This is a genomic window from Candidatus Poriferisodalis sp. (assembly GCF_965208925.1).
GTDB lineage: Bacteria > Actinomycetota > Acidimicrobiia > Acidimicrobiales > Poriferisodalaceae > Poriferisodalis.
Genome location: NZ_OZ242364.1, coordinates 3,272,569 through 3,386,067, shown reverse-complemented (window position 1 = coordinate 3,386,067; position 113,499 = coordinate 3,272,569). Strand labels below are relative to the sequence as shown.

Below are 113,499 nucleotides of genomic sequence, written 5' to 3'. Positions count from 1 at the left end.
CAGTCGCTAGTGCTGGGGTCGGCGCTCCCGCAGCAGCACTTCTTGCGCGATCGTTGCCACGTGGCTGCCGTCAGGAGCGAACAAGTTGCCCACCGTGATGCCCCGGGCGCTCGTGAGACCGTGGCAGTCGAACTGGTACAGGTGCCACTCGTCGGCTCGCATCGGGCGGTGGAACCACATCGCGTGATCCAGCGATGCGCCCATGAAGGTCTCCTGGTAGCGCTCGTGCGGAACCTGCAATGGGTGCAGCGAGCGGGCAGCGTTGAATTGGATCGCGTCTGACGTGAACGCCAGCCCGCAGATGTGCAGACGCGGGTCGTCGTCAATCGGGTCGACGATGCGCACCCAGCCCATCGACTGGCCTGCCCCCGGGTGGCTCGGCAGCGGGCGGCGCTCCATGATCCACGGCCAACGCTCCTCGTCAGCCGCCGGGCAATCCTCGGGATTCGGCGCGAGGGGGATGCGTGCTGTTTGCATCTCGGCGTCCTGCTCGGCCACGTGGAACGAGCAAGAGAGGTTCAGGATTGCGCCGCCGCTCTGGCGGGCCACGACTGCCCGGGTGCAGAACGAGCGGCCGTTGCGCAGGCGGTCCACCTCGTAACGGACCGGCTCGTCGAGAGTCCCGCCCCGGATGAAGTAGGCGTGTACCGAGTGGGGCACGAACCGCTCGTCGACGGTTTGGAACGCGGCCCACAGGCCCTGAGCAATGACTTGCCCGCCGTAGATCCGGCCCCACATGTACTCGGGGCTGACTCCGACGTAGGTATCGGGGCCGTGCTGCTCAAGGAACATCACCTCGCCGTACGTCGTCGGCGGTTTGATGCCGCTGGTCACAGCAATCCCTTTCGGGATTCGCGCCAAGGCACATCGCGGTCGAGGCGCGGCTCGCCGGGAAGGCCGAGCACGCGTTCGCCGAGGATGTTGCGCTGGATCTCGTCGGTGCCGCCGCGGATCGACATCGACGGTGCTGTCACCGTCTCGATGTAGCCGTGGCCGTTTTCGAGCATGCCCGCAGCTCCAGCAGAGCGATTCGCCAGGTAGGCGCGTCGTTTGTACGACGACACTGTCCTCAGCTTCGCACCGCTGCCGGCCGGTCCAGGACTGCCGCCCGAACGGGCTTCGTCTGCGGCCCGTTGCGCAGTCCAGCGCGACGCCATGTCGGCGGCATAGATCGACATGGCCTCATCCCTTCGTATTTTGTCATCGAGCGCGCCGAGGGCAGCCAGATCGGCAATCCACGTGGGAACCCGGGCTCCACGCATGGCACCGTCGCCCCCGCCGCGGCTGCCGGCGCCTGCTCGCTCGTGCGAGAGGATCGTCATCGCCACGCGCCAGCCCTCGCCGACATCGCCCACGCGCCACTCATCGGGCACCTCGGCGCCATCGATGAACACTTCGCTGAAGTGGGCGTCGTTGTTCATCTGCCGCAACGGCCGCACGTCGACGCCGGGTGCGTCCATGGCGACCACGAACATCGTGAGCCCTTTGTGCTTGGGCTGAGCCGGATCGGTGCGTGCGAGGCAGATGCCCCACTCGGCCCACATGGCGCGGCTGGTCCAGGTCTTCTGGCCGCCGAGACGCCACTCATCACCGTCCCGTTCGGCGCTCAGCGCCACATTGGCGAGGTCTGAGCCTGCCTCAGGCTCGGAGAACATCTGGCACCAAACTTCAGCTCCCGACGCGATCGGTCGCAGCCAGCGCTGCTGCTGTTGCGCTGTGCCGTGTGCCAGCAAGGCGGGACCGACCATGCCGAGCCCGATGGCGAACGGGTACAGGTCGGGCACTACGTACTCGCGCAGCACCGAGCCGATGAGTTGATTCTCGGCCGCCGACGCGTCGCGACCGCCATGGTCGGCGGGCCACGTCGGCACATGCCAGCCACCCTCGACCGTGGCCGCCAGGTATGCCCGGCCATCGTCCAGATCGTCGCTTCCGGCCCCCATTGAAGTCAGCCGTGTCTGGTCGGTGCGGCGCTCGAGCAAGCCGTCCAGCGCCGCCCGCACGTCGTCAGGCCTCAGCACTGTCCTCCTCCCGACGAAGGAGCGGCCATCGGTCGCAGGTGGACCCGTGCACGTGGAAGCGGCCCGGCCGTGCCAGACCCGGAGATCGCGAGGCAACAAGCGGCCGTGGGCGTTCGGGCGAAACCGGCCATCAGCTGCGGGCAGGCGCCGACATACAGGTGCGACCCAGCATCAGCTGCGGGTGAAGTTGGGCGTGCGGCGCTCGTTCATGGCGTTGACACCCTCGCGCCAGTCGTTGGTGGTGCGCAGCCGGTCTTGCTCGGCTTTCTCGTTATCGGTGGCGACCTTGATGGCATCGGCGAGGTGGCCGCGCATCGTGTACCGGATGGACTCGACGGCCAGCGGAGCCGAGCCCGCTATCTCGCAAGCGACGTCATAGGCCGCCTGGCGCAGCTCGTCGAGCGGCACCAGCTTGTCGGCCAGGCCGATCTCGACAGCCTCGTCGCCCTTGACGCGCCGGCCGGTGTAGAGCAGGTCCAGGGCTTGCTGGTTGCCGACGAGCAGGGGGAGCGTGACCGTCAACCCGAAACCGTGGTGGAAGCCCAATCGGGCGAAATTGGCGGTGAAGCGGGCCTCGGGGGCAGCGATGCGGAAATCCGGGAAGCAGGCCACGCCTAAACCGCCGCCGACGGCCGCACCCTGGATGGCGCCGACCACCGGCTTGCGCTTGGAGAACAGGTCGAAGGCTGCGTCGTAGAGATGTCGGGGGCTGCCGTCGGCGTTGGTGGCGGTGATCTCGCCGCCTCGGCGACCATCGTTGCCGAACTGCGCCCCGGCGCAGAAGTTCTTGCCCTCCGAGCACAGCACGCTGGCGCGGCAGCCGTCCTCCTCGTCGAGATCGCCGAATGCGGTCACCAGGCCGTCGATCAGCTCGAGGTCGAAGAAGTTGTTGGGCGGCCGGTGAATCTCCACGACCGCCACGTGGTCGTCGCCCAGCTTCACCGATACGTCGCCGTACTGGCCGTAGTCGTCGAGGTTGCTCTCGTTCATGCGGCGAGCGTAGATGCGCCCACCCCGATGCGCTCAGCTCAGCCGAGGGCGGCGGTGCCCGACGTGATGAGGGGGTAGAGGCCGTCGGGGCCGACGCGGGTCGCCATGGTTCCCAGCACGCCGGCCCAATGGGCATCGGAACCGTACTCCTTGCGCCAGCTCCACAGCCGGCGGCTGAAGTGGTGCAGCGGGTACTCCTGGGTCATGCCCATGGCGCCGTGGGCCTGGTGGCAGGCCTTGGTGGCTCGGGCGGCCGCCTGGTTGGCGATGAGCTTGGCTGCGGCGATCTCGAAGGGAGCATCTTCCCGGGTGGCTTCCCGTGCTGCCACCTCAGCGGCCATGCGTACCAGCGCCGCATCCTGCGCGGCCCAGACCAGGTGCTGCTGGACGGCCTGGAAGCGGGCCACCGGGCGGCCGAACTGCACTCGCTCGTTGGTGTAGCTGACCGTGAGCTGGCACATCTTCTCGATGGCGCCTGCCATCAGCGCCACCCGGGACAGCGCACCGCGCTGCGCCAAGGCCTCGGCATCGACGCCGTCGGGGGCAGGCGCTGCGTGTCCTGTTGCGCCATCGAAGCGGACCGTGTCGCGGGGCTCGCCTGCCATGTTGGGCAGTGGCGTGATCTCACATTCCGACGCCGGCACAGCAACGACGGTCGTCTGGCCGTCGCATTCGCAGACGCACACGATCGCCTCGGCATGTCGCGCCCACGGCACCCGGTGTGCCTCGCCGGTCAGCGTCGCGGTGCCGTCACCAGCGATCTCGACCGAGCACGCTCCGCCGCCGGACCAGCTGCCTTCATCCGCCCGAGGCGGGACGACCGTGACCAGACCGTCGGGGCGTTCGAGGCCGGCTTCGGCCAGCAGCCAGCCGCCGAGGATGCCGTTCTCGGCCGCCGGGATCGGTGCTGAGTGGTAGCCGACCAGGCGCAGCACCTCGATGGCCTCCGCGAGGGTGCCGCCCGAGCCGCCGGCCTCCTCGGGTACAGCGATGAGGTCGAATCCGGTCTCGCAGAACGCATCCCAGATGTCGGGCGCGCCGCCCGCTTCTTCGGCGGCCTGCACTGCCTCATGGGTGCACAGCTCGCCGAACAACCGGTCAGCCGTCTCGGTGATCAGCTCGTCGACCACGACTGGCTCGGACGCCGTCGTCACGGTCATGCCGGCAGGCGGGTTCGATAGTGCTGCCGTCATGCCGGCAACCCCTGCAAACCCTTCGAGGCCACCGAGCGCAGGATCTCGATGGTGCCGCCACGGATCGTGTTGCCCGGGAAGGTCACCACGCACTGCGCCAGCAACCGCTCGAACAGCGACTCGGACTCGGGTGAATACTCCTCGTCGATGAGCTGCACCAGCTTCTCGACGACTTCCTGCTCGTAGCGGGTGCCCATCTCCTTCACCAGCGCCGACTCCACCGACGGGGCCTCGCCCTCGTCGATCAGCCGCGCCACCGACAGCGACAGGTTCCGGATGCCCCACCAGCGAGCCGCCAGCTCGCCGAACAGGTCCGACACAGCGGCTTCCATCGGCGTGCTGGCAGCCTCGCGCAGCAGCTGCTCCACCGTCGAGAACGGTGACAGCCAACGGTCGGGCCCGCCCCGCTCGTACGCCATCTCGGTGGTGTTCTGGTGCCAGCCCATGCCCGGCTGGCCCACCACGTTGGCGTCCGGCACGAACACGTCGTGGAACGTCACCTCGTTGAAGTGATGGCTGCCGTCGAGGAACGGGATCGGGCTGATCTCGAGGCCCGGCGAGCGCAGGTCGATCAGGAACTGCGACAGCCCGGCGTGTTTGTTGCCGTCTTCCATGGGCGCCGTGCGCAGCAGGCAGATGAACCAGTCGTTCATGTGCGCGTTCGACGTCCAGATCTTGGTGCCATTCACGACCCACCCATCGTCGGCACGCTCCGCACGAGTCGTCACCGAGGCCAAGTCAGACCCGCTGTCGGGCTCGCTCATGCCGATCGAGAAGCCCAGCTCGCCTCGGCAGATGGGCGGCAGGAAGCGCTCGCGCTGCTCGTCTGAGCCGAACTTCAGAATCACGTTGCCGGTCTGACGATCAGCCACCCAGTGATGACCCACAGGGGCGCCCCAGCGCAGCATTTCCTCGACCACGATGAAGCGCTGCACGGCCGTGCGGTCCGACCCGCCCCAGCGGGACGGCAGCGCCATGCCCACCCAGCCCCGGGCGGCCATCTTGGCGGAGAACTCCCGGTCGTGATCCGCCGCCATGCCCAGGCACGGCTCGTGAGTGCCGGGCGGCAGCTCGGCGGCCAGGAATTCGCGCACCTCCGCCTGGAGGTCAAGTTCGGGGCCGGTCAACTCGGTCGGCGTGAATCTCATCTGCAACCTTCGGGACGGTCCGGGCTCTGGGTCGATCAGGCTCTGGGTCGATCAGGCGAGGACAAACCCGCGGTAGTTGTCCGACGCCACGTCCTCGCAGATCTCAACGTAGGGCGGGAAGCCCGGCAGCGGCATGAAGACCCGGGTTTTGCCCGGGATGTTCGCCCCCAGGTACCACGAGTTGCAGGTGGGAAACAGCGTCAGATCGGCCACGGCGTTGACGTAATCGACCCAGTAGGCCTCGGCATCGGGCTCGGGCTCGATCGTGGCGGCGCCCCGTTCGCGCAGGTCCACCAGGCACCGGGCGATCCAGTCGACGTGCTGCTCGATGGACGGGATCATGTTGGTCAGCACCGACGGGCTGCCGGGACCCGACACGGTGAACATGTTCGGGAAGCCGGTCACACCCAGTCCGAGATAGGTGCGCGGCCCGGCGTCCCAATGATCGGCCAGTCGAGCGCCGTCACGCCCGGTGATGTTCATCCGCAGCAGGGTTCCGGTCATGGCGTCGAAGCCCGTGGCGAACACGATTGCGTCCACCGGGTACTCCTCGCCGCCGACCACAACGCCGGCTGGCGAGATTCGCTCGATCGGCGTCTCGGACACATCCACCAGGCGAACGTGCGGCAGGTTGAAGGTCTCGTAGTAGTTCGTGTCGAGGCACGGGCGCTTGCACGCAATGGTGTTGTGCGGGGTGAGCTTGGCTGCGGTCTCGGGATCGTCGACGATCTCGGCGATCTTGCCGCGGACGAACTCCGCCACCCGGCCGTTCGATTCGGCGTCGAGGCCGATGTCCCCGTAGGCCCGGTAGAAGGTGAAGCCGCCCACCTCCCACCGCTCCTGCATGCGCTCGCCGAACTCGTCGGCAGTCGCTTCCTTCGCGGGTTCTTCGCCATCGGGCAGTCGCTGCACCATCGCCGCTTGCTGGGTGAGCATCCTGGCCCGCCGCTCGCGGTAGTTGGCCTTCCAGTCAGCCTGATCGGCTGCATCCAATGGCTCGTTGCGGGCGGGCACCGAGTAGTTCGGCGTGCGCTGGAAGACCGTCAGCTCACGGCACTCGGCAGCGATGACGGGAATCGCCTGGATCGCCGACGACCCCGTGCCGATCACGCCCACCGACAGCCCGGAGAAGTCGACGCCTTCGTGCGGCCATCGACCCGTGTGGTACGTGGGCCCCTCGAAGCACTCGACGCCGTCGAAGTGCGGGACATTGGCCGTCGACAGGCAGCCGGTTGCCATGACGACGAAGCGCGACCGGAACTCGCCGCGGTCCGTCTGCAGGCGCCACTGGTTGTCGGCGTCGTGCCAGTCGACCCCGGTGACCGTCGTCTCGAAGCGGATGTCGCGGCGCAGGTCGTAGCGGTCGGCGACATGGTTGGCGTAGCGGAGGATCTCGGGCTGGCCGGAGTAGCGCTCGGTCCACTCCCATTCCTGCTCGAGTTCGGGATCGAAGGAGTACGAGTACTGCATCGATTCGACATCGCAGCGGGCACCCGGGTAGCGATTCCAGTACCACGTGCCGCCGACGCCGCTGGCTCGCTCCACCACCGCCACGTCGAAGCCGAGCCCGCGCAGCTTGTGCAGCATGTACATGCCGGCGAAACCGGCGCCGACCACGACGACGTCATGGACGCTCGGCTCACCGCCGTTCATGCTCACTCCATCGGGGCTGCTCATCGCCGCAGAGACTAGCGATGCGTCGGAGGCTGAGCCCCGGGTCTGAGCGGCCCGCGAGCCCGCATCGAGTGGAAACTGGGAGCCTGAGCGGCAGGCACAGCCTGAACACGCGGCCTGAAGTGTGGCGATGTGGCACGCTCCGGAAGATGGCTCAACCGTGCGACCTTGACGCGACTCGTGCGATAGCGCTGCTGGAAGCTGGCGAGCTGTCTGCCACAGAGCTGCTGGAGTCGTGTCTGGCGCGGGTAGATGCCGTCGACCCCGCGGTGAACGCCCTCGTCATCCGCGATGACGATGCGGCGCGTGCGACAGCCCGGCAGATCGACCGTGCCCGTGCGCAGGGCGAACCGCTGGCGTCGTTGGCAGGACTGCCGGTGGCGATCAAGGACATCCAGGCCACTGCCGGGCTGACCACCACCTACGGAGCTGCGCCCTTCGCCGACAACGTGCCGGCCGACGACGACGGGATCGTGGCGCGAGTGCGGGCAGCCGGCGCCGTCATCATCGGCAAGACGAACACGCCGGAGCTCAGCATCGGCGCCAACACGGTGAATCGCCTCTTCGGCGCCACCGGCAACCCGTTCGATCCGTCGCTGACCTGCGGGGGCAGCTCCGGCGGTTCCGCTGTGGCGCTGGCATGCGGGATGGCACCGCTTGCTACCGGGTCCGATCACGGCGGCAGCCTGCGCATACCTGCCTCGTACTGCGGGGTCGTCGCCCACCGGTCCACGCCCGGCACCGTCGCTCACCATGAGCGCACGATCGGGCGGACCAACTACAGCGTGCAGGGACCGATGGCCCGCACGGTCGCCGACGCGGCGCTGCTGCTGTCGGTCGTCGCCGGTCGCGATCGCGCCGCCCGTCGCGATCCCATGGCGTTCCCGCTCGACGCAGCCGCGTTGGCTGACCTGCCGGACGTCGACGTGACGTCGTTGCGGGTCGGCGTCAGTGCTGACCTCGGCGGATTGCTCGTCTCTGGAGCTGTCAAGACAGCCTTCGCTGACCGTGTCGAACGACTGGCAGGCATCGTCGGTTCGGTGGAGGAGGCTGACATCGACCTCAGCGACGCGCTGGAGGTGGACTGGCAGCTCCGATCGGACATCTTCGCCACCAACTATCACCGCAGCATCCACAGGTTCGATCCCGACACGGCGGGACCTGACGGCGGCTTCAACCCCAACATCCGCGCCACCTACGACGAGGCGCTGAACACCACGGTGCTGGACATTGCCAAGGCCCGGCGCCGCCAGGTGGAGCTGTACCGGGCGACCGACGCGCTGTTCGACACGTTCGACGTCGTGATCTGCCCCGGAGTGAGCGTGCCGCCATTCGACTGGCACCAGCTCTACCCCGCCGAGATCGACGGGCAGTCAGTGCGCAACTACATGGCATGGCTCGGCCTGTCGGCGGCGCTCACGGTGGTGGGCCATCCGGTGACGGCGTTGCCGTGCGGTCTCGACGGCCAGGGCACCCCGTTCGGTCTGCAGCTCGTCGGCCCGAGCTACAGCGACCGCCGGCTGCTGGGTATCGCAGCGGCGCTGGAAGCTGCCTGTGCAGACGACCCGACCATGGCGCGGCCCGCGCCCGATCTGGACTGGCTGGAGAATGTGGAGACCACCTGCCGGACCGAAGGCAAGCTCGTCCACGCTGCCTCGCCGCCCCAGCAAGGAGCGGCCGCAACGTCAGGCCAGTGAGGGGCGGCCGGCGGCGGTGACCCGCAGTGTCGCCTCGACGAAGAGCTCGCGGCCGTTGCTGGGGGCGGTGCGAGTCTGGAAGTCGACGGTGATTTCGGGATCGAGCGCACCCGCCTCGGTCGCCTCGGTTCTCGCAGCCTCGACTGCCTGCACTGTTGCCCACTCCCGGGCCTCGGAGAGGCTGTGCCAGATCGGCGGATCCTCGCCCCAGTGCGCCCGGTAGCTGCCGCGACGGGGAGCCGTGACCGTGACGTGCTTGGTGATCCGTATGCGCGCCACCGCTGCGCCGACGGCGTTGGCAACCTCGGCGTGAGGGGGGACCACCGAGTCCGTGCCCAGTAGGTCCGCGATCAGGGGTGCATAGGTCACGGCAGGCGCGCCGATGACCACGATCGGGACGGCCGCGCCGGCGTCGATGCGCGCGAGCGGCATCGGATCGGACTGCTCCGACACGACTTCGCCGGCCACGGGCACACCCGCGGACTCGCCGACGTCAATCAGGCCCCAGAGCGGACTCGGGCCGCTGCGTGCTGCATCGCCGGGCGCTGCATCGCCGAGCGGCACCTCGTCGGACGCTGCGCCATCAAACGCTGCACTCTCGGACGCTGTGGCGTCGGACCCAGGCGCGGCTGGACGACCCAGGGTGCGCTGGCGGCGGTCGAGAGCTGCCTGGGCGAGGGGCCGCCGGGTCTCGGTGGGGACAATGCCGTCAGCACCGAGCGCCACGCCCAGCAGTGCCTCCGCGGCATCGCGCAGCACTACCTGCAGCACCCGGCGGGACAACTCGACGGCTCCCGTGCCGATGTCGACGCCGTACCGGTCGCGCTGGCGGCTGAACAGCTCACTGCCCAACCGCGCTGCCTCTGCGTCGCCTACCTCGTCTGCGTCGACCAAGCCGAGCACGACGCATGCATCGGTCGGCGTCAGCGCAGCGCGCCGCAGAGCGCCGCTGCGTTCGAGCCGTCCCAGCGCACCACGCCAGCGGGCTGATCGCTTCAGGTCGGCCAACTGGAGTGCCCCGCCTGCCGCCTGCACCAGCCGCATGACCTCGCCATCGATGCTGCCAGCGCCGCCACTGTCGCCTGCGCCGCCGTCGGTGCCCTCGGGCCTCGCGTCGAGCAGAACCTGTCCGAATTCGGCCAACGAGGTGTCTGCGGCGAGCTGCTGGCGCAGCATTCCCAGTACGACATCGGGATGCCGCCGGGCGGCGACGCACAGCGGAATGACCCGGCGCGGCCCGATGGCCAGCTCGCCGCTGGCGCCATCGGCGGGTATCCAGATCTCGCTGTCTCCGCCCAGCCCGACGGTCGTCGTGGGAAGCGCCGTCACCATCGTGGCGTGACCGGCCACGACGGCCGTGTCGTCTTCGTCGGACGACCCCGCCACGGCGACGCCGTCGCGGATCGCGGCGATGTCCGTCGTCGTGCCGCCGATGTCCGCGATGAGGCAGGCCGCGTCGATGTCGGGCCCACTCTCTGGGGCCGACGTCGCAAGGTGGCGGGCCCCGATCACGCTCGCCGCAGGTCCAGAGAGCACCGTCTCGATAGGGCGCAGCGTCACGAAGTCAGCCCCCACCAGCGAGCCGTCGCCGCGTACGACCATGAGCGGCGCGGTGAGTCCGAGCGATGCCATGGCTGCGCGGATCGCGTCGGTGAACTGCGCCGTGACCGAGATGAGCTGGGCGTTGAGCAGCGTCGTCACCGCGCGACGCGGGCCGCCGAGCCGCGGCGACAGCTCATGACTGCAGGTCACCGGTTTGCCGGTAAGCCGGCGAATGGCGTCACGCGCCGCCAACTCGTGGGAGTTGTTGCGGACGCTGAACTGGGCCGCCACCGCGTACGCATCGACAGCTCCGTCAATGCGTTCCGTGGCCCGATGCAGTTCGTCCAAGTCCAGGGGGGCACGCATGTCGCCTTGGGCGGTGTGGCCGCCGCCGACCAGCACCACCGGCGCCGACGCGAGATTCCCGCTCGCGCGCTCGGGATCGGGGCCGCTGACCCGGTCACCGGACGGGGAGCCCGCCCGCGTGCTGCCTCGCCGTGCGTTGCCCACTCCCAGGCCGACGCGAGCCAGCGCTTCGGGCTCGAAGCCGATGGCGACCAAGCCTGCGGGACGTCCCGCGCCCTCCACGAGCGCGTTCGTCGCCAGCGTCGTCGAGACCGCCACCAGCCCGATGTCGGCTGCACTCGGGACGTCGTCTGCTGGGGCTGTTGGGTCTGCTGGATCGTCTGATTCGATGCCTCCCGCGAGCACGCGCGTCATGGCCTCGACCACGCAGCCGTAGAGGTCGTCGTGCCTCGTCGGGGTCTTGGCAGCCGCCACCACGCGGGCGGCGGCTCCATCGGCGCCGAATGCGTACACGACGGCGTCGGTAAACGTGCCGCCGGTGTCGATGCCCAAACAGAAGCGGCCTGGCGCCGGCCCGAGCGGTGTCGTCACCGCAGAAAGTGTGCCAGCGAGAAGCCCGCGGGCGCGGCGACCTGCGGGTCGAGTGGACTCGAATGCTCGCGTCGGTGAGACTGCGGGCACGGTGGCAGGCTGGCCGCCGGAACAAGCGCTGCTAGGAGGAACCGATGGGCGTCAAGTCAGTGAACGAGATGGTTGCGGAGGCCAAGACCCGCATCGACAACATCTCACCGGCCGAGGCGCACCGGCGTGTCACCGAGGAGAACGCGTTGATCGTGGACATCCGCGATGTCCGTGAACTCCAGCGAGACGGCGCCATCGTGGGCTCTACGCACGCACCGCGCGGCATGCTCGAGTTCTGGGTTTCGCCCGATTCGCCGTACACCAAGGCAGAGTTCCAAGAAGGCCGCGAGCTGATCTTGAGCTGCGCGGCCGGTGGCCGGTCCGCCCTGTCTGCTGACACGCTGCAGGACATGGGAGTGAACAAGGTCAGCCATATCGAGACCGGTTTCGCCGGCTGGAGAGCTGACGGGTTCGCAGTCACCGACTACGAGTCGTTCCGGTCGCAGCGCTGATCACCGCAGGATTGCCTGCCCACCGGAGGTCACAGCGGTGACGGACACTGACGCGCCCGAGGCCAAACGAGTCACCGGCTATTGCGAGCCGTGGTCGCTGCGCGCCGGCGAGCCGATCCGGTTGATGGCATCGTCGCATCAGCCAGGCCCGGCTCAAGTCGACATCACACAGATCGTCTGCGGAGACCCCACCCGTTATGGCCCCGGTTTCGACGAGCGGCCGGTGTCCGCGGCCGGAACCTGGTCGGTCGAGCTCGACGAACAGCCGCTCACCCCTGGCTCGTACGGCGTCGCATCCCTCGACGGCCTTCCGGGCGGAGGACGGGTGGCCCTGCAGGCATGGGTGATGCCGACACTGCCTGATCGGACGGCGCGCATCGCGACGCTCACGGCACGGCCCGCAGAGGCACCGCAGGCATCGGCAAGCATCGACATCCTGCGGCTCGAGCTCGACGGCGGTCGAGCGGTGGCGGTGAGCTCGGCAGCCGGGCCACAGGCTCGCGTCGTCATCGACGAGGTGCCGCTCACCCGCAACCGGTGGTACCTGATCGCAGCCGAACTCGACCTTGAGGCGGCGACGCTGAGCGCCGTGCTGGTGACGCCACGCTCGGACTCGCCTGGTCGAGACGCCGTCGAAGGAGACCGGCTCAGCGACAGATCTGCAAGCGACCTGTCGTCGGGTTGGGCCACACACGCCGACCACGGCGTGCGAGCAGCGACAACCTTGGGTTCGACGGCTCCCGCTGCGGGGTTCGCTCCCGATGAGCTGTGGCTGGCTGCCGGCCGCGGCGGCGAACGATTCGACGGCCGCATCGCGAGACCGGTGCTGCAGTGCGGCGAAACCACCGCTCGCTGGGATCTCAGCACCGACATGACCGGTCGCACGGTGCCGGCCAGCGAAGGGGCCGCCGGGCCGCTCGTGCTGCACCAGCTGCCGACCCGTGGCATCACCGGGCCCGCATGGGACGGCTCTGCTCACCGGTGGTCCGACAATCCAGCGCACTACGACGCCGTCCACTTCCACCACGACGACCAGTACGACGCCGGCTGGGAGACCACCGTCGAGGCGTCGCTGCCGGCGGATCTTCCGAGCGGGATCTACGCCTTCCGGCTGCGGGGCGACGCCGGCGACGACCGAGTGCCGTTCTTCGTGCGCCCCGCCGCGGGCGCACGCACTGCCGACGTGGCCCTGCTGATGCCGACGGCCACGTACATGGCCTACGCCAACCACCGGATGCTGGTCGACGGTGCCGACTTCATGTCCACGCGCACCAAGCTGCGGCCGGAGCACGCCTATGTCCGGGATCATCCCGAGCTCGGCCTCAGCCACTACGAGAAACACCCTGACCGCAGCGGCGTCATGTTCAGCTCGCGCCGCCGGCCGGTCCTGAACCTGCGCCCCGGGGCGGACGGCTGGAACTTCACGCCCGACACCGACATCAACGCGTTCCTCGAGCACCTCGAAGTCGGCCACGACATCGTGACCGACGAGGACCTGCACGCCGACGGCGTGGCCGCAATCGCGCCCTACCGGGTGCTGGTGACCGGCAGCCACCCTGAGTACTGGTCCACAGACATGCTGGACGCGCTCGCCGATTGGCAGCGAAACGGCGGGCGGCTGATGTACCTGGGCGGCAACGGTTTCTACTGGCGGGTGGCGTTCAGCGACGCCTGGCCGGGTGCCATCGAGCTGCGCCGGGCAGAGGACGGTGTGCGCAACTGGCAGACCGGGCCGGGGGAGAGCTACCACGCCTGGGGCGGCGAGTACGGGGGGCTGTGGCGCCGCCAGGGCCGTGCCCCCAACGAGATCTGCGGCATCGGTTTTGCGGCGCAGGGCTTCGAGAAGGCCACCTACTTCGTCCGCGATCCCGGAGCAGACAGCTCGCGGGCTGCGTGGATCCTCGATGGCGTGCCGGCGGAGCGCATCGGCACGTCCGGGCTGGGCGGCGGCGCAGCCGGTCAGGAGGTGGACCGCTACGACGTGCGGCTGGGATCACCGGGCCACGCTGTGGTGCTGGCTTCCGCGACGACGTTCGGCCCCGACATGCTGCGCACGAAGGAAGAGTTCGAAGGCTCGGTGCACTTCCCGACGCCCGACCCCATGGTGCGCGCTGACATGGTGTTCTACGAGACGCCGAACGGTGGGGCGGTGTTCTCGGTGGGCTCGATCTCGTGGTTCGGCGCGCTGGCCCGCGATGGCTACGACAACGACATCGCGCGCATCACGGCCAATGTGGTGCGACGCTTCGCCGACCCTGAGCCTTTCCCGACGCCAGCCGCTTGAGGGCGTGAGACAGCCGGTCAGCCGTCCTTGCGGGCCTCGGAGATGAGCTCGCTCACCCGGTTCGCCGCCGGTGCGTAGTCGGGATTGACCTCAGGGCCCGGTACGAACTCCGGCACTTCGACGCGTTCTGGACCAGACGGCGGCGCTGAACGCGCTGGCGCGGCTGCAGGTGGCGGTGCCGCCGCAGCGGGTTCGTCTGCGGGCGCCGGTGTCGGATCGGCAGCTGAGCTCTCTGCGTCGTTGGCCGAACTCTCCGCGGCCGAGGCCGGACTGCTCTCGGGGGCCGGGACACCGGTTGCCTCGCGTGCAGACTTGGAACGGGCGAGAATCGCGGCGAGTCGGGGATCAGCATCGCTGTCATCAGCGGGCGGCTCCGCGGGCGCAGTCGTATCCGCCTCCGGCGCCGTGGCTGCTGCCGCCGGCTCGTCGGTGCTCGCTGCTGGCAGGCCACGCGACTCAGCAGCCGCAGCACGGGCTTCGGCTATGCGAGCTCGTTCCTGGGCGGCCTCGATCTCGTTTCGCGCCCTGCGGGCCAGGAACTGCGGCCACTCATCTTCGGGCACCAGCTTGCTGTGGGCCACCGAGATGACTTCGACGTCGTTGTCGAAGCGCACGCGGTAGCGCTTGATGGCGAAGCCGAGGCCCCGGCCGCACTTGCCGGGCGTGCCTTCGGGGACGCCGGGGAGGTCTTCGTTGACTACGACCCGGGTGCCGCGCTTGTATTCGCTCATGACCCGGTTCCGCTGACGCTCGCGCTCATCGTTGCGGGAGCGTACCGGCGAATAGGGCTCGCTTCACTGGTACCCCTTCACTGGCACCCCCCGTAGATTCGGAAGTCGTGAGCGAGCGAACGGCGTTGGTCGTGGGCGGCACCGGTCCGACTGGGCCCCACGTGGTGAAGGGCTTGCTGGAGCGCGGCTACCGGGTGACGATCCTGCACACCGGACGCCATGAGGTCGATGAGATCACCGATCTCGTGGAGCACATCCACACTGATCCATTCGACGCTGCCCGGTTCGCCGCGGCCATCGGATCGGCCACGTACGACCTGTCGGTGGTCATGTACGGCCGGCTGCGCGAGATCGCCCGGGTGCTGGCCGGCCGCGTGTCCAAGTTCGTGAGCATCGGCGGCTTCCCCGTCTACAGCGGCTGGGGTGACGCCGATGCACTTTGGCCGGCCGGCATGCGGGTGCCGACGCGCGAGCACGATCGTCTGGTTTCCGACGAGCCGCCCGAGTTCCGCGTCAACAACAAGGTGCGCCAGGTCGCCAACACGGAGCTCGTCGTGTTCGGTGAGCACCCCACGGCCTCGCACCTGCGCTACCCGTGGATCTACGGCCCTGGCCAGATCAGCCCGCGCGAGTGGAAGATCGTGCGCCGCGTGCTCGATGGCCGCACGCGCATCGTGCTGCCCGACGGCGGTGTGACGTTGCAGGCGTCTGCCGATGCCCGCAATGCGGCGGCGATGGTGCTGGCGACGGTCGACGCCGGCGCACGGTCATCCGGCGAGGCGTACAACGTGTCTGACGAGTGGACGCCCACGCTGCTGCAGTGGGTCGAGATCATCGCTGCGGCACTGGATCACAACTTCGAGATTGTGTCGATCCCCTGGGAACATGCAGCCGTGTCGCACCATCTCACCCAGCGCAGCACACCCCATCACCGCGTCATCAACTGCGACAAGGCGATCCACCAGCTCGGGTACCGCGACGTCGTGGATCCGGTGCAGGGTTTGACGGACACCGCGCGCTGGCTCGCTCGTGAAGAGAACCACCCGGAGCCCGGCGGTGCCATGGAGCGCTCGATCGTGGACCGCTTCGACTACGAGGCCGAGGATCGGCTGATGGACGCTTGGCAGGCGGCTATCACCCGCGACGACATCGCTGCAGCTGCGGCCGCGGCCGACCCGGGCTTCTTCGATCGCTACGCCGCCGAATACGACGACCGCCCCGGCGTCGGCAAGGGATGGACCTCCGTCAGCCGTTCCGGCTGAGCCATTTCACATTGGATTTGCTGGCAGGACTGGCGTCGGGGAAATGGCCCTAGACATAGATGTTTGCCTATATGAAGTTGACATATGAGCAAACAGCTATGTATGGACTACGCTGCGCAGATGCTAAAGAAGTTGCTATCTGTTCTCGTTTCGGCCCTGTTGATCGGTACGACGGTTGTGGTGATCACCGCAGCTCCAGCTGCGGCCGAGCCAAAACTCAAGAGCGGCGTATGCGGCACCTACGAGGCCAATACCTCACAGGACGGCGCGGCCTGCAACAATGCGAATGACCCATCACCGAACCCAATCCCACCGCAGCATGAGCACCCGACGCCAGCACCAGACTTCGTGCCGACGGTGCTCCAAGCTGTCATCTGTTTTGTTGTAGTCAAGTACATCATGCGGAAGGTGCCGGGAACAGATGGAGTGGAGCGATGGGTGCGGACGCAACTGTTGAGGACGGTGTGCAAGGCGCGGCCGGCCTAGGCGGTGATGTTCGGTGATGTCGTGGCGCTGAGTCGGTTCTGGCGCCGAGCTAGGCGCCGAGTGGCTGACGTGCTCGGGGACATCTGGCATTTCTGGTCGGGCTTGGGCGGCTAGCGATTTACTGCACATCAACGACCATCGATGTGTGGGGACGCGGTGGCGGCAAACCGTTTCTTGCGACGATTCGGACGCCGGATGGCGGATCTGCTCCACGACATCTGGTATTTCTGGTCAGGTTTCAGTGGCTAGCGAGGGGCAACGCGACTCCGACCGAGGCCGAGAGGATCGGAGTCCCCGAATCGCCGCGGCGTGGCACTTCGCGAGAGGTAGCGACGATTGGTGATGTTGTGGCATCGAACCGGTTCTGGCGACGAATAGGTCGCCGATTCGCAAAGTGGCTCAGCGACATTTGGGACGCAGTGACGGCATTCGGCCCCTAGCGGTGAGCGGCATGGCGGAGTTGCCGGTTGCCGCGACAAGGCCTTAGTCGCGGCTGTCGGGGGCCAGTTCGACCTCGGTGGCTTTGACCGACGCCCACAAAGTAGTGCCGGGCCGGATCAATAGCTCGTGCGCCGCCCCTGGCGTAATATCCGCGGTGAGCGGCAGGGGAGCGCCGAGGAGCACACGGGTGATGTCGCCCAGCGGCTCGACAGCGTCGACCGTCGTGCGCCACACATTGCGCGGGCTGCCGCTCGGACGTTCACGGTGCAATGCGATCGCCCGTGGGTGAATCGTGGCCACGACCGCCCCGAACATTGACGTGTCGGCGGCGTGCAGCACCACAGCCGAGCGGCGGGCGGCGGGCTGCGGCGTTGCGTCGGCGGTCGTCACCGTGATCTCGCCGTCGCGTGCGGTGCCGCGCACCAGGTTGATGCCCGACAGATCGGCGGCATACGCGGTTGCCGGCGCCCGTCGCAGTTCGTCGGGTGTTCCCGACTGGGTGAGTCGCCCGTCCTCGAGGATGTGCACACGATCGGCCAGCACGAACGCGTCGGTCGGATCGTGTGTGATCAACAGGCGAGGCACGTCGGGGGTGCCGTGCGGCGGTACTGGCGCAGTAGTGCCGCCGCCGTTGCGTCCGCTGGAGAGATGGGCGGCCAGGTTGCGCCGGAGTCGGTTGCGAGCGGTGACGTCCAATGATCCGAGCGGTTCGTCGGCGAGCAACAGATCGGGACTGCAGGCGAGTGCCCGGGCGAGGGCCACCCGCTGGCGCTGGCCGCCCGACAGCGCCCGGGGCCGCCGGTGACCGAGATCGCCGAGATCCATCGCATCAAGCCAGGTCTGCGCATGCTCGTGAGCCTCGGAGCGGCGCATGCCCCGGGCGGTCAAGCCGAAGGCGACGTTGTCGAGCGCGCTGAGATGCCGGAACAGGACCTGGTCCTGGAACACCACGCCGATGCGACGGTGTTCGGGTGCGATGAAGACGCCGGCGTGGGGATCGTCCAGGACCCTGCCGCCGAGCCGGACCATGCCGCCGTCCAGCGGCAGCAGCCCGGCGATTGCCGCAACGATCGTGGATTTGCCCGCACCGTTGGGGCCGAGCAGTGCCGCGGTCTCGCCTGCGGCTACCTGCAGCGACACGTCCAGCTCGAAATCGCCCCGCACTAGCCGGATGTCGGCCTCCAGCCCGCCGGCGTGCTTTTCGGTGATGTCGGTACTCATCGGCTCGGCCACCAGCGATCCCGCAGAGCGATCAACAGACCGAGGGACAGCGCGACCAGCACGAGGCTGATGGCAACCGCAGCGTCCCGGTCCGACTCCAGGGCCACAAAGACGGCAAGCGGCAGTGTCTGAGTTCGCCCGCCGAGATTGCCGGCAAACGTGACCGTGGCGCCGAACTCTCCCAGCGCGCGAGCCCATGCCACCACCGTCGCCACGCCGAGCGCCGGCCCGATCATCGGCAGCGTGACTCGCCACAGCACCCGCAGCCGCGACGCGCCCAGCGTGGCGGCTGCATTCTCGTAGCGCCGGTCGAGGTTCCGCAGGGCGCCCTCCACAGTCAGGATCACCAGCGGCGTGGCAACGAACGCATTCGCCAGGATGACACCCCAGATCGAGTACGGCAGCAGCAGACCGGTGGCATCGTGCAGCGGCCCGCCGACGACACCGCGCCTGCCGAGTGCGAACAGCAGCGCCGCCCCGCCCACGACCGGCGGCAGCACCATCGGCAGCGTCACGAGCGCTCGCACCGCCGAGCGACCCCGGAAGGGCACCCTTGCCAGCACCCATGCGAGCGGCACGCCGACGATCGCGGCTACCGCGGCCGCTGCGACCGACGACACCACCGAAAGCACGGCGGCATCCACCACGAAGCGGCTCGACAGGTGCGTCCAGAGCCCGGTCCACGGGGCGCGCGCGGCGAGCCCGACGAGCGGGAGGGCGAACAGCACGACGCCGAGACCGGCGAGCAGCGCGACCGGCCACGGCGGCAGCTCCCGCGCCGCCCGGCGGACCGGTTGTTCGCCCGATTCGGATGCACTCAGAGATGTCGTGCCCGTCATGGTGCCCGAAACCCGTGGTCCTCGAAAGCGTCTCGGGCTGTCGCTGACAGCAAGAACTCCACGAAAGCCGCCGCGGCCCCTGGGTTGAGTGCATCGGTGAGCACTACGGCTTGGTAGGTCGTCTCGGGCGCTGCGCCGGCCGGCCAGCCCAGGTCCTCAATGTCCTCGACGGAAGCGGCATCGCTGGCATAGACCACCGCGGCGTCGAGTTCGCCGGCGGCGAGCTTGGTGACCAGTGAGCGGACGTTCGGCTCGTCGGTGTCTGGCACCGGTTCGATCCCGGCCTGTGCGAGTCCTTTCCGGGCTAGCGCGCCGCAGGGGACCTCGGCCGCGCAGAGCCCGATCAGCAGTTCCGGCCGGGCCAGGTCGGCCAGCGAAGTCACACCGGCCTCGTTGCTCGCCGGCACGGCCAGCACTACCGAGTTACGAGCCACGACAACCGGCGCACCTGCCAGCCCGATCTCGTCACGGACTGCGTCCAGATGGATCGGATCTGCGGGAACGAACACATCGGCCGGCGAGCCGGCGAGCACCTGCTCACGCAGCGCCGAGCTGCCCGCACCGGCGACCTGCACCTCCATGCCGGGATGGAGCAGTTCAAAGCCATCCGCCAGCGCTTCGGCAACCGGCAGCAGCGAGGCGGCGACAAGAACCTGAAGGTCGCCGCTGAGTTCGCCGCCGCCTTGAACTGCGCCGTCGTCACGTGCCGACGTACAGCCGGCCACCAGCGCCAGCGCTGTCAGCCACGGCAGCACGAGCGCCGCACAGAATCGGACCGCAGCCCGGCAGTTCCCCCCGCGGCAGCCACCCATAGTCGCGCCAGTGTGCCCGGTGCCGGCGGCGGTCCAAATTGGACGCGTCGTCCTGGATCAGCCGTTCTATGGTGTGCCCATGGCCGCCGGCTCCCTCGCAGCGACGTCGATCGTGGTCGAAGCGTGGGTCGTGCTTGTGGCGGCGGCAAGCATCGTGGTGGCTTTCGTCGGCACCGGCTTGACGATCACGTACCACCTTGCCGGTCGCATCGACCATCAAGGTGCACTGCTCGGGGGTCGCATCGATCATGTCGCCGGCGAACTCGTGTTGGTAAGGGAGCGCGTGGCGCGCTTGGAGGTTTTGTTCTTCGATCGGGGACAACCCTCGGACCCCTCAGCTGAGCCGCCGCTAGCGGGCGCGTAGGTCGCGGGCTATGGCAACGACGCTCGACTGGTACGGATGCGCGACGTTCCGGTTGCGCTCGGCTGGCCTCACGATCTTTCTCGACGCCTACATCGACCGGGCGGACAACGCCGTCGGCCCGGGCCTGTCGGCCGACGATGTCACCGAGGCGGACTGGGTGCTCGTCGGCCACTCCCACTTCGATCACCTCTATGGGGCCGAGCGCATTGTGGCCAACACCGACGCCACACTGATCGCGTCCTACGAGTCGGTGCGGGTGATGGCAGAGGCCGGAGTCCCCGAAGAACGGATGATCTGCGTGGCCGGCGGCGAGACGGTGGACCTCAGCCGCGGGGACCGGGGCGCCGGCGTGCAGGTGTCGGTGTATCCCAGCCAGCACTCCTGCGTGTGGTCGCATACCGAGATGGACCAGCCCGACCACGTCTGCCTGGGCGATCTCGGCGTGACGTGGCAGGAGCAGCAGCAGAAGTTCGCGGAGCTGATGAAGTACTTGGCGACCGAGGTCGATGTCGCCACCAGCTCCCACATCGCTGCTTCGGCGGCTGGCCACAGCGACCGGGGTGACGGGGGAGCGCTGCTGTTCCTGATCGAGGCGCCGGATGGCTCGGTGCTGTTCCAGGACACCTCGGGGCACTGGTCGGGAGTGATGCGTGACCTGCGCCCCGACGTGGCGATCCTCGCGGCGGCGGGCCGCGGCAACATCGACGGCGAACCCATCCAGGGCTCGCTGGCGCAGTTCATCGGGCGCCAAGCCGACCTGCTGCGGCCCCGCAAGGTCATTCTCGGCCACCACGACAACTGGCTGCCCGGGTTTTCGGTGCCCACCGACACCTCGTCGATCGCGGCGGAGCTGGCCCGCGTCACGCCCGGCGTCGAATTCCTGGAGCCCGGCTACATGGAGGCGACGCCGATCCTGCCCTAGCCGGGTCTGCTCACTCAGGTCGCGCCACTGCCAAGAGCTCCGAGACCGCTCCTTCGATCTCGCTGCCGATTTCGTCGGCTGCCAAGCTCGCGCGAATCCGCCGTCGAATCGCGCCGTGTGCCTTCATCGCTGGGATTTCGAGATCGGCCACGAATTTCTCGGCTTGGGCGCCGAGCGCCGCGAGTCGGCGATGCAGTTGGTCCCTCTCGTCGTAGATGGGGATGGGCAGTTTCCACAGATGAGGCCCGATGTGACGGCCGCCGCCCTTTCCAGACACCATGTATGGCTCTACTGCCGTGGTCACCAAAGCGCTGTTGAGAACGGCGCAGAGGTACGTTCCTTCTCTCGCTGAATTCACTGGCGCCCAATCGAGTTGATGCTCGACCAGTGCATCGTCATCGAGTACTCGACAGGCAGTGACGTGCATGCCGGAAACTGCACATACGACTCGCGCTGGTGCGAGAGGGAACTGCGAGGTGAGCTTGCCGTAGTGGTCGAGCGACTCCTGTAGGGCGCGAGGCTCGCTGCCATGTTCGGACCAGAGCGCTCTGGCCTGCTGCCACCAGCGCGCCAGGCCGTCGAAGGTGTCGATTTCGGTGTCGGCCAACATCTTGACGCCATCGAACGGAATCAACGCCTCCACAGGTGAGCGTTGCAAGAAGGGAAGTACCGACTCGCCCAGCAGCATTGGGTATACGAACTCGTTCTCTACGACTCCACGCAAGTCCGGCAGTTCCTTCCAATCGCCTTTTGCATAGACCCCTCGGTCTGAGCGCACTGCACGCCGTCCCGATCCGGCACCCAATGGCGGCTCTTGATCCGGCTTGACTGTCGTCAAGAGCCGTGGGTAGACATTGGCCCCGTTCCTGAAGAGCGCCTTGTACGGGGATGTCCAACTGGGCGCCTCACCCGAGTCGTTGCTTGCGCGAGTTCGCGTCAGGTTGGGCGCTATGGCGCTCCAAGACTGGCTCGGGTCTCGGAGCGTTCCGGACCACCGCTCGACTTGGGTCGGCATCGGCAGGCATTCGGTCGATCGAGTCCCGAATGCGACACATGCAGTGCGGGGAAAGAACGTGTGGCTGATCGGCGAGAGATCCCAGGGAGTGTCCCACTTGACGTGGACGTTGTCGCCCTGTCCGAGCGGGAACTTGCCGGAGCGCAGACCGCTTGACTGAGCCCTTGTGAGGACGCCAGCCGGCATGACGAAGGCAAGTCGGCCGCCGGGAGCCAGGTATTGCTCGACGGCCCTGGCGACGAACAGGTCCGACAGATCCTGATGCGTCGCGACGTGTCTGCCCGACCAAAGGCCTCGCGTCCTTGCCATCTCACGAAAGGTGGACTTCATTGCGTCTGTCATGTGCCGGTACGCCAGCCAAGGCGGGTTGCCAACGAGTACATGGCAGCGGTTGTCAGGAATCGCCAGCCAGGCCGGGCGCGCAAGGTTTCGCACGTAGTAGCCCCAGATGTGATCGCGGCGTTCGTCATGCAGGCGGCACATGGTTTCGAAGGTGGCGCGCACCGTGGCAGCGTGCCGGTCGTCGAGATCGTGTTTGGCCGAGATGGATGCGAAGACCGCAGGTCGAGAACTCGGCTCCCTGGTTGCGGCCATCTCGGCGAGGTCGGCGACGAGGGCATCGAACCTCTCAGCGTCGTTCAGCAACGCTTGGGGGAATCGCAGTTGATCGGCGAAGAGGTGTGCGCCGTCGCCGGTGCTGACGTTGAGGGTTTCCGAGGCGAAAATATCGCCTCGCTGCCCCCATTGAAGGGAATCGCCGAGAAACACGGGAATTCGAAGCGGACCCCGGTCGGACGCGGCGAGGCGCTCGGTTCCGATGGCCAGCAGATAGGTGACGCGTGCGAGTGTCACGGCGACTGGGTGCACATCGATGCCGTAGACCATCTTGGCGACGCCTGCAATAGCTTCGCCGTTCGCGATGCCCTCCGAGTCTGCGGCGGCGAGGTATCGCCGAATCGCGTGGAAGAGGAAGGTGCCAGAACCACAGCTGGGGTCCAACACCGACATCTCAAGCGGGTGAGTGATGGTTTCCTCGACAATCGACTCCGCCAGGAAGTCCGGCGTGTAGTACTCACCGAGCCGTCGACGCGTTTCGACGCCGATGATCGACTCATAGATGGTCTTCATGACGTCGTGGCTGACACTTGACCAGTCGAACTGATGCAGACGTCGTGCGAGCGCCGAGACCCAGATGGCGCCGGCGTCACCGCAGTCCAAGGGCCAGTCGAAGAAGTCATGGTCGACGACGCCGTGAATCTGCGACTGCTGTGCGAATAGCTCTCCGCGCAGCAAATGAGTCGGCTCGAGATGGGTGATGGAGTAGTTGAGTGCAGCGTGCGCGACGCACTCGGCAGTCGCCACCAACAGCGTGTGTTCGACGAAGAGATCGTCCTCGTCCGAACCGAACTGCGTTCCCAGTGCGGTGGTCAGGAGCTTGGCCCAGAGTTCGCGCTTGACCTGGACTTCCGGATTGTTGCGGTTTGCGTCGTAGATCGTGCGCAGGGTTGCCCGTTCGAGCTGGTGCCCGGGACTGTCTGCGCCCAGCCGGCTAGAGATCGCCTGCCGTGTCGGAGCGACCTGTTGCTGTGTGACCAGCACGGCGGCGAGCCACGCAATCAGTGGCCCGGGTTCTGGGGCAGCGGGATCCACTCGGTACGTGGAGATCGGTTTGAGGCCGTCTTCGACTGAGTGGAAGAGGTGCCAGTCGCGCCCGTCCGTGACGACTCCGACGTAGCGCTGGCTGAGTTGACGGCCGCGCTCGGCCACGTAGCCGCTGAGTTGGGCAGTCGCGTCATCGAGTGATGCTCCGCTCGCTAGCGACTTCTTGACCTCCATGACGGTGCGCCCGATCTCGATGTCGATCCTTCGACGGTCGCCAAGGGGGGCTTCCAACGTCACATCGAGAATGTCGTTGTCGGAGATGTTGAGTCCCGAGGCGATCAGCAGGAGACGGATGTCAGATTGGACGGTGGCTTCCGTCCGCCCCGGCGTTCTTCGATCGCACAGCCGACGCACGACAGCCTTCAAGTCGACCGCGGCCTGCGACATCACCCGTTCGACTGTAACGGCGCCGTGTCAAGGCCCTCTTGCAATTTGATCGGTTGAAGCCCTGCCGATTTGGGCTCAAAGCGCCAGCTAGCGGGCGCGCAGTGGCTGCCAGCGGCGATAGGTGGCACAGCGCCACAGCCATTCGACCGGGCCGAAGCCGAACCGGTCCAGCCACGCCTTCGACCACCAGAGCTGCAGCACCCATACGGCCACCACGAACACCGCGATCGAAGTGCGACTCAACTCCACATCGTCCAGCAGCGCGCCGAGCACGATCAGGCCCAGTGCGGTTTGGGTGAGGTAGTTCGTGAGTGCCATGCGGCCGAGTGCACGTACGCGCCGCCGCATGCTTCCGGCACGTGCTGAGTTCGACCTGCTGCTGGCACTGCGCGCGTTCCAGAGGATGATCAGACTCAGGTAACCCAGGCAGATCGGCACAGTGGCGACGGTGTTGGGGATAGTGCCTGCGACGGCCCAATCGATGTCGAAGTCGGTTGCCGCCATGAGGGCCAAACCCGCACTTGACAGCGGCATCCCGATGCCGAGGCCCCATGCCGCCATGCGCCGGTAGAACGTCGGCGCCCGATCGCCGACGATGACGCCCGTCCGATAGAGCGCCACTCCGAGGAGCATCGCGCCGAGGGCTCTCCCGAAGTAGTCCATGAAGAACCACGTCTCTATGACGCCGTAGTAGTCGCCGTAGTGCCAGAAGTCGATGAGCACGCTGGAGAAACTGCGCAGCGACGACTGGACGAACCACGAAGCGACGGCGACAGCGGCGTAGCACGCGCTGCCCAGCCAGAAGAGAGCCTTGGGCGGCAGTCGCCGCAGCGTCAGCACGACGGGCGCGCACAGCGCATAGACGGTGAGGACGTCGCCGTCCCAGAACAGCAAGTGCACAATGCCGATGACCAGCAGCAGGGCGTTGCGCCACAAGCTCAGCAGCACGCTGCGCCGACCCTTCGCTGCAGCCCGGTCGGCGAACAGCACGATGCCCGCGCCGAACAGCATCGAGAACAGGCCGAGAAACTTCTGATCGGCGAAGATCTCCCCGCCGCCGCCGATGATCCAGTCCAGGAACGATCGCGATCCGCCGGCGTCGAGGTTGGTGTAGGCGCCCGCCGGCAGTCCGAACGCGATGGCGTTCATGGCCAGGATGCCCAAGACCGCTACGCCGCGGACGGCGTCGAGCGTCGTGTTGCGTTCCGTCCACAGCGTGACGGGGTTGTCAGCTGACACCGGTGTCCGGCGGGCTCGTGAGACCCCTAGCCCGCTGTTGGTTCAGTCGAAGGTGATGACGGTGCGGGTGGCCTCGCCGGCCTTCATCCAGCCGTAGCCCTCGTTGATCTGGTCGAGGTCGATGCGTGCCGAGATCATCTCGTCGAGCATGAGGCGCCCGTCGAGATACAGGTCGATCATCATCGGAATATCGCTGCGGAACTGGTTGGAGCCCATCATCGAACCCTGCAGCTTCTTCTCCGACAGGAAGTCGATGCCGCGCAGCTCCACCTTGGTCTTCGACGGCACCATGCCGATCACGGTGGCGGTGCCGCCGATGTCGAGCATGTTGAACGCTTGCTGCACCGTGGTGGCCAGGCCGATGGCTTCAAAGCTGTATTCCACGCCGCCTTTGGTCATGTCCTTCACCGCGGTGACCACGTCGTCCACCTCCGCGGCGTTGACGGTATCGGTGGCACCCATCTGGCGAGCGGTCTCGAGCTTCGCTTCGGTCATGTCGACGGCGATGATGCGTCCGGCGCCGGCAACCCGGGCGCCCTGCACGGCGGACAGCCCGATGCCGCCGCAGCCGATCACGCAGACCACGCTGCCCACGCCGACGCCCGCAGTGTTCACCGCGGCGCCGAAACCGGTCGTGACGCCGCATCCAATGAGGCAGGCCCGGTCGAGCGGCATGTCTGGCCGCACCTTCACCACGGCGTTCTGGTGTACGAGCATCTGCTCGCCAAAGCCGCCCAGCCGCGCCATCTGGTCGACCGAGGTGCCGTCGTCGCGGCTCAGACGGGCCTCCGCATCCCTGGCCCGAGACGTGGCCCGAATGTTCGTGCAGCGGTGCGGGTTGCCCGACAGGCAGCGGTGGCATTGGCCGCAGAAAATCGACAGGCACGCCACCACGTGGTCGCCGGGTGCCACGTAGCTCACATCGGATCCGACGGCTTCCACCACGCCGGCCGATTCGTGGCCCATCACCATCGGAAGCGGCGTCCGGAACAGGCCCTCCATGAAGTGGAGGTCGCTGTGGCACAGGCCAGCTCCCTTGGTCTGGATGAGCACCTCGTTCGGCCCTGGCGCATCGATGCGCAAGTCCTCGATCTCCAGATCGCCCGGCTGTTCGCAAAGCACAGCAGCCTTCATCTCACGCCCCCTTGCGTCGATCAGTCGTGTCCCACGACCGTATTCGCCTCCCGCTGAGACTACGCGCGCTGGCTGAACCCTGTTCGGGCCATGCGCGGCGACAGTGCACTCGATAATGCGGCGGTCCTGAGCGGCCCATCGGTTTGAATGGGGCCTTCATGCTGGTTTCGCTGACCTCGACGACGCCCGATGCCCGAGATCTGGGATTCCTGCTGCACAAGCATCCCGACCGGGTGCGGTCGGTGGATGTGGGGTTCGGGCATGCCCATGTCTTCTATCCCGAGGCGACGCCGCACAGATGCACGGCGACGACCTTCGTAGAGGTCGATCCGGTCGGACTGGCCCAGAGCCAGCGCCGGCACCGGCCCGGAGGCCTGGAGCCGTACGTGAACGACCGGCCGTATGCGGCGTCGTCGATGCTCAGCGTGGCGCTCGCTCGGCTGTTCCGCACGGCGATGAGTGGCACATGCGATGCCCGTCCCGAATTGGTCGAGCAGTCGCTGGATCTCGAAGTGGAGTTGCCGGTGGTGCCCGTGCGGGGTGGCTCCGACGTGCTCCGGCGGTTGTTCGAGCCACTCGGCTACGAGGTGGAGGCCCGGCCCATCGCGCTGGACACGCACTTCCCGTCGTGGGGCGACAGCCCGTACTTCGCTGTGCGCATGAGCGGTCGGCTCACCGTTCGGCGCGTGCTCGAACACCTCTACGTCCTGCTGCCCGTACTGGATGACCGCAAGCACTACTGGATCGGGGAGGACGAGATCGACAAGCTGCTGCGACGGGGCGGTGATTGGGTCAAGTCGCATCCCGAGACGCGAATGATCTCCCGGCGGTACCTGCGCTTTGGCGGCTATGCCCGCGAGGCGCTGTTGCGCCTGGCGGAGGTCGGCGAGGACTGCGATGCGGTGTCCGAGCATCAAGAAGGCCGTGAGCAGGCGATCGAACGCCCGCTCAAGCTGAGCGAGCAGCGGCTGGAGGCAGTCGCCGGCGCTGTGCGCGCGCTCGGAGGTGGCCGGGTAGTGGACTTGGGATGCGGTGAAGGCCGCCTGCTGGAGCGACTCGTCGCCGAGCCCGCAGTCACCGAAGTGCTGGGCATCGATGTGTCCATTGGGGCGCTGCAGCGAGCGCAGCGACGCTTGGGTCTGGACGAGTTGTCGGAGCGGCGCAGGGAGCGGATCTGGCTCCGGCAGGGAGCGCTCACCTACACGGACCAGCGCGCCCGCGGCTTCGACATCGCGACGATGGTGGAGGTGATCGAGCACGTCGACGTCGAACGGCTCGATGTGCTCGCCGAGGTCGTCTTCGGTGATGCCGCGCCGGGCGCAGTGGTGCTGACGACGCCGAACCGGGAGTACAACACGAAGTTCGAGCACCTCAGTCCAGCCGGCCTGCGGCACGGCGATCATCGCTTCGAGTGGACCCGCGACGAATTCGCGGCGTGGGCCCGAAGCGTGTCGGACCGGTTCGGCTACCGCTTTGAGCTCAGCGGCATCGGCCCATTGAATCCTGACTGCGGATCGCCGACCCAGATGGCGATCTTCCGGCGATGAGCGCAGGTCGATGAGACAGCCCCTCACCAGCATCAAGATCCCCGAACTCGGCCTCGTCGTGCTCTGCGGCGCATCGGGCTCTGGCAAGTCGACGTTTGCGCGCCGGCACTTCGGCGAGACCGAAGTCGTGTCGAGTGATCAATGCCGAGCGTTGGTGAGCGACGACGAGACCGATCAATCGGTGACTCCGGCCGCCTTCGAACTGCTCCACACGATTGTCGACAAGCGACTCGAGCTGGGGCGACTCACCGTTGTCGACGCCACCAACGTCAAGCCCGAAGACCGAAAGTCACTGGTCGAATTGGCACGCCGCAACGACGTGCTCGCAACGGCGGTCGTGTTCGACCTTCCGCTCGCGCTGTGTTTGGAACACAACGGCGAGCGCCGGGATCGCCAAACCCCGGAGCACGCAATCAGGCGCCAGCACGCGACGCTGCGCCGCACGGCCAAGCGCCTGCGCAAAGAGGGCTTCACGCGGGTGTACACCGTCGGATCGGCGTCCGAGCTGGACTCGGTCGAGATCGTCCGCACCAAGCTCTGGAACGACCGTCGGGACGATGCGGGGCCGTTTGACATCATCGGCGATGTCCATGGCTGTCACGCCGAGCTCGTGGAGCTGCTCGGCGAACTGGGCTACGACACGTCGGCCGAGCCCATCGCGCACCCCGAGGGCCGCAAGGCGGTTTTTCTGGGCGATCTCGTCGATCGCGGCCCCGCGGTGACCGAGGTACTGGATGTGGCGATGTCGATGGTCGCCGCAGGAACGGCGTTGTGCATCCTCGGCAATCATGAGAACAAGCTGCGCCGCGCCCTGGCCGGGCGCAACGTCCAGGTGTCCCATGGGCTCGCTGAATCGCTCGCACAGCTCGAGGCGCGCGACCCTGAGTTCTCCGAGCAGGTCGCCGGGTTCATCGACAGCCTGGTCAGCCACTACGTGCTCGACGGCGGCCGCCTCGTCGTCGCCCATGCAGGGCTGCCCGAGCGCTACCACGGGCGCTCGTCACGCCGCGTCCGCACGCTCGCGCTGTACGGCGACACCGACGGTGAGACCGATGAGTTCGGCCTGCCGGTGCGGTACGAGTGGGCCTCCGACTATCGCGGCGATGCCGCGGTTGTGTACGGCCACACGCCCGTGCCGGCGCCGGGTTGGATCAACAACACCATCTGCCTCGACACCGGGGCGGTGTTCGGCGGCGAGCTGACCGCGCTTCGCTGGCCGGAGCGGGAACTGGTCTCGGTCGCCGCAGCGCGTGAGCACTATGCGCCGATCCGGCCCGCTGCGAGCGATGCACCCCGGCACTCGACGCGTCACCTGAGTCTCGACGACGTCCTCGGCAAGCATCACGTCGACACCGGATTGGCGGGGCGCGTCACCATTGACGCCGAGCGTTCGAGTGCCGCTCTGGAAGTCATGAGCCGGTTCGCCACCGATCCGCGATGGCTCGTGTACCTGCCGCCGACGATGGCACCCGCTGCCGCCAGCAAGCGTGAGGACTTTCTGGAGCATCCCGATGAAGCGTTCTCGCTGTTCCGCAAGGCCGGCGTCAATGACCTCATCTGCCAGGAAAAGCACATGGGATCGCGCGCCGTGCTCATCGTCGCCCGCAACGCCGACGCAGCGCAGTCCCGTTTCGGCATCGCGAACGATGACGCAGGCGTGATCGTGACCCGCACCGGCAGACCGTTCTTCGGTGAGCCCGGTGCGGCTCGGGTACTGCTCGATCGCCTGCGGACTGCGGCTGAGGCGGCCGGCACCTGGGACCAGCTCGGTACCGACTGGCTCGTCGTGGATGCTGAGATGCTCCCGTGGTCGGCGAAATCGGCCGGGCTGGTGCAAGACCTCTACGCCGCTGCCGGAGCAGCGGGTGCCAACGTGCTCGGGGCCGCTTCGCATCTGCTGTCCGGCGCTCGAGGCCGGGGGATAGAGCTGGATGCCCTGGCGGAGCGAACCCGCAAGCGCGCCGAACACGTCGAGCACTATGTCGATGCGTACCGGCGCTATTGCTGGGAGGTCGAAGGCGCCGAAGGGGTCGAGCTGGCGCCGTTCCAACTGCTTGCCGCAGAGGGCGAGGTCTTGGCCCGTCGCCCGCATAGCTGGCATCTCGAACAGATCGACGCATGGATCTCGGCAAGTTCCGACGGACTGCGCCGGACCGATCGTCGCTCTGTCGATCTCGATTCCGATGTCTCCGTGGCTCAGGCGACGGACTGGTGGTTGTCAATGACCGAGGCCGGCGGCGAGGGAATGGTCGTCAAGCCGGCGTCATCGATCGTTCGCACCGGCGGCAACCTCGTGCTGCCAGGTGTCAAGTGCCGGGGACGCTCCTATCTGCGGCTGATCTACGGGCCGGAATACCTCGAACCGGCGAATCTCGAACGGCTTCGCGGCCGGTCGCTCGGCCGCAAGGCGTCGCTGGCACGACGCGAATTCGCGCTCGGGATCGAGGCACTCGACCGGTTTGTCGCCAACGAGCACCTGTCCAGGATCCACGAGTGCGTCTTCGGCGTGCTCGCGCTGGAGAGCGAGCCGGTCGATCCGCGGCTCTAGCCCGGTCATCTTGCGCTGCAAGCGCTGCGTACGCCGCCCTGCGGTAGCGTCGTTTCCAGCGAGCCACGGCCGTCGAGGGGGAGTCATGGCGAATCAGCACGGCTACTTGCCGAAGGTGACCGAGCTGGACGACAAGCAGCAACGTCGCTTGGACACGTGGTATGCGAAGGCCTACACCGACGACAACCTGTTCCGGACGCTGGCTGCGGACGAGACCACCATCGACCTGTTCCTCGGCTGGGTCGGAGCCGTGTACGGCGGCCATCCTGACGAGGACCCCGGTGCGCTCGACCGGCACATGATCGAGCTGTGCCGCATCCGGATGGCCAACCGGAACGAGTGCTTCCACTGAAGCCTCGTCAAGAGCGCATCGTTGGTGCGCACCGGACTGACCGATGAGGTCATCGCCCAGCTCGCCGACTACGAGGCATCGGACTTGCCCGAGTCGTGGAAGGCCGCGCTCGCCCTGTGCGATCGGCTCTCGGGCTACGAGCACAAGGGCGTCATCCCGCCCGAGCTGTACGAGCGGCTTGCGGATCACTTCAACGAGCAACAGATTCTGCGTTTGGGTGCGCTGCTTGCCTCCGCGAGCGGGTGGCACCGGATGATCGAAGCGTTCGGCATCCGGCCCGACCACTACCGGGCCGACCGGGACGCTCCCTGGGCCGCTGCTGCAGATTGACCTCGCGAGCCGTCGCCTAGCTTCGATCTGGTGAGCGAACCGGCAACGGACGTCGAGCCGCTGTCGCCGGGCGACCGGCTCGCGGACGTCGTCGACTTCTTCGGCCTGCAGGCCACCGGTGACGAGCTGCGCTGGCACCTGCCCATCTCGCCCCACGTCGCCAACTATCTCGGCGTGATGCATGGCGGCTGCGCCCTTGCTGCAGTCACCGCTGCCGCCGAGACATGGAGCGGGCGGCCGCTCGCAGCGGCTTCGGCACAGTTCATGGCCCGTGTCCCGCTCGGCGGCAGCGCTGAGGTCACCTTCGACATCGGTTCGGCCGGCAAGCGAATGACGCAGGTGCTCGCACAGGTCACCGATGCAGCCGACGGCCGTGTGCTGATGCGAGCGCTGCTGGCACTGGGCGGTCGCCGGCTCGGCATCGACCAGGACTGGGGGCAGCCGCCCGACGTCCCGGGTCCAGATGAATGGCAACGTCGAACTGTGCCGGACAACGCCGTTGCGTCGTTCAGCACCGACGCCGACATCCGGTTCGGTCCGCACAGCGCCGGCGATCGGCGGATCCTCTGCTGGGCACGGCTCGCCGGCACGCTGGCCTCCACGCGTCAGGGCCTGATAGCGCTGGCAGACACGCTCGCGACGGGGATGCACCGCAGCCTTGGCCTGAAGTGGCGTGGCGGCAGCATCGACAACACCGTGCGTATCGCTGGCGACGCCGAATGCGAGTGGGTCCTGCTTGATATCGAGACCGACGGATTCCACAACGCCGTCGGCCACGGCGTCGTGCGGATATACACGCCCGACGGCGGGTTGCTGGCCACCGGGAACCAGTCGTTCGCTGTCGCGCGGGTGTCCGGGCCGGCAGAGGGCTTCCGGACGTAGTCAGCACTAGCTTTCGGCTGCGTGAGCGCCGAAGCTGCCACGAGCGACGCTGCGCCGCAGGACCCGCACGTCGGCGAGGTGATCGAGTTCTTCGGCCTCCAGTCGACGGCCGAACAACTGCGCTGGCTGCTGCCGGTCACCTACGACGTGGCGGGCGCCACCGGCACGCTGCACGGCGGGTGCGCGCTCGCAGCCGCCGTGGCAGCCCTCGAGAGCGTCACGGGCCGGCCGATGGCCGCTGCCTCGGCCCAGTACTTGGCGCGGCTGCCGGTCGGGGGCTGTGCGGCCATCGCCCTCGACATCGGGGCCAGCGGCAACCGGATGACCCAGGCATCCGCTGAGATCACCGATGCTGCCGATGGCCGGGTCATTCTGCGTGCGCTCGTTTCCCTCGGCGGTCGGCAGCTGGGAATCGACCAGACATGGACGACCGCTCCGGACGTGCCGTCGCCGGAGTCATGCGAGCTCCGCGGCCCGACGTCGATCGAAGGCCGCTCGTTCACCGACCATGCAGACATCCGGCTCGCCGGTCAGCAGCCGGGCGAGCGCCACGTGCGGTACTGGGCGCGACTCGACGGCACACTCGCATCGACCGGGCCGGGCTTGACGGCGCTGGCCGACCTGCTGCCGAGCGGGATGCGTGTCAGCCTCGATGCCGGGTTCAGGGGGTCCAGCCTCGACAACACGGTGCGGATCTCTGGCGAGGCCGAGAGCGAGTGGGTGCTCTTGGACATCGAGTCGGACGCTGTCCACAACGCGATCGGCAACGGCATCGTTCGCATCTATGCGTCCGACGGGGGACTGCTGGCGACCGGAACCCAATCGTTCGCGATCACCCGCATCACGGGTCCGCTGGGCTCGTCGCAGCAATGACGGGTGTGCGCACGTGGCTGGCCGGAGCACGGCCTCGCACCTGGCCGGCGTCGCTGGTGCCGCCGTTCGTGGGCACGGCAGCGTCCGACGCCGCGGCTGACGGCGGCATCGTGTGGTGGCGTGCCGCCTTTGCGCTGATCGTGTCGTTGTGCATCCAGATTGCTGTCAACTACGCCAACGACTACAGCGACGGAGTGCGGGGCACCGACGTGGCCCGGGTGGGCCCGCAGCGCTTGGTGGCCTCGGGAGCGGCGTCGCCGACCGCAGTGCGGAATGCGGCGTTCGCAGCCTTCGGAGCGGCTGCCGCGTTCGGCCTCGTGGTGGCCGCGGCGGTGTCGTGGTGGCTCGTCGTGGCCGGCGGGGCCTCGATGCTCGCAGCGTGGTACTACACCGGCGGTCGGCGTCCATACGGCTACCGGGGTCTCGGCGAGCTGTTCGTGTTCATCTTCTTCGGTTTGGTGGCGACGGCCGGATCGGCGTTCGTGCAGGACGCCCGCCTCACCATGCTGGGCATCGCTGCGTCGGTCCCGGTGGGGCTGGGGTCAGTGGCACTGCTCATCTCGAACAATCTGCGCGACCTGCCGACCGACGCGCAGGCAGGCAAGCGCACGCTGGCGGTGCGGCTGGGTGATGGACCCACCCGCGCGATGTACGCAGTGGTCGTGGTGCTGATGGTGTTCTCGCCGATGTATCTGTCGCTGCTGCGGCCCTGGACGATGCTGGGGCTCGCGGCCGTCGCGTTCGCCGTCGCGCCCGTGCGCATGGTGGTCAGCGGAGCCAGCGGCGCTGCGCTGGTGACCGTGCTCGCAGCGACTGGCCGCTTGCAGATCGTCGTGGGCGCTCTGCTGACGGTCGGCTTGGCCCTCGGGCCGTGACGCCGGCGACCCCCCTGCTGCGACCCGTGGCTTTGCCCGTGCGATCCGCAAGGATGTCGCGATGAGCTCAGAGGCAATTTCGGGGGCAGTGCTGGATCATATCGCTGCGCTGGGCGTGGCGTACGAGGTGGTGGAGTGCGATCCCGATTTCGCCGACACGGCGCAATTCTGCGAGCGCTACGGCTTTTCGATGGATGCGTCGGCGAATGCCATCTGCGTGGTGGGCAAGTCGGCCGAGCGGCCGATGGCGTGCTGCGTGGTGCTGGCATCGACACGGCTCGATGTGAACGGTGTCGTGCGGCGGCGGCTGGGCACGCGCAAGGCATCCTTCGCCGATGCCGACGAGACCATTGCACGCACCGGGATGATGATCGGCGGCGTGACACCGTTCGGGCTGCCCGCTGACATCCCGGTCTGGATCGACAGCCGGGTGATGGACTGCACCGAAGTCATCGTGGGCGGCGGCTCCCGGGACTGCAAGATCCTGTGCCCGCCGGTCTCGCTCGCCGAGCTCCCCGCAGCCGAGATCGTCACCGATCTGGCCAAGACGATCTCGTTGCCGTGATAAGCTGGGCGATGCCGCCGTTCAGCAGTTTCCTGTCGACCGCGCGGAATCCGGCATCTGCGAGCTGGGCCAGCAGCACCGGCGCCTCCGGCAGGTACGCCACCGACTCGGGCAGGTAGCGGTAGGCAGCTCTGCTGGAGAGCAGGCTGCCGACCGCCGGCACAACTTTGCCGAAGTACATCTGGTGACCGGCCCGCAGCAGCGGGTTGGCCGGCTCGGAGACCTCGAGCAGTGCGATCCGGGCACCAGGCCGGAGCACCCGGGCCAGCTCCGCGAAGAACGGTTCGAGGCTCGTGAAGTTCCGCAGGGCGAAACCGCATGTCGCGCCGTCGAGCGATGCGTCGCGCACGCCGAGCCTGAGCGCATCTGAACGAACCAAGGGGGCCTGCGTAGTGGCGGCCGCGAGCATGCCTGCGGAGAAGTCGACGCCCACGGGCCGCAGGCCTGCCGATTCGAGCTCATTGCACAGGTCGCCGGTGCCGCAGGCCACGTCGATCACGGTTTCGCCGGGAGTCAGGCCGAGGGCTGCCACGGCGCAGCGACGCCAGCGAGTGTCGAGGCGGAACGTCAGCAGCCGGTTCAGCAGGTCGTAGCGAGGTGCGATCTCGTCGAACATCTCTTCGACGGCCTGGGCTTTGTCCTGCGGGCGCGGCAGCCCGGGGGCGCGCCGCCGGCGAGACTTCACGTGAACCAGACGCGGCGGTGATTGCGGCTCATCGGGTGATACAGCAGCACAAGCAGCAGCGCGTCGAACATGAGACGCATGATGATGCCCAGTTCGAAGCTCGTGCGGGCGCCCCACCACAGCGTCGCGATGGCCGCGTAGATGGCCGCGGCGGAGCACAGCCAATGGCCCCAACGACGCTCGTTTGCGGTACCGGCGCCGCCTGCGACGTACGCGCCGACGAGCAGGACGGTGACGGCCGGCGGGATGATGCTGTCTCCCAGATCAGCCGCTGTGCGATCGCTGGCGAACAGCGAGACGATTCCCTCGAAGATGTCGCGCGCCAGTTGCGAGTCGATGCGAGTTCCGAACAACAGCAGCACCGCGGAGAAATAGCAGAGCAGCACTGCGCTGAAAAGCGTTTGGGGCTGGCTGCGGTTGAGCCACCGCATCTGGTTCACCGGGCAAGTGTGGCACCTGTACCTGGACGATCCCATCCAGGAGGCCGACGGGCAGCATTAGCCTGCCCCCGGTGAGTGCCGCAGCGAGTGCCGATCCCGTGATCTCGATCGGTGCCGACCAGCATGGAACTGTCGCGGAGGCCAATGCCGCACACTGGCCGCCCGGAGCACTGGTTGCGGCATTGCGCCTGCAGCTCCGCGACGTCTCAGGGCCCATGTCGGTGTGGATCGATCACCCTGACTTCGGCGAAGCGGACCGGGGCGAGCTTGCGCCGACCGAGACTGAGCTCGGGCGAGGGCTCGCCGAGCTCGGCCTGACGTTCGAGCGCGATCTCTACCGCATGGAGCGATCCCTGCCCATGGATCAGCCCAGCGGAATCGAGACCCGTTCGTTCGTGGTCGGCCAGGACGAGCAAGCCTGGGTGGAGGTCAACAACCGTGCGTTCTCCTGGCACCGCGAGCAGGGCGGCTGGACGCTGGACCAGGTTGCCGAGCGTCAAGCCGAGCCGTGGTTCGACGCCGAGGGCTTTCGTGTGTACGACATCGACGGCCATATCGCCGCCTACTGCTGGACCAAGGTGCACGCCGGCGAAGACCCGCCGGTCGGAGAGGTGTACGTCATCGCGGTGGATCCGCGTTACCACGGCCGCGGTCTCGGCCGGGCGCTGACGCTGGCCGGCTACGAGCATCTCGCCGATGCAGGCCTGAGGAGAGCGATGCTCTACGTCGACGCCGACAACACCCCCGCCGTCACGCTGTACCTCGACCTCGGCTTGGAGGTGGCTGTCGTGCGGCGGCTGTTCACCGGCACCGGTCCGCTGGCGTCGTAGCGGGCGGAACGGCCGTGACAACCCCCGGCGCCGATCCCTCGCTCTGTGATCTGGGTCGGGCAGAGCTGGGGGAACTGCTCGACGGCGAGCCCGCCTACCGGCTGGACCAAGTGTGGGAGGGCCTGTACCGGCAGCGCCGCACGCTCGCTGAACTCACCAACGTTCCCAAGAGCCTGCGCCAGGCCATCGGCGAGTTGCTGCCGCCCGCGCTGACGCTCGTCCGCACGCAGTCGGCGGACCGGGGCACCACCACCAAGCACCTGTGGTCGCTGCGTGACGGCCACCTGGTGGAGTCGGTGCTGATGCGCTACCGGAACCGGACGACGCTGTGCATCAGCAGCCAGGCCGGCTGCGCGATGGCGTGCAGTTTCTGTGCGACAGGCCAGGTGGGCTTCGACCGCAACCTGAGTGTGGGCGAGATTGTCGAGCAAGTGCTGGGCACGCTGCGGGAGGCAGGCTCAGACGAACGAGCCGTCAATGTCGTATTCATGGGCATGGGCGAGCCGCTCGCCAACTACGAGGCAGTGTGGGCAGCGGTGGAGCGGTTTCAGGGCGACATGGGCATCGGCGCCAGACACATCACCGTGTCGACCGTCGGTGTCATTCCCGGCATTGCGCGCCTTGCGGCGGAGGCATTGCCGGTCAACCTGGCGGTGTCGCTGCATGCCGCCAATGACCGTCTGCGCAACCGCATAGCGCCCATCAATCGCACGTATCCGTTGCGCGACCTGGCGCGCTCGCTGGCCGACTATCGCCGCGCCAAGCGACGGCGCATCAGTTTCGAGTGGGCGATGATCGGCGGCATCAACGACACCGACCGTGATGCGGCCGAGCTTGCGGCGTACGCACGGCCGCTGGCAGCCCATGTCAACCTCATTCCGCTGAATCCCACCCCGGGATACGGCCACCAGCCCTCGCCGGCCGGGCGAATTGAGCAGTTCGCCGCCGAGCTGTCGTCCCATGGCGTGAACGCCACCGTGCGCCAGAATCGCGGCACGTCGATCGATGCCGCATGCGGCCAGCTGCGCGCCGACAAGCTCGTTGCGGTTCGCAAGGGCGGTCGCGGCGCACGCTCGCAGGCAGAGCGCTAGACACTCGCCATGGCCAAGCCGCGATCGCCCAAGGGGCGCGCCCAGCGAACTCATGAGCGACTCAAGGATGAGTACGAGGCCGTCTGCGAGTTGGACCATCGCAACCCGTTCGAGCTGCTGGTGGCGACGATCCTGTCTGCACAGTGCACCGATGCCCGTGTCAATGCCACGGTTCCGGCAGTGTTCGCGAAGTATCCCGACGCCGAAGCACTGGCGTCCGCCGATCTCGACGACCTCGAAGAACTGGTGCATCCCACCGGTTTCTTCCGCAGCAAGGCGCGCAACCTGCAGGGAATGGCCCGCCGGCTGCTGGCCGACTACGGCGGCGAGGTACCGACCGGCTTGGCTGACTTGGTGAAGCTGCCGGGAGTCGGCCGCAAGACCGCCAACGTCATTCGCTCGGTGGCGTTCGATTTGCCGGGGCTGCCGGTGGACACCCATGTCGGCCGCTTGGTACGGCGTCTCGGTATCACTGCCGAGGAGGATCCGGTCAAGGTGGAGCTGGCCTTGAATCCGATGATCCCCCAGTACGAGCGGGGCGACTTCAGCTTGCGGCTGATCTTGCACGGCAGGCGCGTCTGCTCGTCTCGCAAGCCTGCGTGCGATGACTGCGTGCTCAACGACTTCTGCCCGAGTGCCTTTGCGGCCTGACGCGGCACCGACGCTGGCTGCGATGTGAGCTTGAAACCGAGGAGATTTGACCGAATGACTGAGCCTGCGAATCCCGGCAGCGGCACGGTGCGCAGGTCGTCGCACTTTGTGCCCGGTGCGAATGAACGCATGCTGGAGAAGTCGATCGCGACCGATGCCGACAGCCTCGTGCTGGATCTCGAGGACGCTGTCACCCCCGACAACAAGGACAGTGCCCGCGCCACGGTTGCGGGCTGGCTCGCCGATGTCGACTTCGGCGCCAAGGAGCGGGTGGTGCGCATCAATCCGCTCGACAGCCCGTGGTGCGCCGCCGACATCGCCGAGACGATGGTCTCGGCGCCCGACGCCTACCTGGTGCCGAAGGTGAACAATGCAGCAGAGGTCGTCGAGCTGGACAGCATGATCGCCCGCTGGGAGGCCGAGCACGGCCACCCGCCCGGCGGCGTGATGCTGCTGGTGCTGGGTACCGAGACGCCGCAGGGGTTGCTGAACATCGGCGAACTGGCCCGCCACGACAGGGTGGATGCGCTGAGCTGGGGTGCAGAGGATCTCTCCGCGGCCATGGGTTCGAAGGCCAACCGGGACGCTGCTGGCGCTTACCTGCCGGTCTTCGAGTACGCCCGGGTGATGTGCCTGGTGGGGGCCACGGCGTGGGGCAAGCAGCCGCTCGACACAGTGTTCGTGGACTTCCGGGACAACGAGGGGTTGGCCGCCGAGTGCGCGACGTCAGCCGCGATGGGCTTCACCGGCAAGATCACCATCCATCCTGCTCAGATCGACATCGTCAACGCCGCGTTCACGCCGAGCGATGCCGAGATGGCCGACGCTCGCGAGCTGCTCGAAGCGTTTGCCGAGGCTGAGGCCGCCGGTCTCATGGCATTCGCCCACAAGGGCCAGATGGTGGACGTTCCGCACCTCACCCGGGCCCGCAAGATCGTCGCTACCGCCGGGGCGATTGCGGCGCGGTCCTGACCGCATCGCGGGTTCCGCCTGCAACGGCCACAGACCCGACGCTCAGCGCAGGGCTTCGGTGGCTTGGGCCAAGCGGCGGCGAGCCATGCGCAATGAGCGCTCCACCTCGTAGAGCTCCACGCCGACATCCTCGTGCGGCGTGCCCATCAGCTCATCGGCAGCTTGCGCCACGCGGTTGCCCAATTCGCCCACAGCCGTCTCGATCGACGATAGCTCCGCAGCACTGATCACCCGCGGCACGCTAGCGATGCAGGTTCCCTTCGGGCTTCACGCCGGCGGGATTCGTGCCACGACGAGCGGCCGCTGCGGAACAACCTTGCCATCGTGGAGGTGGTAGGCGATGAAACGGCCGTCGGGCGACCATTGCGGCGCACCGAGGTCAAAGGCCTGGAAGATGTTGCCCGTATAGCGGACCACGGTCGTGACCTCATCGGTCTCGAGATTGAGCACCTTGATGGAGCTCTCGTATTGACCGCCCCCCAATGAGACTTTGCTGACCATCAGTGCGATCCGGCAGCCATCGGGTGACCATGCGTACTCGCCGAACTTGATGCGGCTCAGAGTGACCGCCCAAACCGGCATCCAATCGGATCCATCGTCGCGCACCGTCGCAACGCCTCCGCCGTCCTTGATGGAGATGCGTTCGCCGTCATGGGTCCAATAGTGGGCCTGCCCGAAGAATGCTCGAGACTCCAGATTGACTTCATTGGTGCCGTCGGCATCGATGATCGCGAGGTGTCGTTTGGCGAAGAATTCCTCTGGCTCTTGCCACAGGTCGATCCGCCGGAACAAGATCCGTCGGCCGTCTGGAGACCACCGTGGTGCATAGTCCTGCGAGATCGAATGGGTGAGTTGGACTTCGCCAGTTCCATCAGAGTTGATGACGTGGAGGTGGGCAACCACCTCCCGGTACAGCTCCTGACCAGTGAAGCGGGCAAACGCAATGCGCGTGCCGTCAGGCGACCACGCCGGGGACGAACCGCGCGTGAGCTTGACTCGATTGCCGCCGTCGACATCTGCTGTCCAGATCTCCCGGTTGTGCTCGTAGGCGAAGCGACGGCAATCGGGTGACCAAACAGGAAGGATCGCATCGATATCGTCGATGACCGTCTTGGGTTCGCCGCCGACGTCGAGGTCGCACTCAACGCCAGTGGTGGTTCCGCTGGCGAGATAGTTGTCGATGGCGGTGCCCGAGACCGCTGCGTTGCCGCCGAAGACATGCACAGCCAGCTTGTCGCCAGTGAACGCGCCAATTTCGGTGCGTGCCTGGTGGAGGTACTCGGCGGTTGCTGCGGGGATCCGGTCGGGATCTGCAAGCAGCAGGGGGGTGCACAGGCGGGCCAGCAGCGGGGCGGCGCTGAATGAGTCGAATGGCACTCGGGCGCGCGCGAGGCCGACACGGCGGTCCGTGAAGCATGTGGGGTCGTAGCGACGGATGATGAGCTCGGCGGCTTCCGTGGCGGTGTCGTACCGGGTAGCCCCTGCCACTCGCGTGACCTTGAGGCCCATCGCCGACAACGCATCCTCTACGTCTTGGTGAAGCGCTCCGGGACCCCCCATCAGCACGACGTGCTCGATATCCGCGCTCGTGAGGTAGCTCGCCACGCCTCCGTGAAGGTTCGCTCGAGGATTGAGCAGAATGGGATGGGAGCCGCGTGCAGCAAATGCGCCAGCGACCAATGCGTCCGCGAACACCTCGCCGTTGGCGATCACGGCGGTGCGCCCGAGGGTCCCCATGCTTCCAGGCTGGCCAATTCTCCGGGCGGCGACGATCCCAGTTGCGTACTGATCGGCTCGTGTGACCCGTTCGGTGCTGATGCCAAGCGATTCGAGTGCTGCGACGACTGTCGGACCAACGCCATCGGTGTCGCTGTCGGCGCCGACAACAACTGCATTGGAGACACCCGCGCTCTTCAGGAAGCCGGACGCATCGGCGCGCAACTCGCCGGACGGAGTCGCCAATACCGGCGCGCTGAGTGCCCCGGCTATCGGTGCAGCCACCACTGCGTCGGTCCAGCTGTCGCCTGGAACGATCACAACCCAGTCGAGGCGTCCTCCCGCGTTCGCGGCAACCGCCTGAGCAACCCGCAGCGAAGTTGCGTAGCGGTCCGCGCCTCCGTAGCGAATGACATCGATCTCGGACAGGTTCGTCACTGCTCCCAACGGTGAGACCGGAAGCAGCACTGCGGCGAGGGTCGCAGCGACGATGGTTGCGATTGCGGTGCCCCACGCCCGACCTGACCTCCCGCGAGCGCGCCGACCGGCGCTCAGTCCACGGCACCGCGGCACAAGTCGGCGCCAGCCAAATCGAGTCGGTCGGTCCAGCGCGATGGCTGCATCCTCGGGGGCCTCAGAATTCGGGAGTGGGGACCACATACGTCCGTGCCTCGCTGCCATTTCGATTGTTGAGTTCGTAGATGATGCTGCGGCCGTCGGGCGACCATTGCGGTCGACGGATGATGTTGAGCCTGAGGCGCGTGACGCTGCTTTCGAGTGGACTGATGTAACGGACCACCTCGACAGTCTTGGCGGCGTCGAGGGTGGTGATGCGCAGCGATCGATCGAATCGCTTGCCCGCGCGATACGTCTCGTCGGTCACGAACTCCCCCACGGTGTACGTGAGCGCGTCGCTGGCGGGTGACCAAGAGTGTCCGTTGGGCGAGTAGTCCCGCGCGATCTCGCGCTGGTTGCGTCCTTCGATGTCCATGACCCAGAGGCTCTGATTGTTGTCATAGGCAATCCACTTCCCGTCTGGCGACCACGCAGGAAAGTGATCTGCCGCAGCGCCGCGAGTGAGCGCTCGCACATCACTGCCGTCGGCGTTCATCACGGCGATGTACACGTCGTCGTAATTCTGGTATCGATGTTTGTTCCAGAGGTGCTCTCGTGAGAACGCGATGCGCTTGCCGTCCGGGGACCAGCTTGGCGTTCTGTCGCTGAAGTCTCCGGAGGTGAGCTGTTGCTCATCCGAACCATCGGCGTTCACAACGAAGATGTGGGTGACAGGATCGCCGTTCACGAGTCGACCGGCGTAGCGCTCGAACGCGAACCTGGTGCCGTCAGGTGACCAGGCTGGCGAAGCGACGCCGCGTGTCGGCAGCTGCACGGGATTGGCGCCATTGGGGCCTGCGACAAAGAAGCCCCATACGTGCCGCTCCGTCCCACCGACGTAGGCAATTCGGCCACAATCCGATGACCAAGCGGTGTGCTGTGAATAGACGTTCTCCAGCAGCGGAGCTGGTTCAGTGCCGAGTTCCGCGACACATGGTTGCTGCGGCCACCGCCGGCCACCCTCAGTCCCGAGCGGGTCAGCGCGATAGTTGTTGATGGCGAAGCTGGAGACTGCGGCACTGCCGCCAAATACATGCAAATTCACACTCTTGCCTGTGGCGGCAGTCGGGAGACCACGGGCGCGATTGAGCATGGCAGCAGTTGACCGGGGAATGGCGTGAGGATCTGCGAGCAGCAATGGTGCGCAGAGGCGGCCGAGTAGAGGTGCGGCGCTGAAGGAGTCGAACGGCACCCGGGCGCGAGCGACGCCGAAGCGCCCTGCCGTGAAACACGAGTTTCCGTACTTGCCCACGACAAGCTCGGCAGCGGCAATCGCCGTGTCGTATCGAGTTGTGCCAGAGAGCCTGGTCACCCTGATGTCGAGCGACTTGATGGCATCCTCAACGTGGACGTGGAGCGCGGCGCCGCCGCCCATGAGCACGACGTGCTCGATCTGGGCGCGGTTCAGATAGTCGGCGACGCCCGGATGCAGGCGGCTCGGCGGGGTCAGCAGCACCGGGTGCAGGCCGCGGGCTGCGAACGCACCGGCAACCAGTGCGTCCGCGAACACCGTGCCACTGGCCACGATGGCCGTACGGCCCAGCGCACCCATGTCCCCCGGTGTGCCGAGTCGATTGGCGACAGCAATGCTGGTCGCGTATTGGTCGGATCGCGAGACGCGTTCAACGCGAATGTCGAGTCCCTCAAGCGCAGCGACTACGCCAGGACCAACTCCGTGGGTATCGCTCTCGGCGCCCACGATCAACGCATTCGACACTTCGGTGCGCTTGAGGAAAGCGTCCGCGTCTGAGCGCAATTCGTCCGAAGGAGTGGTCAGCACTGGGGCGTTGAGCAACCCGGCCAATGGCGCTGCGACCACTGCGTCGGTCCAGCTGCGACCCGAAACCAGCACCACCCACTCGAGTGAGCCTCCTGCATCGGCTGCCACGGCCTCGCCGATGAGGAGCGATGTCGCGTACCGATCGGCACCTCCGTAGCGAGACACGTGAACGTCTTCGCTGCCCGCCGCGGCCGTCGCAGCGGAGAGCGGCACCGCTAGGCCACCGATGACGGCAAGCAGCACCGCAGAGACGCGCAGGAACCGTTGCATTGCCAAACCGTGGTCCGTCGTGGCTTCGCTGTAGCGACGGTGTGCAGGTGACTCGAATTCACAGCAGTGGTGATCAGGGGTGAAGGTACCCTCGGCGCCGTGCTGGAGCGGTTGGACCTGCGGGGCCTCGGCGATGAGTCGGGCGATGATCTTGCCAGTCTCTTGCCGCGCCCGCAGCCGGGTGACGCGGTGTCGCAGGACGCCGTCCTCCAGCTGATTGCCCAGGTCAAAATGGACGGCGACGCGGCTGTTCGGGCGCTCACGGCTCGCTTCGATGGCGTCGATATCGCCGACACGCTCGTGCCGGTCTCGGAACTTTCAGAAGCGTGGGAGCGCCTGTCACTTGGCCTGCGCTCGGCGATGGAGACCGCCCACCGGCGCATTCTGGAGTTTCACCGAGCCGAAGCCGCATCGGGTCACACGTACGAGCGCGACGGCGTCACTGTGCGGTCGGTCAGCCAGCCAGTCGACCGGGCGGGCGTGTATGTGCCTGGTGGCTTGGCTGCCTACCCGTCCACCGTGCTGATGACCGTGCTGGTTGCTCGCGCCGCTGGGGTGGACGACATCGTGCTGTGCTCGCCACCCGGACCCGACGGCGGCCTGCCTGCGACCGTGCTCGCGGCGGCGCACCTGTGCGGTGTGACCGAAGTTCACAGGGTGGGCGGTGTGCAGGCAGTTGCGGCGCTCGCTTATGGGACGGAATCGATTCGGCCAGCCGATGTTGTGGCCGGGCCCGGAAATGCCTGGGTCGCCACCGCCAAGCAGCTTGTGGCCGGCGATGTGGGCGTTGCTGCTGCGTTCGCGGGACCGTCGGAGATCGTTGTCATTGCTGACGCAAGCTGCCCGCCGGCAGCCGCAGCGACTGACGTCGTCTTGCAGGCCGAGCATGGCCCCGGCGGGCGCGCCTGGCTTGTCACTTGGGATCCCGGTTGCGCCGATGCCGTCTGCGAAGCCATCAGCCAGATCGTCGAGCTCTCGCCCCGCCGCGAGGAGACGCTGGCCACGCTGGAGGCCGACGGGTTCGTGTGTCTCGTGGACGGGCCGGCGCAGGCTGCCCTCGTCGCCAACTTCGTTGCGCCCGAGCACCTCCAGCTCATGTGTGAGGGCGCCGAAGAGCTCGTGGGCAGCATCCGCCATGCGGGCGCTGTGTTCATCGGGCCGTGGGCACCAGCATCAGTCGGCGACTACGTCGCGGGGCCCTCGCACGTGCTTCCCACTGCCGGCACGGCACGTTTCGCCGGAGCGCTCACCACCGACGATTTCGCCAAGCGCATGCACATTGTCGACGTGAGCGAAGCCGGCTTCGACCAGCTTGCGCCGGCGGTGGCCGAGCTGGCCGAGGCCGAAGGCCTGTGGGCGCACGCTGCCTCGGTGTCGCGCCGCAAGGAGTGGGCCGCATCGGGGGTACGGCCATGAAGCCGGCAGTGCGGGACGACCTGCGCCTGCTCGACGGCTACCACTCGCCGCAGATCGACGTGGAAGTGCGCCTCAACACCAACGAGGCGCCGGTCGGGCCGCCGCCGGAGTTTGCCGAGGCGCTCGCCGCCGAGCTGCGCAGCGTTGACTGGCATCGTTACCCCGACCGCACGGCCGCCGCGCTGCGAGCCGACCTGGCGGCGCTGCACGGCACCGGTCCTGACCGGATCTTCGTGGCCAACGGGTCCAACGAGGTGCTGCAAACGCTGTGCCTGACCTATGGGGGAGCGGGCCGCAGCGTCGCCACCTTCGAGCCCACCTATGCGATGTACGGCCAGATCGCACGCAGCACCCAATGCGCTGTCGTCGAAAGCGAGCGCCATGCCGATGGCAGCGTCAGCGTGTACGAGCTCGAGCGAGTCATCGAGCGGCACCAGCCGTCGATCGTGTTCCTGTGCTCGCCCAACAATCCCACCGGCACGCCCGAGCGGCTCGAGGTGCTCGAACGGGCGCTGGAGATCGCCTCGGGCCTCGTCGTGGTCGACGAGGCCTACGGGCAGTTCGCCGACTGGAGCGCCATCGACCTGTGCGACGCCGCCGGCGGACCCGGCAACCTCGTCGTCACGCGCACCTACTCCAAGACGTGGGCGATGGCCGGAGCACGCCTGGGCTACGCGGTCGTCCCCGCCGGCATGACCGCCGAGTTCGAGAAGGTGGTGCTGCCGTACCACGTGGACGCCTTCAAGCAGATTGCCGGACGGGTGGCGCTGCGGTTCGCCGACCAGATGGAACAGCGCGTGGCAGCCATCGTCTCGGAGCGTCAGCGAATCGAGCATTCGCTGACGCGACTGGGCCTCGACGTCTGGCCCTCGCAGTCCAACTTCATCCTCTTTCGCACCACGCCCAGCGGGCACGGCGGCGACGATGTGTGGCAGGCGCTCGTGGATCGCTCGGTGCTGGTGAGAAACTGCTCGGGCTGGCCCCGGCTGGCCGACTGCCTGCGGGTCACGGTGGGAACGCCGCCCGAGAACGATCGCTTTCTCGAGGCGCTGTCGGAAGTTGTCTCGCGATAATGAGGTTCCCATGACTGCTCGTACTGCAACTGTGCAGCGCAACACCAAAGAGACCCAGATCGACCTGACGCTGAGCCTGGACGGCAGCGGTCAGACCGACATCTCCACCGGGCTGCCGTTCTTCGACCACATGCTCGCCCAGCTCGCCAAGCACGCCCGCTTCGACCTGCAACTGCGTACGGTCGGCGACCTGGAGATCGACGCCCACCACACCGTGGAGGACACCGGCATCGCGCTCGGTGAGGCGATGCGACAGGCCTGGGGCGACAAGGCCGGGGTGCGCCGTTTCGCCTCCTACGTGGTGCCGCTCGACGAGGCCGCGGTCGAGGTCGTGCTGGATCTGTCCGGCCGGCCATTCCTGCACTACGACATCGAGCCGCCCGGCGAGAAGATCCTGGGCGACCCGCCCTTCGACCCGCAGCTCTGCGAGGAGTTCTGGCGCGGCCTGGTCATGTCGGCCGGCATCACCCTGCACCTGGTGATGCTGCGCGGCCGCAACACCCACCACATCATCGAGGCCAGCTTCAAGGGCGCAGCGCGGGCCTTCTACGACGCCATCCGCGTCGCCGACGACGTGCTGCCCTCCACCAAAGGCGTCCTGTGACCGACGCACTGACGGGCCGTCGGTGACCGGCAACAGCGCCCCGCCGCTGATCGCGGTACTCGATTACGGCATCGGCAACCTGCGCTCGGCTCAGAAGGCGCTCGAACGGGTGGGCGCCGATGCTCACCTGACTGCCGATGCCGGCCTCATCGGCGACGCCGACGGGGTGGTGCTGCCCGGCGTCGGACACTTCGGGACCTGCATGGCGCAGCTGCGCGCTACGGGCTTGGAGCAGCCGGCGCTTGCGGCCATCGAGAGCGGGCGCCCGTTCCTGGGCATCTGCGTGGGCATGCAGATGCTGTTCGAGGCCTCCGAGGAGGCATCTGGCGTGAAGGGCCTCGGCGTGATGCCCGGCACCGTGCGGCTCCTGCCCGACGGCGTGGTGCGACCGCAGATGCAGTGGAACCGCCTCGATGTGCGCCGACCCGAGTGCCCGTTGTTGGCCGGGCTGACCGGCGGCGCCTGGATGTACTTCGTCCACAGCTACGCGCCCGACACCGACGACGGCTTCGTGGTTGCGACATGCGACTACCCCACGCCGATCACCGCCGTCACCGAGCGCGGCCGGGTGTGGGCCACCCAGTTCCACCCTGAGAAATCCGGCGATGCCGGCAAGCGGCTGGCACAGAACTTTCTTGCCGCAGTGAGGGCCGACCGGTGCCGCCGGTGAGCTTCGACCTGTATCCCGCCATCGACCTGCGCGGCGGGCGCTGCGTGCGCCTGCTGCAGGGTGACTACGACCGTGAGGTGCGCTACGACGCCAACCCGGTGGAAGTTGCGCACGAGTTCGCAGAGGCGGGCACCCGCTGGATCCACATGGTCGATCTCGACGCTGCCCGCACTGGTGAGCCGCAGCCGCAGAACCGGGCCGTGATCCGGTCTGTGGTGGCCGCCGTGGGAGACGTCGGCGTCCGCGTGCAGGTAGGAGGAGGCGTGCGCAGCCGCGCGAACGCCGCAGAGCTGTTCGACGCGGGAGTCGCTCGATGCGTGGTCGGCACGGCCGCGGTCGAGAATCCGGACCTCGTTGGGGAACTGACCTCCGCCGGTCACAGTGTCGCGGTCGGTCTCGATGTGCGGGGAACCGAGGTGGCCACCCGCGGCTGGGAACATCAGAGTGGGGTCAGCCTCGGCGATGCCCTCGCCCGACTCGCCGGCAGCGGCGCCGAAGCGGTGATCGTGACGCAGATCGCCCACGACGGCATGGGCGGCGGCAGCGACCTGGCCGGGCTGCGGGACGTGCTGGATGCGCCTCAGCGGCCCCTGGCGATGTCGGTGATCGCCAGCGGTGGGGTGGGCTGCCTGGCCGACATCGCCGACCTGCGAGACCTGCGCTCACCGCATGGGCACACGCTCGCCGGGGCCATCGTGGGCAAGGCACTCCACGACGGCGCGATCTCGCCCGTCGCTGCGGTGGTGGTGGCGCGCGGCAGCGCCGCAGTGGATGCTCCCGACCCCGGGCCAGCCCAGTGACGGAGGCATCCAGATGAGGTCGCCCAGATGAAGACCGTGCGGGTCATCCCGTGCCTCGACGTCGACGACGGCCGGGTCGTCAAGGGGGTCAACTTCGTCGGACTGCGCGATGCCGGCGATCCCGTCGAACTGGCGGCTGCGTACGACCGCCAAGGTGCCGACGAGATCGTCTTCTACGACATCACGGCCTCCGCGCACGACCGCGGCACGATCATCGAGCTGGCCCGTCACACCGCCGAAGAGGTCTTCGTCCCGTTCACGATCGGCGGGGGCATCCGCTCGGTCGACGACGCCCGGGCACTGCTGCGCGCAGGGGCCGACAAGGTGTCGGTGAACTCGGCGGCAGTCGTGCGACCCGAGCTGGTGAGCGAGATTGCCGATGAGTTCGGCAGCCAGTGCGTCGTGGTTTCTGTGGACGCCAAGGCCAACGATGTCGGCGGCGGCGAGACCACGTCGTGGAACGTCTATGTCAAGGGCGGCAGGGAGAACACCGGCATCGACGCGCTCGGCTGGGTGGGCCGGGTGGCTGAGCTCGGCGCCGGCGAGATCGTGCTGAATTCCATGGATGCCGACGGCACCAAGACCGGCTTCGATCTCCAGCTCACCCGGGCCGTCGTCGACGCGGTGGGGATTCCCGTCGTGGCCAGCGGCGGCGTGGGCACGCTGAAGCACCTGGTGGACGGCGCCCTCGTCGCCAACGCCGACGCTGTGCTCGCGGCCTCGATCTTCCATTTCGGCGAGCACACGATCGCCGACGCCAAGCAGGCGCTCATGGACGCAGGAGTAGCCGTCCGGCCCCCGTCCGCATGAGGGGCACCCGCTAGCTTCCTCGCCATGAGCTACCCCGGCGCGCATGCAGCGAACCATCCCGACCGTCCAGCAGTGATCATGGCCCGCGACGGCCAGACCCGGACGTTCGGCGAGCTCGAAGCGCGCAGCTGCCAGTTCGCCCAGCTCATGTGGGCCGCCGGCTTGCGCCGCGGTGACCACGTGGCGATCTTCGCCGACAACAACATCGGCTATTTCGACGCCTACTGGGCCGCAATGCGCAGCGGCCTCTACTTCACCACGGTCAACCGGTATCTGACCGCAGAGGAAGCCGCCTACATCGTGAACGACTGCGGCGCACGGGTGCTGGTTGCCTCGCCGGCTGTCGCCGAAGCGGCAACGGAGATGCTGCCGCTCATCGGCGACTGCGACGTGCGGCTCATGCTGGGCGAGGCCACTGCCAGTCATGATGTTGCCGGGTTCGACTCCTTCGACGATGCAATTGCGGCCTATCCCGCGGAACCGCTCGACGAACAGCCCAGGGGAGCACCCATGCTCTACAGCTCGGGCACGACCGGACGCCCGAAGGGCATCATGCGGCCGCTCGACGGCACGTCGATCACCGACCCGGATCTTGTCGGCGTCGGGATGATCGCGGGCATCTTCGGCATCGGGGAGGGCAGCATGTACCTGTCGCCCGCGCCGCTGTACCACTCGGCGCCGCTGGCGTTCACCACCGGCACCCAGTCGATGGGCGGCACTGCGGTGGTGATGGACCGGTTCGACGCCGCGGAGTCGCTGGCGTACATCGAGCAGTACGGCATCACGCACAGCCAGTGGGTGCCCACCATGTTCAGCCGCATGCTGAAGCTGCCCGAGGAGGCCCGAGCGGCGCACGACCTGTCCAGCCATCAGGTCGCCGTGCATGCGGCGGCACCGTGCCCGGTCGAGGTGAAGCAACAGATGATCGACTGGTGGGGGCCGATCCTGCACGAGTACTACGCGGGCACCGAGCTGAACGGCTTCTGCTACGTGACCTCGGGTGAATGGCTCGAGCGCCCGGGCACTGTCGGCAAGCCGCTCATCGGGGTCATCCACATCTGCGACGACGAGGGCAACGAGCTGCCGACCGGCGAGTCGGGGACCATCTACTTCGAGCGTGAGGTCCCGGCATTCGAGTACCACAACGACCCGGCCAAGACTGCCGAGTCTCGCCACGACCGGCACGAGCTGTGGTCGACGCTGGGCGATGTGGGCCGTGTCGACGAGGACGGCTACCTGTTCCTGACCGACCGCAAGGCGTTCATGATCATCTCGGGCGGAGTCAACATCTACCCCCAGGAGATCGAAGACCGTCTCGTGATGCATCCCAAGGTGGGCGATGTCGCCGTGTTCGGCGTGCCCAACGAGGATTTCGGCGAGGAGGTGAAGGCGGTGGTCGAGCCGGTGGCCGGCGTCGAGGCAGACGACGCCCTGGCAACCGAGCTGCTGGCGTATGCCCGGGAGCATCTGGCCAACTACAAGGTGCCCCGCTCCCTCGACTTCCGGGACGAACTGCCCCGCCTTCCCACCGGCAAGCTCTACAAGCGCGTCCTGCGCGACGAATACTGGAGCGAGCGCAGCTCAAGCATCGTGTGACCGCGCTGGCTCCAGGCGACGGGTGTCAGCGCGACAGATCAGCGACGAATCCCGAGATCTGGTCGGCGACGGCGCGTGCGTGACCCATCAGGAAGTGATCGCCGCCGGCGATCACCTCGATTCGGGTATTCGTCCAGCCCGATGCAATGTCGGTTGCTTCGGCGGGGGAGCGGAACTGGTCGTGCTCGGGCACCAGGAGCAGCTTGGGCCGAGGATCGGCTGCGGCGCGCATCGATGCCGGGTCGACGATCCGCAACGGCGCGGCAATCCCGATCCAAGCCGACAAGCCGTCGTGGTTGGCCGCCAGCGAGACATCGCCGCCGAATGACCAGCCGGCAGAGACGACCGGCGACGCGGCATCGGCCTGCGACCGGTCTGCTGCGAGGCGCACGGCTGCGTCGAACGCCGCCAGGGCGTCGAGCTGTTCGGCGTTCCCGTCGTCGTGGCGTCCGCCCGAACGTCCGGTGCCCCGAAAGTTGTAGCGAAGCGTCGCGATGCCGCTCGCGGGCAGGGCCCTGAAGAGGTGATCGACGAGCGGGTTCCACATGTCGCCGCCGTAGAGCGGGTGCGGATGGGACAGCACCGCCACCGCTGCGGCTGTGCCGACGGAACTGCCGCCATCGATGCCTGATCCCTTAGGCCCGGTCGCGCCGGGCCAGGCAGCTTCGGCCTCGAGCTCGATGCCATCGGAGGACACCGCCTCAACTGCGAACGCCTCGACCTCAAATGGCGGGCCAGGAGCGGGCGGCCGCTGCGAATTCGCTGCGTCATTCACGGCGGTGAACGGTACCGTGCGGGCGGTGAGCGCTCCTGAGACCAACAACGAGCACAGCGCCGCGTCGGCGACGAAACCCGCTCGTCCCTCGAAGAGCTCGAAGCCCGGCGACCGCCCGAGGCCCGCTGCCGGCAAGCCGAAGCCGTCCGCCCCGCCCGACTCCGATGGCGAGCGCCGGCCCATCAAGATGCTCCACGATCGGCTGCTCGTGCGGCTGCCCAACGACGGCTCAGAACGGCGCACCAGCGGCGGGATCCTGATCCCGGCGACCGCCCAGCAGAACAAGCGCCTCGTATGGGGCGAAGTGATCGGTGCAGGGCCGAACGTCCGGACCGCCCAGGAAGGCGACCGGGTGCTGTTCAGCCCCGAGGATCGCCACGAAGTCGAGGTGCACGGCGACGATTTCCTTATCTTGCGCGAGCGCGACGTGCACGCCATCGCAGCGCCCCGCATCGAGCCCGGCAGCACTGGCCTGTACCTGTGATCGTGCGGCCCTGAGCCTGCACTGCGACCTTGGTCCCAGGAGTCCCGTCCCATGAGCCCTGATCACACGGATACGGGCGGGACGCAGTTCCAGACCGGCGGGGGCATCACAGTCTCGCTCGCTGCGTCGACGGTCGACGGCAACGCCGAGATCGAAGACCTCGTCGACCGGCTGGACGAGGCCCGCGGCGTGCTGCTGTCGTCGAGCTACGAATACCCGGGCCGCTACACCCGCTGGGACATGGGCTTCGCCGACCCGCCGCTGGCCGTCACCAGCCGGGCGCAGGACATCTGGGTGAGCGCTTTGAACGAGCGGGGCACGGTGCTGCTGGAGCCGGTCCATGAGGCGCTGGCAGCGCTGGGAAGCACTGCCGGCATCGTGGATCTTCGCCACGAGCCCGGCGATGGCTCGGGCGCCGTGGTCTGCCGTGTGGAGCGGGCCGACCGGCGTTTCGAGGAGGAAGAGCGCAGCCGTCAGCCGTCCACGTTCACCGTCGTGCGTGCGCTGGTGAACCTGTTCTCCTGCGACGACCCGCACCTAGGCCTGTATGGGGCGTTCGGCTACGACCTTGCGTTCCAGTTCGAGCCCATAGCGCTGACGCTGCCCCGCCCCCCCCAGCAGCGCGACCTGGTGCTGTACCTGCCCGACGACCTGCTCATCGTGGACCACGAGGGCGGCGTCGCGCAGCGCTTCCGGTACGAGTTCGCCGTGAACGGCCGCAGCACTGCTGGACTGGCCGGCGGCGGCGCACGCGTGCCGTATGAGCCCGATTTCGAGCTGGAGGCGAGCTGCGACCATGAGCCCGGCGGTTATGCGGCGGGGGTGCGGGCCGCTCACGAGTACTTCGCCCGGGGCGACCTCTTCGAAGTGGTCACGAGCCAGATGTTCTCTGAGCCCTGCATCGAGTCCCCGGCGGAGCTGTTCCGCCGGCTCAAGGAGCAGAACCCCGCGCCGTACGGGTTCCTGATCAATCTCGGCCCGGCGTCAGCCGGGCGTAGTGAGCACGGCCCGGCTGGTGACAGCGGGGAGTGGTTGGTCGGCGCGTCGCCTGAGATGTACGTGCGCGTCGAGGGCGAGCGGGTCGAGACGTGCCCGATCTCGGGAACCATCGCCCGGGGCCAAGACCCCATCGACGACGCATCGCAGATTTTGGCGCTGCTCAACTCGGCCAAGGACGAGTCCGAGCTGACGATGTGCACCGATGTCGACCGCAACGACAAGAGCCGCATCTGCGTCCCTGGGTCGGTCAAGGTGATCGGCCGCCGCCAGATCGAGATGTACTCGCGTCTCATCCACACCGTCGATCACGTCGAAGGACGCCTTCGGCCCGGATTCGATGCGCTCGACGCCTTCCTGTCGCACACCTGGGCGGTGACGGTGACCGGTGCGCCGAAGACGGCGGCGATGATGTTCCTGGAACAGCACGAGCGCACCGCCCGGGCGTGGTACGGCGGTGCAGTGGGCAAGGTGGGCTTCGACGGCAGCCTGAACACCGGGCTCACGCTGCGCACGATCCGCGTCGCCGATGGGCACGCGGAGGTTCGGGTCGGCGCGACGCTGCTGTGGGACTCCGACCCCGACGAAGAGGAATCGGAGACCGAGCTCAAGGCATCGGCATTCCTCGATGCGATTCGCCGGCCGCGTTCGGCGCCTTCGACGGGGGCCACGGCATCGTCGCCCAGCGAGCGGCGGGTGCTGCTGATCGACCACTTGGATTCATTCGTGCACACACTGGCGAACTACCTGCGCCAGACCGGTGCCACGGTGGTGACCCGCCGAGCGGGGTTCCCCACCGACGAGATCAGCGCTGACGACTTCGACCTCATCGTGCTGTCGCCGGGCCCGGGCCGGCCCGACGACTTCAGCATCGGCCCGGTGGTGCGCGCCACGCTCGATGCCGGGCTGCCGTTGTTCGGGGTGTGCCTGGGGTTGCAGGGCATCGTGGAGTACTTCGGCGGCGAGCTGGGCCAGCTTGCGACGCCGATGCACGGCAAGCCCTCGGCTATCCGCATCGTCGGCGGACAACTGCTCGACGGGCTGCCCAAAGAGTTCCGGGCAGGTCGCTACCACTCGCTGTTCGCCCGCCGCCCCCAGGTGCCTGACCAACTGGAAGTCACCGCCGTCAGCCTCGACGACGACATCGTGATGGCCGTCGAGCACCGTGAGCTGCCCGTCGCAGCAGTTCAGTTCCATCCCGAGTCGATCATGTCGCTCGACGACGGCGTCGGGCTGGCGCTCATTCGCAATGCCGTGGATCGGCTGGTGCCGGGATGGAGGGGCGGGTGAACGCCCTGGCTTCGCTCGATCGGTTGGTCGTCGCGGCGGTTCCGCGCGATGTGCTCGTGGTGACGGGACCCGAAGCCGAGACCTACCTGCAGGGCCAGATCTCCGCGGACGTGGAGGCCATGGAGGTCGGCCAGAGCACGCTGTCGTTCCTGCTGGAGCCGCGGGGCCGCGTCGAGGCCTTGTTCGTCATCAGCCGCGTCGGCCCCGAGACGTTCGTCGCCGACACGGACGCAGGATTCGGCGACGCCATGACCACCTCGCTGGAACGCTTCAAGCTGCGAACCAAGGCGGAGTTCTCGCTGCAGCAGTGGACGATGCATGCCGTGCGCGGCCCGACATCGGCCGCGGAGCCGACCATCGCGGCCGCAGCGGCCGGCCCTGCCGATGCGCCCGAACACGTCATGCGCCCGACGCACTGGCCCCTCGCCGGAGGTCACGACCTGCTGGCGAGCCCCGGCAGCACCGTCGGCAGCTTCGGCCAAGGTGCCGAGCACGTCTCTGCCGGCGAGTTCGAGGCGCTGCGCATGGCCTATGGCCTGCCCGCCATGGGCACCGAGATCCAGCCCGGCGACATTCCGAACGAGACCGGCCTCGTCGAGCAGGCAGCGTCGTTCACCAAGGGCTGCTACCGCGGCCAGGAACTGGTGGAACGGATCGACTCGCGTGCCGGGGGGCGCCGCGGCATCCGGCGCTTCCGGGCCGGCGGCAGTGTGACCGCCGGCGAGGAGCTGCGCGACGCTGACGGTGCCGGCATCGGCGCTGTGCTCAGTGCGGCATTGCTAGACGGTGCCACCGTCGGATTCGCCTCGGTGCGCCGGGATGCCGCTGACGATGCGAGCAGTGACGGCGACCAGTCCGTCGTGCTTGCCGACCTGTTCTGAAGTCGTCGCAGGGTCCGCTACAGGTACCCTCGCAAGCTGTCGCTGAGTCAAACGGATCGCAGGGAGCAACGACATGGCAAAGACGGCACTCTTGGCCAAGCTGACCGCAAAGGAAGGCATGCGCGACGAGCTGCTCGCGGTGATTGCCGACATCGGCATGAGCAATGTCGCGGGCGAGCCGGGCACCGAGGTGTACGCCGCCCACAAGGATCAGAACGATGCCGACGTGGTGTGGTTCTACGAGCTGTACAGCGACCAGGATGCGCTCGCAGCCCATGGCGGCTCCGAGCAGATGAAGGTATTCGGACAGGCGACGCGCGAGTTCATGGCAGCCCGCCCCGAGCTCATCTTCCTGGACCCGGCCGTGGCCAAGGGCCTCGACTTCTGACCCTGGCGCCTCCCAAGGCCCGCCGCGGCGCAAGGGGTCGGCTGGCATGCCGGTAGTGACATGTTCGTAAAGATCTGTGGCGTCACCAACGAAGAGGACGCGCTCGTCGCCGTCGGCATGGGCGCCGACGCCGTCGGCTTCAACTTCGTGCCCGGATCGCCGCGGCAGATCTCCCCGCGGCTGGCGCGCGACATCGTTCGCCGGCTGCCGGGCGGGGTTGTCACCGTCGGCGTGTTCCGCAACGAACTGCCCGAGCGAGTCGTGCAGATCATGGACGGCGCGGGCTTGCGGCTGGCCCAGCTGCACGGCAACGAGACCACGGCCGACAGCCGCTGGATCGCCGAGCGGGTGCCCGGGCTCATCAAGGCGTTCGTCGCCGGCGATCCCAATGTGGAACGCGTGCGCGACTACGGCGCCTCGGTGCTCATGCTGGACGGTTCCGAACCCGGCAGCGGCCGTGTGTTCGACTGGCGCCAGCTCGAAGGCAGGGATCGCGGCATGAGGCTGCTGCTCGCAGGCGGGCTGCGCGCTTCGAACGTGGCGCAGGCCATCGAGGTGGTGCGGCCGTGGGGCGTGGACGTGGCGTCGGGTGTCGAATCCGAACCAGGCCGCAAGGACGTGCTCGCCATGCGTGAGTTCGTCGCTGCAGCCAAGGAGGCCGGTGCCCTCTACGAGGACACCGGCGAGCCGACCGAGCCGGGACCTGAGGCGCCGTACGACTGGCGAGACGACTGAGCGAAGGACGACATGGCAGCAGAGATGGACGGGCCCGCGTCGAGCACCCGATCGGCTAAGGGCGAGCCCACGGCGATTTCCCGGTCGGTCATGGGCGAGCCCACGACTGACGGCCGCTTTGGCGACTTCGGCGGCCGGTTCGTTCCCGAAACGTTGGTGGCAGCCTGCGAGGAGCTCGAAGCAGCTTTCCGCGAGGCGTGGGCCGATCCGTCGTTTGTGGCCGAATTCGAGACCACGCTGCGCGACTACGGGGGCCGGCCCTCGCCCCTGACTGAGTGCCGCAACCTGTCGCGCCAGCTCGGCCTGCGCCTGCTGGTCAAGCGGGAGGATCTCAATCACACCGGCTCGCACAAGATCAACAACGTCATCGGGCAGGCGCTGCTGGCCCAGCGCATGGGCAAGACGCGGCTCGTGGCCGAGACGGGCGCCGGCCAGCACGGCGTCGCCACGGCCACCGCCGCGGCGCTGCTGGGGATGGAGTGCAAGGTCTACATGGGCGCCGTCGACGTCGATCGGCAAGCTCTCAATGTGTTCCGCATGCGACTGCTGGGATCCGAGGTGGAATCGGTGCAGTCCGGCAGCCGCACGCTGAAGGACGCCGTCAACGAGGCGCTGCGGGACTGGGTGGCCACCGTCGAGAACACGCATTACTGCCTCGGCTCGGTGATGGGCCCCCATCCCTACCCGTGGATGGTGCGCACCTTCCACCACATCCTCGGCGACGAGGCCGCTGCGCAGTGCAAGGACCTGACCGGCGGCGCCCCTGACGTGGTGGTGGCGTGCGTCGGCGGGGGCAGCAACGCCGCTGGGATCTTCTCGGGATTCGCCGACGGCGACGCACGGCTCGTGGGCGTCGAGCCTGCGGGCGGCGCCGCGGTCGGGCGCGGCGTGCCCGGCGTGGTGCACGGCATGACCAGCTACCTCATGCAGGACGAAGTGGGCCAGGTGATGGAAGCCGAGTCGATCTCGGCCGGGCTGGATTACCCCGGCGTCGGGCCCGAGCACGCCTATCTCGCGGCGATCGGCCGTGCCGAATACCCGAGCGTGACCGACGACGAGGTGGTGGAGGCGTTCACGCTGATGAGCAGGGCCGAGGGCATCATCCCGGCGCTGGAGTGCGCTCATGCGCTCGCATGGATCGTGCGCGCAGCCCCGGAGATCCAGGGCCAGACGGTGCTGATGAACCTATCGGGACGGGGCGACAAGGACGTCGACCAGATGATGGACGTGCTCGGCATGCATGGGTTGAGCGAGTGAGGTCGCACTCGTGACCGACGTATCCGGACCCGCCGGGGCCGAAGGGTTCGGTGCGCTCGAGACGCATTTGCGAGCTCGGCGTCAGGCTGGCGCGAAGCTGCTCATCCCCTACGTCACGGGTGGCTACCAGGGTTGGCAACGCGCCGTGGAAGCAGCCGCGGCGGCAGGCGCGGATGCCATCGAGATCGGTATCCCCTTCTCCGACCCGGTGATCGACGGGCCGGTCATCCAGCAGGCGTCAACCGCTGCCCTGGCCGAAGGGGCGACTCCGGCTTCGGTGCTGGAAGAGGCGCGTGCCCTCGACACCGGCATTCCCCACGCAGTCATGACCTACTACAACCTCTGTCACCACCAGGGTCACGAGCGATTCGCCTCTGCGCTCGTCGAAGCGGGTGTGTCGGGGGCGATTCTTCCTGACCTTCCTTACGTCGAGGCAGGATCGTGGCTCGCAGATTCCGCTGCGATCGGCATCGAGGCGATCCTGCTGGCGGCCCCCACCACGCCCGACCACCGTCTTGCGGACTTGTGCGGAGCGTCTCGCGGTTTCGTCTATGCCGTCGGGCTGCTCGGCGTCACCGGGGAACGTTCCGCGCTGGCAAGCACTGCCACCCAGATCGCGGCGCGGTGCCAGGCCGTCACTGATCGGCCGGTCCTCACCGGCGTCGGCATCGGCTCGCCCGCCCAGGCCGTGGAGGCCTGCCAGGTGTCCGATGGGGCGGTCATCGGCTCGGCCGTCGTCCGCACGCTGATGTCCGACGGACCCGAGGCAGTCGGCGAACTGGTGGCGACCTACCGGGCAGCACTCGATCGCGGGTAGTGATCGCGGTGAGACGGTGAGTCACGCCAATCCGGATCCCGCCGAGTCGTCCCCGACAGATCCCGCGGCGCACGACCCCGATTGCGAGTTGTGCGAGGCCGCCCGGTTCACGCACTGGTACTTCGAGGACGAGCTGTGCTGGGTGGCGGACTGCGAAGTGTGCGCGACCCCGATGGTGGTTTGGAAGCATCACGGCACCGAGCCGCCCCCCGAGGAGTTGGCCGCGATGTTGGCTCGACTGGTCGAAGCGGGTGAACAGAGATTCGGGCCCGAAGGTGGGAGGGTGGATCAGGTGATGCGCCAGATCCCCGACCACTTTCACGCTCACTACCGCGATGCCGACTGGATGTCCCGCCGCTGGAACGAGCCGCCGAGCCGTTACACCGGCGTCGGCACGCCACGGGTGACCCGATGAGGCCGGCGGTCCCGCGCCGGCCCGCCAATGCGCGACGTGCCCGCTGGCTGACGGCCGCGGCGGCGCTGGTCGCTGCGCTCAGCCTCGCCGGCTGCGGCGGCGCAGATGCGAGCGAAGCCGACCTCGACAGGTTGGAGCAGGCATTCGCCAGCGCCGACGTGGTGCTCGGGAGCGAGGTCTTCGACGACAGCTGCTCGGTCTGTCACGGCAGCGACGGCAGTGGCGGCGTCGGCGCCGCACTCGGCGGTGTCGACGAGCGCTTGAGCGTTCGCAACCACCTGTCGGTGGTGTGGACCGGTCGAGGCTCGATGCCCCCATTCGGCGGCATTCTCACCGACGCCGAGATCGCCGCAGTAGTCGCCTACCAGCGCAGCACCTTCGGCGCCGAGTGATCCGCAGTTCCTAGCTGGCTCGCTAGCTTCGCACCGGTGACTGACTCCGAGAGCGAGTTCCCGCGACCCGACGAGCTGCTGCCGCACCGGGCACCGTTCCTGCTGGTCGACGAGATCGTCGAACTCCAGCCCGGCGAACGCTGCGTCGCGCTGTGGCACCTGACCGGCGACGAGGAGTTCTTCGCCGGTCACTTCCCGGGCCGCCCAACGCTGCCCGGGGTCTTGATGGTCGAGGCCCTGGCCCAGACCGCCGGCCTCGCCGCAGCTTCGGCGTCGTCGCTCGACGGCAAGCTGGCGCTGTTCGGCGGCATCGACAAGGCCCGCTTCCGCCGCCAGGTCGTCCCAGGCGACACGCTGCGCCTCGAAGCCACGATCGACCGCCTGTCGGCCCGAGCCGGCCGTGCCTCCGGAACCGCCAGCGTCAACGGCCAGGCCGCCTGCGAAGCCTCGATGATGTTCCTCATTGCCAACGCCACCGACTGACCGGCGAGCCCGTCGCTGGCTAGCGGAGGTGGGCGGGGCGGGGGTCGGCTAGGCGGCCTAGGGGCGACTGCGCTCGCAAGCCGCCGTCCACGACGATGGCTTCGCCGGTTATGAATGACGATTCGTCGCTGGCCAGCCAGGCGGCGACGCTCGCGATCTCTTCGGGATGGCCGAGGCGGCGCAGTGCGTGGGCCGCCAGGTTGCGTTCGAGTGCCACAGGGTCCTGCATCATCCGTTGCACGGGCGGCGTTTGGATGGTGCCGGGGCAGATGGCGTTGACGCGTACACCGTCGGGGGCGTGATCGGTGGACAGCGCCCGCGTCAGGTTGATGACAGCTGCCTTGGAGGCGGCGTACACCACCGAACCGCCGTCGCCGTGCAAGCCGCTGATCGACGCCGTGTTGATGATCGAACCGCCGCCGCGAGCCTCCATGGCCGGCACTGCGTACTTGGCGCCTAGGTACACCGACCGGACATTGACGTTCATCACGAGGTCCCAGTCACGAGGCTCCAGCTCCACGGCGGTACCTGGGCGAATCGTGCCCGCATTGCTATAGAGCACGTCGAGGCCGCCCCAGCGGTCGACGGCCGCGGCCACCATTGCCTCGACATCATCCGGTTCGGCAACGTTGGCACCGAATCCGTGTGCTTCGCCTCCGGCCTGTGCGATGGCTTCGGCTACGGTCTCGGCCCGCTCTCGACGGATGTCGACCACCAGCACCGACGCACCCTCGGAAGCGAAGCGCTTCGCGCTGGCTTCGCCGATGCCCGATGCCCCTCCCGTCACGATTGCGATCTTGTTCTCGAGCAGCATGGGTGGCCTCCCTCGTCGGATTCCGGCCGTGCCGGCACCCCTCACCGACGCGGCGCATCGACACTACGACTCCACGTCGGGCCTCGTCTTGCCAACGTGGCTACGTTGTGGCGGCCGATCAGATCGTCCCGATGCGGGCCGACACAGGGGAGGGCTCGATGGCAAGCGAAGCGTTCTACAGAATCCGCGAGATCATTGCGTCGCAGGACATGTCTGCCGACATCGATGCCATGCGCAAGGGCATCGAGCTCACCGCTCGTCCGCTGCCGGCCGGCGTCACCGGCGAGATGGTGGACGCCAACGGCGTTCCGTGCGAGATGCAGACGCCCGACGAGACCACCGGCGACGCCATCGTGCAGTACGTGCACGGCGGCGGCTATGTCGCCGGATCCATCGGCTCGCACCGGAACCTCACCGGCAGCTTGGCCCTCAAGCTGGGCTGCCCAGTGCTTTCGGTCGACTACCGCTTGGCGCCCGAGCATCCCCACCCGGCGCCGGTGGAGGACTCGGTTGCGGTGTATCGCTGGCTGCTCGACAGAGGCCACTCCGCCGACAAGATCGCCATCGCGGGCGATTCCGCAGGCGGCGGGCTGACCATGTCAACGCTCATGAAGCTGCGCGACCTCGGGCTGCCGCTGCCGGCCGCAGCCGTACCCATCTCGCCGTGGGTGGACATGTCGGGCACTGGCGAGAGCGCGGTCACCCGCTCGGACCGCGACCCGATGGTGACCGCCGACGATCTCACCCGGATCGCAGGAGCCTTCCTCGGCCCCGACGGCAACGCCACCGATCCCTACGCGTCGCCGCTTGAAGGCGACCTCTCGGGCTTGCCGCCGCTGCTGATCCACTGCGGCGACGACGAGGTGCTGCTGAGCGACAGCGAACGCCTGGCACACAAGGCCCGCACCTCCGGCGTCGACGTGACGCTGGAGGTATGGCCCGAAATGATCCACGTCTGGCATTCGATGGCGGGGCTCTTCCCCGAAGCCGACGAGGGTGTGGCACGGGTGGCCGAATATCTCAGCGAGCGCCTCGCAGTCTGAGATATCAGTCAATCGACGCGATAGGCGGCAGTGCGACCGTTGTGATGGACGCGCTGTAGGAATCCTTACCGGGTGATCGTCGAACCGACTCCGTAGCCGGGAATGGCTGCTGCCCGCGCTACGCCCCCGCCCAAGCGTGCCGCTAATGCTGTGTGTTCCAGAAGGCGGCCCAAAGCTTGCCGGCTTCACTCGCATCGACGCCCCTTCCCGAGGCTTGGACCGGTGCTCTGAAGGTGAGGGGTGCCAGCCTCTTGAGTTCGTCGCGCGTCAGGCGTGCGTCCAGCGGCACCCACTTAGTCCAGCGGACTTCGATCCACCACTGCGAGTTCGTCGCTTCATCGATCTCCTTGCCGAACTCGTCACGCGGGTAGGGGTCGTCGGCGACGACGCCGCATGCGACAACGCCGCCATCATCGCCGTGTCGATACAGCAGTACATGGTCGCCAGATCGGATTCTCCGGAAGTTCGTACCGAGGGAGTAGCCGTTGATGAAGCCACAGGTGTCGCGAGTAATCACGACTCGCGCGTCGTACTCCGGTTGCTCAAGATCCCATGCCTTCGGTTGCCAAGTCAGCAGGTAGGTCGGTGTGAACTCGTCGTGTATGACCACCTGGCCACGCTAGCGATACGTTGACAGAGCGAACGGGGCAAATCGAAGTCAGTGTTGGCTGGTCAGCGAGCGGCAAGGTGCCCTCACGGCGTGTTGGCGCTCACGTTGGGAGTCTCGTTCTCGCAGGTCAGCAGGCCGCGACGTGCCCAGACCTAACCCAGGGAACACTGCGTGCCGATACCTCGAGGTGGTGTGGGCCTGGTTGCAGCACTTGGATCAGCCGGTGTCATCGTTGCTTGCAACTGTTTCGGGCGTCCGCATTCTTTTGTCGCCATCCGCAGAGGGCAAGCGGTCCGAGCGAATTCCGCGGACAAGTCGAGCGAACCCGCCGGCCTGTAGCGGTGGGCTTCCGTCTTCGCAAGTGCCCTTCCAAGCCCGCCCTGCGCCCACTCCGCTGCGGACTGCGTCGCCTGCGTCATTTCCCGGGTCAAATCGAAGGGCGTGGCCTTCGCCAGTGCCATTTCGCCACGCGTCACCTCGACCGCCATATCGAAATGCGTGACCGTCGCCGTTGCCGTCGCGCCACGCATCACCGAGTTCGACGCCTTCGCGAATTGCATGACCGTGTCCCGTGCCGTCTCGCCAAGCATCGCCGGGGCCTGAGCCGGCACGAATGGCGTGGCCGTCGCCGCTGCCGTCCCGGGCGGCATAGCCCTCGCCCTCGCCGTTGCGCTCTGCGTTGCCGTTGCCGTTGCCGTCGCGCCACGCATATCCGCGTCCTTCGTCGTAGCGGTAAGCATGTCCGTCGCCGCTGCCGTCTCGGACTGCGTTGCCTTCACCACTTCCGTAGCGCCATGCGTGCCCGTGGCCGCGCCCGTCGCGACGGGCGTTCCCGTGTCCGTTGCCGAGTCGCCTGGCGTCACCTTGACCGCCGCCGTCTCGCGCTGCGTAGCCGATGCCCTCGCCCTGTCGCACGGCGTCGCCGTCGCCGTCGCCTTCCCGGGCAGCGGCTCCATCGCCGAGGCCATACCTGCGAGCGTCTCCGTCGCCGGATCCTTCGCGTATCGCTCGGCCGGCCCCGCTCCCGTCTCGAATGGCATGTCCTTCGCCACGCCCAAGACGAATCGCGTCGCCCGAGCCATCATCGCCCCGTTGAGCGTTCCCGTCACCGATCCCACCGCGAGTTGCATCCCCCTCGCCCTCGCCGAGGCGCGTCGCATTGCCGTCTCCGTAGCCCTCACGATTGGCGTCACCGTTTCCGCTGCCGTGCCGGGCAGCATCTCCATCTCCATCGCCGAGGCGGTTGGCGTCGCCATCGCCACTTCCGTAGCGGATGGCATCGCCATGGCCAGGGCCAGCCCGGAGCACGTTCACTGCGAATTCAGTCCCAACGGCCAGCGTCTCGTCGGTGGCGGAGACGAGAGTCAGCGTTTGGGTGCCAGCGTTCCAGGTGACGTTCTGAGGAACACCCGCTGCAGGCTCGAAACCCGGCGCCAATTGGCTCGGCACGAATTCAACTTCGATCACATCCACGTCATCGTCTCCTGATGGCCATAGTTCGTTGCGTCTCCCGAGCGCCTCGCTGGCCACGCATGCCCGTGAACACATGTCAATGTCTACGCGAGCGGTGTGACATCGAAGGGTCCACTTGGGTCGGTTTGCGGCTCGGGAGGATGCGTTCGCCGAGACGGTGACGGTAGGCGGATAGCCTCCCGGCCATGGGCGCGGAGTCAGAGTTCGCCCGCCTGGAAGCGGTCAGGGCGACGGGCGAATTTCGCATTTGGCTGCGGTTCGCCGACGGCGTCGAAGGTGAGGTCGACCTGTCGGACCTCGCCGGTCACGGCGTGTTTGAGGCATGGCGTGACCGGGCGTTCTTTGAGTCGGTTCGCATCGACGAGACGCGGGCGATTGCCTGGGGTGACACCGTCGATCTGTGTGCCGATGCGCTCTACTTGCGCCTCACCGGCATGCAGCCTGAGCAGTACTTGCCCGGGCTTCAGGTCGAAGCTGCGCGTGCCTGAACTCTGCCGCTTCTACGGAATCATCATCCGAATGCACTACGGCGACCATGCGCCGCCTCATTTCCATGCGACATACGGTGACCAAGAAGCACTCGTCAGCATCGACAATCTGGCGATCCTGAAAGGACGGCTACCGCCTCGGGCGAGAGGTCTCGTGGTCGAATGGGCGGCCTTGCATCAGTCCGAACTTCGTGAGGCGTGGGACCGAGCCGCGCGCCGCGAAGAACTCGTCAGACTTGAGCCGTTGCGGTAGAAGCCGAGCTTGCTCTCGGACCTACGACGTCGCTACGTCGTCGAGGAACCAGTCGACCAGTTCGAAGCAGTTGCGGCGGTTGGCTGTCTCGTTGCGCGCCACCTCGGCCAGGATCTCCTCGCGCACGATGCCGACCGATGCCAGGTAGTCGTCGCTGGCCGCATAGAGCCACTCGCTGGCAAGCTCCACGCTGATCTCGGGATGGAACTGCGTGCCCACGCTGCGGTCCATCCGGAACAGCTGCGGGCAGATCTCGGTGCTGGCGAGCAACTCGGCGCCGGGGGGCAGGTGGAAGCGATCGTGATGCCACTCCATCCACGGGCCAGCCGATATGGGCAGGTCGACACCGTTCGGCGCTGAGATCCGGTACCAGCCGATCTCGGTCTCGGGGGAGCGATCCACCGACCCGCCCAGCGCCGCCGCCAGCGCCTGACCGCCGAAGCAGATGCCCAGCACCGGGGTACCGCTGTCATGCGCACGCCGGATGAGATCCAGCTCGGCACCGATCCACGGCTTGATCGCGTCCTCGTACACCGAGAAGTACGAGCCCGTGACGACGAGCACATCGAAGTCATCACCAGGCAGCGGATGGAAATCGGCCGGCTGCGAGGTGTCGGGCACCATCACGTGGACGTGCAGATCGATACCCCGCTCGATCAGACGATCACCGACGAAACCGGGCCGCGACGTTTCCTCGTGTGTGACGACCAGCGCCTTCATGCAGCCAGCTCGACCACGCGTACGGGCAGTTGCTTGATGCCGGAGATGAAGTTGGACCGCAGCCGCTCGACGGGTCCGTCCTGTTCGATGCGCACCACCCGCCGCAGCAGCTCCTCGAACACCACCTTGATCTCCATGCGGGCCAGCCACGCTCCCAGGCACAGGTGCGGACCGTTGCGGCCGAACGCCATGTGCTCATTGTCGGCACGCGCCAGATCAAACCTGTACGGGTGCGGGAAACGATCCTCGTCGTGGTCCGCGCTGATGTAGTACAGCACCACCTTGTCGCCCGCCCGCACCTTGGTGCCACGGATCTCGGTGTCGCACGTCGCCGTGCGGCGGAAGTGCGTCGTGACCGAGCTGGCGCGCAGCACCTCTTCGACCGCAGCAGCGGTCAGGGCTTCGTCACCGGCCAGCACCGCGGCCCTCCACGTGTCGAACAGGTGCGGGTGCGCCATCAGCACCCACAGCCCGTGGGTCATCGTGTAGCGGGTGGTGTCGTTGCCCGCGGCGATGATGAGCGTGAAGAAGTTCTTGAACTCTTGATCGGAGAGCGGTGCGCCGTCGGTGGTCGGCGCCAGGAGCTGGCTGATGACGTCGTCTGTCGGATGCGCCCGGCGCTTGGCCGCCTGCTCTGCTGCGTAGTTGAAGATGTCGATGGTGACCGGGCTGCGGAACGGCATCAGCCGGAACTCGTCGGTGTCCACCAATCCCACGGGATAGTCGGTGAAGTCGGGATCGGTGTTGCCGAGCAGCGCATCGCCCCACTCCACGAGCTGGTGGCCATCGGCATCGCTGGTCCCCAGCATGCGCCCCAGCATCCGCATGGGCAGCTCGGTGGCGACCTCGGTCACGAAGTCGAAGCGCTCGTCGCGCAGGGCCCGGTCCAGCACCTCGCAGGCCAGGGCACGGATCGCAGCTTCGTAGGTGTTCACGACGCGCGGCGTGAATCCCCGGCTCACCAACCGCCGGTAGCGGGTGTGCTCGGGCGGGTCCTGTTCCATCATCGTCTTGCGGGCTTCGAGCTCGTCGGGAGCCATGTCCTCGAGGCGGATGCCCTTCGACGAGGTGAAGGTCTGCACGTCGCGGCTGATGCGGAAGGCGTCGTCGTACTTGGTGATCGCCCAATAACCGCGGCCGTCGACCTCGTCGATCCACGCCACCGGTTCTTCCCGGCGCAGCCGGGCGAACGTGGCATGAGGCACGCCGTGGGTCCACACGTCGTGATCGGAGATGTTGGCGTCGTCAGGTCCCAGGTCGTCCAGGTAGGGCTCGGCCCAGGTGCTCACGGCGTCAGACTCTCACAGCGGGTGCCGAAACGTCGACGGTGACATCCACAGAAGCGACGCCGTGCACGAAGTTGGACGGGATCCGCACCAGGTTCTCGGCGCTTGCCGGGCGGATGCCGCGGTCCAGCATCGCTTCGAGCAGCACGGTCAGCTCCATGCGGGCCAGATAGGCGCCGAGACAGAAATGCGGCCCGCCGCCGCCGAAGGCGATCTGCGCGTTGTCGGCCCGGCCGATGTCGAACTCGTTGGGCCGCTCGAACACTGCCTCGTCGCGGTTGGCTGACGGGTACCACATCACCACCTTGTCGCCTGCCGAGATCGGGGTGCCGGACAGCTCGGTGTCCACCGCGGCGGTGCGGCGCATGTGCAGGATCGGCGATGCCCAGCGGATGACCTCCTCGACGGCGCTGGGCAGCAGCTCGCGGTCTGCCACCAGCCGGTCCCACTGCTCTGGATGATCGGCGAACGCCATCGTGCCGTGAGTGATCGCGGTACGGGTGGTCTCGTTGCCGCCGAACACCAGCACTTGGAAGAAGTTCCGGAACTCGGTGGCCGTCAAACGGTCGCCGCCCACCTCGGCGTGCACCAGGTGGCTCACGACATCGTCAGTGGGGTGCTCCAGGCGCTGGTCGCCCAGCTTCGCCCCGTACTCATACAGCCCCCACGCGGCCGGGCTGCCGAAAGGAAGCAGGCGCAGCGGCGTGGTGTTCCCGTAAGCGTCAGGCGGCAGCGACTGGCTCTCGGTGGTTCCCTCCACCAAGTGGTTCGACAGCTCCACCATGTAGTCGGCGTCCTGGGGAGGCACGCCGAGGATCGCGATGATCACCCGGATCGGCAGCGGCGCAGCGACGAGATCCACCCAGTCGCCGCCGCCCTGCCGAACGACGGCGTCGAGCAGCTCGTCGGCGATCTCACGGGTGCGTTCGTTGTACCGGCGCATCTGGCGCGGCGTGAATGCCTTGGACACCACCCGACGCAGCCGGGTGTGCGCCGGCGGGTCGTGCTCGAGGATCGATCGGCGTGCCTCGAGCGCGTCGGCCTCGAGGTCCCACAGGTTGACGTGCCCGATCGCCGACGAGAAGCGTTCGGGATGTCGCGACACCTCGCAGACATCGGCATGCCGGGTCACCGCCCAGAAGCCCCCGTCCGCATTCGGCTCAGCCTCGTAGCGATTCCAGTGCAGCCCCGGACGCCGACGCAGCGTCCCGAAGTCGTCCCAGGGAATGCCGTGGGCATACCTGCGGGCATCGGCGATATCGATGCCGGCCGTCTCATCGGTCAACGCCGAATCGTCTGTCAGGGTGTCGGTCGCGGCCGGAGAGGTTTCGGGAGGCACAGCCGAATGGTAAGTCTGTGCCCGCCCGAAAGCCGACCAGCCGCGTTCAGCGCACCCAGACACCACCCAGGAGTGAACCCATGACCGACCTTGCCGAGATCGAGAGCGCCCTGCGTGCGGCTGCCACACACACCGTGGAGGTCGCCATCGTCGACACCTACGGACACCTGCGCGGCAAGCGGTTTCCCGTCGATCACTTCTTGCGGTCTGTTGCCGAGGGCGGCTGCCACATCGCAGACGCCATCTACATCTTCGACCTGCACAACGACCTCGTGGACAGCCCCTACATCAACATGGGGCTGGGCTTCCTGGACACGCACCTCGTGCCCGATCTCGGCACGCTGCGCACCTTCGGCCACCGGCCCGGTTATGCGTTGGTGTTCTCGGACAGTCTCGATCCGTCCCACCAGCTTCACCCGATTGCCCCGCGCACTGTTCTGGCCCGCCAGATCGCGCGCTGCGAGGGCCTGGGCTACAGCCCGATAGTCGCCACCGAGATGGAGTTCTACCTGTGCGAGGCCGACTGGTCGCATGTGCAGAGCCACATCCAGTACTCCTCGCTGACCGACCGGGGCGACCTCGAGGATGTGCTGTGGGAGATGCGCACCGCCATGGTCGAGGCCGGCATCCCGGTGGAGTCCTCCAATCCCGAGTACGGACCGGGGCAGATCGAGATCAACGTGGCCTACAGCGACGCCATGACGGCTGCGGACAACACCGCCCTCTACAAGAGCATTGTCAAGGAGATCGCCGCTGCATCCGGGCTGCGGGCCACTTTCATGCCCAAGCCGTGGACCGAGCCGTCAGGCAGCGGCATGCACGTGCACACCAGCCTGTCCGCTGGTGGCGAGAACGTGTTCGCGTCCTCGCAGGACGGGCCGAACGAGGTCATGTCGCAGTGGCTCGGCGGCCAGCTCGACAATGCCGGCGCGCTCTCGCTGCTGGGCAGCCCGGTTCCGAATGGCTACAAGCGCGTGCGCCCGTACACGTTCGCGCCCACCCATGTGCACTGGGGGCTCGACAACCGATCGGTGATGTGCCGCTTGACCGTGGGCGCCGGCAGCGCGAACCGGGTGGAGTACCGGGCGCCTGGTTCCGATGCGAACCCGTACCTGATGATCGCCGGCCTTTTGGCAGCAGGCGCCGACGGCCTTGAGCGGGGCGCCGACCCGGGCCCGATGAGCGTCGGCGACAAGTACGACGACCCCGGCGACGCCGCGCCGCTGCCCGCCAACGCCCACGATGGCATCGCGGCCTACGAGGGCAGCGCGCTCGCCGCCGCACTGGGCGAGGAGTTCTCGACCAATTTCGTGCTGATGGCCAAGGCCGAGCTGGAGAAGTTCGCCGACGCCGGGTGCGATCCGGTGGGTGACGACGTCAGCGACTGGGAGCGCGATCGCTACATCGAGTTCACCTGACGAGCAATTCGCCCCACCGACATTTGCCCGCTGGGCGGGATCCCCCTTAGTGGTAGGGGAGGTACTCGTTGATCTCCCACTCGCTGATGTCGTCGGAGGGTTCGCCGACGGCGGTCATGTAGCGCTCCCACTCGGCGTCTTTGATGGCGAGGAAGTTGTCGACGAGATCGCTGCTCACGGCTTCGGCGAGCGAAGTGTCGGCACGCAGATGATCCAAGGCGTCGGTCAGGTTGAGCGCCGAGGTGACCTCGGTGTTCCACGCTTCCATGCCGTCGTTGGTCTCCGGATCGGGGCAGGGCAGCCCATCGACCACGCCGAGGCGCGCCGCCTGCAGTACTGCGGCGATGGCCGTGTGAACGTTGCAGGCGCCGTCGGCGAGTCGCGACTCGATGCGTGTGCGTTCGCCTCGCTCGGGCGGCACCCGGGTGCCGACCACACGGTGGTCGTAGCCCCAGTTCGCCCGCCGGCCGCTGAACGTGAAGGGCCGCAGGCGCCGGTAGGCGTTGACGGTGGGGGCGCACAATGGCGTGAGCCCTTGATGATGGGCGCACAGCCCGGCCAAGCAGCTCCTGGCCAGCTCCGAAAGGCCGTCCTCGGCACTGGTATCGGCAAGGGCGTTGTTGCCGTCGGCGTCGACGAGCGAGAAGTTCACGTGGACGCCGTTGCCCTCCAGCTCCGCATACGGCTTGCCGAGGAATGTGAGCCGGCGGCCATGATCCATGGCGCATTCACGGGCCAGCACCTTGAACAGGAATGCGTCGTCGGCAGCGCGCAGCGCATCGGCGTAGCGAAGCGTCAGCTCGAACTGGCCTGAGTCGAACTCGGCATTGACCGACTCCAGCACGATCTCGCTGCTGGCGGCGAGATCGGTGATGTCGTCGATCAGACCGACCGGGTCCACGAAACGGCCGGTTCCGTACACGTACGACTCGGGTGTGTCCCACCGCTGCCAGCCGTGTTCGTCGGTGTATTCGAGCACGTAGGCCTCGAACTCGATGCCCACCATCGGGCGGTAGCCCAACGCCTCCCAGTCGGCGATGGCCTTGCGCAGGGCATACCTGGCCGAGAAGCGGAACGGTTCACCTCGCTGCGACAGGTCGCAGACAGCCACCTGGGTCCGATCGTCATCCCAGCCGGGGCGCAGGTCGGCCTCGTCGAAGGTGGCGTGCATGTCGGGAAAGCCGTCGAGCACACCCGAGCCCGGCGCAGCGATGAACGAGCGGTCGTAGGCCAGGCTGAACACGGCGGCTGCATGGCCGGTGCCGCCTTGGGCGAAAGCGGTCGGCACGTACTTGCCTCGCGCCAGACCGAGATGATCCGGCCACAGCATGCGGACACGTTCATTGGCCATGGCTGTTCCTCATCGCTGTCTGGGCCGGGACGATCAGCAGAAGCTATACGAGCCTTTCCCGGCGGAGGGCTAGCATCGGCTCGATCCACGGGAGGGGCCCATCATGAAACGACGCGTCTTGGCTTTGCTGGCCGCTGTTGCGCTGCTCGGCGCTGCTTGCGGCAGCGACGACGACACGACTGAGGCAGAGCCAGCGGCCACTGAGGCGCCGGCTGCAACCGAAGCACCCGCTGCCACTGGGGCACCGGCTGCCGTCACGATGTCCAGCATCGACATCGACCACATCCTGAGCGCCGATCTCGGCAACTGCGAAGAGGCGCCGACCGGCGACCCGATCCGCGTCGGCATGGCGATGGACTTCAGCGATGTCGTCGGCTTCGTCGACATTCCGGGCTCCAAGCTGGTGCCCTATATCGCAGAGCTCGCGAACTGCCGTGGCGGTTTCAACGGTCGGCCAGTCGAGGTGCGGGTCGCTGAGGTCGGCGATGACGCCGCGCTCGCTACCGAGGACCTTCTGGACTGGGGTGCGCACTTCCTGATCGGCCCGCCGTTCGCCGACTTCGCCCTCCCGATCTTGCAGACCACGGGCGGCACCGTCCCGCTGTTCGTGGCGGCATCCACCGAGCCGACCCTGGCAGACGCGTCCATCAACTCGTACCTGGTCACCTTCGACGATCACCAGATGTCGGGTGCGGCCGCCCAGTGGGCGCTCGACCAGGGCATCACCCGGGCCATCGTGTTCACCGAGGGTGAGGGCATCCCCTACACCGGCGTCAACCCCGATGCGTTCATCGCTGCATTCGAAGCCGGCGGCGGCGAGGTGGTGAGCGTGCAGACCTATGTCTGGTTCGTCGACACCGACTTCTCCTCGCAGGTGAACGAGATCGCCCAGATCTCCGAGAACAACGAAGTCGTCTTCTCGGCGGCATTGGGATTCCAGGTCACCGCGCTGCGGGGCCAGCTCGAAGGCCAAGGCCTCGACAATCTCACCTACGTCGGTACCGACGCACTCGACGCCACCGGCATCCAGGTGGAGGCCAACAACGAGGGCATCGCCCACACGCCGCACACCAGCATCACTGCGGGTGACCGGATCGACTCGATGCTCGCTGCGTTCGAGGCCGAGAAGGGCGAGGCGCTCGAGAGCCGTGGCTTCATGGCGCTGTATGTCGACTCGATGTTCATCGGCATCCAGGGCATGCTCGACTGCGGCTGCGACGACACCGCCCAGATCGGCGAGGCCGTCCAGCAGCTCTCCGGATTCCAGGGGCTGTCGGGCGAGATCACCTACGAAGGCACCAACGGCATCCCGCCGAAGGCGGTGCCGATCAATCGCATCGTGAACGGCGAGGACGTGCTCGTCGACACCATCACGATCAAGTAAGCGCACGATCAAGCAGGTCCGTTCCGGCACTGCCGCAGCGGACCCGAGCGCCCAGCGGACATGGGCAGCAGATTGCGAGTTCGATGCTCGAAGTCGAAGGCCTCACCGCTCGGTACGGCTCCATAGCCGCACTGCGCGGCGCGGCCCTCAGCGTCGGGTCCGGTGAGGTGGTCGGCCTCATCGGGCCCAACGGCGCGGGCAAGACCACCTTGCTGTCGTCCATAGCCGGGCTGCTGTCGCCGGCCGAGGGCCGCATCGCCTTCGAGGGCCACGACATCACCGGCCGCTCGCCGGAACAGCTGCTGCGCTCGGGCATCGCGCTCGTGCCCGAGCACCGTCGCATCTTTGCCGACCTCACCGTGGCGGAGAACCTGCGGATCGGCGGCGTGACCGTGCCGGCCGCCAAGCGCGCCGAGCTGCTCGACGAGATGGCCGAGCGCTTCGTGGTGCTCAAGGAGAAGTGGGACGTCCCAGCCGGCTACCTGTCGGGCGGCGAGGCGCAGCAGCTCGCTATCGGGCGAGCGCTGATGTCGGCACCCCGCCTGCTGATGATGGACGAGCCCTCGCTGGGCCTCGCCCCGGTGCTCGTGGACCTGGTGTTCGAGCTGATCGGCACGCTGCGCGATCAGGGCCGTACGTTGCTCGTCGTGGAGCAGAATGCCGCGCGGATGCTCGAAGTGTCCGACCGTGCCTACGTGCTGCGCAGCGGCGAGGTGGTGGCCTCGGGCACGGGCCGGGAACTGAGCCAGCGGGACGACCTGTTCGACACCTTCGTCGGATCGGTCGTAGCGCCCGACGAAGGTCTGCCCGCCGCAGGCACGACCGTGGCGAACGGCGCGGGAGGCGGCACGGCGTGACTGAGCTCGCGCAGAACCTCATCGACGGCCTCGGCCGGGGCAGCATCTATGCGCTGCTGGCTCTGGGCGTAGCGGTCGTTTTCGGCGTCATGCACCTGCTGAACTTCGCCCACGGCGAGCTCATCACCGTCGGCGGCTACGTCGCGCTGTGGACCCTCGGCGCGGGCTGGTCCTGGTACATCGTGACACCGCTCATCGTGCTGAGCGCGGTGCTGACGTCACTGGCCATCGAGCGGGTCGCCTTCTCGCGAGTGCGGGGCAGCTCCGACTTCACGCTGCTGCTCACGTCGTTCGGCGTCCACTTCGTGATCTCCGCCATCTTCCTGCTGTACGTGTCGGCGTCCGTCAAGCCGTTCGACCGGCCGTCGTGGGTCACCAACACCTACTCGGTCGGCCCGCTGAACATCGAGGTGTACGACACCGTCGTCATCGTCGTGACGGTCCTCACGCTCATCGGCACGACGCTGTTGCTGCAACGGACCATGTTCGGGCTGTCATTGCGGGCGGCTGCCGCCGATTTCGACACTGCCCGGCTGATGGGTGTGCGTTCCGACACCGTGATTCGCGGGGCGTTCGCCCTGTCGGGTCTGCTGGCGGGCATCGCCGGAGTGTTCTGGCTGATGCGAGCCGGCAGCATCAGTCCCAGCGCCGGCATCACACCCATGCTCAAAGGCGTCCTGGCGGCGCTGATCGGCGGTCTCGGCAGCCTCCGGGGAGCGGTGATCGGCGGGCTGGTGCTGGGGCTTGCGGAAGTGCTGCTGCGCTCACGCCTGCCCGACAGCATCGCCAGCCTCACCGAAGGCGTGGTGTTCCTGCTGATCGCCCTGCTGTTCATCTTCAGGCCGCAGGGCCTGGTCACCGTCAAGCACGCCGTGCGGGTGTGATCGAGCCGATCTGATGTTCCCGCGCCCCGGACGTGACGTCGGCTTCCCCATAGCCGGATGCGCCCTGCTCTTCGCCGTCTTTCTGGCCGGCGGCCTCATCTACGAGAGCTTCCAAGGCCGGGCCGCCGAGCGCCTGGTGACGGTGATGCTGATCGACGCCATCATCGTGCTCGGCATCCAGATCTACGTCGGCAACACCGGTGTGCTGTCGTTCGGCCACATCGGCTTCGGTGCGATCGCCGGCTACGCCTTCGCGGTCTTCGCCATCAGCCCTGAAGAGAAGCTCAAGCGGATCCCCGACGCACCGTTCGGCTTGAACGATGTGCTGCTGAACCCGGCGCTGGCCGTTGCTGTGGCCATCGGGGTGACCGTACTGGTGGCGCTCGTGGTGGGCATCGGATTGGCGCGCTCGGGTGCGGAGTCGGGCGCCGTGGCGGCCACCGTCATCACCCTGGCACTGCTGTTCGTCACCCATGAGGTGGCGCGCAACTGGCCGGACCTGACCGGCGGCAACCGTGCAGGTCTCACCTTCAAGGTGGGGGCCGCGCTCGACAGCAGGCTCCCGATCTACCTGTGTCTGCTGGGCGCATTGATCCTGGCAAGGCTCTTCGCCCAGAGCCGCAGCGGCAAGCTGGCCGTTGCCGCTCGTGAAGACAATCTGGCCGCACGCGCCATGGGTGTGAACCCGCTCGTTCAGCAGACCGCCGCACTGCTCATCTCCGTAGTAGTGGTGAGCGTCGGTTCGTCACTGCGCGTGTACGAGAACGGCTCGATCCTGCCCGACGATTTCTTCTTCAACTACACGCTGCTCACGCTGGCCATGCTGATCGTAGGCGGCCGCAACAGCGTCACCGGTGCGCTCGTCGGCGTCGCAGTGATGACGGTCGGGCGCGAATTGGCCCGCCGCCTCGGGCAGGACGGTTTCGAGGTGTTCGGGCTCGGTCTCGATGCGGCGCCGCTCGACTGGGTCTTCCGCGAGAACCTGCAGACCGTCTTCCTGGGCCTGGCGATGCTCGGTTTCATGATCTTCCGCTCCGACGGGCTGCTGGGGGATTGGGAGCTGGACGGCTGGCTGTGGCGTCTGTGGCATCGCCGTAAATCCGAAGAGCGACCCGAGCCGCTGGCGGAAGTAGCGCCCGTGGGCTTGCACGCCGACGTGGAGCGCGAGGGTGCAGCCCTCGAGGTGCACGATCTCGCTGTCGACTTCGGCGGCTTCCGGGCGCTCGACGGAGCGGGGCTCTCCGTTGCGCACGACGAGGTGGTGGGCTTGATCGGCCCCAACGGCGCCGGCAAGACGACGCTGGTCAACGTGATCACCGGCATCGTCGAGCCATCAGCAGGCTGGTTCAAACTGGGCGAGCGAGAGCTGACCGGTGCGCCGAGCCACGACATCGCCCGCGCCGGCCTGCTGCGTACGTTCCAGAACCTGCGGTTGTTCGGCGCATTGACCGTGCGCCAGAACGTGGAGCTTGCTGCTCGAGTCGCCGCCCAGCACCGACCGGGAAGCCACCCCCCGGTCGATGCGCTCGTCGCTGAAGCCGGACTCTGGGACGTGCGCGATCGCCGCGCCCGCGAGCTCGACTACGGCAGTGCGCGGAGACTGGAGCTGGCCCGAGCGGCCGCCATGGCGCCGGCCTACCTGCTGCTGGACGAACCCACCAGCGGCATGAGCGACGCCGAGTCGGCAGAGATGATCGGGCGCATCCGGCATATGGCCGCTGCGGTGGATGCGGGCGTGCTGGTGATCGACCACGATCTCAACTTCATCACTGGCATCAGCGATCGCATCTACGTGCTCGATCAGGGCCAGGTGATCAGTGTCGGCACGCCCGACGAGGTGCAGGCCGACCCCGCCGTGCGGGCTGCGTATCTCGGAGCCGAGAGCGACGCTGAGAGGCCTGGCTGAGTACTCTCGGAAGCACTATGAGCACCACAACGCTGGAACGGACCTCAGTGTCGCAGCGGATCTGGAACGAGGGTGACGCCGACATTCCCGCCGAGTTCCATGAGCTGCTCGTGCGGATGCTGAGCTATCACGTCGAGAACAGCGCGAACCCGCACTACACCGACCTGCTCACCAAGCTGTGGGACCGCTGCCTGCGCTTCGCGCCCGACGAAGCCACCAAGGGGCTGCTGGTCAAGCTCATGCAGCAGGAAGTGGAGCACGGGATCATCAATGCCCAGATCCTGGCCGGCTTGGGTGTCGACCATGTCGACCGTCCGATCGAGCAGTACGCGTTCCGGCACCCGATGGAGACATTCTGCGACCTGTCGTACTTCCATGCGCTCATCGACCGGGTGGGCGTCTATATCGGCGAGACCTGGGACGGCGTGCCCTACAAACCCCTGCTCGACATCGCAACGCGGGTGCACAAGGAGGAGCTGTTCCACTGCACGCTCGGTCTGCGGAACCTGCGGCTGATCTGCAAGACCCCCGAGGGGCTCGCCGAGGCGAACGAGAAGATCCACTTCTGGTGGCCGGCGGCGCTGGACATGTTCGGCCGGTCCGACTCCGACTTCGGCGACGCGTACGTGCGATGGGGCTTGCGGAAGAAGAACAACGCCGACCTCCGCCGGCAGTACATCGCCGACACGAGGCCGTTGCTCGACGAGCTCGGGATCGAGGTGCCGCCGAACCGGTTGAACCGCCGGTTCCTCTAGCCGGCCAAGAGGCGAAGCCGTGGCCCGAGCGGCCCGTGAGCGAAGCGAACAAGAGCGGGAAACAAGTGGTGCGACAGCGAGAAGGTTCACCTGCCGACGCGTCCTCTATGGATCCTGCAGCCGCGGGCGGACTTGCTGTCCGGGTGACGCGGCCCGCGCCGGAGGTGGCATTCATCGAGACGTCCTCGTCTGCGCACTGGGAGTGCTTCTGGGTGGCAGAGGGAGAGCACACGCTCGTCATCGGCGCGTTCGACCGGGGCGACAAATCGACGCCAGAGCCGCGCATCCACGTGATCAACAAGCCCTACGGCTGGGACATGCGACCGGCATCCGATCCGCCGTCAGCCGGCGACGACCAGGACCTGCTCGTGGCGGTCTGGCAGCTGCTGAGCTCGAACTGAGCGTGTCGAGCGGGACCGCGTGTAGCGAGGTGTCGGGGTGAACCTGGAGACACTGGGCCAAGTGCTGGTCGAAACCGAGGTGGTGGTGGAACCCGAGTCAGTGGCGATGCTGGTCGATGCGCTGGGTACGCCTGACGCCACCGAAGTGGCGCTGCGGCTGCCGTTCTTCGGGCCGACGGTGGGCGGCGGCGACTCGGTGGTCGGGCCCATCGATCTCAGCCTTGAGCGGGGTCTGGCCGGTGGCCAGTCGTTCGAATGGCACCGCTCGTTCCGCCCGGGCGAACGGGTCTCAGTGGTGGTGTCGGTGGAGGACATCATCGACAAAGGCACGCTGCACCTGGCGACGGTGCTGTCGGAGTATCGAGGCGCTGATGGCGAGCTGATCCAGCGGCAGCGGACGGTGTTCGTGGAGCGAAAGCCGCCCGCGGAGCCGGCGCAGCCTGCGGCCACTAGCGACGACGCCGAGTCGGGGGAGTCTGCGTCATGACTGAGCTGGATTTGACGCCGACGACCGCGCCCGTCATGACGAGGGAGGCCATGCGCAGCTTCGTCGACGGCGTGAGTGACCCCAACCCGGTGCACACCGACCCCGAGTTCGCGGCCAAGGCCGGGCTGCCCGATGTGGTGGTGCAGGCCTCGCACACCACCGCAATCGCGCTCAACGCCCTCATCGCGCAGTTCGGTGCCGATGCGATCCTGAATCTCGACATCCGGCTGCGCGGACCGGTCTTCCCCGGCGACGAGGTGACGGTGTCGCCCGTGAGTTTCGGAGAGCTGGACCGGGGCGTGGAGCTGCGCAACCAGCGGGGCGACGTGGTCGCCACCGGCATCGTGGTGATGCGCGGCGACCCCGACGAGTGACCCCCACGACAAGGGAGAGCCCATGAGCTACGAGCACTTGCTGAGCGAAGACCGCGACGGTGTCCGGATCCTGACGCTGAACCGGCCCCAGAAGTTCAATGCGTGGAATGCCGCCATGCGAGCCGAGATGCGAGACGCCGTGGAGGACACGGCGATGGCGAGCGATGTCCGGGCGCTCATCATCACGGGCGCTGGCAGGGCGTTCTCTGCCGGCGAAGACGTCTCAGAGATGGGCGATTTGACCGAAATGGGGACCCGGGGCTTCCGCGCGGTGGCTCGTGGCATTCACTCGGTGTTCGACCTGATCGAGGCGCTCGAAGTGCCCGTCATCGCCGCAGTGAATGGCGTTGCAGCGGGTGGCGGGTTCGAGCTGGCGCTGTCGTGTGACTTCCGGGTGGTTGCCGAGAATGCCCGTTTCGTCATGCCCGAAGCCAAGGTGGGGCTTATTCCCGGCTCGGGCGGTTGCTCCCGCCTGGTGCATTACGTGGGCTTGGGCCGGGCCAAGGAGCTCGTCATGCTGTCGCGCAACGTGGGCGCCGATGACGCCAAGGCGATGGGCCTCGCCACCGAAGTGGCACCTGAGGGCGGAGCCGTGGACGTGGCGCTGGAGCTCGCTTCGGAGATGGAGGCCTTCGCGCCGCTGGCACTCGGCATGGCCAAGACCGTGCTGAACACCTGCACCGACGTCGACCACGAGACCGGTCGGCGCCTAGAGCGTCTCGGTCAGAGCGTCCTCAAGACCACCGCCGACCACGCCGAGGGCGCCAGCGCCTTTCTCGAACGTCGCACACCCGACTGGCAAGCCCGCTGAGGCGGACGCGCAGCTATGGCGACGTTCGAAGACGTACGCAGGCTCGGGATGGAGCTGCCTGATGTCGTGGAGTCGACGTCCTACGGGACGCCAGCGCTCAAGGTCCGCAAGAAGGGCTTCTGCCGGATGTGGGGCGAGCGCGAGCATCGCCGCGATCAGGTCTTCGACACCGAGGTGCTGGTGCTGTTCTGCGACCTCGAGATGAAGGCAGTGCTGCTCGAGAACCATCCCGAGGTGCTGTTCACGGTGCCGCACTACGACGGCTATGGCAGCGTGCTCGTCCGGCTGGCGGATGTGGATCTCGACGACCTCGCCGAATGGCTGGAGGAGAGCTACCGCACCAAAGCACCCCCGACCCTCCTTCGCCAACTCGACGGCGACTGAGACAGCGGGCGTCTGGGGAGGACTGCTACTCGCTGGCGAGGCGGGCGGGAAAGCCGCCTTTGGAGATTGGCCCCCAGCTCTCGATGTGCAGGCGCAGCAGCACCTTGTCCTGACGGGTCATCGCTTCGCGGTACTCGTCCCAATCGGCATGCTCGCCGCTGATCACCCGGAAGTACTCGACGAGGCCGTCCATTGCGTCGGGCAGGTCCTCGACCTCGCCGCGGCACTCGAGCTGGACCCACTCGCCGTTCCACGCGTCTGACATGACGATCACCCATGCCTGGGCGTTGCGTCGCAGGTTGAGCGACTTGGCCCGGTCGGGGTAGCTGCTGACGAGTACCGCATCGCCGGCCTCGTCGAGTCCCATGGTGACCAGCGATGCCTGCGGGCGACCGTCCCGCCGCAGCGTCAGCAGCACGCCGTGATGCCGTTCCCGCACGAACTCCTGCAGCTCTGCACGCTCCACAATGCGGTCGGTCGCGATCGACACCATCCGGTCCTCCCTGCCTCGGCCCAACAGCTCCGGCAGTCTCGCCGAAGTTCTGTTGTTCGGCACTGCGTCGCACGTTCTCAGAGCGCGTCGGTTCGCATGGCATGCGCGTACAGGGAAGAATCAGCCCCACGCCGTGCGTCGAGCCGGCGCAGATGAGGGGTGAAGTTCGAGATGTTGCAGCACTACCGGGTCTTGGATCTCTGCGAGGGCATCAGCCAATTCGCGGGCTACCTGCTGACCAGCCTGGGCGCGGAGGTGATCGCCGTCGAACCTCCCGGCGGGGTCGACAGCCGCCACGCCGGCCCGTTTGTCGACGACGAGCCGGATCCCGAGCACTCACTGGCCCACTGGGCTTACAACCAGGGCAAACAGAGCGTCACCGCCGATCTGACCACGGCGGAAGGGCGGCAGCGGCTGCTGGAGCTCGTGGCGGGCGCCGATGCGCTCATCGAGGACGCGCAAGTCGGCCGCATGGCGTCGCTGGGCCTCGCATACAGCGAGCTCGCCGCCGTCAATCCCGCCATCGTGCATGCCTCGATCACGCCGTACGGCTCGACCGGGCCTCGCAGCACGTGGACCGGCTCAGATCTGACAGCGGTGGCCGGCAGCGGTTTCCTGCACGCCAGCGGTGACAAGGACCGTGCCCCGGTGCGTGTTGCGGCCGTACCCCAGAGCTTCCTGCAGGCTGCGGCCGATGCGGCAGCCGCCACGCTCATCGCGCTGCGGGAAGCGCAGCGCAGCGGCCGCGGCCAGCACGTCGACATCTCGGCGATGGAATCCATGACGCACGGCCAACCCGCGAATCTGTCGAGCCGTGTCAATGCCAATTCGGTGGATCGACTCGCTGGCGGCCTCAGCCTCGGCGGCGTCGACGTCCCGATGCTGTTCCCGTGCGCGGACGGCAACACGATCTGCGTGGCGCTGATGGGGGCTGCCTTCGCTCCCTTCACCGAGAGGCTCGTGGCGTGGGAGGCCGAGGAGGGCTTCGCCGACGAGGAGCTGCAGGCCGTCGACTGGGAGACCGTCGCGACCGAGGTGCTCAGCGGCCAGCGTTCACCGGACATCATCGCCAAGTCGTTCATGACCCACGCCCGCTTCCTGGCCACCAAGACCACCGAAGAGTTGTGGGCGGCAGCTTTCGAGCGGAACATCCTCATCACACCTTCCGCATTGGTCAGCGATCTGCTGACCAACCCTCACTTCGCCGATCGCGACTTCTGGCGTGACGTCGAACTCGACGGCGGGCGCAGCGCTCGCTTCTGCGGTCCGCTGGTGCACTTCAGCGCCGACGCTCCCGAGCGCACGCTGGTGGTGCCCACGCTGGGCAGCGACAACGGCAGCCTCGACACCAACCGGCAGCCCTACGCGGCGACCGCAGTTGCCGCAGGTGACGGCCCTGCCTCGGACGGCGCCGAGCTGCCGCTCGCGGGCCTGAAGGTGGTGGAGTTCTCGTGGGTCATCGCCACGCCGTCGGCGGTGCGCATCCTGGCCGACTACGGCGCCACGGTGGTCAAGGTCGAGACCGAGAGCCGGCCCGACACGATGCGCACGGTCAACCCGTTCGTTGACGAGGAAGCCCATCCTGACAACAGCGTCGGCTACGGCGTGTACAACGCGGGCAAGCGCAGCCTCAGCCTGGACCTCAGCAAGCCCGAATCGCGCCAAGTAGTCGAGGATCTGATCCGCTGGGCCGACATCACCACCGAGTCCTGGGCGCCGGGCGCCGCAGCACGCATGGGCTTTGGCTACGACGATTTCTCGGCGATCAACCCGCAGATCATCATGCTGTCGAGCTCGCTGCTGGGCCAGAGCGGGCCGTACTCGAGCCTCGCTGGCTACGGGTTCATGGCCGCCGCCATCGCCGGCTTCTACGAGATCACTGGTTGGCCGGACCGCGGCCCCGCAGGCCCGTACGGCCCCTACACCGACTTCTTGGCGCCCCGCGTGATCGTGGCGTCATTGATGGCGGCGCTGGAGCGGCGCGACCGCACCGGGGACGGCTGCTACATCGACATCTCCCAGACTGAGGCGGCGCTGCACTACCTAGCGCCGGCGATCCTGGACGCCTCGATCAATGGCCGAGATCCGCAGCGGTGCGGCAACGAGGACCCGCACATGAGCCCCCACGGCGTGTACCCGAGCGCGGGCGAGGATCAGTGGGTGGCGATTGCTTGCACCGACAACCGCTGGCCGGCATTGGCCGGAGCGGTGGGGCTGAACGGCAACGGCGCGGCCGGCTGGAATCAGCCAGCCCGGCGGGAGAGGTCCGGCGAGATCGACGACGCCATCTCGGCGTGGACATCGGAACGCTCCAATGTCGAGGCCGCCGAAGCGCTGCAGGCCCATGGCATCGACGCCTACCCGGTCAACAACTCGCAGGGATGCTGCGATGACAAGCAACTCACCGCCAGGGAGCACCACATCAACGTGCCCCAGAGCCACCGCGGCACCATGTGGACCCAGAACTGCCGGACCCGCATGTCCCGAACGCCGCCGGTGGTCTGGCGAGGCGGACCGTGCCTCGGCGAGGACAATTTCGAAGTCCTCACTGAGTTTCTCGGCTACAACACAGACCAGATCGCCAACCTGGCCGCAGCTGAAGTACTCGGCTGATCCCCTCACCCGTCGCTCGGGTGGCCTTCGGCTTCAGCCTCATCCTCAGCCTCGGTTTCGGGTTCGGTCTTTGCCGTCGGCGCAGCGGTGGTCGGAGGTGGTTGGTGCTGGGCGCAGTCACCCGAGACGATGTCGTTGATCCGGTCGACCCTGGCGCCTTCAGAAGCGGGCACCGGCGCGCCGTTGAGGTCGAGCAGATGGGGATGGAACGACCAGCCCAGCATCTCGTCGCCGTCGAAGTCGACCTGCAAGACCCCGGTCTCGCCGGTGATGCCTGACCGGTAGTGCCACACGAAGTTGCCAAGCGAGTAGGCCACGAGCCTGCCGTCGTCGAACACCACCGGCTGCAGCACGTGCGGGTGGTGGCCGATGACCGCATCTGCGCCGTTGTGCAGCAGTTCGAAGGCGAAGTCTCGCTGCCGGCCCTCCGGGCAGGTCATGCGCTCGACGCCCCAATGCACCGTGACAATCACGACATCGGCGTCCTGCGCAGCAGTGCGGACATTCGCGAGCACCCGGTCACGCTGGTACGCCGACGCGATGCCCGGGCGCGTCTGGGTGGCAGGAAAACCGAGCGGCACGACCATCGAGGCACCGACGAATGCGACGCGCACGCCGGGACGCACTTCGATGACGCGGTGCCGGTAGGCGTCGGGGCTGGTTGTGCCCGCTCCAAGCGCGATCACTCCCTGGGCCTCGAGGAGATCGACGGTGTCGACCAGCGCGTCAGGTCCGTAGTCCATGGCGTGGTTGTTGGCCAGGTTGGCCACGTCCACGCCGGCCGCGGCGATCCGCTCGGCTGCCGAGGGCGGCGCCCGGAACACGTACTGCTTGTCGGCAGGCTCACCGCGCTCGCTGATGACCATCTCCACGTTCACGACGGCGATGTCTGCGGAGCCAAGCGCGGGCTGAATGCCGGCGAACGGGTCGACGCCGGCATCTTCGCTGCGATCCATCAGCACGTCGCCACCGGCCAGCAGCGTCCACGTCAGATCCGGCTGTGTCGTCGTGGGAATGACAGCAGTCGTGGAGGTTGTTGCCGATCTCGTTGCCGCAGCCGAAGTGACAGGTGCCGTCAGGGGAGCGGCAGTGTTGTCGGTCACGCGTGGCTCAGCGTCGGCCGCTGCAGGCTGAGCGACTGCCGGCACTTCCGTTGCTGTGGGTGGGGGAGGCACGACTCGCACAGGGCTGGTGCTGCACGCCACCGCCAGCAGGGCAGTGCAGACCGAGGCGAGCGCGGCGGTGTACCGCGGCCGAGACAGCATGGCGTGGAGCGTATGGCAGGCGTCCTGCGCCTTTGGGCTGCCAACTAGCGTCGCGCTCGCAGGGCCGGAGTACGGCCTGCGCAGTGATGCGTCCAGCCGAACAGGAGGCCTGATATGTCGCTCGGAGACACAGTTCAAGGGATTCTCGACCGGGGCGTCGCCGACGGCGATGTCGTGGGCGCGGTGGCCAAGGTCATCAGTGCCGATGGGGAGATCTGCTCGGCAGCAGCCGGCACCCGCGGCGCCGACAGCGACGTTGCCATGTCGAATGACACCGTGTGCTGGATTGCCTCGATGACCAAGGCCGTCACCGGCACGGCGGCGATACAGCTTGTGGAGCAGGGCAAGCTCTCGCTCGATGGCCCAGCGGCGGATGTGCTGCCGCTGGTCGGCGAGCTGGACGTGCTCACGGGCTTCGACGACGACGGAAACCCGGTCACCCGCCCGCGCAATGGCGACATCACCCTGCGTCATCTGCTGACGCACACTGCGGGCATGGGGTACGACATCTGGAGCGCCGAGCTCGGCCAGTACATGGAGGCCACGGGCACGCCAGGCGTCATCGAGTGCCAGAAGGCCACGCTCACCATTCCGCTGCTGTCTGATCCCGGCGACCGCTGGTTCTACGGCACCGGCATCGACTACGCCGGCCAGATGGTGGAAGCGGCCTCGGGCATGACGTTGGGCGAGTACATGGCGGCGAACATCTTCGAGCCGCTGGGCATGTCTGACACCGCATTCAAGATCACCGACGGCATGCGCGCCCGCCAGTCGGCGATGCACACCCGTGACGAGAACGGCTCGCTGTTCGAGATGCCGTTCGAGATCCCCCAGGAGCCGGAGTTCGAGATGGGCGGCGGCGGGCTGTACTCCACCGCCGACGACTACTGCCGCTTCCTGGCCATGATGCTGAACGGCGGCAGTCTCGACGGCAGCCAGATCGTGTCAGCCGACACCCATGCGCAGATGGTCACCAACTCGATGGGCGACCTGCGAGTCACGATGCTCCCGACGGCCGCCCCGCCGTTCTCGTTCGACGCCGAGTTCTTCCCCGGCGTCGAGAAGTCGTGGGGGCTGACGTTCCAGATCAACGAGGAGCCGGCACCGACCGGACGTCCCGCGGGCGGGCTCATGTGGGCCGGGCTGGCCAACTCGTACTTCTGGATCGACCTGCAGAACCAAGTGGCCGGCTGCTACATCAGCCAGCAGGTGCCGTTCGCAGATCCGCGTTCGTACGGGCTGTACGAAGCCATCGAGACCGCCACCTATGACAGCCTCTAAGGCTGTTCACGGCCTCAGGCGGGGCCGAGCACGATGCAGCCGTTGTGGCCGCCGAAGCCGAACGAGTTGCTGATCGAGGGACCTGGCTCCCAATCGACCGCCTGACCGGTCACCAAGCGGAAGTCCGCGAGCTCGGGATCGGGAGTTGTCCAGCCGGCCGTAGCCGGAATCTTGCGGTGGCGCATCGACAGCAGCACGGCAATGGCCTCCAGCGCGCCTGCTGCGCCGAGCGCATGCCCGGTGACGCCCTTGGTGGAAGTCACGAGCGGGCCGTTCGGCCCGAACAGCTTGTTGAGCGCTTCCGCTTCGGCTGCGTCGTTCAGCGGGGTCGACGTGCCGTGTGCGTTGACGTGGACGATGTCGTCGGGCGTGAGGCCGGCGTCGTCGATGGCGAGTTGCATGCAGCGCAGCGCGCCAGCGCCGCCGGGCGCCGGCGCGGTGATGTGGTGAGCATCGGCGTTCGAGGCGGTGCCGAGCACCTCGCCCCAGATCGTGGCGCCCCGCGCGACTGCCGAGTCCCATTCCTCGAGCACCAGGGTGGCGGCGCCCTCGGTCATCATGAAGCCGTCGCGGTTCTTGTCGAACGGCATCGAGATGCCGCTGTTCGACAGGGCAGTCATGTTGACGAAGCCAGCGGTGCCCACCGGCGTCATCACCGACTCGCAGCCGCCGGCCACGATCACGTCGGCAACGCCGAGGCGGATGAGCCGCGCCGCGTACCCGATCGAGTGCGTCCCCGCCGCGCATGCGGTCGTGAGCACCTCGCAGGGTCCGGCCAGCCCGTACCGCATCGAAATGGCGGCTCCGGGAGCGTTGGGCATCATCATCGGGACCATGAATGGCGATACCCGGCGTGCGCCCTTGCGATCAAGCACGAGCACCTGGTCTTCGAATGTCTGCAGGCCGCCGACGCCCGTGCCGTAGATCACGCCGCAGCGATCCGGGTCCGACGCGAGTTCTCCGGCGCTGGCCATGGCCTCAGCGGCCGCTGCCATGCCGAGCTGCGTTGACCGATCGGCCCGCCGAGCCTCCTTAGGATTGTCGTAAAACGGCGCCGGATCGAAGTCGACGACGCGCCGTTCTCCCTCCGGCGGTTCGGAGTTCAACCCGTTCCAGAAGTCGTCGACGCCGGTTCCGGCGCACGAGACGACACCGAGGCCGACCACAGCTACCCGACGCCCGTCAGTCATTGGATTCCCGCTCGCTGCCCATGACTCAGCAGGACAGGGCTCACAGTTTCGATTCGACCAGCTGGATCGCGTGGGCGACGGTGGTGACGTCTTCCAGTTCTTCCTCGTCCACGCTGATGTCGAACTCCTCCTCCAGGGCCATCACCAGCTCGACGAGGTCCAGGCTGTCGGCATCGAGGTCGTCCGCGAAGCTGGCCTCGGGCGTGACTTGCTCAGGATCCACGGCCAGCACCTCGACGGCGCAGTCACGGAATCGATCCAACGTGTCACTCATGCTGATCCCCTCATGTGTGGGCGGTCTCCGCACGAGCCCACCGAGGCCGTGCGAACGCGAAGTGTAGGTGCCGCAGCGCTACGGCCCTGCACGGATTGGGCGGCGCTCAATGGCCCATTCCTAGACCGCCGTCGACAGGTATCACAGCGCCGGTGATGTACGCGCCCTCGTCGGATGCCAGAAACGCCACCGCAGCCGCAATCTCGGACGGTTCTGCTACCCGTCCCAGCGGCACCGCACCGGTGATGGCGGTTTGCTGCTCGTCGTTCAATGCGCCGAACATCTCGGTGGCGACCGGACCGGGCGCGACGACATTCGCAGTGATGCCGCGTGAACCGAGTTCTCGGGCCAGTGATCGGGCCATGCCCACGAGGCCCGCCTTGGACGCCGCGTAGTTGACCTGTCCGGCCGAGCCCAGCAGCCCGACCACCGACGACACGAAGATCAACCGCCCCCAGCGCGCGCGCAGCATCGGGCGGGCCGCCCGCTTGGCCATCCTGTACGCGCCAGTCAAGTTCGTGTCGACGACGGCTGCGAAATCGTCGTCGGCCATGCGCAGCACGAGCTGATCGCGGGTGATGCCGGCATTTGCCACCAGGATCTCCACCGAGCCGAGCTCAGCCTCGATCGACCCGTAGGCAGCATCCACCGCGTCGCTGTCGGCTTGGTCGCACGCCACCCACAGCAGCCGGCTGTCGTCTGGCGCCTCGGTGCGGCTGGTCACGGCCACGCGGTGGCCTGCATCGGCGAACAACTGGGCCGTGGCCAAGCCGATGCCGCGGCTGCCGCCGGTAACGAGGACGGTGCGTGCTGTCGCGGGGCGCGCTTCGGGCTGATTCATCGTGAGACGTGTATGTGACGCTGGGACGCGATCAGCAGGCTCGGGCGGGAGCGCCCGACCAGCGCAGCAGTGCTGACGCAGAGGTCATGCCGGCGCCGAAGCCGACGAGCAGCACATTGTCGCCCTCGTTGATCCGGCCGCTGCGCACGGCGTCGTCGAGTGCGAGGGGAATGGAGGCCGACGACGTATTGCCGGTGCGCTCGATCACCATGGCTGCTTTCTCATAGGGGATGCGCAGCCGCTTGCAGGCCGTCTCGACGATGCGCACGTTGGCCTGATGGGGCACCACCACGTCGATGTCGTCGGCGGTCAGCCCTGCCTGTTTCATCGACTGGCGCGCCGATTCCTCCATCACCAGCACGGCCTTCTTGAATACCGCCTGGCCCGCCATCTGGATGTAGCCGTCGTGCTCGCAGTACAGCTGCTCTTCCATGGAGCCGTCGCTCGCGACGTGCCAGCCCAGCAGGTCGGAGCCCTGCTCGCTGCGCTCGAGCACGGCGGCGCCGGAGCCGTCGGCGAACAGGATGCAGGTGGCCCGATCGGTCCAGTCGGTGATCCGCGAGAGCACTTCGGCGCCGATGACGAGAACTCGCTCGTGACCCATCGCGATCATGCCGTGACCGGCCACCAGCGAGTACACGAATCCTGAGCAGGCGGCGTTCACGTCCATGGCGCCGCAGTCGAGGCCGAGTGCCTCTTGCACCCGCGACGACGATGCCGGAACGCAGCGATCCGGTGTGGTGGTGGCCAGGATGAGCATGTCGATGCTCGACGGATCGACGCCGGCGACCTCCATGGCGGCCGTTCCGGCCCGTGCGGCGAGCCCGGCGGTGGTGCCTCCGATGTTCCGCTGCCTGATGCCGGTGCGCTCGATGATCCACTCGTCGGAGGTGTCGACCATCTCGGCCAGTTCATCGTTGGTGAGAACGCGCTCGCCGAGCGCCGTCCCGATGCCGACAATGCGCGCGCTTGATGCGTTTCCCACGCTGAGCGTCATCTGTGGCTTCCCCTTGCTGGTGCCGGCGGTTCAACTGCCGGCTGGCGTCCGCAGCCACGCAACGGGCTGCCGTGCGGTGACCCGTTCGCCTTCTACGGCCATGATCCCCATGACAGTACCCGCGAACGCAGAGCGCACTTCCTCCCCGGCCACATGACCGATGACATCGCCCACTGCGACCTGCTGGCCGTCGCCGACACCGGAGCCGAGCGTGAAGATGCCGGCGCACGGGCTCACGATGAGGCGTTCGGTGACGTACAGGTTCTCGCCGCCGAGCACGGTCGGTGCCGACGGCGCGTCGGTAGCCAGCGTCTCCATCAGCGTGTCGATCTCGGCCGGCGTGCCGACCGACATCGATGTCGCACCTCGATGTGTCCGCTTGGTCATGCCGGTCAACACCTTGCCCGGGCCGAGCTCGGTGAAGGTCGTGACGCCGGCGTCGGCCAGCGCATGGAGGCTGGCGCGCCAGAGCACCGGGCTGGTGAGCTGCTGGGCCAGCAGCGTGCGCCACTCGTCGGCGTCGGCACGCGGCCGGGCATCGACATTGGCCACCACCGGCACGCTCGGGGCCCGGATCTCGACTTCGGCCAGCGCTTTGCGCAGCCGATCCCTGGCCGGCTGCATGAACGGCGTGTGGAATGCGCCGCCCACGGGCAACTGCATGAGCCGCTTCGCGCCCGCCGCCTTCGCTTCGTCGCCGGCGACGGCAACGGCATCCGGTGCGCCTGCAATGACGACTTGGCCGGGCGCGTTGTAGTTGGCAACCCAGACGTCGCCGGGCGTTGCGTCGCACGCCTCTGCCACGAGGTTGTCATCGAGACCCAGCACGGCCGCCATGGTCCCTTCCTGCTCGTCAGCAGCCACCTGCATGGCCTCGCCGCGCTCGGCAACGAGCCGCACAGCGTCGTCGTAGGCCAGGGCTCCGGTTGCGGTCAGTGCGCTGTATTCGCCCAGTGAGTGCCCGGCAGCACACGAGAACGTGGCGCCGGTGCGCTCGACCGCATCGAGCACCACCATCGACAGCACGAACGTCGACAACTGCGAATTGCGCGTATGTCGCAGCTCGTCGGCATCTGCCTCCAGCAGCAGCGCGGCAACATCACGCCCGCAGGCGTCGGAGGCCTCGGTGACCAGCTCCCATGAGTCGTGCGCCGTCCATGGCTCGCCCATGCCTTGCTGCTGCGAGCCCTGGCCCGGGAATGTGAATGCGAGCACTCGGCCTCCTACGCAGCGCCTAGGCGGGAGACCGGGTCGGTGCTCGAACCGCAGCGCAGTGAACGCACAAATGGGGATTAGGGCAAAAGGGTAGGTGGCGGCCCAGGCCGAGAGCGACCTTTCCGGCGACAGATGCCGCACCGTTGATGGTCACCTCTCGGCGCCGCCCCTAGGTACGCTGAGCCGCTCCAAGGCCCGGGTGGTGAAACGGCAGACACGGGGGACTCAAAATCCTCTGCCCTCACGGGCGTGCGGGTTCAACTCCCGCCCCGGGCACCCGAAGCCTGCATGAATTGCTGAGAGGCACGACAACCCGACCGGTAGGCTGACCGATCCGCACGAGCCCGGCAGGAGCTGCCTGCCGAGCGAACCCGTCCCGCGAGGGGAGCGCGTGTGTCGAAGCGAGTCGTGATCGCAGAGGACGAGGCCATCATCCGCCTCGATCTGCGCGAGATGCTCGAAGACGAGGGCTACGTCGTGGTGGCGGAGACGGGTCGCGGCGATGAAGCCGTGGAGCTCGCACGCGAGCACCGGCCCGAGGTATGCATCTTCGACATCCAGATGCCGGGCCGCGATGGCCTCGATGCGGCACGAGAGGTCGCCGGCGACCGCACTTCCGCTGTGCTCATCCTCACCGCGTTCAGCAAGCGCCATCTCATCGCCGAAGCCCGCGACGCCGGCGTGCTCTCGTACCTGGTGAAGCCGTTCCAGCGGGAAGAACTGGTTTCGGCCATCGAGGTGGCGTGGGGCCGATTCACCGAGATGCGGGAGCTCGAGGACACAGTGGAGAGCCTCGAGGAGAAGCTGGAGACGCGCAAGGCGGTGGAACGCGCGAAGGGCCTGCTCATGGACGATTTCCAGCTCTCCGAGCGGGACGCCTTCGAGTTCATCCGGAGTACGGCGATGGCCAACCGTGCGAGAATGCGGGACATCGCCCAGCAGATCGTCGATGGACTGCTGACCCCCTGAGCCCGCCCTTCGACATCTGCGGTTGGCAGGCTTCCGCAACCATCATCCGGCACCGTTGGGAGAGTTCCCATGTCGAAGCTCCTCCTGCTCGACGGGAATTCGCTCACGTACCGGGCCTTCTTTGCCGTGCCCGAAGACATGGCCACCCGCTCGGGGCAGCCCACCGGTGCCGTTTTCGGGTTCACGTCCATGCTCATCAATTTGGTGCGCGACCACCGGCCTGACGCGATCGCGGTGTGCTTCGATCGCCGGGAGCCGACATTCCGCCACACTGCAGCTCCCGAATACAAGGCTCATCGCGACGAAACGCCCGCAACGCTCATCGATCAGCTCGGCCTCGTGCGCCAGGTGCTTGAGTCGCTGAGCATCCCGGCGTTCGACTGCCCCGGCTTCGAGGCCGACGACCTGCTGGCGACGCTGGCCTCCCAAGCGGAACGGCGCGGCGATGATGTGCTCATCGTCAGCGGCGATCGCGACGTGTACCAACTCGTGCACGACCCCAAGATCCAGGTGCTCTACAACCGCCGGGGCGTCACCGACTACGCGCTCTACGACGAGGCGGGCATCGCCGAGCGCACCGGCGTCACGCCGGAGCTGTACGTGCAATACGCCGCACTTCGCGGCGACCCGTCCGACAACCTGCCGGGGGTGCCCGGCGTGGGGGAGAAGACGGCCGCCAAGCTCCTCAACAAGTACGGCAGCGTCGAGGCGCTGCTGGCTGCGGCCGCCGAGCAGACCCCGAAGCTGGCCGAGAACCTTGCGGCCCACGGCGACAACGTGCGGCGCAACGTCGACTTGATGACCCTGCGGAGCGACGTGCCGATCGATGCCACGGTCGACGACCTCCAATGGGGCAGCTTCGACGCCGACCTCGTGACCCGCACATTCGAGTTCCTGGAGTTCGGCACGCTGCACGCTCGGCTGCGCGACGCCTTGGCGGGAACATCGCTCGACGGCCTGCTGGTGCCGAGCGCGAGTTCCCCCGAGACGGCCCAGCTCGCAGAGGTGCAGCTGCTGCCGGTGGACGCTGAGGGGGGCGCCCGTGGCGGCCATGCCGCGGTGCTGCTGAGCGAGCTGTCGCGCCGCGACGATCCGGTCGCGCTCGGGTTCACCTTGGAGGCCGACGGCGCCCTGGGTGTGCTGGCGATCGCTGAGGATCCTCTGCAGGGCACGGTGCTCGCGCTCGGTCCCGATGATCTCGCTGTGCCCGAGATCGCAGCGGAATGCGCCCGCCTGTTGGGAGCTGACGGACCGGGCGTCCACACCCACCAGGCCAAGGAGCTGATGCGTGCGCTTGGCCGCCTGCCGGGCGCTCAGGATGCCGGCGCGGCGCTGGCCGGGCTGGCCGTCGATACCTCGATCGCCGCCTATCTCATCCATCCGTCGGAAGGCCGTGACGAGCTGAGCGCGCTGCTCGCCCGGTATTGCAGCACGGAGCTTGCCGGTGGCGACACCGAGGGCCAGCTGGGATTCGACGACCTCGACGCCGACGGGCCGACGGAGGGTGTCGTGGCCGGTCGCGATGCCCTTGCAGTGGCGATGCTGGCGCCGATGCTCGATCAGCAGCTCGACAGCTTGGGCATGTCCGGCCTGTACCGGGATGTGGAGCGTCCGCTCATCAGCGTTCTGGCTCGCATGGAAGCGGCCGGCATCGGTGTCGACCGCGGCGAGCTGGAATCGTTGCGTGACCATCTCACCGGCGAGGTGTTCGCGCTGGAAGCCGAGGTGCGCGCATTGGCCGGTCGTGACGATCTCAACGTCAACTCGCCCAAGCAGCTTGCCGAGGTGCTCTTCGAGGACCTGGGGCTGACCCCCCAGCGCAAGACAAAGACCGGCTACTCCACGAGCGCAGCGGCGCTGGAATCGCTGCGAGGCGAGCATCGCATCGTGGACCGGCTGCTGGCATTCCGGGAAGTGGAGAAGCTGCGCTCCACCTACGGCGTCAGCCTGCTCGAATGCGTTGAGCCCGACGGCCGTATCCACGCCACCTTCAACCAGACGGTGGCACGCACCGGCAGGCTCAGCTCGGAGGACCCGAACCTGCACAACATCCCGGTGCGGACCGAACAGGGCCGGCTGTTCCGGCGTGCGTTCGTGCCGGCCGATGGCTTCGAGCTTCTGATAGCCGACTACAACCAGATCGAGCTGCGGGTGATCGCCCACCTGTCCGGCGATCCGGGTCTCGTGGGCGCCTTCGAGGCGGGCCACGACATCCACAGCGCCACTGCCGCATCCCTGTTCGGCATCAGACCCTCCGACGTCGACCCGCAGCAGCGGTCCGTGGCGAAGATGGTGAGCTACGGCTTGGCCTACGGGATGGAGGCGTACGGTCTCGGCCAGCGCCTCGGCGTGCCCACTGGCGAGGCGGCGGAGATCCTGGATGCCTACTTCGAAGCGTTTCCCAAGGTGCGCTCATTCATGGACGGGGTGGTGGAGCAGAGCCGCGAGCGCGGCTACACCGAGACGGCATTCGGCCGGCGCCGCCCGCTGCCCGAGTTGACGTCGCGCAACTTCCGGGTGCGCCAGGCCGCCGAGCGGCAGGCCATGAATGCCCCCATACAGGGGCTCGCAGCCGACATCTTCAAGGTGGCGCTCATCCGGCTGGACGAGGCTCTGCAGGCGCGGTCGGCAGCCAGCCGGCTGGTGCTGCAGGTTCACGACGAGGTGATCTTGGAAGTTCCGCCTGATGAGGCCGCCGAGGTGACCGAGCTGACGGTCGACGTGATGCGCAGTGCCGCAGATCTGGCGGTGCCGCTGGAAGTCCATGTTGCCGCCGGCGCCACCTGGGCAGACGCCAAGGGCTGACAAGTCGGTAGCCTTTCCGTGCGCTGTGTGCGGCATGCTCAGCCGCCTGCGCCCGTATTCCCGACCTGAGCGTTCCCCGTGACCGACGCAATTGCCCCCGCTCCAGACCTTGAAGACCCAGCACTCGCCGAGTCCCCGCCACCCGATGACTCCCCGGCCACTGCGCCCGAGGTGCCAGGCAGCGAGAGCGCAAGCGACGAGAGCGGCAACGGAGCCTCGACGGGCGATTTCGGCACGTTCACCGATGCGGGTGACTACGTGCCGCGGACCGTCACCATGGACGATCTCGGCGACACGTCCTTCGAAGATGCCATCGCGCAGACCATTGTCGAATTCGATGACGGCGACATCGTGGCAGGCACCATCGTGCGGGTCGACCGCGACGAGGTGCTGCTGGACATCGGCTTCAAGTCCGAGGGCGTCATCCCGTCCCGCGAGCTCTCCATCCGTCACGACATCGATCCATCGGAGGTTGTGGAGGTCGGCGACCAGATCGAGGCGCTCGTCCTCCAGAAGGAAGATCCCGACGGCCGCCTGGTGCTCTCCAAGAAGCGGGCCCAGTACGAACGAGCTTGGGGCCGCATCGAGGAGATCCGCGAGTCCAACGGCGTCGTCAAGGGCCCCGTCATCGAGGTGGTGAAGGGCGGGTTGATCGTCGACATCGGCCTGCGCGGCTTCCTGCCGGCGTCGCTGGTGGAGCTCCGGCGGGTCCGCGACCTTGCCCCCTATGTCGGCCGTGAGCTTGAGGCGAAGATCATCGAGCTCGACAAGAACCGCAACAACGTGGTGCTCAGCCGGCGAGCCTGGCTGGAAGAGAGCCTCAAAGAGGAGCGGGAAGGCTTCCTGCGGGATCTCCAGCGCGGCGAGCGGCGGACCGGCCGGGTCTCGTCGGTGGTCAGCTTCGGCGCATTCGTCGACCTCGGCGGCATGGACGGCCTCATTCATGTCTCGGAGCTGTCCTGGAAGCACGTCGATCACCCCAGCTCGGTGGTCAGCATCGGCGATGAGGTCACGGTGGAGGTGCTCGAGATCGACCGTGAGCGCGAGCGCATCTCGCTCTCGCTCAAGGCGACGCAGCAGGACCCGTGGGAAGCGTTCGCGAACTCCCACCGGGTCGAGGAGCTGGTGTACGGCCGGGTCACCAAGCTCGTGCCGTTCGGTGCCTTCGTGCAGGTCGGCGACGGCATCGAGGGCCTGGTGCACATCTCGGAGATGTCCGCCCACCACGTCGAGCTGCCCGAGCAGGTGGTGACGCCCGGCGAGGAGCTCTGGGTGAAGATCATCGACCTCGACCTGCAGCGCCGACGCATCAGCCTGTCGATCAAGCAGGCAGCCGAAGGCGGGGTGGTCGCGGAGGAATACCGCGAGGCGTTCGGCGATCACGCCTACGACGAGGAAGGCAACTTCATCGGCGAGTTCAGCTACGAGACGCCTGCCGACGGCGAGGAATCGGAAGCCGAGCGCGCGTGGCGTGAGTACTACGAGGAGCACGGCGAGGAGGCCTACCGTCAGGCCCTCGCGCACTACGAGAACCAAGGGGCCGACGGCGAGTCCGCCCCGGCCGCCCCGGAAGGGGACGGCTAGCCCGCCAGCTCCCTGCCGAGCCTGAACCTGCCGCCATCGAGCCCCATTCGGTTGACTGTGGCCTGATGATCACGGTCGGGCTCACCGGTGGCATCGGCAGCGGCAAGAGCACGGTCGCCTCGGGCTTTGCCCGCCGCGGGGCGGCACTGATCGACGCCGACGCCATCGTCCGCGAGCAGCAAGCACCGGGCAGTCCCGTCTTCACGGAGATGGTGGAGCGTTTCGGGGATCACATCGTGGCTCCCGACGGCACGCTCGACCGTGGTTCGGTGGCGGCCATCGTGTTCAACGATCCCGACGCCCTCGCCGATCTGAACGCGATCACCCATCCGCCGGTCGGTCAGGAGATCCGTCGCCGGCTGGGCGAGCTGGAAGGCACGGATCGCATGGTGGTGCTCGACATCCCGCTGCTCGCCGAGGGGCTGGCCAAGGGTCGGCGGCCGCGCTACCAGTCCAGCGGGATCCTGGTGGTGGACACGCCGGCTGAGCTTGCCGTGGAGCGCCTGGTGACCTTGCGGGGGTTCTCCGCCGATGACGCACGTGCGCGCATCTCCGCGCAGTTGTCGCGCGACAAGCGACTGGCCATTGCCGACCGGGTCATCGACAACTCCGGCGGCCTCGAGGAACTCGAAGCTGCGATCGAAGCAGCTTTCAACTGGGCCAGCGCCCTGCCGCACCTGCCGCTCTGAGCAGTCAGTAGGCGATCGGCGTACCGCAGTGAGGGCAGCTCGGCTCTGGTGAGCGGGTGTCGAACTGGGATGGCTTGACCAGCAAGAAGCAACCTTCGCAGAGGATCTCGTCTTCCTGCTTGGACGCTGAACGTGAACCGCTGACGATCCCGATCTCGTCGTCGTCCTCGTCCTCGTCCTCGTCCTCAGACGCCAATCGCTCCTTGAGGATCTCGCCGAGATCCGCCTCGAGCTCCTCGTCGTCATCGTCGTCGTCTTCGTCGTCGGAGGGGCGCACTCCGGCGGGCACTTCGCGACGAGGCCCGCTGTCATCGTCTGCCGATGCTGTCTCGTCAGCGTCTAACCCGCCAGATTCCAAGTCGTCAGAATCCAAGTCGTCGACATCGTCGATGTCATCGTCGAGCTCGGCCACGCCCAGCTCTTCGGCCTCGAGATCATCGGGGACCGGCTCGAAGTCGTCGCCGAGCAGGTCAGGGTCATCCATGGCGTCGTCGTCGGACTCAGATGCGTCTGGTTCGTCGCGGCTCATGGGCGGTCTCGGGTCGTGAGGGAATCGGGTTCCGGCAGGTCGGCGGTCAGCGCGGCAGGATAACCACCCGGCCGGGTGCACGGGGGCACCGCGCCTGTGGTGTCGTTCCCAATGAGCGCGAGCGGTCGATTGCTGCCGGAATCGCGTGGCACCGCCGCCGTAGCCTCTCTCGCATGGCATCCGTCTCGACTGCGCCATCGCAGCAGGACGCAGACGCGGTCGAGCCCGGCCGAGCCCGCCCTTGGCTGCCCGAACCGACAGCTGCCCACCCGTTCCGGGTCAGCGCAGGCTTCGAGCCGGCGGGCGACCAGCCACGCGCCGTGGCCCAGCTTGCGGGCGGCGTCGTCCGCGGCGACCGGTTCCAGACGCTGCTGGGGATCACTGGTTCGGGCAAGAGCGCCACGATCGCGTGGACGATCGAGCGAGCGCAGCGCCCGACGCTGGTGCTCGCTCCCAACAAGTCGTTGGCAGCACAGCTTGCGAACGAGTTCCGTGAGTTCTTTCCCGACAATCGTGTGGAGTACTTCGTCTCCTACTACGACTACTACCAGCCCGAGGCCTACATGCCGGCCTCGGATACCTACATCGAGAAGGACTCCAGCATCAACGACGAGATCGACCGGCTGCGGCACTCGGCCACGGCGGCCCTGCTGACCCGCCGGGACGTGATCGTGGTGGCATCGGTCTCGGCCATCTACGGGCTCGGCGCACCTGAGGAATACCTGCGCCAGATGCTGTACCTGCGCGTGGGCGAGGTGGTCGACCAGCGTGCTGTGCTGCGCCGGCTCGTCGATATGCAGTACGAGCGCAACGACACGAACCTGGTCCGGGGTCGGTTCCGGGTGCGCGGCGACACGCTCGAAGTGCACCCGGCCTACGAGGAGTTCCTGGTGCGGGTGGAGCTGTTCGGAGACGAGATCGACCGCATCAGCCGCATTGACACGGTGACCGGCGAGCGTCTCGGCGAACTCGAAGAGGTCACCGTCTTCCCGGCGTCGCACTACGTCACCGGCGAGGACAAGATGCGGGCGGCGATCGCCAAGATCGAGGCAGAGCTCGCCGAGCGGCTGCAGTACTTCGAGAAGGAGAACAAGCTGCTCGAGGCGCAGCGGTTGCGGATGCGCACCGAATACGACCTCGAGATGCTGGCCGAGTTGGGCTACTGCAACGGCGTCGAGAATTACTCGATGCATCTCGACGGCCGGGTGTACGACGAGCCGCCGTACACCCTGCTCGACTTCTTCCCAGACGACTACTTGCTGGTCATCGACGAGAGCCATGTTGCCGTTCCCCAGCTGCACGGGCAGTTCGCCGGCGACCGGCGGCGCAAGGACACCCTGGTGGAGCACGGCTTCCGGCTGCCCTCGGCGCGCGACAACCGGCCCCTGCGCTTCGACGAGGTGATGGAGCGGCTGAACCAGGTGGTGTTCCTGTCAGCCACGCCGGGGGACTATGAGCTGCGGACAAGCTCGGCGGTGGTTGAGCAGATTGTCCGCCCGACCGGTCTGGTGGATCCCGAGATCGTGGTGCGTCCCACCCAGGGCCAGATCGACGACCTGATGGGCGAGATCGAGCGGGTCACCGAACAGGGCCAGCGGGTGCTCGTGACGACGCTCACCAAGAAGATGGCCGAGGATCTCACCGACTACCTGCTGGAGCTGGGCGTGCGGGTGCGCTACCTGCACAGCGAGATCGACACCATCGAGCGCATCGAGATCCTGCGCGACCTGCGGCTCGGCCACTTCGACGTGCTGGTCGGCATCAACCTGCTGCGAGAAGGCCTTGACCTGCCCGAGGTGAGCCTGGTGGCGATCCTGGACGCCGACAAGGAGGGGTTCCTGCGCAGCGAGACGTCGCTGATCCAGACGATCGGGCGCGCGGCACGCAATGTCGACGGCCAGGTCGTGATGTACGCCGACGAGTTCACGCCGTCGATGCATCGCGCTGTCTCCGAGACCAATCGCCGCCGAGGCCTGCAGCAGGCGTACAACGCCGAGCACGGCATCGACCCCCAGACGATCCGCAAGGCCGTCACCGACATTCTCGAGGTGCTGCGAGGCCCAGCAGAGACGGCACCGGTGCCCGAGAAGCTGGTGTCAGGCCGCGTGAACGCTGAGCGGATGAAGGCCGCTTACGGCGATCTGCCGGCCGACGATCTGACGCGTCTCATCGCCTCGCTGGAGGAGGAGATGGCCGAAGCAGCCGCTGACCTCAGATTCGAGTACGCAGCCCGCCTGCGAGACGAGCTCAGGGAGCTGCGCCGAGACTTGCGCGACGCCAGCGCCTAGAGCATCACGACGGAGCGCAGCACCTCGCCGTGCTCCATCTTCTCGAAGGCTTCCTCGACACCCGCAATCCCGATTGTCTCGCTGACGAACTTGTCGAGCGGCAGTCGGTTCTGCAGGTGCAGGTCGATGAGCATGGGGAAGTCACGGCTGGGCAGGCAGTCGCCGTACCACGAGCTCTTGAGCGAGCCGCCGCGGCCGAACACCTCGATCATGGGCAGCTCGATCTTCATGGCCGGATTCGGCACCCCCACCAGCACCACGGTGCCTGCCAGGTCGCGGGCATAGAAGGCCTGCTCGTAGGTCTGGGGCAAGCCCACGGCCTCGATGGCCACATCCACGCCGTTGCCGTCGGTCAGCTCGCGGATCGCCTCCACGACCTCGTTGTTGCTGAGACCTGCGGAGTTGACGGTGTGGGTAGCGCCGAACTCGCGGGCCCAGTCGAGCTTACGGCCGTCGATGTCGACGCCGATGATCGTGTGCGCTCCGGCGAGGCGCGCACCGCAGATGGCGGCATCTCCTACGCCGCCGCAGCCGAACACGGCCACGCTGTCGCCGCGGCCGACACCGCCGGTGTTCATCGCGGCACCCAAGCCGGCCATGACGCCGCAGCCGATGAGACCGGCTACTTGGGGCGACGCGGCAGAATCCACCTTGGTGGCCTGTCCTGCGGCAACCAGGGTCTTCTCGGCAAACGCCCCGATGCCCAGTGCGGGCGACAGCTCGACACCGTCAAGAGTCATCTTCTGTGACGCGTTGTGCGTGGCGAAGCAGTACCACGGGCGGCCGCGGTCGCACGACCGGCAGTTGCCGCAGACGGCCCGCCAATTCAGGATCACGAAATCGCCGACGGCCACATTGGTGACGCCGTCGCCGATTTCCGACACCACGCCTGCAGCTTCATGCCCCAGCAGGAACGGGAACTCATCATTGATGGCGCCCTCGCGGTAGTGCAGGTCGGTGTGGCACACGCCGCACGCTTGGACGTCGACGATCACTTCGCCCGGACCGGGGTCGGGGACCACGATCGTCTCGACCGTGACCGGCTCGCCGACCGCTGCGGCTACGACACCTTGTACTTCATGTGGCATGACGCGACCCTACTTCTGCCGGTCACAGCCACAGGTTCCCTGGACTTGCAACGGTGCACGAACTTGTGTTTGCGTCCGGGATGACCGGCGGGCGCACAGGTAGGCTCGGCCCGAATGGGCGGGCGACAGGATGGGTGAGCGGCTGATCGTCCGCGGAGCGCGGGAGCACAACCTGCGCAATGTCGATGTCGAGCTGCCCCGCGACCGCATGATCGTGTTCACCGGGCTGTCAGGCAGCGGCAAGTCGTCGCTGGCCTTCGACACCATCTACGCAGAGGGGCAGCGGCGCTACGTCGAGTCGCTGTCGGCATATGCACGCCAGTTCCTCGGCCAGATGGACAAGCCCGACGTGGACTTCCTCGAAGGGTTGTCGCCGGCCATCTCCATCGACCAGAAGAGCGCCAGCCGCAACCCGCGTTCCACCGTCGGAACCATCACCGAGGTGTACGACTACCTGCGGCTGCTGTACGCCCGTATCGGCATCCAGCACGACCCGCAGACGGGCGAGATCGTCGAGCGGCAGACGGCGCAGCAGATCGTGGACCGGATCACCGAGCTTGCCGAAGGCTCTCGTTTCGAGGTGCTCGCCCCGGTGGTTCGAGGCCGCAAGGGCGACTATCACACCCAACTCGGCGACTTCGCCCGGCAGGGCTACGCCCGTGTGCGTGTCGATGGCGAAGTGCTGGATCTCGGCAACGTCGACGAGATCGAGCGGCTCGACCGCTATGTCAATCATGACATCGAGGTCATCGTCGACCGGCTCGTCATGCGCGGCGACATCGAGCAGCGATTGACCGAATCAGTCGAGGCAGCGCTCGGGCTGGCCGATGGGCACGTGTGGATCCACTCGGTTCCCGGCAGCGCTGGTTCTTTGAATGGAGACAGTGCGCCGGACGACGCGCCCGACATGCTGACGTTCAGCCAGCACCTGTTCTCGCCGGGCACCGGCCGCTCCTTCGAAGAGCTGGCGCCTCGTAACTTCTCGTTCAACTCACCGTACGGGGCGTGCCAGACCTGCGACGGCCTCGGCACCCGGTACGAGGTCGATCCCGAACTCGTCGTGCCGAACACTGAGCTGTCGGTGGCGGCGGGGGCACTGGCCCCATGGGCCGGGGCAACCGGCAAGTGGTTCACCCGACTGCTCGAGGCGGTGGGCGAGCAGCACAGCATCCCGCTCGATGTGCCCTGGGCCGAGCTTGAGGCCGGACAGCGGAAGCTGCTCCTCGAGGGTGCCCCGGCAGGCGAGCAGATCACTGTGCGCTATCGCAATCGCTATGGCAGGTCGCGCAGCTACACCACCCGCTACGAGGGCGTCATCCCGTTCCTGCGGCGCCGCCATGCCGATACCGAGAGCGACTGGTCGCGCAACCGCATCGAGGGCTACATGCGTGAGGTGCCGTGCGGGACATGCCACGGCGCGCGGCTCAACGAGGTGTCGCTGGCCGTGCGGGTCGCCGGCCGGAACATTTTCGAGCTCTGCTCGGCATCGATCGGCGAGGCGGCGAAGATCATCGACGGTCTGGATCTCACCGAGCGGCAGCGCATCATCGCAGCACCGATCATCAAGGAAATAGACGCGCGGCTGAACTTCCTGCTCGATGTCGGTCTGGACTACCTGACGCTGAACCGCTCGGCGGCGACGCTGGCCGGCGGCGAGGCTCAGCGCATCCGGCTGGCGAGCCAGATCGGCAGCGGCTTGGAAGGCGTGCTGTACGTGCTCGACGAGCCTTCCATCGGGCTGCACCAGCGCGACAACCGCCGCTTGATCGACACGCTGCTGCACCTGCGCGATCTCGGCAACACCGTGCTGGTGGTGGAGCACGATCTCGAGACGATCTCGGTGTCGGACTGGGTGGTCGACATCGGCCCCGGCGCCGGCGAGCACGGAGGCCAGATCGTCTACAGCGGACCGGTGAAGGGGCTGGCGGCCGCACCGGGCTCGGTGACGGGGGAGTACCTGTCCGGCATCCGGGAGATCCCGATCCCGCCCCAGCGCCGGCCCCGTGGCGACGACCGCCTCACTGTTCGGGGCGCACGCGAGCACAACCTGCGCAAGATCGACGTCGAGTTCCCCCTGGGCTGCTTCATATGCGTGACCGGCGTGTCGGGCTCAGGCAAGAGCACGCTGGTGAACGAGATCCTCTACAAGGCGCTGATGCAGCGGATCTACTCGTCCAAGCAGGTGCCCGGCCTGCACACGGCGATCGAAGGCGTCGAGGCGCTCGACAAGGTCATCGACATCGACCAGTCGCCGATCGGCCGCACGCCCCGGTCGAATCCGGCCACCTACACCGGCGTCTTCGACCACATTCGCAAGCTCTACGCGGCCACGAACGAGGCGAAGGTGCGGGGCTACCTGCCGGGCCGGTTCAGTTTCAACGTGAAGGGCGGGCGTTGCGAGGCCTGCTCGGGTGACGGGACCATCAAGATCGAGATGCACTTCCTGCCCGATGTGTACGTGCCCTGCGAGGTGTGCAAGGGTGCTCGGTACAACCGCGAGACGCTCGAAATCCGGTTCAAGAGCATGACGATCGCGGACGTGCTGAACATGCCGTGCGAGGACGCGCTCGAGTTCTTCTCGGCCCAGCCGCCGATCCGCCGCCACATGCAGACGCTCGTCGATGTGGGTTTGGGCTACATCCGGCTGGGGCAGCCCGCCACGACCCTTTCCGGCGGCGAAGCGCAGCGGGTCAAGCTCGCCAGCGAGCTGTCGAAACGCTCGACGGGACACACGATCTACATCCTCGATGAGCCCACCACCGGCCTGCACTTCGAGGACATCCGGCGCCTGCTGGGCGTGCTCGACCGACTCGTGTCGGGCGGCAACACCGTGGTGGTCATCGAGCACAATCTCGATGTGATCAAGACCGCCGATTGGATCGTCGACATGGGTCCCGAAGGCGGCATCGGCGGCGGCACCGTTGTGGCTGCTGGCACGCCTGAACAGGTCGCAGCGACGCCGGAATCCCATACCGGCCGGTACTTGGCGCCGCTGGTCGGCTGAGCGACCCCGGAATGAGTTTCTGAGCGAGAGAGGTCCCAGATGAGACTGCCCGAGATCACGCCCGAAGAACTGACCGGCGGCGGGCGCGAGGTGTACGACGCCTTGCGCAGCGGCCCGCGCAGCGCGGCGACATCCGACTTGAACGTCAAGAGCATCGTCGGCCCCTATGGCGTCTGGGTGCGAGCACCTGCCATCGGGGGCCCGACCCAGGCCTTGGGCGCTGCGGTCCGGTTTGCGGGCGGCCTCCCCGAGCCGGTCAAGGAAGCGGCCATCTGCACGGTCGGGGCCCACTACCGGTCAAAGTTCGAATTCGCCGCCCATGAGCGCCTCGCTCAGATGGCCGGCATCGAGCAGCGCCACCTCGATGCGCTCCGGGAGGGCAGGCCCGCAGAGTTCACCGGCCAGGAGGCCATCGCTCACCGGGTAGCGGCAGAGCTGCTCTCATCGCACGCCATGAGCGATGAGACCTACGCCGCTGCCGTCGAGGAGTTCGGAACCGAAGGGGTCATCGAGCTGGTGACCACGGTGGGCTACTACTGCTTGATCTCGCTGACGCTGAACGCCTTCGAGATCCCGCTGCCTCCCGACTGGGAGGACCCCTTCTCGGATTAGGTCGCTGCTGGGGCGTCGGTTGCCTCGACCGCCTCGACGGGCGCCGAGCGCTCGAGCGGCAGCTCTACCGTGAACTCGGTGTACACACCGGGTTCGCTGTCCACCGAGATCTGGCCGCCGTGACCTCGCACAATGTCGTTCGACATTGCCAAGCCCAGCCCCGTGCCCTCGTTGGTGGGCTTGGTGGTGAAGAACGGTTCGAAAATCCGCTGAACGACATCCGGCGGGATGCCGGTGCCGTTGTCGCGCACCTTGATCACGGCCGACTCGTCGGTGCGCTGGGTGCTCAGCCAGATAGTCGGGAAGTAGGGCGTGTCGTCGCCGTCGCCCAAGGAGACCATCTTGCCCGGCACGCCGCCGAGGTCCCGCCAGCGCTCGTTCGCCGCATAACCGGCATTGGTGACCAGGTTGAGGAACACCCGGCCCATGTCCTGCGGAATGACCTCAAGCTCGCCCACGTCGGGGTCGAAGTCGCGCTCGATGGTCACGTTGAAATCGGCATCCTGCGCTCGTGCGCTGTGGTACGAGAGCATGGCGTGCTCGTCGAGGAGCGCGTTGATCTCCACCGGACGGGACTCGCCGCCGCCCCGGCCCATCATGAGCATGCTCTCCACGATGCGATTGGCCCGGTCGCCGTGCCCGCGGATGCGGGTCAGGTTCTCCTTGAGGTCGCCCGTGATCTCAGCGATGTAGTCGGTCTGATCGTCGGCCGGCTCGGGGTCTGCGATCGCCTCCAGCAGTTCCTCGAGCAGCTCGTCGGACGACTCGGCGAAGTTCTTCACGAAGTTCAGCGGGTTCCGGATCTCGTGGGCGACACCAGCGGTCACCTCACCGAGGGCTGCCAGCTTCTCGTTCGCCACGATCTGGTCCTGTGCACGGTCCAGATCGGCGAGCGTCTGGGAGAGCTGCTCGTTGCGCTCGCTGAGCTGGCCGGCGAGCTCTTCGACCAGGTTGAGACGCTGCACCTCGAGCGCGGCTTGACGGAACTGCTCCAGCGCATCCGCCATCTCGGCCACCTCATCCCGGCCTCCGGTCTCGACGGGAGTCTCGAGGTCACCGCCTGCCAGGGCCCGCATGCGGTTCGAGAGCTGGCCGACGCGTCGCAGGATTCGCTTGCCGACGAACAGCCAGCTGATGAGCAGCGCGCCGAGAACGCCGACGACGCTGATGACGACCAGCAGCAGACGCCCAGTGCTCACGGCCTGCGCCGAGGCCTCGGTGGCCACGTCCACATCGGTTTCCACGGCGCCGACGAGCGACTCGATCTCGCCGACCAGGGCCACGCCCAAGTCCTGGTTCTCGGTGAGCAGCCGGCGCTGAGATTCCTCGATCTGCAGGCGCCGCTGCGTGACGTCGAACACGCTGCCCTCGTCGAGCCCGAGCGCAAAGAGCTGGTCGACTGCAGGCCGGAAGTCGGGGCCGGCTGCGTCGTCAAGTGTCGCGACGCTGATCTCGATGCGATCTCGCGCCGATTCGAAGCTCTCTCGCAACGGCTCGATCAATGCTGATTCGGACGCGCTGAACGCGCTGGCAAGCAGCGCGGCGGTCTGCGACACGTCTCCGTCCAATGCAGACCAGTGGCGGTACAGCCGCACTTCTTCGTCGGACCGGTGCACAGATTCCGCCACCGGTGCTGTGCTGAGCTCCCGCTGCCCGGCCACGAGATAGAACAGCTGGTCGTCGAGTGCGGGCACGATCTGACGCTCGAGTTCCCGCACAGCCGAATCCACCTCGGCCCTGAGATGATCCGCCTCCAGCCCGAGCGCGAAGAACTCGGGCATCTCGGCTTCGATGGCGGCGATGTTCGAGTTGAGCTGTGCTGCGTAGCCGCGCATCTCGCCGAGCCACATGGCGCCGGTGCCGCGATTCCACAGCAAATCCAGGTCGGTCTCGAACTCCAACCGCGCAGCCGCGATTCCCTCGACGACAGCGTCGAAATCCTCCGGCGTCGAGGACACGAGCGCCGGCCCGCCGGCCACCAGCCGGTTGCTGGACTCGGCGACGCCGAACGCAGCGCTCAGCTCCGGAATCGACCCCTCGTTGACCTCCTTCTCGGCCTCGCCGACGCGTGTGAACGAGATCCAGGCGACGAGGCTGGCTGCCAGTGTCAGCAGCAGCGGCGCGGCGATGCCCGCATACATCTGCGTCGAGATCCGGTGATGTATCGCCGGTTTGCGGCCCTCACGCACCCTGTCGGCCCGCGAGACGGTCTCGTCCGTCACGTCTGCAGCCTGAGTCGCCTCGGTCGCTGTGTCGGTCATTGGTCTGTGCTCGTCAGCGTGTCGAGTGAGCGGTAGTTGCCGTCGGGATCGATCTGGGTGACGAAGACTGCATCGGAGCCTTGGTTGTCCTCGGTGACCGTCTCGCCGTCGCCGAAGTTCATCGGGAAGCCATCGATATCAAGGTTGTCGGCCCCCAGGATGGCCTCCAGGAAGCACTGACGCGTCACTGAGTTGCCGCATTCCTCCAGCCCTGCAATAGCGAGCCTGCCCGCGATGTAGCCCTCGAGCGAGACGAAGCCCGGCACTGCTCCGGGATCGACCTCGCGCAGGGCAGCTTGGTAGGAGGCCACGATCGGGGTGGATTGGTCAAACGGGAACGGCACGACTTGGGTGACGAGCACCCCTTCGCCCTCAGCGCCGAGCTGATCAGCCAGCGCGTTGGCGCCCACGAATGACAGCGTGATGAATACCGGGTCGAATCCGGTGTTTCGCGCCCAGGAGATCAGTGTGCCCACGGGCTCGTATGCGCCGACCATGATGACTGCCTCAGGGTTGCCTGCCCTCAAGTCCAGCAGGGCGGACTTGATGGCCGTGGTGTTGCGGGGGTAGAAGCCGATCGCAACCGGTTCCATGTCGCGCCGCTCCAGTGCCGCTAGGGCTCCGAAGTAGCCCGCCCGGCCGAACGAGTCGTCCTGGAAGAGGACACCGATGCGGTCGATGCCGAGGTCGGTGGTGAGCCGCTCCACCATCTCCTCTGTCTCCTGGGCGTAGGAGGCACGCAGGTTGATGATGTTGGTCCAGTCGTCGTTGCGCAGGAATCCGGCCCCGGTGAAGGGCGCTACATACGGAACCTCAGCCGCGGCGGCAACCGGCGTCGCGGAGCGGGATGTCGGCGTGCCGACGGCGCCGATGAGGGCGAACACCTCCTGCTCCTCAATCAGCGTGCGCGTGTTGGCGATGGCCGCCTCGGGTTCGTACTTGTCGTCGAGTGACACCAGGTCGAGCTGCCGACCGTTCACGCCGCCGGCACGGTTGGCCTCCTCGAAAGCCGCCAGTATCCCCAGCTGCATGCCGAGGCCGAGTTCGGCTGCTGCACCGCCGAGGGCAGCCGACTGCCCGAACACGACCCGATCTGCGTACACACCGGTCTCGTCGCTGAGATTGTCGGGGACGGTCGGGCGGGTTGGCGCTGCGATGGTGTTGTCGGGGCCGTTGCCACCGGAGCCCGGGCCGTCGCCGGGGTCGCTGCAGGCGCTGAGCAAAGCGGCGGCGGCAATGGCAAGGACTGCCGCCGCGGCGCCTGCGCGCCGTCGCGAGGGCAGGCGCAGGCGCATGAGCGAGCCGTCAGGCACCAGCCCGTGCGACCAGCGTCAGGTGGTTCTTGCCGTCGGCGTGCTTGTACGAGAGGTCTTCGGCCATCGTGCGCACGAGGTGCAAACCCAGGCCGCCGATCGACCGCTCCTGCAGGGGCAGATCGGTGTCGGGAGACGGTTCGTCATGCAAGGGATCGAAGGCGGCGCCGTCGTCGACCAAGGTGATCGTGACCGAGTTCTCGCCGCTCTCCAGCGTGATCTCGATATCGCTGAGCCCGGTGGTGCGCCCGTGCGTGAGCGTGTTCAGGATGAGCTCCTCGAGGATGAGATTGGACCTGAGGACCAAATCGGGCGCCCAATCGTCCAGCTCGGCCATCTCCTCGACGAACGCCACGATGCGCGGGAGCGCCTCAGCCGCAGCAGCGCCCGGCACTGGTGTGATGTTCAACGAACGTCTCATGAGGCATTCCGGTGCAGTGCCAGGCAGGTGATGTCATCGGAGGCAGGGGCTTCCCCGGCGAAGCCATGAACGGCATCGAACACGGCGGTCATCGCTTCGTCGGCGCTCGTCGGCGGCTTGCCCGCGAAGAGCTCGAGGAGTCGGGCGGTGCCGAATTCCTCGTGCTCGGTGTTCATGGCCTCGCTGACGCCGTCGGTGTAGAGCAGGAGGGTCTCGCCGGGTTCGAGCGTGAACGTGTGCTCCTTCAGGTTCATCTGAAAGACCCCCTCGGGCGCCACGCCCAAGGCGATCCCGCCCATGGCGGGCAACTGCTCAGCACTGCCGTCGACACGAACGACGACCGGAGGATCGTGGCCTGCGCTCGAGTAGGTGACCTCGCCGTTGTGAGGGTCGTACACCGCCATGATCACCGTGACGAACATGAGCGTCGGGTTGTCGGCCTGCAGGACCCGGTTTGCCTCGATCAGCGCCTCCCGCGGCGAGCCGGTGCCGATGGCAGCGCCCTTGAGCGCCGTCCGGCTCGACATCATGAACAGGGCAGCAGGGATGCCCTTGTCGGAAACGTCAGCAACGGTCGCGAACATCCGATCGGTGGGAACGCCGACGTAGTCGTAGAAGTCGCCGCCGACATTGCGCGCCGGCACCATGTTGGCGTTGATCTCGTACCTCGCCGTCATCGGGAAGTCGGTAGGCAGGATCGACTGCTGAACGTTCGTAGCGATATCGAGTTCGTTCTGCAGTGTCACCAGCTTGTCGCGCGAGGCCGTTGCCTCCCGCCACTGCCGCAGGTGCTCGACGGTGCGATCGATGGTGATCTGGAGATCGTCGAAGTCGACGGGTTTGGTGACGAAGTCGAACGCGCCACGGTTCATGGCCGTGCGGATGTTGCCCATGTCGCCGTAGGCCGAGATGATCACCGCCCGCAGGTCAGAGTCGAGCGAGCTGAGCTGCGACAGCAGCGTCAGCCCGTCCATCTGCGGCATGTTGATGTCCGAGAGCACCAGGTCGATGGTGTCGTCGGCCCGCAGCTTCTCGAGCGCTTCCAAGCCGTTTCCGGCGAATTCGAATTGGTATTTGCCGCTGCGGATCTGTCTCCGCATCCGCTGCAGGACGAGCGGTTCGAGATCGGGCTCGTCGTCGACGACGAGGATGCGCCAGGGCTGGGACATGGGCGTGACTACGCCAGCTGTGTCTTCGCCTCGTCGAGCGTTCCGAACACCGTGATGATCTGATTGAAACCGCTGATGCGGAACACTTCGTCGACCGAGGCTGCAAGCGAGCAGACGGCGAACGGCGTCGAGCTGCCGCCCAGATGCTGAGCGAGCAGCAGCAGGACGCGCAGGCCGGCGCTGCTGATGTAGTCGATGCCGCCCATGTCGAGGATGACGCGGCTGTCATCGCCCGAAAGCGCAGCCATCAGCGACTCGTGAAATTCGGCGGAGTTGGATCCGTCCACCCGGCCCGCGGGACTGATCACGTTCGTGCCTGCGTCCCGCTCCTGTGCGAGTTCCATATTGTGCAGCCTCCTGCGCAGCTACGAGATGCGGTAGGACCGCATCATGCCAGCCCTGGGGCAGGCCACAGACGGCTCCCCAAGATCAAGCTTCCGACGGCGAAACCTACTACACACCTTCGCGGTCTCCACCGCTTCGGCCCAGCCTCTTAACCTGCGAGTGTGGGTCTGCGTCCTGAAGGGGGATCAGTACCGGATGCGCCGGGCAGCTACCAGTTCTTGGACGCGGACGGGCGGATCATCTATGTGGGCAAGGCGAAGAGCCTCCGGTCCCGCCTGAACAGCTACTTCGGCGATCCCGCCGGTTTGCACCCCCGTACCGCGCAGATGGTTGCCTCGGCCGCCTCGGTCGAGTGGATCGAGGTGTCCACCGAGGTCGAGGCGCTCATGCTCGAGTACAGCCTCATCCAGCGGCACCAGCCACGCTTCAATGTCAGGCTGCGCGACGACAAGTCGTACCCGTTCCTGGCGGTGACGCTGCTCGACGAATGGCCTCGCGCCATGGTCATGCGCGGGCGGCGCAAGCGCGGCAACAGATACTTCGGCCCGTACGGGCATGCCTACGCCATCCGCGAGACGCTCGACCTGCTGCTGCGGACATTCCCGATCCGCACCTGCAGCGACAACAAGCTGGCCACGCACCAGCGGCTCGGTCGGCCGTGCCTGCTGTATCACATCGAGCAGTGCGCAGGGCCATGCGTGGGCGAGATCGGGCGCGAGGAGTACGACCGGCTGGTCAGGGAGCTGGTGCGCTTTCTCGAAGGCGATACCGATGCGATCGTCAACGATCTCGAACAGCGCATGGCCGACGCATCCACAGAGCTCGAGTTCGAGCTGGCCGCTCGGTTGCGAGACCGCCTTGCCAGCGTCCGGCGTGCGATCGAGAAACAGCAGCTTGCCGGGACGCGCAATGAGGACTTCGACGTGATCGGCATCAGCGACGACGAGCTGGAGGCGGCCGTGCAGCTGTTCTTCGTGCGCAAAGGACGTGTGATGGGCCAGCGGGGGTTCGTCGTGGACAAGGTGGAGGCGCTCGACGGTCCCCGGCTTGTCTCCCGCGTGCTCTCGGGGCTGTATCACGAGGAGAACCCGCTGGGCTGGCCCAAGCTCGTGCTGGTACCGGAGCTGCCCTCGGACCCGGCACTGTACGAGCAATGGCTGAGCCGCCAGCGCGGCTCCCGGGTGACGTTGCGCGTCCCGCAACGGGGCGACAAGCGCGCCCTGATGGTCACGGCGCAGCACAACGCGCGCGAGTCGCTCGCACGGCATCGGATGCGTCGCGGCAGCGACCACAACAGCCGGGCCCGGGCGCTGAATGAGCTGGCGGAGCACTTGGAACTGCCCCGGCCGCCGCTGCGCATCGAGTGCTACGACATGAGCCACCTGCAGGGAACCAACTACGTCGGCTCGATGGTGGTGCTCGAGGACGGCCTGCCGCGCCGCAGCGAGTACCGGCACTTCCGGCTTCGCAACGTCGAGGGCAACGACGACTACGCAGCCATGGACGAGGTGCTGCGTCGCCGACTGCGGAACTATCTGGCCGAGCGCGACCTGCCGGCGTCCGAGCAGGGCCGCTTCGCCTACCCGCCACAGCTGCTGGTGGTGGACGGCGGCAAGGGGCAGCTCGGTGTGGCGGCTGCGGTGCTCGACGAGCTGGGGCTCCGTGAGCAGATCCCGGTGTGCGCCCTCGCCAAGCAGTTCGAGGAGGTGTTCGTGCCGGGCCGTCCGGAGGCGGTGCGCATCCCTCGCCAGTCCGAAGCGCTGTACCTGCTGCAGCGGGTGCGGGACGAGAGCCACCGCTTTGCCGTGTCGTACCACCGCAGGTTGCGCAGCAAGGCCATGAAGCGTGGCGTGCTCGACGGCATCACCGGTCTGGGGGACAAGCGGCGAGCGCGTCTCGTGCGCGAGCTCGGCAGCGTCGGGGCGGTCAAGTCGGCCTCGCTGGACGATTTGCGCGCGCTGAGCTGGCTGCCCGATGCTGTGGCCGAGGCCGTGTACGCGGCAACCCACCCGGCCGAGGCGCTGACGGCTTCCTGAGCTCCGGAGCGGCTGAGCCCCCGTACGCTCGTCGCATGGCTGGGGGGCCGGAGTTCGTCATCGTGGCCGGCTCGTCAGGCGCGGGCCGCTCCACGGCCGCAAACGCACTCGAGGACGTGGGCTGGTTTGTCATCGACAACCTGCCGCCCCATTTGATCGGCGATGTGGCGGACATGGTGGCTCGCCCCGGCGCTCGCCTGCGCCGCGTGGCGCTGGTGGCCGGCACCCGCGAATACCGGGAAGACCTGGTGACGGCGATCACCCAGCTGCGTGAGCGCAATGCGTCGGTGCGAGTCGTGTACCTCGATGCGCCGACCGATGTGCTGGTGCGGCGCTATGACGACACCCGGCGCCGCCACCCGTTGCACACGGGCGATCAGCCTGCGGCGACCCCAACCGGGCAGCCGTCCGGCGCAGAGCCGGTGGCGGAGTCGGTCATCGATGCCATCGAGCTGGAACGGCAGCTGCTGGCCGATGTGCGTGACACGGCCGACGTCGTCATCGACACCGGCGATCTGAATGTCCATGAGCTGCGCGACCGGGTGCGTGACGAGTTCGGAGCTCCGGGCGACGATCCCCAGATGCGAACGGCGGTCATGTCCTTCGGCTACAAGCACGGCGTGCCCACCGAGGCCGACCTGGTGTTCGACTGCCGCTTCCTGCCGAACCCGCACTGGGTGCCCGAACTGAGGCCCTACACCGGGCTCCACCCCGGCGTGCGCGACTGGGTACTGGGGCAGCCGGCCACCAGCACCTTCCTCGAGCACCTCATGCCGCTGCTCCAAGCGCTGCTGCCCTCCTATCGCGCCGAAGGCAAGTCGTATCTGACGATCGCGCTGGGCTGCACCGGCGGGCGGCACCGCAGCGTGGCCATCGCGGAGCAGGTGACACAGTTGCTCGCCGAGGTGGGCCACGATCTGCACTGCCGTCATCGCGACATCGCCCGCTGAGGCCCATTTGCCCGCTAGACAGCTAGCGACGGAACGGGCCGGGGCACAGGCAGCTCGCCGGGCTCGCAGAGCGAAGAGGACAGCAGCAGATGAGCGTGCGCGTGGGCGTCAACGGCTTCGGCCGGATCGGGCGCAACTTCTACCGGGCGGCCGACCGCCCCGACTGCGACATCGAGATCGTGGCGGTGAACGATCTCGGCGACACCGCCACCATGGCCCACCTGCTCAAGTACGACTCGGTGCTCGGCAACCTGCCGCACGACATCGCTGCTGTCGAGGGCGGCATCTCGATCGACGGCACGGTGCTGCCGGTGCTGTCAGAGCGCAGCCCGGCCGACCTGCCCTGGGGTGACTACGGCGTCGATGTCGTTGTGGAGTCCACCGGCATCTTCACATCCCGTGACAAGGCGGCGATGCATCTTGACGCCGGCGCGCCGCTCGTGATCGTCTCGGCTCCGGCATCAGGCGCCGACGCCACGTTCGTGGTGGGTGTCAACGACGCCGACTTCGACCCCGAAGCGCACAAGGTGGTCTCCAACGCGAGCTGCACGACGAATTGCTTCGTGCCGATGGTGCAGGTGCTCGACCAGGCCTTCGGTGTCCAGCAGGGCCTCATGACCACCATCCACGCCTACACCGGCGACCAGTCGTTGGTGGACGGGCCCCACGGCGACTTGCGCCGCGCCCGCGCGGCCGCAGTGAACATCATCCCCACCTCGACCGGCGCTGCCCGGGCGACGGGGCTGGTGTTGCAAGCAATGGACGGCAAGCTCGACGGCACCTCGCTGCGCGTGCCGATCCCCGATGGCTCGATCACCGACTTCACGGCCACGCTGAACGCCAGCCCCAGCGTCGACGAGGTGAATGAGGCCTTCGCTGCCGCCGCAGCCAGCGGCCCGCTGGCCGGCGTTCTGGACTACTCCGAGGACCCGCTCGTCAGCAGCGACATCGTGGGCAACCCAGCGAGCTGCGTGTTCGACGCCGGTTTGACCATGGCCATGGGCAGCATGGTCAAGGTGCTCGGCTGGTACGACAACGAGTGGGGCTACTCGAACCGGCTGGTGGATCTCGTGGACATCACCTGCAATCGATGAGCCCAATGACGGGCGGTGTCGGCAGTCTGCCGACGCTGGAGGACCTTGAGCAGCGGCTCGGCAGTCTCGACGGTCGGCGCATCCTGGTTCGCTGCGACTTCAACGTGCCCTTGCGTGATGGCGGGGACGGTCGCCAAGAGATCGCCGACGACTTGCGCATCCGGGCGGCACTGCCGACCTTGCGCTGGCTGACTGAGCGAGGAGCTGCCGTCACTGCGTGCTCGCATCTGGGTCGGCCGTCGGGCGTCCTAGATGAGCGCTACTCGCTGGCCCCGGTGGCGGAACGCCTAGCGGAGCTGGCGCCCGGCGTGACGCTGGCAGAGAACCTCCGCTTCAGCCCGGGAGAAACAGCCAACGACCCGACCTTCGTGGATGCGCTCGTCAGCGGCAGCCTCCCTGTCCCGTTCGGCGATTCGTCGCCGGGTGAGGAGCTGGCTGCCTTCGACGGCTACGTGAACGACGCCTTCGGTGCGAGCCATCGGGCGCACGCCTCCGTCGTGGGGCCGCCGCAGCGGCTGCCGAGCGCGGCGGGCCGTCTGCTGCTTCGGGAAGCCGAGGCGCTCGGCGGCTTGCGAACCGATGCTCAGCGACCATTTGTGGCAGTGCTGGGCGGGGCCAAGATCAGCGACAAGCTGGGCGTCGTCGAGGCGCTGCTGTCGGTGGTCGACACGCTGGTCATCGGGGGCGGCATGTGTTTCACCTTCCTCGCCGCACTGGGCCACCCGATCGGCGACTCACTGTGCGAACCCGACTTCATCGAGACCTGCGAGCGACTGCTGCAAGCCAGTGCCCAGCGAGACAGTGCCGACATCGTGCTCCCCAATGACATCACGGCTCTGGATGCCGGAGACACGGTGCGCCAGATGGGCCGCAGCCTGCCCGACGGCTGCCGCGGCCTTGACATCGGCCCCGGCTCGGCGGCCGAGTTCGATGATGTGATCGCTGCAGCCCGGACGGTGTTCTGGAACGGCCCGATGGGCCTGTTCGAGGACGAGCGATTCGCCGCGGGAACCCGCGCCGTGGCGCAGTCGATGGCGGATTCCCGCGCATTCACCGTGGTCGGCGGCGGCGACAGTGCTGCCGCCGTAGCCCAGTTCGGGCTCGTGCCGTACATGGATCACATCTCGACCGGGGGAGGGGCGGGCCTCGAGCTCATCGAGCGCGGGGATCTGCCGGGGCTCGCTGCCCTGCGAGACTCGCCGCAGCAGTGAGCGAGGCAGGGAGCGCCACGATGGGTCGAACGCCACTGGTATCCGGGAACTGGAAGATGCACCTCAATCACCTTGAGGCCATCCAGCTCTGCCAGAAGCTCAGCTACGAACTGGCCCGCCACCGCTACGACCAGGTGGAGGTCAGCCTGCACCCGCCCTTCGTCGATCTGCGGAGCTGCCAGACCGTCATCGACGCAGACCGCCTGGAGTTCAAGCTGGGTGCGCAGAACTGCCACGATCAGAGCCAGGGCGCCTTCACCGGCGAAGTGTCGCCAGCGATGCTGGCCAAGCTCGACGTGAGCTACGTCATCGTCGGCCACAGCGAGCGCCGGGCGCTGTTCGGAGAGGTTGATGAGTTCATCGCCGCCAAGGCAGCAGCGGTGGCCAAAGCTGGCATGACGCCGATCGTTTGCGTAGGAGAGACGCTCGCCGAACGCGAATCCGGACAAGCCGTCGATGTCGTCAGCACGCAACTGCGAGGCAGCCTCGCCAAGCTCACCAAAGCCCAATTCGAGAC

General features: G+C 67.4%; 106 protein-coding genes and 1 tRNA gene (1 of these 107 only partly in view). 66 read left to right on the top strand and 41 right to left on the bottom strand.

Features of this window, described 5'->3' with window-relative positions:
- Positions 1 to 6 precede the first annotated feature (6 nt).
- The 6 genes from ACOGI5_RS14965 to ACOGI5_RS14940 all read right to left on the bottom strand — a co-directional run bounded on the left by ACOGI5_RS14965 (position 7) and on the right by ACOGI5_RS14940 (position 7,029).
- Complete coding sequence (locus ACOGI5_RS14965; RefSeq protein ID WP_419865203.1) at positions 7 to 834, bottom strand: acyl-CoA thioesterase; 828 nt, start codon at positions 832 to 834, stop codon at positions 7 to 9.
- Complete coding sequence (locus ACOGI5_RS14960) at positions 831 to 2,021, bottom strand: acyl-CoA dehydrogenase family protein (RefSeq protein WP_419865202.1); 1,191 nt, start codon at positions 2,019 to 2,021, stop codon at positions 831 to 833. Before ACOGI5_RS14960 ends, ACOGI5_RS14965 begins: the two co-directional genes overlap by 4 nt.
- A gap of 171 nt (positions 2,022 to 2,192) precedes the next feature.
- Positions 2,193 to 3,011, bottom strand: a complete 819-nt coding sequence (locus ACOGI5_RS14955) for an enoyl-CoA hydratase/isomerase family protein (RefSeq protein WP_419865201.1) — start codon at positions 3,009 to 3,011, stop codon at positions 2,193 to 2,195.
- Positions 3,012 to 3,049: 38 nt separating this feature from the next.
- A complete protein-coding gene (locus ACOGI5_RS14950) occupies positions 3,050 to 4,204 on the bottom strand; it encodes an acyl-CoA dehydrogenase family protein (RefSeq protein ID WP_419865200.1) in 1,155 nt (384 codons plus the stop codon).
- Complete coding sequence (locus tag ACOGI5_RS14945; RefSeq protein ID WP_419865199.1) at positions 4,201 to 5,352, bottom strand: acyl-CoA dehydrogenase family protein; 1,152 nt, start codon at positions 5,350 to 5,352, stop codon at positions 4,201 to 4,203. The genes ACOGI5_RS14950 and ACOGI5_RS14945 overlap by 4 nt, the downstream gene beginning before the upstream one ends.
- Before the next feature lie 51 nt (positions 5,353 to 5,403).
- Entirely contained in the window at positions 5,404 to 7,029 is a 1,626-nt protein-coding gene (locus ACOGI5_RS14940) for a flavin-containing monooxygenase (protein WP_419865198.1), read from the bottom strand.
- A 146-nt stretch (positions 7,030 to 7,175) separates the two neighbouring features.
- On the opposite strand from ACOGI5_RS14940, the gene ACOGI5_RS14935 reads away from it, so the two are divergent.
- On the top strand, positions 7,176 to 8,723 hold the full coding sequence (locus ACOGI5_RS14935; RefSeq protein ID WP_419865197.1) for an amidase: 1,548 nt from the start codon (positions 7,176 to 7,178) through the stop codon (positions 8,721 to 8,723).
- Here the strand turns inward: ACOGI5_RS14935 and ACOGI5_RS14930 are convergent.
- The gene (locus tag ACOGI5_RS14930; protein WP_419865196.1) at positions 8,712 to 11,162 is read right to left on the bottom strand and encodes a hydantoinase/oxoprolinase N-terminal domain-containing protein; all 2,451 of its coding nucleotides are present in this window, start codon (positions 11,160 to 11,162) and stop codon (positions 8,712 to 8,714) included. The genes ACOGI5_RS14935 and ACOGI5_RS14930 overlap by 12 nt on opposite strands.
- A gap of 134 nt (positions 11,163 to 11,296) precedes the next feature.
- On the opposite strand from ACOGI5_RS14930, the gene ACOGI5_RS14925 reads away from it, so the two are divergent.
- Together ACOGI5_RS14925 and ACOGI5_RS14920 are read left to right on the top strand one after the other, a co-directional pair.
- Positions 11,297 to 11,704 (top strand): rhodanese-like domain-containing protein, encoded by a 408-nt coding sequence (locus tag ACOGI5_RS14925; protein WP_419865195.1) that lies wholly within the window; start codon positions 11,297 to 11,299, stop codon positions 11,702 to 11,704.
- Positions 11,705 to 11,741: 37 nt separating this feature from the next.
- Positions 11,742 to 13,988, top strand: a complete 2,247-nt coding sequence (locus ACOGI5_RS14920) for a N,N-dimethylformamidase beta subunit family domain-containing protein (RefSeq protein ID WP_419865194.1) — start codon at positions 11,742 to 11,744, stop codon at positions 13,986 to 13,988.
- A gap of 17 nt (positions 13,989 to 14,005) precedes the next feature.
- On the opposite strand, the gene ACOGI5_RS14915 is transcribed toward ACOGI5_RS14920, so the two are convergent.
- Positions 14,006 to 14,719, bottom strand: coding sequence for a hypothetical protein (locus ACOGI5_RS14915; protein ID WP_419865193.1), 714 nt, complete (start codon positions 14,717 to 14,719; stop codon positions 14,006 to 14,008).
- Positions 14,720 to 14,826: 107 nt separating this feature from the next.
- Here ACOGI5_RS14915 and ACOGI5_RS14910 point away from each other — a divergent pair, with 107 nt between their 5' ends.
- Together ACOGI5_RS14910 and ACOGI5_RS14905 are read left to right on the top strand one after the other, a co-directional pair.
- Positions 14,827 to 15,981 (top strand): epimerase, encoded by a 1,155-nt coding sequence (locus ACOGI5_RS14910; protein ID WP_419865192.1) that lies wholly within the window; start codon positions 14,827 to 14,829, stop codon positions 15,979 to 15,981.
- A gap of 102 nt (positions 15,982 to 16,083) precedes the next feature.
- Positions 16,084 to 16,467, top strand: a complete 384-nt coding sequence (locus tag ACOGI5_RS14905) for a hypothetical protein (protein WP_419865191.1) — start codon at positions 16,084 to 16,086, stop codon at positions 16,465 to 16,467.
- 483 nt (positions 16,468 to 16,950) lie between these two features.
- Here ACOGI5_RS14905 and ACOGI5_RS14900 read toward each other — a convergent pair whose 3' ends face one another.
- The 3 genes from ACOGI5_RS14900 to modA are packed head-to-tail and all read right to left on the bottom strand — an operon-like array spanning position 16,951 to position 19,723.
- Positions 16,951 to 18,141, bottom strand: a complete 1,191-nt coding sequence (locus tag ACOGI5_RS14900; RefSeq protein WP_419865190.1) for a sulfate/molybdate ABC transporter ATP-binding protein — start codon at positions 18,139 to 18,141, stop codon at positions 16,951 to 16,953.
- Entirely contained in the window at positions 18,126 to 18,968 is an 843-nt protein-coding gene (gene modB, locus ACOGI5_RS14895; protein WP_419865189.1) for a molybdate ABC transporter permease subunit, read from the bottom strand. The genes ACOGI5_RS14900 and modB overlap by 16 nt, the downstream gene beginning before the upstream one ends.
- Entirely contained in the window at positions 18,965 to 19,723 is a 759-nt protein-coding gene (gene modA / locus ACOGI5_RS14890; RefSeq protein ID WP_419865188.1) for a molybdate ABC transporter substrate-binding protein, read from the bottom strand. Before modA ends, modB begins: the two co-directional genes overlap by 4 nt.
- 136 nt (positions 19,724 to 19,859) lie before the next feature.
- Here modA and ACOGI5_RS14885 point away from each other — a divergent pair, with 136 nt between their 5' ends.
- Together ACOGI5_RS14885 and ACOGI5_RS14880 are read left to right on the top strand one after the other, a co-directional pair.
- Positions 19,860 to 20,144, top strand: a complete 285-nt coding sequence (locus tag ACOGI5_RS14885) for a hypothetical protein (protein WP_419865187.1) — start codon at positions 19,860 to 19,862, stop codon at positions 20,142 to 20,144.
- 10 nt (positions 20,145 to 20,154) lie between these two features.
- A complete protein-coding gene (locus ACOGI5_RS14880) occupies positions 20,155 to 21,066 on the top strand; it encodes an MBL fold metallo-hydrolase (RefSeq protein ID WP_419865186.1) in 912 nt (303 codons plus the stop codon).
- A 10-nt stretch (positions 21,067 to 21,076) separates the two neighbouring features.
- Here ACOGI5_RS14880 and ACOGI5_RS14875 read toward each other — a convergent pair whose 3' ends face one another.
- The 3 genes from ACOGI5_RS14875 to ACOGI5_RS14865 form a co-directional block, all read right to left on the bottom strand.
- Positions 21,077 to 24,130 (bottom strand): N-6 DNA methylase, encoded by a 3,054-nt coding sequence (locus ACOGI5_RS14875; protein WP_419865185.1) that lies wholly within the window; start codon positions 24,128 to 24,130, stop codon positions 21,077 to 21,079.
- 87 nt (positions 24,131 to 24,217) lie between these two features.
- Complete coding sequence (locus ACOGI5_RS14870) at positions 24,218 to 25,369, bottom strand: DUF418 domain-containing protein (protein ID WP_419865184.1); 1,152 nt, start codon at positions 25,367 to 25,369, stop codon at positions 24,218 to 24,220.
- A gap of 42 nt (positions 25,370 to 25,411) precedes the next feature.
- On the bottom strand, positions 25,412 to 26,503 hold the full coding sequence (locus tag ACOGI5_RS14865; RefSeq protein WP_419865183.1) for a Zn-dependent alcohol dehydrogenase: 1,092 nt from the start codon (positions 26,501 to 26,503) through the stop codon (positions 25,412 to 25,414).
- A 158-nt stretch (positions 26,504 to 26,661) separates the two neighbouring features.
- Here ACOGI5_RS14865 and ACOGI5_RS14860 point away from each other — a divergent pair, with 158 nt between their 5' ends.
- The 8 genes from ACOGI5_RS14860 to ACOGI5_RS14825 all read left to right on the top strand — a co-directional run bounded on the left by ACOGI5_RS14860 (position 26,662) and on the right by ACOGI5_RS14825 (position 34,475).
- The gene (locus ACOGI5_RS14860; RefSeq protein WP_419865182.1) at positions 26,662 to 28,050 is read left to right on the top strand and encodes a 3' terminal RNA ribose 2'-O-methyltransferase Hen1; all 1,389 of its coding nucleotides are present in this window, start codon (positions 26,662 to 26,664) and stop codon (positions 28,048 to 28,050) included.
- A 10-nt stretch (positions 28,051 to 28,060) separates the two neighbouring features.
- On the top strand, positions 28,061 to 30,598 hold the full coding sequence (locus ACOGI5_RS14855; protein WP_419865181.1) for a polynucleotide kinase-phosphatase: 2,538 nt from the start codon (positions 28,061 to 28,063) through the stop codon (positions 30,596 to 30,598).
- Between the two features lie 85 nt (positions 30,599 to 30,683).
- Complete coding sequence (locus ACOGI5_RS14850; protein ID WP_419865180.1) at positions 30,684 to 30,950, top strand: hypothetical protein; 267 nt, start codon at positions 30,684 to 30,686, stop codon at positions 30,948 to 30,950.
- A 24-nt stretch (positions 30,951 to 30,974) separates the two neighbouring features.
- On the top strand, positions 30,975 to 31,280 hold the full coding sequence (locus ACOGI5_RS14845; RefSeq protein ID WP_419865179.1) for a carboxymuconolactone decarboxylase family protein: 306 nt from the start codon (positions 30,975 to 30,977) through the stop codon (positions 31,278 to 31,280).
- A gap of 30 nt (positions 31,281 to 31,310) precedes the next feature.
- Positions 31,311 to 32,162, top strand: a complete 852-nt coding sequence (locus ACOGI5_RS14840; protein ID WP_419865178.1) for an acyl-CoA thioesterase domain-containing protein — start codon at positions 31,311 to 31,313, stop codon at positions 32,160 to 32,162.
- Positions 32,163 to 32,183: 21 nt separating this feature from the next.
- On the top strand, positions 32,184 to 33,035 hold the full coding sequence (locus ACOGI5_RS14835) for an acyl-CoA thioesterase (RefSeq protein ID WP_419865177.1): 852 nt from the start codon (positions 32,184 to 32,186) through the stop codon (positions 33,033 to 33,035).
- Complete coding sequence (locus ACOGI5_RS14830; RefSeq protein ID WP_419865176.1) at positions 33,032 to 33,910, top strand: 1,4-dihydroxy-2-naphthoate polyprenyltransferase; 879 nt, start codon at positions 33,032 to 33,034, stop codon at positions 33,908 to 33,910. Before ACOGI5_RS14835 ends, ACOGI5_RS14830 begins: the two co-directional genes overlap by 4 nt.
- A gap of 61 nt (positions 33,911 to 33,971) precedes the next feature.
- Positions 33,972 to 34,475 carry a YbaK/EbsC family protein gene (locus ACOGI5_RS14825; protein WP_419865175.1) on the top strand — a complete coding sequence of 168 codons (504 nt, stop codon included), beginning with the start codon at positions 33,972 to 33,974 and terminating at the stop codon, positions 34,473 to 34,475.
- Here ACOGI5_RS14825 and ACOGI5_RS14820 read toward each other — a convergent pair.
- Together ACOGI5_RS14820 and ACOGI5_RS14815 are read right to left on the bottom strand one after the other, a co-directional pair.
- Positions 34,441 to 35,160 (bottom strand): ubiquinone/menaquinone biosynthesis methyltransferase, encoded by a 720-nt coding sequence (locus tag ACOGI5_RS14820; protein WP_419865174.1) that lies wholly within the window; start codon positions 35,158 to 35,160, stop codon positions 34,441 to 34,443. The genes ACOGI5_RS14825 and ACOGI5_RS14820 overlap by 35 nt on opposite strands.
- Positions 35,157 to 35,600: a hypothetical protein gene (locus ACOGI5_RS14815; RefSeq protein ID WP_419865173.1), complete on the bottom strand. Its 444-nt coding sequence runs from the start codon at positions 35,598 to 35,600 to the stop codon at positions 35,157 to 35,159. The genes ACOGI5_RS14820 and ACOGI5_RS14815 overlap by 4 nt, the downstream gene beginning before the upstream one ends.
- A 71-nt stretch (positions 35,601 to 35,671) precedes the next feature.
- On the opposite strand from ACOGI5_RS14815, the gene mshD reads away from it, so the two are divergent.
- Genes mshD through ACOGI5_RS14795 form a run of 4 tightly spaced genes read left to right on the top strand, consistent with a single transcriptional unit; the run spans position 35,672 to position 39,144 of the window.
- On the top strand, positions 35,672 to 36,430 hold the full coding sequence (gene mshD / locus ACOGI5_RS14810; RefSeq protein WP_419865172.1) for a mycothiol synthase: 759 nt from the start codon (positions 35,672 to 35,674) through the stop codon (positions 36,428 to 36,430).
- Positions 36,431 to 36,444: 14 nt separating this feature from the next.
- On the top strand, positions 36,445 to 37,521 hold the full coding sequence (gene rlmN / locus ACOGI5_RS14805) for a 23S rRNA (adenine(2503)-C(2))-methyltransferase RlmN (RefSeq protein WP_419865171.1): 1,077 nt from the start codon (positions 36,445 to 36,447) through the stop codon (positions 37,519 to 37,521).
- 9 nt (positions 37,522 to 37,530) lie between these two features.
- Positions 37,531 to 38,172, top strand: coding sequence for an endonuclease III (gene nth, locus ACOGI5_RS14800; protein ID WP_419865170.1), 642 nt, complete (start codon positions 37,531 to 37,533; stop codon positions 38,170 to 38,172).
- A gap of 54 nt (positions 38,173 to 38,226) precedes the next feature.
- On the top strand, positions 38,227 to 39,144 hold the full coding sequence (locus tag ACOGI5_RS14795) for an HpcH/HpaI aldolase/citrate lyase family protein (RefSeq protein WP_419865169.1): 918 nt from the start codon (positions 38,227 to 38,229) through the stop codon (positions 39,142 to 39,144).
- A gap of 42 nt (positions 39,145 to 39,186) precedes the next feature.
- On the opposite strand, the gene ACOGI5_RS14790 is transcribed toward ACOGI5_RS14795, so the two are convergent.
- The 3 genes from ACOGI5_RS14790 to ACOGI5_RS14780 all read right to left on the bottom strand — a co-directional run bounded on the left by ACOGI5_RS14790 (position 39,187) and on the right by ACOGI5_RS14780 (position 43,525).
- Positions 39,187 to 39,375 (bottom strand): hypothetical protein, encoded by a 189-nt coding sequence (locus ACOGI5_RS14790; RefSeq protein WP_323673023.1) that lies wholly within the window; start codon positions 39,373 to 39,375, stop codon positions 39,187 to 39,189.
- A gap of 36 nt (positions 39,376 to 39,411) precedes the next feature.
- Positions 39,412 to 41,328, bottom strand: a complete 1,917-nt coding sequence (locus tag ACOGI5_RS14785) for a cell wall-binding repeat-containing protein (RefSeq protein ID WP_419865168.1) — start codon at positions 41,326 to 41,328, stop codon at positions 39,412 to 39,414.
- Between the two features lie 166 nt (positions 41,329 to 41,494).
- A complete protein-coding gene (locus ACOGI5_RS14780) occupies positions 41,495 to 43,525 on the bottom strand; it encodes a cell wall-binding repeat-containing protein (RefSeq protein ID WP_419865167.1) in 2,031 nt (676 codons plus the stop codon).
- A 99-nt stretch (positions 43,526 to 43,624) separates the two neighbouring features.
- Here ACOGI5_RS14780 and hisD point away from each other — a divergent pair, with 99 nt between their 5' ends.
- From hisD to ACOGI5_RS14745, 7 genes are read left to right on the top strand one after another with little or no spacing between them, the layout of a single operon-like run.
- On the top strand, positions 43,625 to 44,941 hold the full coding sequence (gene hisD / locus ACOGI5_RS14775) for a histidinol dehydrogenase (RefSeq protein WP_419865166.1): 1,317 nt from the start codon (positions 43,625 to 43,627) through the stop codon (positions 44,939 to 44,941).
- Positions 44,938 to 46,014: a histidinol-phosphate transaminase gene (gene hisC, locus ACOGI5_RS14770; RefSeq protein ID WP_419865165.1), complete on the top strand. Its 1,077-nt coding sequence runs from the start codon at positions 44,938 to 44,940 to the stop codon at positions 46,012 to 46,014. The genes hisD and hisC overlap by 4 nt, the downstream gene beginning before the upstream one ends.
- Positions 46,015 to 46,024: 10 nt before the next feature.
- Complete coding sequence (gene hisB / locus ACOGI5_RS14765; protein WP_419865164.1) at positions 46,025 to 46,618, top strand: imidazoleglycerol-phosphate dehydratase HisB; 594 nt, start codon at positions 46,025 to 46,027, stop codon at positions 46,616 to 46,618.
- Positions 46,619 to 46,640: 22 nt separating this feature from the next.
- A complete protein-coding gene (gene hisH / locus ACOGI5_RS14760; protein ID WP_419865163.1) occupies positions 46,641 to 47,288 on the top strand; it encodes an imidazole glycerol phosphate synthase subunit HisH in 648 nt (215 codons plus the stop codon).
- Positions 47,285 to 48,088: a HisA/HisF-related TIM barrel protein gene (locus ACOGI5_RS14755; protein ID WP_419865162.1), complete on the top strand. Its 804-nt coding sequence runs from the start codon at positions 47,285 to 47,287 to the stop codon at positions 48,086 to 48,088. The genes hisH and ACOGI5_RS14755 overlap by 4 nt, the downstream gene beginning before the upstream one ends.
- Before the next feature lie 27 nt (positions 48,089 to 48,115).
- Entirely contained in the window at positions 48,116 to 48,898 is a 783-nt protein-coding gene (gene hisF / locus ACOGI5_RS14750; protein ID WP_419865161.1) for an imidazole glycerol phosphate synthase subunit HisF, read from the top strand.
- Positions 48,899 to 48,922: 24 nt separating this feature from the next.
- Complete coding sequence (locus ACOGI5_RS14745) at positions 48,923 to 50,494, top strand: acyl-CoA synthetase (RefSeq protein WP_419865160.1); 1,572 nt, start codon at positions 48,923 to 48,925, stop codon at positions 50,492 to 50,494.
- A gap of 25 nt (positions 50,495 to 50,519) precedes the next feature.
- On the opposite strand, the gene ACOGI5_RS14740 is transcribed toward ACOGI5_RS14745, so the two are convergent.
- Positions 50,520 to 51,269 carry an alpha/beta hydrolase gene (locus ACOGI5_RS14740; protein ID WP_419865159.1) on the bottom strand — a complete coding sequence of 250 codons (750 nt, stop codon included), beginning with the start codon at positions 51,267 to 51,269 and terminating at the stop codon, positions 50,520 to 50,522.
- Between the two features lie 187 nt (positions 51,270 to 51,456).
- Between ACOGI5_RS14740 and ACOGI5_RS14735 the strand changes: the two genes are divergently transcribed.
- From ACOGI5_RS14735 to fabZ, 10 genes are all read left to right on the top strand, one after another.
- Positions 51,457 to 51,753, top strand: coding sequence for a GroES family chaperonin (locus ACOGI5_RS14735; protein WP_416246686.1), 297 nt, complete (start codon positions 51,457 to 51,459; stop codon positions 51,751 to 51,753).
- 51 nt (positions 51,754 to 51,804) lie between these two features.
- Positions 51,805 to 54,039, top strand: coding sequence for an anthranilate synthase component I (locus ACOGI5_RS14730; RefSeq protein WP_419865158.1), 2,235 nt, complete (start codon positions 51,805 to 51,807; stop codon positions 54,037 to 54,039).
- Positions 54,036 to 54,920, top strand: coding sequence for a YgfZ/GcvT domain-containing protein (locus ACOGI5_RS14725; protein WP_419865157.1), 885 nt, complete (start codon positions 54,036 to 54,038; stop codon positions 54,918 to 54,920). The genes ACOGI5_RS14730 and ACOGI5_RS14725 overlap by 4 nt, the downstream gene beginning before the upstream one ends.
- Positions 54,921 to 54,993: 73 nt before the next feature.
- Positions 54,994 to 55,308: a putative quinol monooxygenase gene (locus ACOGI5_RS14720; protein ID WP_323673075.1), complete on the top strand. Its 315-nt coding sequence runs from the start codon at positions 54,994 to 54,996 to the stop codon at positions 55,306 to 55,308.
- A gap of 60 nt (positions 55,309 to 55,368) precedes the next feature.
- Complete coding sequence (locus tag ACOGI5_RS14715; RefSeq protein ID WP_419865156.1) at positions 55,369 to 56,043, top strand: phosphoribosylanthranilate isomerase; 675 nt, start codon at positions 55,369 to 55,371, stop codon at positions 56,041 to 56,043.
- A 90-nt stretch (positions 56,044 to 56,133) separates the two neighbouring features.
- Positions 56,134 to 57,300 (top strand): tryptophan synthase subunit beta, encoded by a 1,167-nt coding sequence (gene trpB, locus ACOGI5_RS14710; protein WP_419865500.1) that lies wholly within the window; start codon positions 56,134 to 56,136, stop codon positions 57,298 to 57,300.
- Between the two features lie 10 nt (positions 57,301 to 57,310).
- Entirely contained in the window at positions 57,311 to 58,117 is an 807-nt protein-coding gene (trpA, locus tag ACOGI5_RS14705) for a tryptophan synthase subunit alpha (protein WP_419865155.1), read from the top strand.
- A gap of 16 nt (positions 58,118 to 58,133) precedes the next feature.
- On the top strand, positions 58,134 to 58,532 hold the full coding sequence (locus ACOGI5_RS14700) for a hypothetical protein (protein ID WP_419865154.1): 399 nt from the start codon (positions 58,134 to 58,136) through the stop codon (positions 58,530 to 58,532).
- Positions 58,529 to 58,924 (top strand): c-type cytochrome, encoded by a 396-nt coding sequence (locus ACOGI5_RS14695; protein WP_419865153.1) that lies wholly within the window; start codon positions 58,529 to 58,531, stop codon positions 58,922 to 58,924. Before ACOGI5_RS14700 ends, ACOGI5_RS14695 begins: the two co-directional genes overlap by 4 nt.
- A gap of 36 nt (positions 58,925 to 58,960) precedes the next feature.
- Positions 58,961 to 59,407 carry a 3-hydroxyacyl-ACP dehydratase FabZ gene (gene fabZ / locus ACOGI5_RS14690; RefSeq protein ID WP_419865152.1) on the top strand — a complete coding sequence of 149 codons (447 nt, stop codon included), beginning with the start codon at positions 58,961 to 58,963 and terminating at the stop codon, positions 59,405 to 59,407.
- Between the two features lie 19 nt (positions 59,408 to 59,426).
- Here fabZ and ACOGI5_RS14685 read toward each other — a convergent pair whose 3' ends face one another.
- Entirely contained in the window at positions 59,427 to 60,221 is a 795-nt protein-coding gene (locus ACOGI5_RS14685) for an SDR family NAD(P)-dependent oxidoreductase (protein WP_419865151.1), read from the bottom strand.
- Between the two features lie 158 nt (positions 60,222 to 60,379).
- Here ACOGI5_RS14685 and ACOGI5_RS14680 point away from each other — a divergent pair, with 158 nt between their 5' ends.
- The gene (locus ACOGI5_RS14680) at positions 60,380 to 61,264 is read left to right on the top strand and encodes an alpha/beta hydrolase (RefSeq protein WP_419865150.1); all 885 of its coding nucleotides are present in this window, start codon (positions 60,380 to 60,382) and stop codon (positions 61,262 to 61,264) included.
- A gap of 142 nt (positions 61,265 to 61,406) precedes the next feature.
- Here the strand turns inward: ACOGI5_RS14680 and ACOGI5_RS14675 are convergent, their stop codons facing one another.
- Positions 61,407 to 61,874 (bottom strand): EVE domain-containing protein, encoded by a 468-nt coding sequence (locus ACOGI5_RS14675; protein ID WP_419865149.1) that lies wholly within the window; start codon positions 61,872 to 61,874, stop codon positions 61,407 to 61,409.
- Between the two features lie 152 nt (positions 61,875 to 62,026).
- Positions 62,027 to 62,434 (bottom strand): hypothetical protein, encoded by a 408-nt coding sequence (locus ACOGI5_RS14670; RefSeq protein ID WP_419865148.1) that lies wholly within the window; start codon positions 62,432 to 62,434, stop codon positions 62,027 to 62,029.
- A 178-nt stretch (positions 62,435 to 62,612) separates the two neighbouring features.
- Here ACOGI5_RS14670 and ACOGI5_RS14665 point away from each other — a divergent pair, with 178 nt between their 5' ends.
- The 3 genes from ACOGI5_RS14665 to ACOGI5_RS14655 all read left to right on the top strand — a co-directional run bounded on the left by ACOGI5_RS14665 (position 62,613) and on the right by ACOGI5_RS14655 (position 64,088).
- Positions 62,613 to 63,362 (top strand): hypothetical protein, encoded by a 750-nt coding sequence (locus ACOGI5_RS14665; RefSeq protein WP_419865147.1) that lies wholly within the window; start codon positions 62,613 to 62,615, stop codon positions 63,360 to 63,362.
- Between the two features lie 170 nt (positions 63,363 to 63,532).
- Positions 63,533 to 63,835, top strand: a complete 303-nt coding sequence (locus ACOGI5_RS14660; protein ID WP_419865146.1) for a DUF2442 domain-containing protein — start codon at positions 63,533 to 63,535, stop codon at positions 63,833 to 63,835.
- Entirely contained in the window at positions 63,756 to 64,088 is a 333-nt protein-coding gene (locus ACOGI5_RS14655; RefSeq protein ID WP_419865499.1) for a DUF4160 domain-containing protein, read from the top strand. Before ACOGI5_RS14660 ends, ACOGI5_RS14655 begins: the two co-directional genes overlap by 80 nt.
- Positions 64,089 to 64,109: 21 nt before the next feature.
- On the opposite strand, the gene ACOGI5_RS14650 is transcribed toward ACOGI5_RS14655, so the two are convergent.
- The 3 genes from ACOGI5_RS14650 to ACOGI5_RS14640 are packed head-to-tail and all read right to left on the bottom strand — an operon-like array spanning position 64,110 to position 67,433.
- Positions 64,110 to 64,808 (bottom strand): type 1 glutamine amidotransferase, encoded by a 699-nt coding sequence (locus tag ACOGI5_RS14650; protein ID WP_419865145.1) that lies wholly within the window; start codon positions 64,806 to 64,808, stop codon positions 64,110 to 64,112.
- A complete protein-coding gene (locus tag ACOGI5_RS14645) occupies positions 64,805 to 66,097 on the bottom strand; it encodes a cytochrome P450 (protein WP_419865144.1) in 1,293 nt (430 codons plus the stop codon). The genes ACOGI5_RS14650 and ACOGI5_RS14645 overlap by 4 nt, the downstream gene beginning before the upstream one ends.
- Before the next feature lie 4 nt (positions 66,098 to 66,101).
- Positions 66,102 to 67,433, bottom strand: coding sequence for a cytochrome P450 (locus ACOGI5_RS14640; RefSeq protein ID WP_419865143.1), 1,332 nt, complete (start codon positions 67,431 to 67,433; stop codon positions 66,102 to 66,104).
- Between the two features lie 80 nt (positions 67,434 to 67,513).
- Between ACOGI5_RS14640 and ACOGI5_RS14635 the strand changes: the two genes are divergently transcribed.
- Positions 67,514 to 68,851, top strand: coding sequence for a glutamine synthetase family protein (locus tag ACOGI5_RS14635; RefSeq protein ID WP_419865142.1), 1,338 nt, complete (start codon positions 67,514 to 67,516; stop codon positions 68,849 to 68,851).
- 46 nt (positions 68,852 to 68,897) lie between these two features.
- On the opposite strand, the gene ACOGI5_RS14630 is transcribed toward ACOGI5_RS14635, so the two are convergent.
- Positions 68,898 to 70,202, bottom strand: a complete 1,305-nt coding sequence (locus ACOGI5_RS14630) for a glutamine synthetase (protein WP_419865141.1) — start codon at positions 70,200 to 70,202, stop codon at positions 68,898 to 68,900.
- Between the two features lie 103 nt (positions 70,203 to 70,305).
- Between ACOGI5_RS14630 and ACOGI5_RS14625 the strand changes: the two genes are divergently transcribed.
- The 10 genes from ACOGI5_RS14625 (at position 70,306) to ACOGI5_RS14580 (ending at position 78,445) form a co-directional block, all read left to right on the top strand.
- Entirely contained in the window at positions 70,306 to 71,586 is a 1,281-nt protein-coding gene (locus ACOGI5_RS14625; protein ID WP_419865140.1) for an ABC transporter substrate-binding protein, read from the top strand.
- An 83-nt stretch (positions 71,587 to 71,669) separates the two neighbouring features.
- Positions 71,670 to 72,443 carry an ABC transporter ATP-binding protein gene (locus ACOGI5_RS14620; protein ID WP_419865139.1) on the top strand — a complete coding sequence of 258 codons (774 nt, stop codon included), beginning with the start codon at positions 71,670 to 71,672 and terminating at the stop codon, positions 72,441 to 72,443.
- The gene (locus tag ACOGI5_RS14615) at positions 72,440 to 73,327 is read left to right on the top strand and encodes a branched-chain amino acid ABC transporter permease (protein ID WP_419865138.1); all 888 of its coding nucleotides are present in this window, start codon (positions 72,440 to 72,442) and stop codon (positions 73,325 to 73,327) included. Before ACOGI5_RS14620 ends, ACOGI5_RS14615 begins: the two co-directional genes overlap by 4 nt.
- A 13-nt stretch (positions 73,328 to 73,340) precedes the next feature.
- Positions 73,341 to 75,233 (top strand): ATP-binding cassette domain-containing protein, encoded by a 1,893-nt coding sequence (locus tag ACOGI5_RS14610; RefSeq protein WP_419865137.1) that lies wholly within the window; start codon positions 73,341 to 73,343, stop codon positions 75,231 to 75,233.
- A gap of 17 nt (positions 75,234 to 75,250) precedes the next feature.
- Positions 75,251 to 75,988, top strand: a complete 738-nt coding sequence (locus tag ACOGI5_RS14605; protein WP_419865136.1) for a Phenylacetic acid catabolic protein — start codon at positions 75,251 to 75,253, stop codon at positions 75,986 to 75,988.
- A gap of 107 nt (positions 75,989 to 76,095) precedes the next feature.
- Complete coding sequence (locus tag ACOGI5_RS14600) at positions 76,096 to 76,389, top strand: hypothetical protein (protein ID WP_419865135.1); 294 nt, start codon at positions 76,096 to 76,098, stop codon at positions 76,387 to 76,389.
- Between the two features lie 37 nt (positions 76,390 to 76,426).
- A complete protein-coding gene (locus ACOGI5_RS14595) occupies positions 76,427 to 76,876 on the top strand; it encodes an FAS1-like dehydratase domain-containing protein (protein ID WP_419865134.1) in 450 nt (149 codons plus the stop codon).
- Positions 76,873 to 77,250 carry a MaoC family dehydratase gene (locus ACOGI5_RS14590; RefSeq protein ID WP_419865133.1) on the top strand — a complete coding sequence of 126 codons (378 nt, stop codon included), beginning with the start codon at positions 76,873 to 76,875 and terminating at the stop codon, positions 77,248 to 77,250. Before ACOGI5_RS14595 ends, ACOGI5_RS14590 begins: the two co-directional genes overlap by 4 nt.
- Positions 77,251 to 77,272: 22 nt before the next feature.
- A complete protein-coding gene (locus tag ACOGI5_RS14585; protein ID WP_419865132.1) occupies positions 77,273 to 78,061 on the top strand; it encodes an enoyl-CoA hydratase/isomerase family protein in 789 nt (262 codons plus the stop codon).
- Positions 78,062 to 78,076: 15 nt separating this feature from the next.
- Entirely contained in the window at positions 78,077 to 78,445 is a 369-nt protein-coding gene (locus tag ACOGI5_RS14580; RefSeq protein ID WP_419865131.1) for an MmcQ/YjbR family DNA-binding protein, read from the top strand.
- A 25-nt stretch (positions 78,446 to 78,470) separates the two neighbouring features.
- Here the strand turns inward: ACOGI5_RS14580 and ACOGI5_RS14575 are convergent, their stop codons facing one another.
- Positions 78,471 to 78,938: a PPOX class F420-dependent oxidoreductase gene (locus ACOGI5_RS14575; protein WP_419865130.1), complete on the bottom strand. Its 468-nt coding sequence runs from the start codon at positions 78,936 to 78,938 to the stop codon at positions 78,471 to 78,473.
- Positions 78,939 to 79,097: 159 nt separating this feature from the next.
- On the opposite strand from ACOGI5_RS14575, the gene ACOGI5_RS14570 reads away from it, so the two are divergent.
- On the top strand, positions 79,098 to 81,551 hold the full coding sequence (locus ACOGI5_RS14570; RefSeq protein WP_419865129.1) for a CaiB/BaiF CoA transferase family protein: 2,454 nt from the start codon (positions 79,098 to 79,100) through the stop codon (positions 81,549 to 81,551).
- Positions 81,552 to 81,556: 5 nt separating this feature from the next.
- On the opposite strand, the gene ACOGI5_RS14565 is transcribed toward ACOGI5_RS14570, so the two are convergent.
- A complete protein-coding gene (locus ACOGI5_RS14565) occupies positions 81,557 to 82,816 on the bottom strand; it encodes a CapA family protein (RefSeq protein ID WP_419865128.1) in 1,260 nt (419 codons plus the stop codon).
- A gap of 114 nt (positions 82,817 to 82,930) precedes the next feature.
- On the opposite strand from ACOGI5_RS14565, the gene ACOGI5_RS14560 reads away from it, so the two are divergent.
- Positions 82,931 to 84,097, top strand: a complete 1,167-nt coding sequence (locus tag ACOGI5_RS14560; RefSeq protein ID WP_419865127.1) for a serine hydrolase domain-containing protein — start codon at positions 82,931 to 82,933, stop codon at positions 84,095 to 84,097.
- A 14-nt stretch (positions 84,098 to 84,111) separates the two neighbouring features.
- Here the strand turns inward: ACOGI5_RS14560 and ACOGI5_RS14555 are convergent, their stop codons facing one another.
- The 5 genes from ACOGI5_RS14555 to fabD form a co-directional block, all read right to left on the bottom strand.
- Complete coding sequence (locus ACOGI5_RS14555) at positions 84,112 to 85,287, bottom strand: beta-ketoacyl-[acyl-carrier-protein] synthase family protein (protein ID WP_419865126.1); 1,176 nt, start codon at positions 85,285 to 85,287, stop codon at positions 84,112 to 84,114.
- Positions 85,288 to 85,327: 40 nt separating this feature from the next.
- Entirely contained in the window at positions 85,328 to 85,561 is a 234-nt protein-coding gene (gene acpP / locus ACOGI5_RS14550; RefSeq protein WP_419853812.1) for an acyl carrier protein, read from the bottom strand.
- Positions 85,562 to 85,667: 106 nt separating this feature from the next.
- On the bottom strand, positions 85,668 to 86,402 hold the full coding sequence (gene fabG / locus ACOGI5_RS14545; protein WP_419865125.1) for a 3-oxoacyl-ACP reductase FabG: 735 nt from the start codon (positions 86,400 to 86,402) through the stop codon (positions 85,668 to 85,670).
- A gap of 31 nt (positions 86,403 to 86,433) precedes the next feature.
- Complete coding sequence (locus ACOGI5_RS14540; RefSeq protein WP_419865124.1) at positions 86,434 to 87,399, bottom strand: beta-ketoacyl-ACP synthase III; 966 nt, start codon at positions 87,397 to 87,399, stop codon at positions 86,434 to 86,436.
- 30 nt (positions 87,400 to 87,429) lie between these two features.
- A complete protein-coding gene (gene fabD / locus ACOGI5_RS14535) occupies positions 87,430 to 88,614 on the bottom strand; it encodes an ACP S-malonyltransferase (RefSeq protein WP_419865123.1) in 1,185 nt (394 codons plus the stop codon).
- Between the two features lie 193 nt (positions 88,615 to 88,807).
- Between fabD and ACOGI5_RS14530 the strand changes: the two genes are divergently transcribed.
- The 5 genes from ACOGI5_RS14530 to coaE all read left to right on the top strand — a co-directional run bounded on the left by ACOGI5_RS14530 (position 88,808) and on the right by coaE (position 94,661).
- Positions 88,808 to 88,890: transfer RNA gene (locus ACOGI5_RS14530), tRNA-Leu, on the top strand.
- A 117-nt stretch (positions 88,891 to 89,007) separates the two neighbouring features.
- Complete coding sequence (locus tag ACOGI5_RS14525; protein WP_419865122.1) at positions 89,008 to 89,583, top strand: ANTAR domain-containing response regulator; 576 nt, start codon at positions 89,008 to 89,010, stop codon at positions 89,581 to 89,583.
- A 69-nt stretch (positions 89,584 to 89,652) separates the two neighbouring features.
- On the top strand, positions 89,653 to 92,388 hold the full coding sequence (gene polA / locus ACOGI5_RS14520; RefSeq protein WP_419865121.1) for a DNA polymerase I: 2,736 nt from the start codon (positions 89,653 to 89,655) through the stop codon (positions 92,386 to 92,388).
- Positions 92,389 to 92,664: 276 nt separating this feature from the next.
- Positions 92,665 to 93,972: a 30S ribosomal protein S1 gene (rpsA, locus tag ACOGI5_RS14515; RefSeq protein ID WP_419865498.1), complete on the top strand. Its 1,308-nt coding sequence runs from the start codon at positions 92,665 to 92,667 to the stop codon at positions 93,970 to 93,972.
- 65 nt (positions 93,973 to 94,037) lie between these two features.
- Complete coding sequence (gene coaE / locus ACOGI5_RS14510; protein WP_419865120.1) at positions 94,038 to 94,661, top strand: dephospho-CoA kinase; 624 nt, start codon at positions 94,038 to 94,040, stop codon at positions 94,659 to 94,661.
- 4 nt (positions 94,662 to 94,665) lie between these two features.
- On the opposite strand, the gene ACOGI5_RS14505 is transcribed toward coaE, so the two are convergent.
- Complete coding sequence (locus tag ACOGI5_RS14505) at positions 94,666 to 95,190, bottom strand: hypothetical protein (protein ID WP_419865119.1); 525 nt, start codon at positions 95,188 to 95,190, stop codon at positions 94,666 to 94,668.
- A gap of 173 nt (positions 95,191 to 95,363) precedes the next feature.
- On the opposite strand from ACOGI5_RS14505, the gene uvrB reads away from it, so the two are divergent.
- Complete coding sequence (gene uvrB / locus ACOGI5_RS14500; RefSeq protein WP_419865118.1) at positions 95,364 to 97,478, top strand: excinuclease ABC subunit UvrB; 2,115 nt, start codon at positions 95,364 to 95,366, stop codon at positions 97,476 to 97,478.
- Here the strand turns inward: uvrB and ACOGI5_RS14495 are convergent.
- The gene (locus ACOGI5_RS14495) at positions 97,475 to 98,566 is read right to left on the bottom strand and encodes an S-(hydroxymethyl)mycothiol dehydrogenase (RefSeq protein ID WP_419865117.1); all 1,092 of its coding nucleotides are present in this window, start codon (positions 98,564 to 98,566) and stop codon (positions 97,475 to 97,477) included. The two genes, uvrB and ACOGI5_RS14495, sit on opposite strands and share 4 nt — an antisense overlap.
- A 130-nt stretch (positions 98,567 to 98,696) precedes the next feature.
- On the opposite strand from ACOGI5_RS14495, the gene uvrA reads away from it, so the two are divergent.
- Together uvrA and ACOGI5_RS14485 are read left to right on the top strand one after the other, a co-directional pair.
- Positions 98,697 to 101,570: an excinuclease ABC subunit UvrA gene (gene uvrA / locus ACOGI5_RS14490; protein WP_419865116.1), complete on the top strand. Its 2,874-nt coding sequence runs from the start codon at positions 98,697 to 98,699 to the stop codon at positions 101,568 to 101,570.
- A 39-nt stretch (positions 101,571 to 101,609) separates the two neighbouring features.
- Positions 101,610 to 102,182 (top strand): carboxymuconolactone decarboxylase family protein, encoded by a 573-nt coding sequence (locus ACOGI5_RS14485; RefSeq protein WP_419865115.1) that lies wholly within the window; start codon positions 101,610 to 101,612, stop codon positions 102,180 to 102,182.
- Here the strand turns inward: ACOGI5_RS14485 and ACOGI5_RS14480 are convergent.
- The 5 genes from ACOGI5_RS14480 to ACOGI5_RS14460 are packed head-to-tail and all read right to left on the bottom strand — an operon-like array spanning position 102,179 to position 107,690.
- The gene (locus ACOGI5_RS14480; protein ID WP_419865114.1) at positions 102,179 to 104,443 is read right to left on the bottom strand and encodes a sensor histidine kinase; all 2,265 of its coding nucleotides are present in this window, start codon (positions 104,441 to 104,443) and stop codon (positions 102,179 to 102,181) included. The genes ACOGI5_RS14485 and ACOGI5_RS14480 overlap by 4 nt on opposite strands.
- Positions 104,440 to 105,756 carry an ABC transporter substrate-binding protein gene (locus tag ACOGI5_RS14475; RefSeq protein WP_419865113.1) on the bottom strand — a complete coding sequence of 439 codons (1,317 nt, stop codon included), beginning with the start codon at positions 105,754 to 105,756 and terminating at the stop codon, positions 104,440 to 104,442. Before ACOGI5_RS14475 ends, ACOGI5_RS14480 begins: the two co-directional genes overlap by 4 nt.
- The gene (locus ACOGI5_RS14470) at positions 105,749 to 106,165 is read right to left on the bottom strand and encodes an ATP-binding protein (protein WP_419865112.1); all 417 of its coding nucleotides are present in this window, start codon (positions 106,163 to 106,165) and stop codon (positions 105,749 to 105,751) included. The genes ACOGI5_RS14475 and ACOGI5_RS14470 overlap by 8 nt, the downstream gene beginning before the upstream one ends.
- Positions 106,166 to 106,173: 8 nt before the next feature.
- Entirely contained in the window at positions 106,174 to 107,346 is a 1,173-nt protein-coding gene (locus ACOGI5_RS14465; protein ID WP_419865111.1) for a PP2C family protein-serine/threonine phosphatase, read from the bottom strand.
- A gap of 8 nt (positions 107,347 to 107,354) precedes the next feature.
- Entirely contained in the window at positions 107,355 to 107,690 is a 336-nt protein-coding gene (locus ACOGI5_RS14460) for an STAS domain-containing protein (protein ID WP_419865110.1), read from the bottom strand.
- Between the two features lie 162 nt (positions 107,691 to 107,852).
- On the opposite strand from ACOGI5_RS14460, the gene uvrC reads away from it, so the two are divergent.
- The 5 genes from uvrC to tpiA form a co-directional block, all read left to right on the top strand.
- Positions 107,853 to 109,727 carry an excinuclease ABC subunit UvrC gene (uvrC, locus tag ACOGI5_RS14455; RefSeq protein WP_419865109.1) on the top strand — a complete coding sequence of 625 codons (1,875 nt, stop codon included), beginning with the start codon at positions 107,853 to 107,855 and terminating at the stop codon, positions 109,725 to 109,727.
- 35 nt (positions 109,728 to 109,762) lie between these two features.
- Positions 109,763 to 110,677, top strand: a complete 915-nt coding sequence (gene rapZ / locus ACOGI5_RS14450) for an RNase adapter RapZ (protein WP_419865108.1) — start codon at positions 109,763 to 109,765, stop codon at positions 110,675 to 110,677.
- An 89-nt stretch (positions 110,678 to 110,766) separates the two neighbouring features.
- The gene (gap, locus tag ACOGI5_RS14445) at positions 110,767 to 111,771 is read left to right on the top strand and encodes a type I glyceraldehyde-3-phosphate dehydrogenase (protein ID WP_419865107.1); all 1,005 of its coding nucleotides are present in this window, start codon (positions 110,767 to 110,769) and stop codon (positions 111,769 to 111,771) included.
- Positions 111,772 to 111,797: 26 nt separating this feature from the next.
- Entirely contained in the window at positions 111,798 to 112,982 is a 1,185-nt protein-coding gene (locus ACOGI5_RS14440; RefSeq protein WP_419865497.1) for a phosphoglycerate kinase, read from the top strand.
- Between the two features lie 20 nt (positions 112,983 to 113,002).
- Positions 113,003 to 113,499, top strand: the 5' portion of a protein-coding gene (gene tpiA / locus ACOGI5_RS14435; protein WP_419865106.1) for a triose-phosphate isomerase. It continues 277 nt past the right edge of the window; 497 of the gene's 774 nt are visible here — the first part of the coding sequence; it begins with the start codon at positions 113,003 to 113,005; the stop codon falls past the right edge of the window.

What these genes read in the sequence shown, in the direction of transcription:
- ACOGI5_RS14955 (WP_419865201.1), bottom strand. Translation starts at nt 3,011, where the DNA reads ATGAACGAGAGCAACCTCGACGACTACGGCCAGTACGGCGACGTATCG.
- ACOGI5_RS14950 (WP_419865200.1), bottom strand. Translation starts at nt 4,204, where the DNA reads ATGACGGCAGCACTATCGAACCCGCCTGCCGGCATGACCGTGACGACG.
- ACOGI5_RS14945 (WP_419865199.1), bottom strand. Translation starts at nt 5,352, where the DNA reads ATGAGATTCACGCCGACCGAGTTGACCGGCCCCGAACTTGACCTCCAG.
- ACOGI5_RS14940 (WP_419865198.1), bottom strand. Translation starts at nt 7,029, where the DNA reads ATGAGCAGCCCCGATGGAGTGAGCATGAACGGCGGTGAGCCGAGCGTC.
- ACOGI5_RS14935 (WP_419865197.1), top strand. Translation starts at nt 7,176, where the DNA reads ATGGCTCAACCGTGCGACCTTGACGCGACTCGTGCGATAGCGCTGCTG.
- ACOGI5_RS14925 (WP_419865195.1), top strand. Translation starts at nt 11,297, where the DNA reads ATGGGCGTCAAGTCAGTGAACGAGATGGTTGCGGAGGCCAAGACCCGC.
- ACOGI5_RS14915 (WP_419865193.1), bottom strand. Translation starts at nt 14,719, where the DNA reads ATGAGCGAATACAAGCGCGGCACCCGGGTCGTAGTCAACGAAGACCTC.
- ACOGI5_RS14905 (WP_419865191.1), top strand. Translation starts at nt 16,084, where the DNA reads ATGGACTACGCTGCGCAGATGCTAAAGAAGTTGCTATCTGTTCTCGTT.
- modB (WP_419865189.1), bottom strand. Translation starts at nt 18,968, where the DNA reads ATGACGGGCACGACATCTCTGAGTGCATCCGAATCGGGCGAACAACCG.
- ACOGI5_RS14885 (WP_419865187.1), top strand. Translation starts at nt 19,860, where the DNA reads ATGGCCGCCGGCTCCCTCGCAGCGACGTCGATCGTGGTCGAAGCGTGG.
- ACOGI5_RS14880 (WP_419865186.1), top strand. Translation starts at nt 20,155, where the DNA reads ATGGCAACGACGCTCGACTGGTACGGATGCGCGACGTTCCGGTTGCGC.
- ACOGI5_RS14875 (WP_419865185.1), bottom strand. Translation starts at nt 24,130, where the DNA reads ATGTCGCAGGCCGCGGTCGACTTGAAGGCTGTCGTGCGTCGGCTGTGC.
- ACOGI5_RS14865 (WP_419865183.1), bottom strand. Translation starts at nt 26,503, where the DNA reads ATGAAGGCTGCTGTGCTTTGCGAACAGCCGGGCGATCTGGAGATCGAG.
- ACOGI5_RS14860 (WP_419865182.1), top strand. Translation starts at nt 26,662, where the DNA reads ATGCTGGTTTCGCTGACCTCGACGACGCCCGATGCCCGAGATCTGGGA.
- ACOGI5_RS14855 (WP_419865181.1), top strand. Translation starts at nt 28,061, where the DNA reads ATGAGACAGCCCCTCACCAGCATCAAGATCCCCGAACTCGGCCTCGTC.
- ACOGI5_RS14850 (WP_419865180.1), top strand. Translation starts at nt 30,684, where the DNA reads ATGGCGAATCAGCACGGCTACTTGCCGAAGGTGACCGAGCTGGACGAC.
- ACOGI5_RS14830 (WP_419865176.1), top strand. Translation starts at nt 33,032, where the DNA reads ATGACGGGTGTGCGCACGTGGCTGGCCGGAGCACGGCCTCGCACCTGG.
- ACOGI5_RS14825 (WP_419865175.1), top strand. Translation starts at nt 33,972, where the DNA reads ATGAGCTCAGAGGCAATTTCGGGGGCAGTGCTGGATCATATCGCTGCG.
- nth (WP_419865170.1), top strand. Translation starts at nt 37,531, where the DNA reads ATGGCCAAGCCGCGATCGCCCAAGGGGCGCGCCCAGCGAACTCATGAG.
- ACOGI5_RS14795 (WP_419865169.1), top strand. Translation starts at nt 38,227, where the DNA reads ATGACTGAGCCTGCGAATCCCGGCAGCGGCACGGTGCGCAGGTCGTCG.
- ACOGI5_RS14780 (WP_419865167.1), bottom strand. Translation starts at nt 43,525, where the DNA reads ATGCAACGGTTCCTGCGCGTCTCTGCGGTGCTGCTTGCCGTCATCGGT.
- hisC (WP_419865165.1), top strand. Translation starts at nt 44,938, where the DNA reads ATGAAGCCGGCAGTGCGGGACGACCTGCGCCTGCTCGACGGCTACCAC.
- hisB (WP_419865164.1), top strand. Translation starts at nt 46,025, where the DNA reads ATGACTGCTCGTACTGCAACTGTGCAGCGCAACACCAAAGAGACCCAG.
- hisF (WP_419865161.1), top strand. Translation starts at nt 48,116, where the DNA reads ATGAAGACCGTGCGGGTCATCCCGTGCCTCGACGTCGACGACGGCCGG.
- ACOGI5_RS14745 (WP_419865160.1), top strand. Translation starts at nt 48,923, where the DNA reads ATGAGCTACCCCGGCGCGCATGCAGCGAACCATCCCGACCGTCCAGCA.
- ACOGI5_RS14735 (WP_416246686.1), top strand. Translation starts at nt 51,457, where the DNA reads ATGCTCCACGATCGGCTGCTCGTGCGGCTGCCCAACGACGGCTCAGAA.
- ACOGI5_RS14730 (WP_419865158.1), top strand. Translation starts at nt 51,805, where the DNA reads ATGAGCCCTGATCACACGGATACGGGCGGGACGCAGTTCCAGACCGGC.
- ACOGI5_RS14720 (WP_323673075.1), top strand. Translation starts at nt 54,994, where the DNA reads ATGGCAAAGACGGCACTCTTGGCCAAGCTGACCGCAAAGGAAGGCATG.
- ACOGI5_RS14715 (WP_419865156.1), top strand. Translation starts at nt 55,369, where the DNA reads ATGTTCGTAAAGATCTGTGGCGTCACCAACGAAGAGGACGCGCTCGTC.
- trpB (WP_419865500.1), top strand. Translation starts at nt 56,134, where the DNA reads ATGGGCGAGCCCACGACTGACGGCCGCTTTGGCGACTTCGGCGGCCGG.
- ACOGI5_RS14695 (WP_419865153.1), top strand. Translation starts at nt 58,529, where the DNA reads ATGAGGCCGGCGGTCCCGCGCCGGCCCGCCAATGCGCGACGTGCCCGC.
- ACOGI5_RS14685 (WP_419865151.1), bottom strand. Translation starts at nt 60,221, where the DNA reads ATGCTGCTCGAGAACAAGATCGCAATCGTGACGGGAGGGGCATCGGGC.
- ACOGI5_RS14680 (WP_419865150.1), top strand. Translation starts at nt 60,380, where the DNA reads ATGGCAAGCGAAGCGTTCTACAGAATCCGCGAGATCATTGCGTCGCAG.
- ACOGI5_RS14670 (WP_419865148.1), bottom strand. Translation starts at nt 62,434, where the DNA reads ATGCAATTCGCGAAGGCGTCGAACTCGGTGATGCGTGGCGCGACGGCA.
- ACOGI5_RS14665 (WP_419865147.1), top strand. Translation starts at nt 62,613, where the DNA reads ATGTCCGTCGCCGCTGCCGTCTCGGACTGCGTTGCCTTCACCACTTCC.
- ACOGI5_RS14660 (WP_419865146.1), top strand. Translation starts at nt 63,533, where the DNA reads ATGGGCGCGGAGTCAGAGTTCGCCCGCCTGGAAGCGGTCAGGGCGACG.
- ACOGI5_RS14655 (WP_419865499.1), top strand. Translation starts at nt 63,756, where the DNA reads ATGCGCTCTACTTGCGCCTCACCGGCATGCAGCCTGAGCAGTACTTGC.
- ACOGI5_RS14650 (WP_419865145.1), bottom strand. Translation starts at nt 64,808, where the DNA reads ATGAAGGCGCTGGTCGTCACACACGAGGAAACGTCGCGGCCCGGTTTC.
- ACOGI5_RS14635 (WP_419865142.1), top strand. Translation starts at nt 67,514, where the DNA reads ATGACCGACCTTGCCGAGATCGAGAGCGCCCTGCGTGCGGCTGCCACA.
- ACOGI5_RS14630 (WP_419865141.1), bottom strand. Translation starts at nt 70,202, where the DNA reads ATGGCCAATGAACGTGTCCGCATGCTGTGGCCGGATCATCTCGGTCTG.
- ACOGI5_RS14625 (WP_419865140.1), top strand. Translation starts at nt 70,306, where the DNA reads ATGAAACGACGCGTCTTGGCTTTGCTGGCCGCTGTTGCGCTGCTCGGC.
- ACOGI5_RS14620 (WP_419865139.1), top strand. Translation starts at nt 71,670, where the DNA reads ATGCTCGAAGTCGAAGGCCTCACCGCTCGGTACGGCTCCATAGCCGCA.
- ACOGI5_RS14610 (WP_419865137.1), top strand. Translation starts at nt 73,341, where the DNA reads ATGTTCCCGCGCCCCGGACGTGACGTCGGCTTCCCCATAGCCGGATGC.
- ACOGI5_RS14605 (WP_419865136.1), top strand. Translation starts at nt 75,251, where the DNA reads ATGAGCACCACAACGCTGGAACGGACCTCAGTGTCGCAGCGGATCTGG.
- ACOGI5_RS14600 (WP_419865135.1), top strand. Translation starts at nt 76,096, where the DNA reads ATGGATCCTGCAGCCGCGGGCGGACTTGCTGTCCGGGTGACGCGGCCC.
- ACOGI5_RS14590 (WP_419865133.1), top strand. Translation starts at nt 76,873, where the DNA reads ATGACTGAGCTGGATTTGACGCCGACGACCGCGCCCGTCATGACGAGG.
- ACOGI5_RS14585 (WP_419865132.1), top strand. Translation starts at nt 77,273, where the DNA reads ATGAGCTACGAGCACTTGCTGAGCGAAGACCGCGACGGTGTCCGGATC.
- ACOGI5_RS14580 (WP_419865131.1), top strand. Translation starts at nt 78,077, where the DNA reads ATGGCGACGTTCGAAGACGTACGCAGGCTCGGGATGGAGCTGCCTGAT.
- ACOGI5_RS14575 (WP_419865130.1), bottom strand. Translation starts at nt 78,938, where the DNA reads ATGGTGTCGATCGCGACCGACCGCATTGTGGAGCGTGCAGAGCTGCAG.
- ACOGI5_RS14565 (WP_419865128.1), bottom strand. Translation starts at nt 82,816, where the DNA reads ATGCTGTCTCGGCCGCGGTACACCGCCGCGCTCGCCTCGGTCTGCACT.
- ACOGI5_RS14560 (WP_419865127.1), top strand. Translation starts at nt 82,931, where the DNA reads ATGTCGCTCGGAGACACAGTTCAAGGGATTCTCGACCGGGGCGTCGCC.
- ACOGI5_RS14555 (WP_419865126.1), bottom strand. Translation starts at nt 85,287, where the DNA reads ATGACTGACGGGCGTCGGGTAGCTGTGGTCGGCCTCGGTGTCGTCTCG.
- acpP (WP_419853812.1), bottom strand. Translation starts at nt 85,561, where the DNA reads ATGAGTGACACGTTGGATCGATTCCGTGACTGCGCCGTCGAGGTGCTG.
- fabG (WP_419865125.1), bottom strand. Translation starts at nt 86,402, where the DNA reads ATGAATCAGCCCGAAGCGCGCCCCGCGACAGCACGCACCGTCCTCGTT.
- ACOGI5_RS14540 (WP_419865124.1), bottom strand. Translation starts at nt 87,399, where the DNA reads ATGACGCTCAGCGTGGGAAACGCATCAAGCGCGCGCATTGTCGGCATC.
- polA (WP_419865121.1), top strand. Translation starts at nt 89,653, where the DNA reads ATGTCGAAGCTCCTCCTGCTCGACGGGAATTCGCTCACGTACCGGGCC.
- rpsA (WP_419865498.1), top strand. Translation starts at nt 92,665, where the DNA reads ATGGACGATCTCGGCGACACGTCCTTCGAAGATGCCATCGCGCAGACC.
- coaE (WP_419865120.1), top strand. Translation starts at nt 94,038, where the DNA reads ATGATCACGGTCGGGCTCACCGGTGGCATCGGCAGCGGCAAGAGCACG.
- ACOGI5_RS14505 (WP_419865119.1), bottom strand. Translation starts at nt 95,190, where the DNA reads ATGAGCCGCGACGAACCAGACGCATCTGAGTCCGACGACGACGCCATG.
- uvrB (WP_419865118.1), top strand. Translation starts at nt 95,364, where the DNA reads ATGGCATCCGTCTCGACTGCGCCATCGCAGCAGGACGCAGACGCGGTC.
- ACOGI5_RS14495 (WP_419865117.1), bottom strand. Translation starts at nt 98,566, where the DNA reads ATGCCACATGAAGTACAAGGTGTCGTAGCCGCAGCGGTCGGCGAGCCG.
- uvrA (WP_419865116.1), top strand. Translation starts at nt 98,697, where the DNA reads ATGGGTGAGCGGCTGATCGTCCGCGGAGCGCGGGAGCACAACCTGCGC.
- ACOGI5_RS14485 (WP_419865115.1), top strand. Translation starts at nt 101,610, where the DNA reads ATGAGACTGCCCGAGATCACGCCCGAAGAACTGACCGGCGGCGGGCGC.
- ACOGI5_RS14480 (WP_419865114.1), bottom strand. Translation starts at nt 104,443, where the DNA reads ATGACCGACACAGCGACCGAGGCGACTCAGGCTGCAGACGTGACGGAC.
- ACOGI5_RS14465 (WP_419865111.1), bottom strand. Translation starts at nt 107,346, where the DNA reads ATGTCCCAGCCCTGGCGCATCCTCGTCGTCGACGACGAGCCCGATCTC.
- ACOGI5_RS14460 (WP_419865110.1), bottom strand. Translation starts at nt 107,690, where the DNA reads ATGGAACTCGCACAGGAGCGGGACGCAGGCACGAACGTGATCAGTCCC.
- rapZ (WP_419865108.1), top strand. Translation starts at nt 109,763, where the DNA reads ATGGCTGGGGGGCCGGAGTTCGTCATCGTGGCCGGCTCGTCAGGCGCG.
- gap (WP_419865107.1), top strand. Translation starts at nt 110,767, where the DNA reads ATGAGCGTGCGCGTGGGCGTCAACGGCTTCGGCCGGATCGGGCGCAAC.